The organism is Nocardiopsis alba DSM 43377 (assembly GCF_000341225.1).
GTDB classification, from domain to species: domain Bacteria; phylum Actinomycetota; class Actinomycetes; order Streptosporangiales; family Streptosporangiaceae; genus Nocardiopsis; species Nocardiopsis alba.
Genome location: NZ_ANAC01000007.1, coordinates 172,330 through 287,672 on the forward strand (window position 1 = coordinate 172,330; position 115,343 = coordinate 287,672).

At 70.5% G+C, this 115,343-nt stretch carries 98 protein-coding genes and 3 tRNA genes (2 of these 101 only partly in view); 67 read left to right on the plus strand and 34 right to left on the minus strand.

Features of this window, described 5'->3' with window-relative positions:
* The 13 genes from D451_RS0106025 to D451_RS0106085 all read left to right on the plus strand — a co-directional run.
* Nucleotides 1-250: the end of a rod shape-determining protein gene (locus tag D451_RS0106025; RefSeq protein WP_014913012.1), read on the plus strand. It extends 785 nt beyond the left edge of the window; 250 of the gene's 1,035 nt are visible here — the last part of the coding sequence; its start codon lies off the left edge, out of view; it ends in the stop codon at nt 248-250.
* A gap of 1 nt (nt 251) precedes the next feature.
* Nucleotides 252-1,151: a rod shape-determining protein MreC gene (gene mreC / locus D451_RS0106030; RefSeq protein ID WP_017533776.1), complete on the plus strand. Its 900-nt coding sequence runs from the start codon at nt 252-254 to the stop codon at nt 1,149-1,151.
* Complete coding sequence (mreD, locus tag D451_RS0106035; protein ID WP_017533777.1) at nt 1,148-1,708, plus strand: rod shape-determining protein MreD; 561 nt, start codon at nt 1,148-1,150, stop codon at nt 1,706-1,708. Before mreC ends, mreD begins: the two co-directional genes overlap by 4 nt.
* Nucleotides 1,709-1,712: 4 nt before the next feature.
* A complete protein-coding gene (mrdA, locus tag D451_RS0106040; RefSeq protein ID WP_014912752.1) occupies nt 1,713-3,818 on the plus strand; it encodes a penicillin-binding protein 2 in 2,106 nt (701 codons plus the stop codon).
* The gene (gene rodA / locus D451_RS0106045; protein ID WP_017533778.1) at nt 3,818-4,999 is read left to right on the plus strand and encodes a rod shape-determining protein RodA; all 1,182 of its coding nucleotides are present in this window, start codon (nt 3,818-3,820) and stop codon (nt 4,997-4,999) included. Before mrdA ends, rodA begins: the two co-directional genes overlap by 1 nt.
* Nucleotides 5,000-5,166: 167 nt before the next feature.
* On the plus strand, nt 5,167-7,104 hold the full coding sequence (locus D451_RS0106050; RefSeq protein WP_014911927.1) for a TIGR03960 family B12-binding radical SAM protein: 1,938 nt from the start codon (nt 5,167-5,169) through the stop codon (nt 7,102-7,104).
* Between the two features lie 659 nt (nt 7,105-7,763).
* The gene (locus tag D451_RS0106055) at nt 7,764-8,546 is read left to right on the plus strand and encodes a TIGR03936 family radical SAM-associated protein (protein ID WP_014910759.1); all 783 of its coding nucleotides are present in this window, start codon (nt 7,764-7,766) and stop codon (nt 8,544-8,546) included.
* 158 nt (nt 8,547-8,704) lie between these two features.
* Nucleotides 8,705-11,806 (plus strand): Rne/Rng family ribonuclease, encoded by a 3,102-nt coding sequence (locus D451_RS0106060; RefSeq protein ID WP_017533779.1) that lies wholly within the window; start codon nt 8,705-8,707, stop codon nt 11,804-11,806.
* 270 nt (nt 11,807-12,076) lie between these two features.
* On the plus strand, nt 12,077-12,388 hold the full coding sequence (rplU, locus tag D451_RS0106065) for a 50S ribosomal protein L21 (protein ID WP_014909257.1): 312 nt from the start codon (nt 12,077-12,079) through the stop codon (nt 12,386-12,388).
* Between the two features lie 13 nt (nt 12,389-12,401).
* Nucleotides 12,402-12,659 carry a 50S ribosomal protein L27 gene (rpmA, locus tag D451_RS0106070; RefSeq protein WP_014909492.1) on the plus strand — a complete coding sequence of 86 codons (258 nt, stop codon included), beginning with the start codon at nt 12,402-12,404 and terminating at the stop codon, nt 12,657-12,659.
* 131 nt (nt 12,660-12,790) lie between these two features.
* Entirely contained in the window at nt 12,791-14,155 is a 1,365-nt protein-coding gene (gene obgE / locus D451_RS0106075) for a GTPase ObgE (protein WP_014909836.1), read from the plus strand.
* Between the two features lie 96 nt (nt 14,156-14,251).
* Entirely contained in the window at nt 14,252-15,415 is a 1,164-nt protein-coding gene (proB, locus tag D451_RS0106080; RefSeq protein ID WP_017533780.1) for a glutamate 5-kinase, read from the plus strand.
* A 109-nt stretch (nt 15,416-15,524) separates the two neighbouring features.
* Entirely contained in the window at nt 15,525-16,412 is an 888-nt protein-coding gene (locus tag D451_RS0106085; RefSeq protein WP_017533781.1) for an alpha/beta hydrolase fold domain-containing protein, read from the plus strand.
* A gap of 7 nt (nt 16,413-16,419) precedes the next feature.
* Here D451_RS0106085 and D451_RS0106090 read toward each other — a convergent pair whose 3' ends face one another.
* Nucleotides 16,420-17,169: an SDR family oxidoreductase gene (locus D451_RS0106090; protein ID WP_017533782.1), complete on the minus strand. Its 750-nt coding sequence runs from the start codon at nt 17,167-17,169 to the stop codon at nt 16,420-16,422.
* A 153-nt stretch (nt 17,170-17,322) separates the two neighbouring features.
* On the opposite strand from D451_RS0106090, the gene D451_RS0106095 reads away from it, so the two are divergent.
* The 6 genes from D451_RS0106095 to D451_RS0106120 all read left to right on the plus strand — a co-directional run bounded on the left by D451_RS0106095 (nt 17,323) and on the right by D451_RS0106120 (nt 22,712).
* On the plus strand, nt 17,323-17,769 hold the full coding sequence (locus D451_RS0106095; protein WP_014910596.1) for a type II toxin-antitoxin system PemK/MazF family toxin: 447 nt from the start codon (nt 17,323-17,325) through the stop codon (nt 17,767-17,769).
* 165 nt (nt 17,770-17,934) lie between these two features.
* Nucleotides 17,935-19,218: a glutamate-5-semialdehyde dehydrogenase gene (locus tag D451_RS0106100; protein WP_017533783.1), complete on the plus strand. Its 1,284-nt coding sequence runs from the start codon at nt 17,935-17,937 to the stop codon at nt 19,216-19,218.
* Between the two features lie 307 nt (nt 19,219-19,525).
* The gene (locus D451_RS0106105) at nt 19,526-20,500 is read left to right on the plus strand and encodes a hypothetical protein (RefSeq protein ID WP_017533784.1); all 975 of its coding nucleotides are present in this window, start codon (nt 19,526-19,528) and stop codon (nt 20,498-20,500) included.
* A 198-nt stretch (nt 20,501-20,698) separates the two neighbouring features.
* Nucleotides 20,699-21,463: an SDR family NAD(P)-dependent oxidoreductase gene (locus D451_RS0106110; protein ID WP_017533785.1), complete on the plus strand. Its 765-nt coding sequence runs from the start codon at nt 20,699-20,701 to the stop codon at nt 21,461-21,463.
* Nucleotides 21,460-22,287 (plus strand): enoyl-CoA hydratase family protein, encoded by an 828-nt coding sequence (locus tag D451_RS0106115; RefSeq protein ID WP_017533786.1) that lies wholly within the window; start codon nt 21,460-21,462, stop codon nt 22,285-22,287. Before D451_RS0106110 ends, D451_RS0106115 begins: the two co-directional genes overlap by 4 nt.
* The gene (locus tag D451_RS0106120; protein WP_017533787.1) at nt 22,287-22,712 is read left to right on the plus strand and encodes a RidA family protein; all 426 of its coding nucleotides are present in this window, start codon (nt 22,287-22,289) and stop codon (nt 22,710-22,712) included. The genes D451_RS0106115 and D451_RS0106120 overlap by 1 nt, the downstream gene beginning before the upstream one ends.
* Here the strand turns inward: D451_RS0106120 and D451_RS0106125 are convergent.
* Nucleotides 22,702-23,586, minus strand: coding sequence for a PaaX family transcriptional regulator (locus tag D451_RS0106125; RefSeq protein ID WP_017533788.1), 885 nt, complete (start codon nt 23,584-23,586; stop codon nt 22,702-22,704). The two genes, D451_RS0106120 and D451_RS0106125, sit on opposite strands and share 11 nt — an antisense overlap.
* Before the next feature lie 166 nt (nt 23,587-23,752).
* On the opposite strand from D451_RS0106125, the gene D451_RS0106130 reads away from it, so the two are divergent.
* From D451_RS0106130 to D451_RS0106145, 4 genes are read left to right on the plus strand one after another with little or no spacing between them, the layout of a single operon-like run.
* Complete coding sequence (locus D451_RS0106130; protein ID WP_017533789.1) at nt 23,753-24,877, plus strand: acyl-CoA dehydrogenase family protein; 1,125 nt, start codon at nt 23,753-23,755, stop codon at nt 24,875-24,877.
* 39 nt (nt 24,878-24,916) lie between these two features.
* A complete protein-coding gene (locus D451_RS0106135) occupies nt 24,917-26,533 on the plus strand; it encodes an AMP-binding protein (RefSeq protein WP_017533790.1) in 1,617 nt (538 codons plus the stop codon).
* A gap of 44 nt (nt 26,534-26,577) precedes the next feature.
* Nucleotides 26,578-28,992 carry a bifunctional salicylyl-CoA 5-hydroxylase/oxidoreductase gene (locus D451_RS0106140; RefSeq protein WP_026124860.1) on the plus strand — a complete coding sequence of 805 codons (2,415 nt, stop codon included), beginning with the start codon at nt 26,578-26,580 and terminating at the stop codon, nt 28,990-28,992.
* Nucleotides 28,973-29,698 (plus strand): alpha/beta hydrolase family protein, encoded by a 726-nt coding sequence (locus tag D451_RS0106145; protein WP_017533792.1) that lies wholly within the window; start codon nt 28,973-28,975, stop codon nt 29,696-29,698. Before D451_RS0106140 ends, D451_RS0106145 begins: the two co-directional genes overlap by 20 nt.
* A 70-nt stretch (nt 29,699-29,768) precedes the next feature.
* Here the strand turns inward: D451_RS0106145 and D451_RS0106150 are convergent, their stop codons facing one another.
* A complete protein-coding gene (locus D451_RS0106150; protein WP_014908890.1) occupies nt 29,769-30,830 on the minus strand; it encodes a M48 family metallopeptidase in 1,062 nt (353 codons plus the stop codon).
* Nucleotides 30,831-31,062: 232 nt separating this feature from the next.
* Between D451_RS0106150 and nadD the strand changes: the two genes are divergently transcribed.
* The 4 genes from nadD (at nt 31,063) to D451_RS0106170 (ending at nt 33,008) form a co-directional block, all read left to right on the plus strand.
* Nucleotides 31,063-31,716, plus strand: coding sequence for a nicotinate-nucleotide adenylyltransferase (gene nadD / locus D451_RS0106155; protein WP_017533793.1), 654 nt, complete (start codon nt 31,063-31,065; stop codon nt 31,714-31,716).
* Between the two features lie 76 nt (nt 31,717-31,792).
* Nucleotides 31,793-32,191 carry a ribosome silencing factor gene (gene rsfS, locus D451_RS0106160; RefSeq protein WP_026124861.1) on the plus strand — a complete coding sequence of 133 codons (399 nt, stop codon included), beginning with the start codon at nt 31,793-31,795 and terminating at the stop codon, nt 32,189-32,191.
* A gap of 42 nt (nt 32,192-32,233) precedes the next feature.
* Nucleotides 32,234-32,857 (plus strand): histidine phosphatase family protein, encoded by a 624-nt coding sequence (locus D451_RS0106165; protein WP_017533794.1) that lies wholly within the window; start codon nt 32,234-32,236, stop codon nt 32,855-32,857.
* A 78-nt stretch (nt 32,858-32,935) separates the two neighbouring features.
* A tRNA-Ala gene (locus tag D451_RS0106170) sits at nt 32,936-33,008 on the plus strand.
* 66 nt (nt 33,009-33,074) lie between these two features.
* Here the strand turns inward: D451_RS0106170 and D451_RS28055 are convergent.
* Nucleotides 33,075-33,425: a GNAT family N-acetyltransferase gene (locus D451_RS28055; RefSeq protein ID WP_161628220.1), complete on the minus strand. Its 351-nt coding sequence runs from the start codon at nt 33,423-33,425 to the stop codon at nt 33,075-33,077.
* Between the two features lie 183 nt (nt 33,426-33,608).
* Between D451_RS28055 and D451_RS0106180 the strand changes: the two genes are divergently transcribed.
* Both D451_RS0106180 and D451_RS26280 read left to right on the plus strand, forming a co-directional pair.
* Entirely contained in the window at nt 33,609-34,079 is a 471-nt protein-coding gene (locus D451_RS0106180) for an anthrone oxygenase family protein (RefSeq protein ID WP_017533796.1), read from the plus strand.
* A 29-nt stretch (nt 34,080-34,108) separates the two neighbouring features.
* Nucleotides 34,109-34,495: a LysR substrate-binding domain-containing protein gene (locus tag D451_RS26280; protein ID WP_017533797.1), complete on the plus strand. Its 387-nt coding sequence runs from the start codon at nt 34,109-34,111 to the stop codon at nt 34,493-34,495.
* A gap of 24 nt (nt 34,496-34,519) precedes the next feature.
* Here D451_RS26280 and D451_RS0106190 read toward each other — a convergent pair whose 3' ends face one another.
* Nucleotides 34,520-35,698 carry an epoxide hydrolase family protein gene (locus D451_RS0106190; protein ID WP_017533798.1) on the minus strand — a complete coding sequence of 393 codons (1,179 nt, stop codon included), beginning with the start codon at nt 35,696-35,698 and terminating at the stop codon, nt 34,520-34,522.
* A 144-nt stretch (nt 35,699-35,842) separates the two neighbouring features.
* Between D451_RS0106190 and D451_RS0106195 the strand changes: the two genes are divergently transcribed.
* Nucleotides 35,843-36,811 carry a dimethylarginine dimethylaminohydrolase family protein gene (locus tag D451_RS0106195; RefSeq protein ID WP_199806167.1) on the plus strand — a complete coding sequence of 323 codons (969 nt, stop codon included), beginning with the start codon at nt 35,843-35,845 and terminating at the stop codon, nt 36,809-36,811.
* Here D451_RS0106195 and D451_RS0106200 read toward each other — a convergent pair.
* Complete coding sequence (locus D451_RS0106200) at nt 36,797-38,440, minus strand: glycoside hydrolase family 13 protein (protein WP_017533800.1); 1,644 nt, start codon at nt 38,438-38,440, stop codon at nt 36,797-36,799. The two genes, D451_RS0106195 and D451_RS0106200, sit on opposite strands and share 15 nt — an antisense overlap.
* Nucleotides 38,441-38,480: 40 nt before the next feature.
* On the minus strand, nt 38,481-39,500 hold the full coding sequence (locus D451_RS0106205; RefSeq protein ID WP_026124862.1) for a LacI family DNA-binding transcriptional regulator: 1,020 nt from the start codon (nt 39,498-39,500) through the stop codon (nt 38,481-38,483).
* A gap of 223 nt (nt 39,501-39,723) precedes the next feature.
* On the opposite strand from D451_RS0106205, the gene D451_RS0106210 reads away from it, so the two are divergent.
* From D451_RS0106210 to D451_RS0106220, 3 genes are all read left to right on the plus strand, one after another.
* Entirely contained in the window at nt 39,724-41,028 is a 1,305-nt protein-coding gene (locus D451_RS0106210; protein ID WP_026124863.1) for an ABC transporter substrate-binding protein, read from the plus strand.
* Between the two features lie 84 nt (nt 41,029-41,112).
* A complete protein-coding gene (locus D451_RS0106215) occupies nt 41,113-41,961 on the plus strand; it encodes a carbohydrate ABC transporter permease (RefSeq protein ID WP_014911081.1) in 849 nt (282 codons plus the stop codon).
* Entirely contained in the window at nt 41,958-42,860 is a 903-nt protein-coding gene (locus D451_RS0106220) for a carbohydrate ABC transporter permease (protein WP_017533802.1), read from the plus strand. Before D451_RS0106215 ends, D451_RS0106220 begins: the two co-directional genes overlap by 4 nt.
* Before the next feature lie 51 nt (nt 42,861-42,911).
* On the opposite strand, the gene D451_RS0106225 is transcribed toward D451_RS0106220, so the two are convergent.
* Both D451_RS0106225 and D451_RS0106230 read right to left on the minus strand, forming a co-directional pair.
* Nucleotides 42,912-44,078, minus strand: coding sequence for an alpha-hydroxy-acid oxidizing protein (locus D451_RS0106225; protein WP_017533803.1), 1,167 nt, complete (start codon nt 44,076-44,078; stop codon nt 42,912-42,914).
* A 158-nt stretch (nt 44,079-44,236) separates the two neighbouring features.
* Nucleotides 44,237-46,009, minus strand: a complete 1,773-nt coding sequence (locus tag D451_RS0106230) for an ABC transporter ATP-binding protein (RefSeq protein ID WP_017533804.1) — start codon at nt 46,007-46,009, stop codon at nt 44,237-44,239.
* Between the two features lie 144 nt (nt 46,010-46,153).
* Here D451_RS0106230 and D451_RS0106235 point away from each other — a divergent pair, with 144 nt between their 5' ends.
* Nucleotides 46,154-46,741, plus strand: coding sequence for a TetR/AcrR family transcriptional regulator (locus tag D451_RS0106235; RefSeq protein WP_017533805.1), 588 nt, complete (start codon nt 46,154-46,156; stop codon nt 46,739-46,741).
* 66 nt (nt 46,742-46,807) lie between these two features.
* Here the strand turns inward: D451_RS0106235 and D451_RS0106240 are convergent, their stop codons facing one another.
* On the minus strand, nt 46,808-47,101 hold the full coding sequence (locus D451_RS0106240) for a GroES family chaperonin (protein WP_017583449.1): 294 nt from the start codon (nt 47,099-47,101) through the stop codon (nt 46,808-46,810).
* Between the two features lie 181 nt (nt 47,102-47,282).
* Here D451_RS0106240 and D451_RS0106245 point away from each other — a divergent pair.
* Both D451_RS0106245 and D451_RS0106250 read left to right on the plus strand, forming a co-directional pair.
* Nucleotides 47,283-47,355: transfer RNA gene (locus D451_RS0106245), tRNA-Ala, on the plus strand.
* Between the two features lie 103 nt (nt 47,356-47,458).
* A complete protein-coding gene (locus D451_RS0106250; protein ID WP_017533806.1) occupies nt 47,459-47,902 on the plus strand; it encodes an NUDIX domain-containing protein in 444 nt (147 codons plus the stop codon).
* A 39-nt stretch (nt 47,903-47,941) separates the two neighbouring features.
* On the opposite strand, the gene D451_RS0106255 is transcribed toward D451_RS0106250, so the two are convergent.
* Nucleotides 47,942-48,157, minus strand: coding sequence for a hypothetical protein (locus D451_RS0106255; RefSeq protein ID WP_017533807.1), 216 nt, complete (start codon nt 48,155-48,157; stop codon nt 47,942-47,944).
* Nucleotides 48,158-48,326: 169 nt separating this feature from the next.
* Here D451_RS0106255 and D451_RS0106260 point away from each other — a divergent pair.
* The 4 genes from D451_RS0106260 to D451_RS0106275 all read left to right on the plus strand — a co-directional run bounded on the left by D451_RS0106260 (nt 48,327) and on the right by D451_RS0106275 (nt 51,621).
* Nucleotides 48,327-48,399, plus strand: a tRNA-Ala gene (locus D451_RS0106260).
* A gap of 196 nt (nt 48,400-48,595) precedes the next feature.
* Entirely contained in the window at nt 48,596-48,946 is a 351-nt protein-coding gene (locus D451_RS0106265; RefSeq protein WP_017533808.1) for an ArsR/SmtB family transcription factor, read from the plus strand.
* On the plus strand, nt 48,939-49,421 hold the full coding sequence (locus tag D451_RS0106270) for an SRPBCC family protein (RefSeq protein WP_017533809.1): 483 nt from the start codon (nt 48,939-48,941) through the stop codon (nt 49,419-49,421). The genes D451_RS0106265 and D451_RS0106270 overlap by 8 nt, the downstream gene beginning before the upstream one ends.
* Nucleotides 49,422-49,518: 97 nt before the next feature.
* Nucleotides 49,519-51,621, plus strand: coding sequence for an ATP-dependent DNA helicase (locus D451_RS0106275; protein WP_026124864.1), 2,103 nt, complete (start codon nt 49,519-49,521; stop codon nt 51,619-51,621).
* An 82-nt stretch (nt 51,622-51,703) separates the two neighbouring features.
* Here D451_RS0106275 and D451_RS0106280 read toward each other — a convergent pair whose 3' ends face one another.
* Both D451_RS0106280 and D451_RS0106285 read right to left on the minus strand, forming a co-directional pair.
* Complete coding sequence (locus tag D451_RS0106280) at nt 51,704-52,228, minus strand: DUF6315 family protein (protein WP_014909350.1); 525 nt, start codon at nt 52,226-52,228, stop codon at nt 51,704-51,706.
* 192 nt (nt 52,229-52,420) lie between these two features.
* The gene (locus D451_RS0106285) at nt 52,421-52,768 is read right to left on the minus strand and encodes a hypothetical protein (protein ID WP_014910687.1); all 348 of its coding nucleotides are present in this window, start codon (nt 52,766-52,768) and stop codon (nt 52,421-52,423) included.
* 190 nt (nt 52,769-52,958) lie between these two features.
* On the opposite strand from D451_RS0106285, the gene D451_RS0106290 reads away from it, so the two are divergent.
* Nucleotides 52,959-54,530: a hypothetical protein gene (locus D451_RS0106290; RefSeq protein ID WP_017533811.1), complete on the plus strand. Its 1,572-nt coding sequence runs from the start codon at nt 52,959-52,961 to the stop codon at nt 54,528-54,530.
* 37 nt (nt 54,531-54,567) lie between these two features.
* On the opposite strand, the gene D451_RS0106295 is transcribed toward D451_RS0106290, so the two are convergent.
* The gene (locus tag D451_RS0106295; RefSeq protein ID WP_014912786.1) at nt 54,568-55,359 is read right to left on the minus strand and encodes a glutamate racemase; all 792 of its coding nucleotides are present in this window, start codon (nt 55,357-55,359) and stop codon (nt 54,568-54,570) included.
* A 247-nt stretch (nt 55,360-55,606) separates the two neighbouring features.
* On the opposite strand from D451_RS0106295, the gene D451_RS0106300 reads away from it, so the two are divergent.
* The 5 genes from D451_RS0106300 to D451_RS0106320 all read left to right on the plus strand — a co-directional run bounded on the left by D451_RS0106300 (nt 55,607) and on the right by D451_RS0106320 (nt 61,388).
* A complete protein-coding gene (locus D451_RS0106300) occupies nt 55,607-57,070 on the plus strand; it encodes an FAD-binding protein (RefSeq protein WP_026124865.1) in 1,464 nt (487 codons plus the stop codon).
* Nucleotides 57,071-57,141: 71 nt separating this feature from the next.
* Entirely contained in the window at nt 57,142-58,428 is a 1,287-nt protein-coding gene (locus D451_RS0106305) for an SAM-dependent methyltransferase (RefSeq protein WP_017533813.1), read from the plus strand.
* Between the two features lie 118 nt (nt 58,429-58,546).
* A complete protein-coding gene (locus D451_RS0106310) occupies nt 58,547-59,032 on the plus strand; it encodes a hypothetical protein (protein ID WP_014912467.1) in 486 nt (161 codons plus the stop codon).
* A gap of 134 nt (nt 59,033-59,166) precedes the next feature.
* Nucleotides 59,167-60,441 (plus strand): sugar ABC transporter substrate-binding protein, encoded by a 1,275-nt coding sequence (locus D451_RS0106315; RefSeq protein WP_017533814.1) that lies wholly within the window; start codon nt 59,167-59,169, stop codon nt 60,439-60,441.
* Nucleotides 60,441-61,388 carry a carbohydrate ABC transporter permease gene (locus tag D451_RS0106320; RefSeq protein ID WP_017533815.1) on the plus strand — a complete coding sequence of 316 codons (948 nt, stop codon included), beginning with the start codon at nt 60,441-60,443 and terminating at the stop codon, nt 61,386-61,388. The genes D451_RS0106315 and D451_RS0106320 overlap by 1 nt, the downstream gene beginning before the upstream one ends.
* Here D451_RS0106320 and D451_RS0106325 read toward each other — a convergent pair.
* Entirely contained in the window at nt 61,349-61,699 is a 351-nt protein-coding gene (locus D451_RS0106325) for a hypothetical protein (protein ID WP_234305907.1), read from the minus strand. The genes D451_RS0106320 and D451_RS0106325 overlap by 40 nt on opposite strands.
* Before the next feature lie 109 nt (nt 61,700-61,808).
* Here D451_RS0106325 and D451_RS0106330 point away from each other — a divergent pair, with 109 nt between their 5' ends.
* Nucleotides 61,809-62,711: a carbohydrate ABC transporter permease gene (locus D451_RS0106330; RefSeq protein ID WP_017533816.1), complete on the plus strand. Its 903-nt coding sequence runs from the start codon at nt 61,809-61,811 to the stop codon at nt 62,709-62,711.
* Nucleotides 62,712-62,781: 70 nt separating this feature from the next.
* On the opposite strand, the gene D451_RS0106335 is transcribed toward D451_RS0106330, so the two are convergent.
* Entirely contained in the window at nt 62,782-64,368 is a 1,587-nt protein-coding gene (locus D451_RS0106335; RefSeq protein WP_017533817.1) for a long-chain-fatty-acid--CoA ligase, read from the minus strand.
* Nucleotides 64,369-64,726: 358 nt separating this feature from the next.
* Here D451_RS0106335 and leuS point away from each other — a divergent pair, with 358 nt between their 5' ends.
* The 3 genes from leuS (at nt 64,727) to D451_RS0106350 (ending at nt 68,582) form a co-directional block, all read left to right on the plus strand.
* The gene (gene leuS, locus D451_RS0106340) at nt 64,727-67,222 is read left to right on the plus strand and encodes a leucine--tRNA ligase (RefSeq protein ID WP_014912095.1); all 2,496 of its coding nucleotides are present in this window, start codon (nt 64,727-64,729) and stop codon (nt 67,220-67,222) included.
* Between the two features lie 83 nt (nt 67,223-67,305).
* Nucleotides 67,306-67,932: a hypothetical protein gene (locus tag D451_RS0106345; RefSeq protein WP_152472802.1), complete on the plus strand. Its 627-nt coding sequence runs from the start codon at nt 67,306-67,308 to the stop codon at nt 67,930-67,932.
* On the plus strand, nt 67,929-68,582 hold the full coding sequence (locus tag D451_RS0106350; protein ID WP_017533819.1) for a hypothetical protein: 654 nt from the start codon (nt 67,929-67,931) through the stop codon (nt 68,580-68,582). Before D451_RS0106345 ends, D451_RS0106350 begins: the two co-directional genes overlap by 4 nt.
* 4 nt (nt 68,583-68,586) lie before the next feature.
* On the opposite strand, the gene D451_RS0106355 is transcribed toward D451_RS0106350, so the two are convergent.
* Together D451_RS0106355 and lexA are read right to left on the minus strand one after the other, a co-directional pair.
* On the minus strand, nt 68,587-69,678 hold the full coding sequence (locus tag D451_RS0106355) for an alpha/beta hydrolase family protein (RefSeq protein WP_378757744.1): 1,092 nt from the start codon (nt 69,676-69,678) through the stop codon (nt 68,587-68,589).
* A 57-nt stretch (nt 69,679-69,735) separates the two neighbouring features.
* A complete protein-coding gene (lexA, locus tag D451_RS0106360; RefSeq protein ID WP_014913245.1) occupies nt 69,736-70,410 on the minus strand; it encodes a transcriptional repressor LexA in 675 nt (224 codons plus the stop codon).
* Nucleotides 70,411-71,111: 701 nt separating this feature from the next.
* Here lexA and nrdR point away from each other — a divergent pair.
* Nucleotides 71,112-71,639, plus strand: a complete 528-nt coding sequence (gene nrdR / locus D451_RS0106365) for a transcriptional regulator NrdR (RefSeq protein ID WP_017533822.1) — start codon at nt 71,112-71,114, stop codon at nt 71,637-71,639.
* A gap of 159 nt (nt 71,640-71,798) precedes the next feature.
* On the plus strand, nt 71,799-74,612 hold the full coding sequence (locus tag D451_RS0106375; RefSeq protein ID WP_017533823.1) for a vitamin B12-dependent ribonucleotide reductase: 2,814 nt from the start codon (nt 71,799-71,801) through the stop codon (nt 74,610-74,612).
* Nucleotides 74,613-74,728: 116 nt separating this feature from the next.
* Here the strand turns inward: D451_RS0106375 and D451_RS0106380 are convergent, their stop codons facing one another.
* Nucleotides 74,729-75,034: a hypothetical protein gene (locus D451_RS0106380; protein ID WP_014913239.1), complete on the minus strand. Its 306-nt coding sequence runs from the start codon at nt 75,032-75,034 to the stop codon at nt 74,729-74,731.
* Between the two features lie 266 nt (nt 75,035-75,300).
* On the opposite strand from D451_RS0106380, the gene D451_RS0106385 reads away from it, so the two are divergent.
* Nucleotides 75,301-77,082 carry an SPFH domain-containing protein gene (locus D451_RS0106385; protein ID WP_014912156.1) on the plus strand — a complete coding sequence of 594 codons (1,782 nt, stop codon included), beginning with the start codon at nt 75,301-75,303 and terminating at the stop codon, nt 77,080-77,082.
* Nucleotides 77,083-78,540, plus strand: coding sequence for an SPFH domain-containing protein (locus tag D451_RS0106390; protein WP_017533824.1), 1,458 nt, complete (start codon nt 77,083-77,085; stop codon nt 78,538-78,540).
* Between the two features lie 100 nt (nt 78,541-78,640).
* On the opposite strand, the gene D451_RS0106395 is transcribed toward D451_RS0106390, so the two are convergent.
* The 3 genes from D451_RS0106395 to D451_RS0106405 form a co-directional block, all read right to left on the minus strand.
* Nucleotides 78,641-78,829 carry a hypothetical protein gene (locus D451_RS0106395; protein ID WP_014911775.1) on the minus strand — a complete coding sequence of 63 codons (189 nt, stop codon included), beginning with the start codon at nt 78,827-78,829 and terminating at the stop codon, nt 78,641-78,643.
* 152 nt (nt 78,830-78,981) lie between these two features.
* Nucleotides 78,982-79,638 carry a hypothetical protein gene (locus tag D451_RS0106400; protein ID WP_026124868.1) on the minus strand — a complete coding sequence of 219 codons (657 nt, stop codon included), beginning with the start codon at nt 79,636-79,638 and terminating at the stop codon, nt 78,982-78,984.
* 73 nt (nt 79,639-79,711) lie between these two features.
* Entirely contained in the window at nt 79,712-80,320 is a 609-nt protein-coding gene (locus tag D451_RS0106405; RefSeq protein ID WP_014911398.1) for a DoxX family protein, read from the minus strand.
* Between the two features lie 183 nt (nt 80,321-80,503).
* Between D451_RS0106405 and D451_RS0106410 the strand changes: the two genes are divergently transcribed.
* From D451_RS0106410 to D451_RS0106425, 4 genes are all read left to right on the plus strand, one after another.
* Nucleotides 80,504-81,202, plus strand: coding sequence for a ribonuclease HII (locus D451_RS0106410; RefSeq protein ID WP_017533826.1), 699 nt, complete (start codon nt 80,504-80,506; stop codon nt 81,200-81,202).
* Nucleotides 81,203-81,336: 134 nt separating this feature from the next.
* On the plus strand, nt 81,337-83,802 hold the full coding sequence (locus tag D451_RS0106415; protein WP_026124869.1) for an AAA family ATPase: 2,466 nt from the start codon (nt 81,337-81,339) through the stop codon (nt 83,800-83,802).
* 40 nt (nt 83,803-83,842) lie between these two features.
* Complete coding sequence (locus tag D451_RS0106420; RefSeq protein WP_014911841.1) at nt 83,843-84,577, plus strand: nucleotidyltransferase family protein; 735 nt, start codon at nt 83,843-83,845, stop codon at nt 84,575-84,577.
* A gap of 44 nt (nt 84,578-84,621) precedes the next feature.
* On the plus strand, nt 84,622-85,419 hold the full coding sequence (locus tag D451_RS0106425) for a tyrosine-protein phosphatase (protein ID WP_017533827.1): 798 nt from the start codon (nt 84,622-84,624) through the stop codon (nt 85,417-85,419).
* Between the two features lie 10 nt (nt 85,420-85,429).
* Here the strand turns inward: D451_RS0106425 and D451_RS0106430 are convergent, their stop codons facing one another.
* Entirely contained in the window at nt 85,430-87,040 is a 1,611-nt protein-coding gene (locus D451_RS0106430) for a hypothetical protein (RefSeq protein WP_014909002.1), read from the minus strand.
* Between the two features lie 130 nt (nt 87,041-87,170).
* A complete protein-coding gene (locus D451_RS0106435) occupies nt 87,171-87,458 on the minus strand; it encodes a hypothetical protein (RefSeq protein ID WP_017533828.1) in 288 nt (95 codons plus the stop codon).
* Between the two features lie 581 nt (nt 87,459-88,039).
* On the opposite strand from D451_RS0106435, the gene D451_RS0106440 reads away from it, so the two are divergent.
* Together D451_RS0106440 and D451_RS0106445 are read left to right on the plus strand one after the other, a co-directional pair.
* On the plus strand, nt 88,040-90,097 hold the full coding sequence (locus tag D451_RS0106440; protein ID WP_026124870.1) for a SpoIIE family protein phosphatase: 2,058 nt from the start codon (nt 88,040-88,042) through the stop codon (nt 90,095-90,097).
* A 195-nt stretch (nt 90,098-90,292) separates the two neighbouring features.
* Complete coding sequence (locus D451_RS0106445; protein ID WP_199806169.1) at nt 90,293-91,963, plus strand: RNA polymerase sigma factor; 1,671 nt, start codon at nt 90,293-90,295, stop codon at nt 91,961-91,963.
* Nucleotides 91,964-92,246: 283 nt separating this feature from the next.
* Here the strand turns inward: D451_RS0106445 and yaaA are convergent, their stop codons facing one another.
* The gene (gene yaaA, locus D451_RS0106450; RefSeq protein ID WP_017533831.1) at nt 92,247-93,041 is read right to left on the minus strand and encodes a peroxide stress protein YaaA; all 795 of its coding nucleotides are present in this window, start codon (nt 93,039-93,041) and stop codon (nt 92,247-92,249) included.
* A 172-nt stretch (nt 93,042-93,213) separates the two neighbouring features.
* Here yaaA and D451_RS0106455 point away from each other — a divergent pair, with 172 nt between their 5' ends.
* On the plus strand, nt 93,214-93,906 hold the full coding sequence (locus tag D451_RS0106455; protein WP_026124872.1) for a GNAT family N-acetyltransferase: 693 nt from the start codon (nt 93,214-93,216) through the stop codon (nt 93,904-93,906).
* Nucleotides 93,907-93,970: 64 nt separating this feature from the next.
* On the opposite strand, the gene D451_RS0106460 is transcribed toward D451_RS0106455, so the two are convergent.
* Nucleotides 93,971-94,198, minus strand: a complete 228-nt coding sequence (locus tag D451_RS0106460) for a DUF7455 domain-containing protein (RefSeq protein ID WP_026124873.1) — start codon at nt 94,196-94,198, stop codon at nt 93,971-93,973.
* Between the two features lie 494 nt (nt 94,199-94,692).
* Between D451_RS0106460 and D451_RS0106465 the strand changes: the two genes are divergently transcribed.
* The gene (locus tag D451_RS0106465; protein ID WP_017533833.1) at nt 94,693-96,798 is read left to right on the plus strand and encodes a DNA gyrase/topoisomerase IV subunit B; all 2,106 of its coding nucleotides are present in this window, start codon (nt 94,693-94,695) and stop codon (nt 96,796-96,798) included.
* A gap of 32 nt (nt 96,799-96,830) precedes the next feature.
* On the opposite strand, the gene cds1 is transcribed toward D451_RS0106465, so the two are convergent.
* From cds1 to D451_RS0106490, 5 genes are all read right to left on the minus strand, one after another.
* On the minus strand, nt 96,831-97,967 hold the full coding sequence (gene cds1 / locus D451_RS0106470) for an L-cysteine desulfhydrase Cds1 (RefSeq protein WP_017533834.1): 1,137 nt from the start codon (nt 97,965-97,967) through the stop codon (nt 96,831-96,833).
* Nucleotides 97,968-98,037: 70 nt separating this feature from the next.
* Nucleotides 98,038-98,364, minus strand: coding sequence for a tetratricopeptide repeat protein (locus D451_RS0106475; RefSeq protein ID WP_014910171.1), 327 nt, complete (start codon nt 98,362-98,364; stop codon nt 98,038-98,040).
* Nucleotides 98,365-98,539: 175 nt separating this feature from the next.
* A complete protein-coding gene (locus D451_RS0106480) occupies nt 98,540-99,070 on the minus strand; it encodes a beta-class carbonic anhydrase (protein ID WP_014912508.1) in 531 nt (176 codons plus the stop codon).
* Nucleotides 99,071-99,090: 20 nt separating this feature from the next.
* Nucleotides 99,091-101,589: a DNA gyrase/topoisomerase IV subunit A gene (locus tag D451_RS0106485; protein WP_017533835.1), complete on the minus strand. Its 2,499-nt coding sequence runs from the start codon at nt 101,587-101,589 to the stop codon at nt 99,091-99,093.
* 232 nt (nt 101,590-101,821) lie between these two features.
* Entirely contained in the window at nt 101,822-104,152 is a 2,331-nt protein-coding gene (locus tag D451_RS0106490; protein ID WP_017533836.1) for a glycosyl hydrolase, read from the minus strand.
* Nucleotides 104,153-104,423: 271 nt separating this feature from the next.
* Between D451_RS0106490 and D451_RS0106495 the strand changes: the two genes are divergently transcribed.
* Nucleotides 104,424-106,580 (plus strand): RecQ family ATP-dependent DNA helicase, encoded by a 2,157-nt coding sequence (locus D451_RS0106495; protein WP_017533837.1) that lies wholly within the window; start codon nt 104,424-104,426, stop codon nt 106,578-106,580.
* 101 nt (nt 106,581-106,681) lie between these two features.
* Here D451_RS0106495 and D451_RS0106500 read toward each other — a convergent pair whose 3' ends face one another.
* Complete coding sequence (locus D451_RS0106500) at nt 106,682-107,617, minus strand: carbohydrate kinase family protein (protein ID WP_014910637.1); 936 nt, start codon at nt 107,615-107,617, stop codon at nt 106,682-106,684.
* A 264-nt stretch (nt 107,618-107,881) separates the two neighbouring features.
* On the opposite strand from D451_RS0106500, the gene D451_RS0106505 reads away from it, so the two are divergent.
* The 4 genes from D451_RS0106505 (at nt 107,882) to D451_RS0106520 (ending at nt 112,988) form a co-directional block, all read left to right on the plus strand.
* Nucleotides 107,882-110,602 (plus strand): bifunctional acetate--CoA ligase family protein/GNAT family N-acetyltransferase, encoded by a 2,721-nt coding sequence (locus D451_RS0106505; protein ID WP_014910451.1) that lies wholly within the window; start codon nt 107,882-107,884, stop codon nt 110,600-110,602.
* Between the two features lie 68 nt (nt 110,603-110,670).
* Nucleotides 110,671-111,267 (plus strand): DUF5998 family protein, encoded by a 597-nt coding sequence (locus tag D451_RS0106510; RefSeq protein WP_202421429.1) that lies wholly within the window; start codon nt 110,671-110,673, stop codon nt 111,265-111,267.
* Between the two features lie 189 nt (nt 111,268-111,456).
* Nucleotides 111,457-112,281 carry an enoyl-CoA hydratase-related protein gene (locus tag D451_RS0106515; protein WP_017533838.1) on the plus strand — a complete coding sequence of 275 codons (825 nt, stop codon included), beginning with the start codon at nt 111,457-111,459 and terminating at the stop codon, nt 112,279-112,281.
* Nucleotides 112,282-112,334: 53 nt separating this feature from the next.
* Complete coding sequence (locus tag D451_RS0106520) at nt 112,335-112,988, plus strand: MBL fold metallo-hydrolase (RefSeq protein ID WP_014909536.1); 654 nt, start codon at nt 112,335-112,337, stop codon at nt 112,986-112,988.
* 9 nt (nt 112,989-112,997) lie between these two features.
* On the opposite strand, the gene D451_RS0106525 is transcribed toward D451_RS0106520, so the two are convergent.
* Both D451_RS0106525 and D451_RS0106530 read right to left on the minus strand, forming a co-directional pair.
* Nucleotides 112,998-114,851 (minus strand): CHAT domain-containing protein, encoded by a 1,854-nt coding sequence (locus D451_RS0106525; protein ID WP_017533839.1) that lies wholly within the window; start codon nt 114,849-114,851, stop codon nt 112,998-113,000.
* 184 nt (nt 114,852-115,035) lie between these two features.
* A protein-coding gene (locus D451_RS0106530) for a hypothetical protein (protein WP_014909757.1) crosses the window boundary here: on the minus strand, nt 115,036-115,343 show its 3' portion. It continues 94 nt past the right edge of the window; only the last 308 of its 402 coding nucleotides appear in the window; the start codon falls outside the window, past its right edge; the stop codon is at nt 115,036-115,038.

The following is a 115,343-nucleotide window of genomic DNA, read 5'->3' on the forward strand; positions in this document are numbered from 1 at the left end:
CATCGACGCGGTCCGCACCAGCCTCGACAAGTGCCCGCCCGAACTGTCCGGGGACATCATGGACCGGGGGGTCGCCGTCACCGGCGGCGGGGCCCTGCTGCGCGGACTCGACGAGCGTCTCCTGCACGAGACCGGGATGCCCATCCACGTCGCCGAGAACGCGCTCGACTCGGTCGCCGTCGGCTCCGGGACGTGCGTGGAGAACTACGAGCGTCTCCACCAGGTCCTCGTTCCGGAACGGCGGCGTTGACATGCTCCGCGACTCCTCACGGTCCCGCGTGCTGTTCGCCGTGCTGGTCGCGGCGGCCCTGGTCCTCATGGTCCTGGACTCCCGACCGGGGAACGACGCGGTGACCTCGCTGGCCAGGGCCGGCGGAGAAATCGCCTTCGTGCCGGCCTCGGCCGGGGTGGGCGTGTTCGCCGAGCCCGCCGGCCGTTTCTACGACGGGCTGCGCAAGAGCCACGAGAGCGCCGCGCGCATCGCCGAGCTGGAGACGGCCAACGCCGAACTGCGGGCCGAGCTCGACTCCACCCGGATCGACGAACACCGCTCCGAGCAGCTCGACGAGCTGCTGCACCTGTCGGGCCTCGGGGGCTACGAGATCGTTCCGGCCCAGTCCGTCACCCGCACCACCGCCCACGGCTACGCCCACACCGCCACCCTGGACGCCGGAACCGAATCCGGTATCCGCAAGGACATGACCGTGCTCAACGGCTCCGGTCTGGTCGGTCGGATCGTCGAGGCGGGGCCGCGCACCTCCACCGTCAAGCTCGCCACCGACGTGAACTCCTCGGTCGGAGCCCGGCTGGAGGGGACCCGCAAGATCGGTTCGATCACCGGCGGCAGCGTCCTCGGCGGTCCGGAGGCCGACATGACCCTGGAGCTCTTCGACATGGAGGCCCCGATCGAGAAGGGGGACCGGGTGGTCACCCTCGGCTCGCACGAGGGGGCGCCCTTCGTTCCCGGGGTCCCGATCGGGACCGTGGACGACGTCCAGGTGGCGCCCGGAGCGCTCAGCCGGATCGCCCGGATCACCCCCGCGGTGGACTTCGCCGCGCTGGACATGGTGGGCGTGGTCGTCAAGGGCCCGGCGGAGGACCCGCGCGACTCCGTTCTGCCGCCCAAGCCCGACCCGAAGGGGGACCAGTGAGGGCTCTGGTAACGCTGTTCCTGGTGACCGTCACGGTGCTCGTCCAGGCCACGGTCGTCAATCGGCTCCCTTTCGAGTGGGGGCCCGGCCCCGACCTGGTCCTGGCGGCCGTGGTCGCGGTCGCCCTGACCACCGGGCCCGCCGCGGCCGCCGCGTGCGGTTTCGCGGCGGGTCTGGCCATGGACGTCCTGCCGCCGGCCGAGCACCCCATGGGGCGTTACACCCTGGTGCTCTGCGTGGCGGCCTACCTGATCTCGCTGCTGCACTCCAACGCCGGTCTGGGCGGGGGGAGCGGGGCCCGGGTCTCGCGCTGGGCGGCCGTCGGCGTCACCGCCGTCGCCTCCGTGGGCGTGGGCCTGGGGTACGCCCTCGTCGGGATGATCATGGGGGACGCGCACATCACGGTGTCCGCGGTGGCCTCCAACGTCGGTATCGGCACGCTGCTGACCACCCTGTTCGGGCCGCTGGCCCTGTTGCCGATCCTGTGGGCGCGCACGCTCCTGGCGGAGGACGAGTACGCCACGATCCAGGGTCCGACCTCCGTGGGCGGGTGGTGACCTCATGCGAAGACTGCCGGTCGACCCCGCCGTACCGCGCCGCAGGCTCGGTCGGCTCGGTCTGATCCTCGCCCAGTTCCTGGTCCTGTCCCTGTTCGCGGTCCTGATCGGTCGGCTGTGGTACCTCCAGGTGCCCATGGCCGACCACTACCGTGAGCTGGCCGTGGCCAACCATCACCAGGAGTTGGTCGTCCCCGCCACCCGCGGCCAGATCCTGGACGCGGCCGGACGCCCCCTGGTCAACAACCGCACCGAGCTCATCGTCTCGGCCGACTACCACGAGTTGCAGAGGATGGACGACGGCGGGGAGAAGGTCCTGAGCGACCTCTCCGAGGTGCTCGACATCCCCCTGGAGAAACTCCAGCAGCGTATGCGGCTGTGCGGCCCCGAGGTGGAGCGTCCCTGCTGGCCCGGATCGCCCTATCAGCCCGTCACCCTCGCCGAGGACGTCGAGGGGCCCCTCGCGCTCCAGATCATGGAGAAGTCCGACGACTTCCCGGGGATCACCGCGCAGGCGCACGCCGTGCGCGAGTACCCCCAGGGCGAGCACGCGGGCCAGATGCTCGGCTACCTCCAACCGGTGACCCAGGAGGAGCTGGACGCCAGGGAGGAGCTGCGCACCGGCTTCACCGGGGTCGACCAGGTGGGTCGTGACGGTCTGGAGGCCGTCTACGACAAGGAGCTGCGCGGTACCCCGGGTCTGCGCACGCTGGGGGTGAACAACCACGGCGAGGTCATGGACGTGATCTCCGAGGAACTCCCCGTGGCCGGTCGCCACCTCATCACCCACATGGACATCGAGGTGCAGAAGGCCGCGGAGAAGGCGCTCGCCGAGGGTATGGCCGGAGCCCGCCCCAAGTACAAGGCGGACTCGGGCGCGGCCGTCGTCCTGGACGTCACCAACGGCGGCGTGGTCGCCATGGCGAGCATGCCCACCTACGACCCGAGCATCTGGCAGGGCGGCATCGACCAGAAGACCTTCGACGAGATGCTCAGCGAGGAGGCAGGCGAGCCCCTGCTCTCTCGAGCGGTCCAGGGCACCTACCCGCCCGGCTCCACCTTCAAGGTGTCGTCGCTGTCGGCCGCGGTCGAGAACGGGTACTCCCTGCGCAGCACCTACGCCTGTCCCGGGTCGGTCACCCTGGCCGGCCAGAGCTACGAGAACTACGCGGGCGCGGGGCAGGGCAGCATCACCCTCAAGCAGGCCATCGTCGCCTCCTGTAACACCGTCTTCTACAACTTCGGTTACCAGATGTGGCTCAAGGACGGCGGCCTGCACCCCGACGGAGACCCGGACGAGGCCATGGCCGAGATGGCCCGCGGCTACGGCTTCGGTTCGCCGACCGGCGTGGACCTGCCCTACGAGACCGGGGGGCGCATCCCCGACCGTGAGTGGAAGCGCACCTTCTGGGAGGAGACCCGGGAGGCCAACTGCGCCCGCGCCGAGGACGGCTATCCGGACATCGCCGAGAGCAACCCGTCCCACGCGGCCTACCTCAAACAGCTCGCGCACGAGCACTGTGTGGAGGGCTTCGAGTGGCGGGCGAACGAGGCCGTCAACTTCGCGATCGGCCAGGGCGACGTGCTGGTCAGTCCGTTGCAGTTGGCCTCCGCCTACGCGGCCATCGCCAACGGCGGCACCCTGTACGAGCCCCGCGTGGCCAAGGCCCTGGTCTCCGCGGACGGTTCGCGGGTCGAGCCCATCGAGCCTACCGTCAAGCAGGAGGTCCCGGTCAGCGACGAGACCATCCGTTACCTCCAGGAGGCCCTGACCGAGGTGACCCGCTCCGGTACCGGTGGCGGCGCCTTCGGCGACTTCCCGCAGGACCAGGTGGCCGTCGCCGGCAAGACCGGTAGCGCCGACGCCGAGCAGCGACAGGTCTCGTCCTGGTTCGCCTCCTACGCGCCCGCCGACGATCCGCGGTACGCGGTCGTCGTGCTGGTCTCGCAGGGTGGTACCGGTGGTGAGACGGCCGCGCCCATCGCCAGCAACATCTACAAGGCCATCTATGGGCTCGGGGGCGGTAAGGAGCTGCTGCCCGGCGGTAAGCCGTACTCCGACCTGCCCACCGTCCGCACGGACGGTTCCATCGATCCCCTGGAGCGATGATGAACATCCACATGGGCATGCCCCGGAACCAGGGCTCCGGGTTCGGGCGCACCGCGGCCACCGCGGCGGGCAGCGTCCGGCGCCTGGACTGGATCCTGATCGTCTCGGTGCTCGTCCTGGGCTGTATCGGGGCGCTCCTGGTCTGGTCGGCGACCCTGCCGGGGGACGGCGGCGACCCCAGGGACACGATCGACGCGCTCATCCGCCACCTGGCGCACTTGGGCGTGGCCTCGGTGGTGTGCCTGGTGGTGGCGAGCCTCGACTATCGGACGGTCCGCGCCTACGCCCCGATCGTCTACGGGGTGACGGTCGTCTGCCTGATCCTGGTGCTCACGCCCTTGGGCGCGGTCATCAACGGGTCGCGCGGATGGATCGTCATCGCCGGCTTCCAGTTCCAGCCCAGTGAGCTGGCCAAGGTGGGCTTGATCCTGCTCCTGGCCACACTGCTGGGGGAACCCCGAGACGGCGAGACGCGGCCGATGACCCGCGACGTGCTCCTGTGCCTGCTGGCCGTGGCGGTCCCGCTCGGGCTCGTCATGCTCCAGCCCGACCTGGGCACCACCCTGGTGCTGTGCGCGATCTTCCTGGGCATGCTCACCCTGTCCGGCGCCCCGGTGGTGTGGGTGGCCGGCATGCTGGCCACCGGGGCCTTCGGGGCGTTCATGGTGTGGTGGCTCGACCTGTTGGAGCCTTACCAGGTGGACCGCATCGCCACCCTGATGGACCCCGCGGCCGACCCGCAGGGCGCGGGGTACAACTCGGCCCAGGCGCTCATCGCGGTGGGGTCGGGCGGCTTCGACGGCACCGGGCTGTTCCAGGGGGAGCAGACCCACGGCCGGTTCGTGCCCGAGCAGCACACCGACTTCATCTTCACGGTGGCCGGAGAGGAACTCGGCTTCGTCGGGGCCGGGGCGATCATCGTCCTCTTCGCCGTGGTGATCTGGCGGATCCTGCGGGTGGCCCGGGAGTGCGACACGCCCTATCCGCGCCTGCTGTGCGTGGGGGTGGCCACCTGGTTCGGCTTCCAGGCCTTCATCAACATCGGGATGGGCCTGGGGATCCTCCCGGTGACCGGTCTGCCGCTGCCGTTCGTCTCCTACGGCGGTACCGCCATCCTCGCCAACATGCTCGCCCTGGGGCTGGTGCTGGGGGTCGACTCCCGGGACCGCGGCTTCGAGTGAGGTCGGCTCCGGGGCCCGAACGCGCCCCGGAGCACGCGGTCCAGGGGAGTGGTCCTTCGAGAGCGGTTAGCCTGGTGACATCGTGCGCCCGTGCACCCGGCCCGGAACGCACCGCTCGGGCGTCAGCCCCGGCCAGACACGTTGTCCGCCGATCGAAGGCCCACACCATGTCCGTCGAAAGTCTCTTCCCGCGCCTCGAACCCCTGTTGACCCAGGTGGGAAAGCCGATCCAGTACGTGGGCGGTGAGCTCAACTCCGTGGTCAAGGACTGGGACGAGGCGACGGTGCGCTGGGCGCTCATGTACCCCGACGCCTACGAGGTGGGCGTGCCCAACCAGGGGGTGCAGATCCTCTACGAGGTCCTCAACGAACGCGAGGGCGTTCTGGCCGAGCGGACCTACGCCGTCTGGCCGGACCTGGAGCGGTTGATGCGCGAGCACGGCGTCCCGCACTTCACGGTGGACGCCCACCGGCCGATCCGCGCCTTCGACGTGCTGGGTCTGAGCTTCGCCAGCGAGATGGGCTACACCAACATGCTCACCGCGCTGGACCTGGCGGGCATCCCTCGTCGCTCGGCCGACCGGACCGAGGAGGATCCGATCGTGCTCGCGGGCGGCCACTCGGCCTTCAACCCCGAGCCCATCGCCGACTTCCTGGACGCCGTCGTCCTGGGGGACGGCGAGGAGATCTCCATCGCCATCACCGAGATCATCCGCGAGTTCAAGGAGGAGGGCGAGCCCGGGGGCCGTGACGGGCTGCTCCTGCGCCTGGCCGCCACCGGCGGGGTGTACATCCCCCGTTTCTACGACGTCTCCTACCACGAGGACGGGCGGATCGCCGCCTACGTCCCCAACCGCGACGGGGTGCCGAACACGGTCCAGAAGCACACCGTCATGGACCTGGATCAGTGGCCCTACCCCAAGAGCCCGATCGTTCCGACGGCCGAGTCCGTGCACGAACGCTACAGCGTGGAGATCTTCCGCGGCTGCACCCGCGGCTGCCGCTTCTGCCAGGCCGGGATGATCACCCGCCCGGTCCGCGAGCGCAACCAGGAGACCGTGCAGAAGATGGTGGAGGAGGGCGTGCGCAACTCCGGCTTCCAGGAGGTCGGGCTGCTCTCGCTCTCCAGCGCGGACCACAGCGAGATCGGCGATATCGCCAAGAACCTCGCCGACACCTACGAGGGGACCAACACCGGTCTGTCGCTGCCCTCGACCCGGGTCGACGCCTTCAACATCGACCTCGCCAACGAGTTGACCCGTAACGGTCGCCGCTCCGGTCTGACCTTCGCGCCCGAGGGCGGCAGCGAGCGGATGCGTCGGGTGATCAACAAGATGGTCACCGAGGAGGACCTCATCCGTACCGTCACCGCCGCCTACGCGGCGGGGTGGCGGCAGGTGAAGCTGTACTTCATGTGCGGCCTGCCCACGGAGGAGGACGAGGACGTCCTGGCCATCGCCGACCTGGCCACCGAGGTCATCCGCACCGGCCGTGAGGTGACCGGTCGCAAGGACATCCGCTGCACCGTCTCGATCGGCGGGTTCGTCCCCAAGCCGCAGACCCCGTTCCAGTGGGCCGGACAGACCTCGCACGAGGACGTCGACGCCCGGCTGCGCAAGCTCCGGGACCGTCTGCGCGGGGACCGCAAGTACGGGAAGTCCATCGGTCTGCGCTACCACGAGGGGCGCCCCTCCATCATCGAGGGACTGCTGTCCCGAGGGGACCGTCGGGTCTCCCGGGTCGTGGAGGAGGCCTGGAACGCGGGCGGTCGCTTCGACGGCTGGAGCGAGCACTTCTCCTACGACCGCTGGATGAAGGCGGCCGAGGAGGGGCTGGCGGGGACCGGCGTGGACGTGGACTGGTACACCACCCGCGAGCGTTCCGAGGAGGAGGTCCTGCCCTGGGACCACCTGGACGCCGGTCTCGACCGCTCCTGGCTGTGGCAGGACTGGCAGGACTCTCTGCACGGCGAGGAGTCGTTGGAGATCGACGACTGCCGCTGGAACCCCTGCTATGACTGCGGTGTCTGCCCCACCATGGGGACAGAGATCCAGATCAACGACGACGCCGGGGGACGGCCGATGCTCCCCCTGTCCGTGATCTGACCCGTTCGATCGCCCACGGGCGCGTGGAGAGCCTCTCCGCGCGCCCGTGGTGTGTCCGAGGGGCGTGGGGAGAGGCGGAGGGGTACGGGGCGACGCTCGGGCGTTCCTCGATGGGGAGGGTCCGAGTGGGGGTGTGGGACGAGGGGCCGGACATGACGAGATCCGGGCCTCGGGTGCCCTGGGAGAAAAAGGAGTAAAATGCGCGCGCCGGGTGCTCTTCGCTCTCATGGGGGAGCCGCCCGGGGAGAAGGTGTACGGCCCGGCGCCCCGCTCGCGCCGGGCCGTACGTGAAGTAAGACTCGCGGGTGCGGTGGGCGGTTGCCATGGGTTGCGGATTTTCTTTGGATTTTTTTCCGCGACCCCCGTGTTCTGGTGGTGAACACCGCCCCGAGCCCCTCTTGGACCCGGTCGGGACTTTTCGATCGGGGGTCGGCGGGGGAGATATCGGTAAGCGCGGTCCTGCCGGCGCGGGTGCACCACGGCGCACCGTACGCTGAACAGGACGAGGAACAGCCCCTTCGGGTCGCCGACCACCGGCCCATACGCAGGGGGACACGAGGAAAGGAGTTGAGCTGCCCCCCGTAAACGAGGGCACCACCTCACCCTCCAACACCAAACCCGGCCAACGGCTTCGCGTCCGCTACACCAAACGCGGACGCATGCGTTTCGCGAGCCATCGTGACATCGCCCGGGCACTGGAGAGAGCCCTGCGCAGGGCCTCCGTACCCGTGGCGTTCTCCGCCGGCTTCTCACCGCACCCCAAGATCTCCTACACCGGTGCGGCCCCCACAGGGGTCGCCAGCGAGGCGGAGTATCTTGAGCTCACCCTCGCCGAGGACCGCCGACCCGAACAGGTCAGGGACGCGATCGACGCGGCCATGCCCGAGGGCATCGACGTCGTCGAGGTCGTCGAGGCCCGTATCCCGGGTCTGGCCGATCGCCTCCAGGCCTCCCTGTGGCAGGTGAGGATGGACGGTGTCGACCCCGACGAGGCCACCCGAGCGGTGGACGCCTACCTGGCCACCGACAGTGTCGAAGTGGAACGGGTGACGAAGAAGGGTCGACGCCGGTTCGACACCCGCCCGGCCGTTCTCGACATCGACGTGAGCGGTGGGACCTCTGGGCGCGTCCCAGGGGAGCGACACGCGACATATGCCATACTTCGAATGGTCGTACGGCACACGACACCTGCTGTGCGACCGGACGACGTGCTGACCGGCCTTCGTCGACTGGCCGACCTCGCGCCGCCGTCATCTCCCATGATGACCCGGCTGGCGCAGGGGCCACTGGACGAGGTGACAGGTGCGATCGCCGACCCGTTCGACGCGGACCGGACCGAGGCTCCCACCAACGAGAGCACCGGGTCCGCGAACGATGAGACGAACGATCGACGCACCCGCGCACCACGGCCGTCACCGCCCATGACGGGCCCACGCCGATGAGTGGTCTTACGGCGGGGGACATGGGCGGAACCACAGGACTCTGCCCCGGCGGCACCCAGGTGCCGTCGGCGCTGACACAGCGACGACAGCTCTCGTGAGCCGCGCCGCGGGCCGTAAGGTCGCGGTGTGCCCGAGGGCTCTGACGGGAGACCGCCCGGATGCTCGACAACGAGCCCAACAACGGTGCCGAAGGCGCCGTGGGTACAACTGAAACAACCGAGAAGAAGGCGGCGACGCCCTCCAAGGGGGACGGCGGGGTCCGGGTCACCACACCCGCGCCCGCCAAGGGCGCTCGCCGCGCGGCGGGACCGCCCCCGGAACCGGACGAGGTCTTCACCCCGCCGGCCGCCCCGGTGACCACCCTCGCCGGCTCCGGTGAGGTGGGTACGGTCAAGACCTCGGTCCGGACCTCCACCTCGCGTAAGCGCACCGTGCGCGCCGCGGGTCGCCCCGAGGAGATCTCCGAGGCGGCGGCGGGAGGCCGCGCGTCCCGGGAGAAGGGACGCGTCGACTCGCGCGCCGCCGAGCCCGACGAAGGGTCGCGCAAGACCCGGGTCGAGGCGACCGAGGAGAAGGAGAACAGCGGCCGGAGCCGCTCTCGTTCCAGGACGCGCACCCGTGCGACCAAGAGCGTGGAGACCCCCGCGCCCGAGCCGGTCGAGGCCGAGGAGGACGAGACCACCCCCACCGCCGAGGCGGCGGGCGCGCTCTTCACTCCTCCCGGAGGCATGCTCTTCCAGCCCCCCGTGGCGCAGGAGAGCGCTCCGACCCGACCCCGCAAGGAGGTCGAGCCCGAACCCGAGCAGGTGGAGGAGCCCGAGGAGACCGAGCGGGCCTCCGCCGCCGAGGAGACCGGCGCCGAGGAGCGTCCCGGGCGTCGTCGGCGCCGTCGGGGCGGTCGTGGACGCGGCCGTTCGCGCGGCGCCGAGGAGAGCACCGAGGACGAGGAGCGCGGCGACGCCTCCGGCGAGACCGACACGGCCAAAGGCCGTGACAAGGACGACCGGTCCGCCTCCGAGACCGACACGGCCGACGACGAGGGTTCCGAGGACTCCGAGGACACCTCCGAGGACGGTTCGGAGCGCGGTAGCAGCCGTCGCCGCCGTCGTCGGCGGCGCCGTTCCGGCTCCGGTGGCGAGACCGCCGTGGACGACCCGCCCAACACCGTGGTCAAGGTGCGCGAGCCGCGCCAGGAGCGTCCCATCGAGGACGAGGTCCAGGCGGTCCGCGGCTCCACCCGTCTGGAGGCCAAGAAGCAGCGCCGCCGCGAGGGGCGTGAGCAGGGACGCCGTCGCGCCCCGATCGTGACCGAGTCGGAGTTCCTGGCCCGCCGCGAGGCGGTCAAGCGCGACCTGGTGGTCCGTCGGACCGGCGACCGTACCCAGATCGCGGTCCTGGAGGACGACGTCCTCGTCGAGCACTACGTCGACCGGGCCACCCACCGTTCCTACGTGGGCAACGTGTACCTGGGCCGCGTGCAGAACGTGCTGCCGTCGATGGAGGCCGCCTTCGTCGACATCGGCAAGGGCCGTAACGCCGTGCTGTACGCCGGCGAGGTCAACTGGGACTCCTTCGGTCTGGAGGGCCAGCCCAAGCGCATCGAGTCGGTGCTCAAGTCCGGTCAGTCCGTCCTGGTGCAGGTCACCAAGGACCCGATCGGCCACAAGGGCGCCCGTCTGACCAGCCAGATCAGCCTGCCCGGCCGCTACCTGGTGTACGTGCCCGGCGGTTCGATGACCGGGATCAGCCGTAAGCTCCCCGACAAGGAGCGCGCCCGCCTCAAGCAGATCCTCAAGAAGGTGATGCCCTCCGGCGCCGGCGTGATCGTTCGGACCGCGGCCGAGGGCGCCAGCGAGGAGGAGCTGGAGCGCGACATCACGCGTCTGGCCAAGCAGTGGGACTCCATCAAGCGCAAGTCCAAGTCGGCCGGCGCCCCGTCCCTGCTCAACAGCGAGCCCGACCTGACCGTCCGTGTCGTCCGCGACGTCTTCAACGAGGACTTCTCCAGCCTGGTCGTCTCCGGTGACGAGGCCTGGACCACCGTCCACGAGTACGTCGACTACGTGGCGCCCAACCTCTCCGAGCGGCTGTCGCACTGGACCGAGGACCGTGACGTCTTCGCGGCCTACCGGATCGACGAGCAGATCAACAAGGCGCTCGAGCGCAAGGTGTGGCTGCCCAGCGGTGGTTCGCTGATCATCGACCGCACCGAGGCCATGACCGTGGTCGACGTCAACACCGGTAAGTTCACCGGCCAGGGCGGCAACCTGGAGGAGACGGTCACCAAGAACAACCTGGAGGCGGCCGAGGAGATCGTCCGTCAGCTCCGGTTGCGCGACATCGGCGGCATCATCGTCATCGACTTCATCGACATGGTGCTGGAGTCCAACCGCGACCTGGTGCTGCGCCGGATGTTGGAGTGCCTGTCCCGGGACCGGACCAAGCACCAGGTGGCCGAGGTCACCTCGTTGGGCCTGGTCCAGATGACCCGTAAGCGGGTCGGCCAGGGGCTGCTGGAGGCCTTCTCGCACACCTGTGACCACTGCAACGGTCGCGGCCTGCTGCTCTCCACCGAACCGGTGGAGAACAAGGGCGGCGGCAACGGCGGTCGCAAGAAGAAGAAGGGCAAGGGCGAGGCCGACCAGGCCTCCGACAAGGCCGAGAAGACGGACAGGACCGAGAAGGTCGAGGAGCCCGTCGAGGACACGGCCGTCGCCGTGGAGACCGACGAGGCGCCCGCCGCGGACGAGGGACGCTCGGAGAAGGCCGACAAGCCCGCCAAGCGCACCCGGAGCCGTAAGGCCGCCGACAAGTCCGACAAGGACGCCGAGCGGGTCGAGGAGACCGCGGAGACGGCCGCTCCCGAGGGAACGGACGACACCGAGGTCGCGGCGGAGGCCCCCGCCAAGAAGACCCGTAAGCGCGCCTCCAGGGCGAAGAAGACCGAGGCGACCTCCCACGAGCCCACCGAGGCCGTGACGGAGCCCACCGAGGAGAAGGAGGCCGCCGGGGCCCCCTCCGAGGAGGAGGCCCCGGTCAAGAGGACCCGCCGGCGCACCACCACCCGCAAGACCGCCAAGGTCGACGCCGGTGAGGGTGAGCGGGCGACGGTGGAGGACGACTCGGACGCCTCCACCACACGGACGACCGCCGACGGTGACGCCGAGAGCGCCACCGAACGGCCCAAGCGCCGCCGTACGCGGCGGACCAGGACCGCGGTGTCCTCGCCCTCGGGCGAGACCACGGTCGACGCGGGCTGATACGGGCGGGACGACATCTGGTCCGGATCGGTGACGAACCGGTCCGGACCAGAGCATCTGTGCGGGCCTGTGTCGGGGCGATGGTAATCTGATGGACGGTGCGTCGGCGCGCCTCGAATGTTCGCGCGCCCCGAGACCGCAGTGCTCTCCATCAAGGTGGGTTTGTTTCCCTCAGATCCCCGCGCCCCGCTACAGGCGATTTGTGGATCGTGGCATCACGGTCCTGAGTGAGCGCATTATTCGTTGAGCGAGCAGGAAGAGAGTTCACCGGTGTACGCGATCGTGCGAGCGGGCGGCCGACAGGAAAAGGTGTCTGTCGATGACGTCCTGAACATCGACAAGGTCTCCGACGAGACCGGTGCCACCATCACGTGGCAGCCGATCCTGGTGGTCGATGGTGACAACGTCATCAGCGAGGCGGACAAGCTGAGCGGTTACACGGTCACCGCCGAGGTCCTCGGCGAGACCAAGGGCCCCAAGATCAACATCATGAAGTACAAGAACAAGACCGGTTACAAGAAGCGCCAGGGGCACCGCCAGAAGCACACCCAGGTGCGCGTCACCGGCATCGCGGCGAAGTAGGAGGCCTGGACACATGGCAAGCAAGAAGGGCGCTTCTTCCACCAAGAACGGTCGTGACTCGAACGCCAAGCGCCTCGGCGTGAAGCGCTTCGGCGGTCAGACCGTCTCGGCCGGCGAGATCCTCATCCGTCAGCGTGGAACCAAGTTCCACCCCGGTGCGAACGTGGGCCGCGGTGGCGACGACACGCTGTTCGCCCTGGTCGACGGCGAGGTCAAGTTCGGTAACTTCCGCGGCCGCAAGGCCGTCAACATCGTCCCGGCCGCGGTCTAGGTCGCGCCGGACGGCGATTTCTTCGGGGGCGGGCCAGGGAACACTGGCCCGCCCTCGTTGTTGTCACCAGGTGACACGTGTGCTGTACCGGCCCCGTCAGGAGACGGTGGCCACGATCAACGGGGAGAACAATGCCTGACTTCGTCGACGAGGCGGTCTTGCACGTCAAGGCCGGGAACGGCGGGCATGGCTGCGCCTCCGTGCATCGTGAGAAGTTCAAGCCGCTGGGCGGTCCGGACGGCGGCAACGGCGGCCGCGGCGGCGACATCGTCCTGGAGGTGGACGCGCAGGCCGCGACCCTCCTCGATTACCAGCGCAGGCCCCACCGCACGGCCCAGAACGGCACCCCCGGTCAGGGCGGCAACCGCGCCGGGGCCAACGGCGAGGACCTGATCCTGACCGTGCCCGACGGCACCGTGGTCACCACGCAGGCCGGTGAGTTCGTCGCCGACCTGGTGGGTCACGGCACCCGTCTGGTCCTGGCCCAGGGCGGCCACGGCGGCCTGGGCAACGCGGCGCTGTCCTCCAAGAAGCGCAAGGCCCCCGGCTTCGCCCTCAAGGGCGAGGAGGGCGAGGCCGTCGACGTGCGCCTGGAGATGAAGACCATCGCCGACGTGGGCCTGGTGGGCTTCCCCAGCGCCGGCAAGTCCTCCCTGATCGCCTCGATGTCGGCCGCGCGCCCCAAGATCGCCGACTACCCGTTCACCACCCTCGTCCCGAACCTGGGCGTGGTGGAGGCCGGGACCACCCAGTACGTGATCGCCGACGTGCCCGGTCTGATCCCCGGCGCCAGCGACGGCAAGGGCCTGGGCCTGGAGTTCCTGCGGCACATCGAACGCTGCTCGACCCTGCTGCACGTCCTGGACTGCGCCACCTATGAGGGAGGCCGTGACCCGGTCAGCGACCTGGAGGCCCTGGAGGCCGAACTGGTCGCCTACGGTGAGCGGACCGGTGTGGACCTGTCCGACCGCCCGCGCGTCGTCGCGCTGAACAAGGTGGACGTCCCCGAGGCCCGCGACCTCGCCGAGCTGGTCCGTCCCATGCTGGAGGAGCGCGGCTACAAGGTCATGGAGGTCTCCGCGGCCTCCCGTGAGGGTCTGCGCGAACTCTCCTTCGCCCTGGGCGAGCAGGTGGCCGCCGCGCGCGGCGCCGCCCCCGTGGCCGAGCCCACCCGGATCGTGCTGCGACCCAAGATGATCGGCGACACCCCCTTCGAGGTGGTCGCCCTGGGCGACAACGCCTTCCAGGTGCGCGGCGACAAGCCCACCCGTTGGGTGCGTCAGACCGACTTCTCCAACGACGAGGCCGTGGGCTACCTCGCCGAGCGTCTCAACCGTCTCGGTATCGAGGAGGCCCTGGCCAAGGCCGGCGCCACCCAGGGCGCCGAGGTGCACATCGGCACCGAGGAGGACTCGGTGGTCTTCGACTGGGACAACTCGCTCGACGCCGAGGCCGTCCCGTCCGGCCCGCGCGGAACCGACGCCCGGCTGGGCTGACCCGCGCGGGGACCGACCGCTCCACACCAGCCGGATCCACACAGGTAGCGCACGCGCCCGGGCCGGGCGCGTGCCACGGATGGAAAGCTCCTCGCGGTGCACAGCGCAGACACCCGACAGCAGTACGTCGATCCTCTGGAGGCGGACGGTCGCCGGGCCGTGGCCGAGGCCCGAAGGGTCGTGGTCAAGGTGGGATCGTCCTCACTGACCACCCCGGACGGTCTGATCGACGCCGGACGGATCCGCGACCTGGTCGCGGACCTGGCGGCCCGGCGCGCACTGGGACAGGAGGTGATCCTGGTCTCCTCCGGCGCGGTCGCGGCCGGTATGAGCCCGTTGGGGATGGCCCGCCGCCCCCGGGACCTGGCCGCGCAGCAGGCCGCGGCCAGCGTCGGTCAGGGGCTGTTGGTGGCGGCCTACACCGCAGAGTTGGCGGCGCACGGTCTCACCGCGGCCCAGGTCCTGCTCACCGTCGAGGACATGATGCGACGGGTCCAGCACCGTAACGCCCAGCGGACGCTGCGGCGGCTGCTCGACATCGGTGCCCTGCCGATCGTCAACGAGAACGACACCGTGGCCACCCACGAGATCCGCTTCGGCGACAACGACCGTCTGGCGGCCTTGGTCGCGCACCTGATGCGGGCCGACGCCCTGGTGCTGCTCTCGGACGTGGACGCCCTCTACGACGGGAACCCCTCCGAAGAGGGCACCTCGGTGGTGCGTCTGGTGCGCGACCGCTCCGACCTCGACGGCATCGACATCGGCGGCAGCGGCAAGCGCGGGGTGGGGACCGGTGGGATGGTCACCAAGGTCGACTCCGCGCGCATCGCCACCGAGGCGGGGGTGCCCACCGTGCTGACCTCCGCGGCCAACGCCCGCGCCGCGCTGGCCGGAGAGCGGGTGGGCACCTTCTTCGCCCCGGCCGACGGCCGTCGCCCCTCCGCCCGGCAGTTGTGGCTGGCCCACGCCACGGCGGGTCGGGGCAGTCTCGTCCTGGACCCGGGCGCGGTCGAGGCCGTGGTCCGGGAGAAGGCGTCGCTGCTGCCCGCCGGAGTGGTGAAGGTGTGGGGCGAGTTCAGCGCCGGAGACCCCGTCGACCTGCGCGACGAGTCGGGCGCGGTGGTCGCCCGAGGGCTGGTCAACTATGACGCGGCCGAGGTCCCCGACCTGATGGGACGCTCCACGCGTTGGCTGGCCCGGGAGATGGGTCCGTCCTACGAGCGTGAGCTCGTCCACCGCGACGACCTCGTCGTCCTCTGAACCGAACATCGCCGCCGCCCCTCCCCGGGACGGGGGAGGGGCCGCGGGGCGGGTCGTCCCGGGCCGTGTGAGGCTGTCGTCAGCACCGCCCGAAGGAGAACGATCCCCCGTGCCGAGCCCGTCCGTCCGAGCCCTGAACCTGCTCCTGCGCGCCACCCGCAAGCCGAGGATGGCCACCGAACGCGCCGCCCGCGCGCGCCTGGCCGGGTCCGAGGGGGTCGCGATCCCGCCGGGACTCCTCCTTCCGGGACACGTCGTGCGACGGCGCGAGGTGGCCGGGCGGTCGGTCTACACGGTCCTGCCGAAGAGGGGCGGGGTTCCGGAACGGGCCGTGCTCTACCTGCACGGAGGCGCCTACGTCGGCCCGATCACCCCGTGGCACTGGTGGCTGGCGGGACGGATGGCCGACCAGGGGACGCGGGTCGAGGTCGCCCTGTACGGCCTGGCCCCCGAGCACACCCACCGGGAGGCTCTCCCGTTCCTGGAGAGGGTGTACCGGGAACTGATCGACGCGGTGCCCGCGCGGAGGGTCGCCCTCGCCGGGGACTCGGCCGGTGGCGGTCTGGCCCTCGCCCTGGCCCAGCGGGTGATCGGTGCGGGGCTCCCCACTCCGGGACGGTCGATCCTCGTCTCCCCGTGGGTGGACGCCACCATGACCAACCCGGAGATCGCTGAGATCGAGCCGCGGGACCCCTGGCTGGCCTCGATCGGGCTACGGATCAGCGCCGAGGCCTGGGCGGGAGGGGACGACCCGTCCGTGCCCGAGCTCAGCCCCCTCCACGGTTCGATGGAGGGGCTGCCGCCCACCGACGTCTACGTGGGCACGCACGACCTGTTCCTCCCGGACGTGCGACTGGCCTGCGAACGGATGCGTCGGGCCGGGGTCCGGGTGGATCTGGAGGAGGCCGAGGGGCTCTTCCACGTCTATCCGCTGGTCCCGTGTCCGGAGGGCCGGCGGGCGCGCGACCGGATCCTGAGGCGGTTGCGGGGGCTGTGACCGGCGCTCAGGTGAGTCTGCGGACCACCGACAGGGGCAGGACCCGCATGGCGAACCCGATCGGCACCCACGGCCAGGCCGGAACGTAGGCCTTGGCCCGGCGCCTCTCGATGGCGGCGATCATCGAACGCACGCCCACCTCGGTGTCCACCATGAAACGGGTCCGCTGCCGTACGTGCTCGTTCATCTCCGAGCGGATGTAGCCGGGGTGGATCACGGACACGTCGACCCCGGGGATCCGCTCCGAGCGGACCCCCTCGGCCAGGGACGACACCCCGGCCTTGGTCGCCGAGTAGACCGTCATGGCCTTGCGCATGCCGCGCAACGCCGACATCGAGGAGATCATCACCAGGTGGCCCCGCCCTTGAGCGCGGAAGATCTCCAGGGCCGCCTCGGTCTGGGCGAGCGCGCCCACGAAGTTGGTCGTGGCGGTCCGCAGGTTGGCGTCGAAACGCCCCGTCCCGAGCGCCGCCCCCTTGCCGAGCCCGGCGTTGACGATCACCCGGTCCACGCCCCCGAGCTCCTCGGCGAGCGTTCCGAAGACCCGGAAGACCGCCTCGTGGTCGTCGACGTCCAGCGCCTCGATCACCACCCGCCGCTCGGGGTGGGCCGAGGAGATCTCCGACCGCAGCCCTTCCAGACGTTCCACGCGGCGCGCGCACAACCCCAGGTCGTATCCGAGCGCGGCGAAGCCACGGGCCATCTCCGCGCCCAGGCCCGAGGAGGCTCCGGTGATGATGATCGTTCCCCTGCCCATGAGCGTCCTCCGAGCGGTCGGTCCGGTAGAGCGTCGTTCGGCGCATCGTACGGGGCGGTCCCCGAGGCGCGCGCCCCGACCCCTCCCGGCCTCGGACGACGGAGGAGAGGGGAACGCCCCCGACCGCCCCCGGAAACGACCTAGGATGCGACCGTGAGCCAACAGACGACACAGCAAAGCGACCCCCATCCGAACGAGGGCGACGTCCGTGAGGTGCCCACCGGACGCAACGCCACCAAGCTCGTCTACGCGCCGGAGAAGGACGGACTCGCCGACGCGGGCGAGATCGTGTGGACCTGGGTGCCCTACGAGGAGGACGCCGGTCAGGGCAAGGACCGTCCTCTGCTCGTGATCGGCCGCAAGGGCCGGCGCCTGCACGGCCTCATGTTCTCCACCCAGCGCCCGGACGACCACGAGCGCCAGGACTGGCTGCCGATCGGCTCCGGCCCCTGGGACCGGGAGGGACGCGACTCCTACGTCCGTATGGACCGCCTCTTCGAGTTCGACGAGGCCGCCATCCGTCGGGAGGCCGCCGTGATGGACGAGGAGCTGTTCTGGCGGATCGCCGCCGTCCTGCGCGACCGCTACGGCTGGCGCTGACCGTGGGGGCGGCCCTTCCCGACGGGGGAGAGCCGTCCCACTCCGTGGACGATCCCGTGTGTTCTCCGGGAGTCCGCTATACGCTGGGATGATCCTCGATCCGGTGTCCCTTCGACGTGGCGGGCGACGCCGTTCACAGCGGACCTGAACTAGGAAAACGGGTAGATGACAGTCAACAGCGACATCGAGCGCGAGGTCCACGCGGTGGCCGAGCGCGCCGGGAACGCGGCGGTCGACCTCGCCACGCTCAGCCGTTCGGTGAAGGACACCGCCCTGGCGGCGATCGCCGACGCCCTGGTCAAGCGGGCCGACGAGATCACGGCGGCCAACGCCGAGGACGTCGAGCGCGCACGGCGGGACGGCACGAGCCCGGCCATGATCGACCGTCTCACCCTCACCCCGGCGCGGATCGAGGCCATCGCCGACGCGGTCCGGGAGATCGTCGAGCTGCCCGACCCGGTGGGCGAGTCGGTCCGCGGCGGTGTGCTCCCCAACGGTCTGGACCTGCGGCAGATCCGCGTCCCGCTGGGGGTCATCGGGATCATCTACGAGGGACGCCCCAACGTCACCGTGGACGCGGCCGCCCTGTGTCTCAAGAGCGGGAACGCGGCCCTGTTGCGCGGTTCCTCCTCCGCCTATGCCTCCAACACCGCCATCGTGGGGGTGCTGCGGGACGCGCTGGAGGGGACCGGGGTCCCGGTCGACGCGATCCAGATGGTCCCGGGACGTACCCGGGAGTCCTCGACCGCGCTGATGCGGGCGCGGGGGCTGGTGGACGTCCTCATCCCGCGCGGGGGTCGCTCCCTCATCCAGGCGGTGGTCCGCGACTCCACGGTCCCGGTCATCGAGACCGGCGAGGGGTTGTGCCACGTGTACGTGGACGTCGACGCCGACCTGGACAAGGCGGTGGCCATCGCGGTCAACGCCAAGGCGCAGCGCTGCTCGGTGTGCAACTCCGCCGAGACGCTCCTGGTGCACGACGCGATCGCCGAGGCCTTCCTGCCGAAGGTCCTGGCCGCGCTGGCCGAGGCCGAGGTCACCGTCCACGGTGACCGGCGGGTCCTGGAGATCGCCGAGACGCACCCGACGGGGGCGACGGTGGTCGAGGCCGACGAGGAGGACTGGGCCACCGAGTACCTGTCCATGGATCTGGCCGTGCGGGTGGTGTCCGACGTCGACGAGGCACTGGCCCACATCCGGACCTACTCCACCCGGCACACCGAGGCGATCGTCACCGATTCACTGAGCACGTCGCGCTACTTCGTGGCCCGCGTGGATTCGGCGGCGGTGATGGTGAACGCCTCCACCCGCTTCACCGACGGAGGCGAGTTCGGATTCGGGGCGGAAATCGGTATCTCCACCCAGAAACTGCACGCCAGGGGCCCGATGGGTCTCACCGAAATGACGTCGACCAAGTACGTGGTCACCGGGAACGGTCACGTGAGGTGAACAAGGGAATCGGGGCCGTGACGGTTCCGATAACGAGGGGTCGTCCGATGAATCGGGCGGCCCCTCCGCCTTTCCCCGTCGAGACGGGCCTCCTTCGAGGATCTCTTACACAACAGAGGTAACGCAGGTCACGCGTGTCACGACAATCGTTCTCCTGGTGGAAACCTGGACAGCAGCGAATCTTCTCTGACCAAGTATTCCCAAAGCGGGCATAGCTCGGTACTTTCACTGTGGTGTCAAACGGTGCTCTTCCCGCACTCGATTCAGGAGCGCCCTCCCCCGGTCACGACGAAAGGAAATCCCCCGAATGAAGCTCGGGAATAAGATCGCGGCGTCCACCGCCACGGCGGCCCTGGCCCTCGGAGGCCTCACCCTGATGGCGACCCCGGCCCAGGCCGGCCTGGTCACCCTGTGCTCCGGACACGGCGGCGCGGTCACCCTGCCCACGGACCTGAAGGTCCCGGCCGGAGCGAGCTGCTTCCTGGACGGCACCTCGATCAAGGGCGACGTCACCGTGGAGGGAGGAGCCAACCTCCACATCATCGGCGGCTCCATCGAAGGTGAGGTGTCCGTCGCCGACGACGCCTACTTCGACGCCTCCGACAGCGTCGTCGACGGCGACGTGGTCAGCGACGGAGCCTACGGAACCTACCTGGAGGACGGCACCTCGGTCGCGGCGCTGCGCGCTCAGGCCGCCGAGGGGGCCGCGAACGACGGCTTCACCTTCGTGGTCGACTCCTCCGCCGCCTCCGTGGACGCCACCGCCGGTGAGCTCTACATCAACGGCTCCCGCGTCGCCGGTCCGGTCAACGCCGACGGCGCCGTCTACGCCGACATCTACGACAGCGTCGTCCGCGGCGCCCTGACCGTCGCCGGCACCGAGCAGGGCGGCATCCTGTGCGACAGCGAGGTCCTGGGCGACGCCACCTACCGCGACGCCTCCGGTCCGGTCGCGGTCGGCGCCGGTGACAACGACACCTACTGCGCCTCCCTCAACTACATCGACGGCGATCTGTCCGTCACCGGTATCTCCGGCGGCGCCTACATCGACGACAACATCGTCGGCGGCGACCTGGTGGCCGAGAACAACACCCCGACCGCCCAGATCGGCGACAACAACCGCGTTCGCGGTTCCGTCATCACCCAGGAGGTCGCCATGCGCGCCCTCGCCGCCGAGGTGACCGCCGACTTCGAGGCCCACGAGGCCGAGCTGGAGGACCAGGTCGAGGAGGCCCGCGCCAAGACCATCGAGGAGGCCATGGAGGCCGGCCCCGCCTTCTAGTCACGACGGAGGCTCCGGGGCCGACCGTCGACCCCGCCTCTCACCGAAGCGCCGACGCCCCCTGGGACGTCGGCGCTTTCGTCGTCTCCGGGCCGGGCCTGGGCGTCCCGGACGCCTCATCCGTCCCCCCTCCCTCAGGGGCTCCGGACGTATATCGAACCCGTGACGACGGTCATGTTCGAGTGATAGGTTCGCCGCATGGCTGACACGCGACGTCTCGCCGTGGTCTCGGGCGGCTCCGGAGGTATCGGGAGGGCCGTCGTGCTCTCCCTCGCCGAGGCGGGGGACGAGGTGGTCGCCCTGGGGCGATCCCCCGAACGGCTCGCGGATCTGGCCGATACCGCCCGCGAGCGGGGCTTCCACGTCGCCACCCGCGTCGGGGACCTCACCGATCCGGCGACCGTCGAATCCCTGGCCGAGACCCTCGGCCCCGTCTCCGTCCTGGTCAACAACGCCGGAGACGCCCACAGCGCCTCTCTGGCCGACACCGACCTCGACCTGTGGCGGCATCACCTCGACGCCAACGCCACCTCCGCCTTCCTGCTCACCCGGGCGCTGTTGCCCGGCATGCTCCGCCGCGACCGGGGGCGGATCGTCTTCGTGGCCTCCACCGCCGCGCACACCGGCTCCCGCTACACCGCCGCCTACACCGCCGCCAAACACGCCGTCCTGGGGCTGGCCCGATCCGTCGCGGCCGAGGTCGCCGGCGGCGGGGTCACCGCCAACACCGTGTGCCCCTCCTTCGTCCGTACGCCCCTGACCGAACACTCGATCTCCCGTATCGCCGAACGCACCGGCCGCGACCTCGAACGGGCCGAACGCGCCCTGGCCGCCTCCACACCCCTGGGGCGTCTCATCGAACCGGAGGAGGTCGCGGCCGCCGTCGCCTACCTGGCGAGCCCTCTGGCCGGGGCCGTCAACGGCCAGACCCTCACCATCGACGGAGGAGACACACAACGATGAGCGGACACCGGGCCTCCGCGCCCTTCACCGAACAGTGGGACCACTTCGACCTGGAACGGGAGGGCGGCGTCGCCACCGTCACCCTGAACCGCCCCGAACGGCTCAACGCCCTCACCTTCGAGGCCTACGCGGACCTGCGGGACCTGCTCCTCGAACTGCCCCACCGCGACGACACCCGCGCGCTGGTCCTGCGCGGTAGAGGCCGGGGGTTCTGCTCGGGCGGGGACGTCGACGAGATCATCGGCCGCACCCTGGAGATGGCCCCCGACGAGCTCCTCGCCTTCACCCGCATGACCGGCGAGGTCATCCGGGCGATGCGAGAGTGCCCCGTCCCGATCATCGCCGGGATCCAAGGGACCGCCGCGGGCGCCGGGGCCGTCCTCGCCCTGGCCGCCGACTTCCGGGTGGCCTCGCGCTCGGCCCGGTTCGCCTTCCTGTTCACCAAGGTGGGCCTGGCCGGAGCGGACATGGGCGCCGCCTACCTGCTGCCCCGCGTGGTGGGTCTGGGCCACGCCACCCGGATCCTCATGCTCGGCGACACCGTCGACTCCGCCGAGGCCGAACGGGTCGGACTGATCGACCCTCCGGTCGAGGACGACGAACTCGACGCGGCCGTGGACCGTCTGGCCCGACGTCTGGCGGAGGGCCCCGCCTTCGCCTACGCCCAGACCAAGGCGCTGCTCTCCAGGGAGCTGGACATGAGCCTGTCCGGGGCGATCGAACTGGAGGCCATGACCCAGGCGCTCCTCATGCGAAGCGAGGACTACGCCGAGTTCCACGCCGCCTTCACCGGTCGGCGCGAACCCCGATGGAAGGGACGCTGATGGGATCCGTTCGACCGTCGTCCACACCGCACACCCTCGTCTCACCACCCGAACTCGGCCCCAACCCGGGGTTCGCCCAGGCCGTGGTGGCCGCGCCGGGGAGCACCGTCCACCTGGCCGGTCAGATCGCCTCCGGACCCGACGGGCGTCTGGCCGCCGAATCCCTCGCCGACCAGTTCGACCTGGCCCTGGCCAACCTCCTCACCGCCCTCCGAGCCTGCGGGGGAGCGCCCGAACACCTGGTCTCCCTCACCATCTACACCACCGACGTCCCCGAATACCGGCGGGTCAAGACCGAGATCGGTCGCGCCTACCGCGCCCACATGGGACGGCACTATCCCGCCATGGCGCTCGTGGGCGCCGCCGACCTGTTCGAACCGGGCGCCCTCGTCGAACTGGTGGGGGTGGGGGTGCTCAAGGGGTGAGGGTGGATCTCACGTGGTCCAGGGCGGGGGCGCGGAGCAGGGTGTGCAGGTCGGAGAAGACCCGGGCGGCGCGGCCCCCGGCCCAATCGTCGGGGAGCAGTTCGGGGGGCAGACCCGGATCGAGGAAGGGCGAGCGGCGCCAGGAGTCCACCGCGCGCAGATGGTCGGCGAAGGCCGCCCTCCGCCTGCGCGGACCCTCCTCGCCCCGGAGGCTCCGACGACGCCAGGCGGTCAACACCGGCTCGTGCTCGGTCAGGAAACCCTCGTGCATGGCCTGGAGCGCGGGCAGGTCCCACCAACGGGCCACGGCCTCCGACAGATCGCGAAAGCCCAGGTGGTCGGCGTGGAAGAGCTCGGCGTACCCCTCCATGTCCAGCTCGCGCAGGGTGGCCCGGGCCTGGTCGGTGGCGTGCGCCGGGGCCACCCACACCCCGGCGGCCGTGGTCCCGAACCCCGACCGGGTCAACCGTGAGCGCAACGCGTGCCGGCGGCTCCGCTCGGACTCGGGCACCGAGAACACCACGAGGACCCAACCGTCCTCGACCCGGGCGACCCGATGCCCGAAGATGCGGCGATCGCCCTCGGCGAGGATGCGCCGGCCCTCCTCCGACAACCGGTAGCCGGCGGCCCCGCCCAGGCGTTCGGACACCAGCAGGCCACGCCGTTTGAGACGGGAGACCGCGGAGCGTACCGAGGGTCCGTCGACGTCCAGATCGGCCATCAACGCGATGAGGTCGGCCACCCCCACCCATCCGCCCACGTCGCGGGCGTAAGTGCCGAAGAACGACACGATCAGGGAGCGCGGCCCTCGTAGGACCCGGTCGGTGTCGGAGGATCCGGACACCGCCTCTTCCCGTTCGCTGTTGGTGATCATGAGGACACGATATCCACTCGTGCGGAGAAGCCCCCTTTCCACCTGGCTTCGACCGTTTCCAGGGAGAAGCCGGACGGGAACTTCATATAGCTCTCTTGACGATCGTCACGTCGAGGATGCATCGTCGAGGAGGGGGAACAGGAACCCGAGAGAGTCGAGGTCGCCCATGGGGCTCCCACCGAACGACGACGACCACGAGTTCGCACGGTGGGTCGCGGAGCGCGCCGCCGGACTCGACACCGTCCCCCCACGAGAACCCGGCCGCGTCGACCGGGACCTGCTCCGGCGTCTCGGCGCGTCCGGTCTGCTCCCCGCGCTCTTTCCCGGTACGGCCGACGGCGGACCGCTTCGTGAGGCCCCGGCCACCCGGCTGTGCCTGCTGCGGGAACACCTGGCCCGGGTCGACACCCACGCCGAGACCGCCCTGGCCCTCCAGGGGCTGGGCACCTATCCGCTCCTCCAATCCGGCACCGAACGGCAGCGTCGACGTTGGGTGCCCGAGGCGGCGGCCGGTCGCGCGGTGGCCGCCTTCGCCCTGACCGAACCCGACGCGGGCTCCGACGCGGCCGCCCTGGCGCTGCGGGCCGAACCGTTCGGCGACGGTCGGCGCCTGTACGGCGAGAAGACGTGGATCTCCAACGCCCCCGACGCCGACTTCTACACCGTCTTCGCCCGCACCACCCCCGGTACCCGGTCGCGGGGCGTCACCGCCTACTGCGTCCCCGCCGACCGTCCCGGCCTCCACGGCACCCCGTTGGAGATGCTCTCCCCGCACGCCCTGGGCCATCTGGTCTTCGATGGGGTCGAGGTCGGCCCCGAGGACGTGATCGGTGTCCCGGGGCAGGGGTTCGCCGTGGCCATGCGCACCCTGGACCTGTTCCGGCCCAGTGTCGGCGCCTTCGCCGTCGGCATGGCCCGGGCCGCCTTGGAAGCGGCCCGGGAGCACACGGGGGACCGTCGGGCCTTCGGCGGCCCGCTCTCCGGCCTCCAGACGGTCGCCCACACCCTGGCGGAGATGGCCACCCGCACCGAGGCCGCCCGCCTACTGGTCTACGCGGCGGCCGCGGAGTACGACGCCGACGGTCCGGAGGTCACGCTCAAGGCGGCCATGGCCAAGCTCTTCGCCACGGAGGCCGCCCAGTACGTGGTCGACTCCGCCGTCCAACTCCACGGGGCCCGTGCCCTGCGCCGGGGCCACCTGCTCGAGCACCTCTACCGGGAGGTCCGCGCCCCTCGGATCTACGAGGGCGCCTCGGAGGTCCAGCGCCAGATCATCGCCCGTCACATGTAGCCCGCCCCGCTGTCGCACCCCGAGCCCGGAGGTCCAGCCATGTCGAACCCGCCCGTGACCGCGCACGAGGACACCTTCACCCGCGACCACCTGCCGCCTCCGGAGCGGTGGCCGGTCATCGAACCCCTGGAGTACCCGGAGCGGATCAACTGCGCGGAGGAGCTGCTGGACGGCACCATCGGGCGGTACGGCGCGGATCGGCGCTGTGTGGTCGGTGCGGACGAGGAGCTCACCTACGGCGGGCTGCGGGACCGGGTGGACCGTATCGCCCACGTACTGGTCGCCGAACAGGGGGTGAGGCCGGGGGAGAGGGTGCTGCTCCGCGGCCCCAACTCGCCCTGGCTCGCCGCCTGTTGGCTGGCGGTGCTCAAGGCCGGGGGAGTGGTCGTCACCGTCCTGCCGGTCCTGAGGGCCGGGGAGCTCACCACCATCCTGCGCGCGGCCCGGGTCGCCCACGCCCTGTGCGACGTGGGCTGCCGGGACGACCTCGACGAGGCCGCGCGCTCGCTGGGCGCGGACGCCCCCGCCACCCTCGTCTACGGCGGTGAGGGCGACGAGGACCTGACCGTGAGGGTCGCGGGACGTCCGGGACGGTTCGCAGCCGTTCCCACCGCGGCCGACGACGCCTGCATGATCGCCTACACCTCCGGCACCACCGGGACGCCCAAGGGCTGCGTGCACTTCCACCGCGACGTGCTCACCATCGCCGACACCTACTCGGCCCGGGTGCTCCGACCCACCCCCGACGACCTGTTCGCCGGGAGCCCGCCCTTCGCCTTCACCTTCGGTCTGGGCGGGCTCCTGATCTTCCCGTTACGCGCCGGGGCCGCCACCGTCCTGTTGGAGCGCCCCCGCCCCGAGGCGTTGATGGACGCGGTCGTCGACCACGGCGTCACGGTGCTGTTCACCGCCCCCACCGCCTATCGGACCATGCTGGCCGGGCGCGCCGGACGCGACCTCTCCTCCCTGCGCCGCTGCGTGTCGGCGGGCGAACACCTGCCGGCCGCCACCTGGCACGCCTGGTACGAGGCGACGGGGGTGCGGCTGCTCGACGGCATCGGCGCCACCGAGATGCTGCACATCTTCCTCTCCTCCGACGACGCGCACATGCGTCCGGGCTCCACCGGCCGCCCGGTCCCCGGCTACACCGCCGCGGTCCTGGACGACGAGGGGACGCCGGTCCCCGACGGCGAACCCGGACACCTGGCGGTCCGGGGCCCCGTCGGCTGCCGCTACCTGGACGACGACCGGCAGACCGAGTACGTCCGCCACGGATGGAACCACACGGGGGACACCTACGTCCGCGACGAGGACGGCTACTTCTGGTACCGGGCGCGCAGTGACGACATGATCGTCTCGGCCGGCTACAACATCGCCCCCGCCGAGGTCGAGGAGGCGCTGCTCTCCTCGCCCGAGGTGGTGGAGGCCGCGGTGGTCGGGGTGGAGGACCCCGAACGCGGGCCGATCGTGCGCGCCTACGTGGTCCTGGAACCGGGGATCGAGGCCGACGACGGGACGGCCGAACGTCTGCGCGAGCACGTACGGTCCCGGATCTCCCCCTACAAGGCGCCGCGCTCGGTGGTCTTCGTGCCCGCTCTGCCGAGGACCCCCACCGGCAAGCTCCAGCGCTTCCGGCTGCGGGAGGAGACCCCGTGACCGAGGACCTCCGAGGGAACATCGACGATCGGGAGGGCGGAGCGATGCGCGTCGCGTGTATCGGCGGAGGTCCCGCCGGACTGTACTTCGCGGCCCTGGCCCGGCGGCTCGGCGTGGGCCACGAGATCACCGTCTACGAACGCAACGCCCCCGACGACACCTTCGGGTTCGGCGTGGTGCTCTCCGACGAGACCCTCGGCGGGATCGAGCACGCCGACCCTCGGATCTACCGGGAGATGGCCGGGGAGTTCGCGCGCTGGGACGACATCGACGTCCACATCGACGGCACCGTCACCACGTCGGGGGGACACGGTTTCGCCGCGATCGGCCGGCAACGGCTCCTCCGGATCCTGCGCGCCCGTTGCGCCGAACTCGGCGTACGGATCCTCACCCGCACCGAGGCCCCGCCCGCGGCGGAACTGGCGGCCGAGTACGACCTCGTGGTGGCCGCCGACGGGGTCAACAGCCTCACCCGGAGCACCTACGCGGACCATTTCGGGACCACCCTCGAACAGCGCCACAACCGGTTCATGTGGCTCGGCACGGACCTGGTCCTGGACGCCTTCAACTTCCACGTCCTGCGCACCCCGTACGGGATCGTGCAGGCGCACGGCTACCCCTACTCGCGGGAGCGCAGCACGTTCATCGTGGAGATGGCGGAGTCGGTCTGGGAGGCCGCCGGGTTCACCGATCCGCGCACGGCCCCGGGGCGGAGCGACCTCGACTCGATCGCGCGCTGCGAGGAGCTCTTCGCCGACGTCCTGGGCGGGCACCGACTGCTGCCCAACAACTCCCACTGGCAGCGTTTCACCACCGTGCGCAACCGCACCTGGCGCCACGGCAACATCGTGCTCCTGGGCGACGCCGCCCACACCGCGCACTTCTCCATCGGCTCGGGGACCAAACTGGCCATGGAGGACGCCCTCGCCCTCACCGCCTGCCTGCGCGAGAACCCCACCGTCGAGACCGCGCTCGCCGCCTACGAGGACGAACGCCGCCCCGTCGTGGCCGGTGTCCAGCGCGCGGCCCAGGCCAGCCTGGAATGGTTCGAGGGCATCCACCGGCACGTCGACGCCGACCCGCACGCGTTCGCCTTCGACCTGCTCACCCGTAGCCGCCGGGTCACCTACGACAACCTGCGGATGCGCGATCCGGGGTTCGTCGCCCGCGTCGACGAGCTCTTCGCCCGCGAGGCGAACCCCGCCGACCCCACGCCGCGTCCGCCGATGTTCCACCCCTTCCGCCTGGGCGGGCTGGAGCTGGACAACCGGGTCGTGGTCTCGGCCATGGACATGTACTCGTCCATCGACGGAACCCCGGGCGACTTCCACCTCGTCCACCTGGGCGGGAAGGCGCTCGGCGGGGCCGGGCTGGTGATGACCGAGATGGTGTGCGTCTCCCCGGAGGCCCGCATCACACCCGGATGCGCGGGCATGTACCGGCCCGAACACGAGGCGGCCTGGCGTCGCGTCACCGACTTCGCGCACACCCACAGCCGGGCCCGGATCGGTGTCCAGCTCGGCCACGCCGGACGCAAGGGAGCGACGCGTCTGATGTGGGAGGGCATCGACCGGCCCCTGCCCGAGGGCGGCTGGCCCCTGGTGGCCCCCTCGCCCCTGCCCTACCGGGAGGGCGTCAACCAGGTGCCGCGCGCGTTGGACCGGGCCGCTATGGACGGGATCCGCGACGACTTCGTCGCCGCCGCCCGGGCCGCCGACCGGGCCGGTTTCGATCTGCTCGAACTCCACTGCGCCCACGGCTATCTGCTCTCCTCCTTCCTGTCCCCGATCACCAACCATCGGGACGACGCCTACGGGGGCGATCTCACCGGGCGGCTCCGCTACCCGGTGGAGGTCCTGTCCGCGATCAGGGAGGCCTGGCCCGAGCACAAGCCCCTCTCCGTGCGCATCTCGGCGACCGACTGGGTCGAGGACGGCACCACCGCCGAGGACGCCGTGGAGATCTCCCGCGCCCTGGTCGCGGCGGGGGCCGACGTCATCGACGTCTCCACAGGACAGGTCACCCCCGACGAAAGTCCGGCGTTCGGGCGCAGCTATCAGGTGCCTTTCGCCGAGAGGATCCGCCGGGAACTCGGGGTCCCCGTCATCGCGGTCGGCGCCATCTCCTCCCACGACGACGTCAACTCCACGATCCTGGCCGGCCGCGCCGACCTGTGCGCCCTGGGCCGGCCCCATCTGTACGACCCGCACTGGACCCTGCACGCCGCCGCCGAACGGGACTACTCGGGTCCCGGGGCGACCTGGCCGACCCCGTTCCGGGCGGGGAGCCGCAGACCCCCCACCGGCCGCACCGACTCCCCCCGCCCCCGGCTGGAACTGCTACGTTCCTCCGACAGGGACGACGCCGCCCGGCACCGGCGATGGCGACCGGACACCGTGCGAAGCGCCCCGGAACCCCGAGGGAGCGAGGAAGAACGCGATGGCGACCGCCTACGGTGAGCACTCCAGCCAGATCGTCCACCGCCGGGACCCCGAGGCCTCCTCCGGGCCGGTCCCGGTCGCGGTCCTGCTCCACGGGGGCTGGTGGCGCGACCTCCACGACGCCCGTCTCATGGACCCCCTGGCCCGGGACCTGGCCGCCGCCGGGTGGGCGGTGTGGAACGTCGAGTACCGCCGGACCGGAGCGGACGGAGGGGGCTGGCCGCAGAGCGTCGACGACGTCGCCCGGGCCCTGGACCTCCTGGCGGAGACGGCCGAACGGGAGGAGGGGCTGGACCTCTCCCGGGTGGTGGCCGTCGGACATTCCGCGGGCGGCCATCTGGCCCTGCTGACCGCGGCGGACTCGCCGGTCGCCTCCGTGGTGGCGCTGGCCCCCATCACCGACCTGCGCCGCTGCGCCGAGGCGGGCCTGGGGGAGGGGGCCGTCGAGCCCTTCCTCGGGGCCGACCCCTCACCCGAGGAGTACGCCGAGTCCTCGCCCCTGCACCGGCTGCCCCTCGGAATCCCTCAACTGATCGTGCACGGGGACGCCGACCAGCGCGTCCCGGTCGAGCACAGCCGCGACTACGTCGACGCGGCCCGCCTGGCGGGCGACCCGGTCGACTATCGGGAGATCCCCGGCGAGGACCACTTCGCCGTCGTCGATCCCACGAGCGTCGCCTGGCGCACCGTACGCGAGGTCCTGGGGCCCGTCGGGGGCCGCTGACGCGAAGGGGCGGGCGGTCCCCCCGGACCGTCCCGCCCCGATCGGTGCCCGGTGGCCCCCGGGGTCGCCGTCAGTTGCTCTCCCCGCCGCCCTGGGTCGAGCCGTTCTGGCCGCCGCCGTTGCGCCAGCGGTCGGCCACCGAGTCGAAGAGTCGGCCGCCCGCGCGCCCGGCGCCGTCGGCCACCCCGCGCAGGGTGGTGACCAGCGGGTCGCTGGTGCGGTTCCACTCCTCCCGGTAGGAACGGGCCGCGTGACCGGCCTCCTCGGTGACCTTGGTGTCGCGGTCGGAGGAACGGCGCGGGTAGTCGCCGTCGATGATCCTCTGGTAGTCGCCCTTCTCGACCCAGCGGTGCAGCTCCGCCACGCGGACCACCGCGAACGGGTGGCTGGCGGGCAGGGTGGTCATCAGCTTGAGGACGCTGTCGACGGCGTCGCCGCCGCCCTCGTACTCGCGCGCCTGCTCCATGAACGCGTCGGGGTTCATCTGGGACAGGTTGGAGCCGCCGGCGAGCTTCATCAGGGCCCGCTTGGCCGCGTCCGGGTTCTGGCAGGTGAGCAGACCGGCCCGGTCGCTGGAGAGCTCGGACTTGCGCTGCCATTCCCGCAGCCCGGACAGGATCGCCTGGATGGCGATGGCGCCGAGCGGGATCCACATGATCTTGGTGGACAGCCACACCAGCAGGAGCAGGAGGGTGCGGTAGAGGGAGTGACCGCTGAGGACGTGGCCGACCTCGTGGCCGATGACGAACCGCTTCTCCTCGGCGTCGAAGAGGTCGAACAGCCCGGTCGTCATGACGATGAACGGCTTCTTGCGCCCGATCGCCATGGCGTTGGGCTGGGGGTCCATCTTGACGTAGAGCTCGGGCACCTCGTCGAGGTCCAGGACGTAGGCGGCGTCCCTGAGGTAGTCGTGCAGCTCCGGGAACTGGGTGGGGCTCACCCGCACGGCGCTGGAGAGGAACATGAGGCGTAGGGTGCGCTCGTTGATCCGACCGAAAAGGGACTTGACGAGGGTGTCGAAGCCCGTGAGGGACCGCAGAGCGACCAGCGCGCCACGGTCGGCGGGGTGCTCGTAGGCACGCGGCGAGATCTCTGAGAGCCGGACACGGACGCGATCTGGTGAGTTGGCCATATCGGCATGCTATGCGTCACGATGCGGCTTGGCCACGGTTTACGCCCAACGAGATATGACGCGTTCGTGTGTGCTCGCTCGGAGAGCGGGGAAGGAAGCCGGCGGACTCCTTGTTCGAGCGGTTGCGGGAGGCTTCGCGAAAAGTCCACCTCCTCGGGTGTTCCGCGTCGGCTAATCTCGGTTGGCCGAAACCGGAAACCACGGCAGCGACCACGGCGAAACGGAGCGCACAGTGACGGACCAGGCCACGGGTGCCCACCCCGAGGGGGGTTCCCTCGCGCGTCGGGGCGGCTCCGCTCCGACCAAGGTCGGCATCATGGGCGGCACCTTCGACCCCATCCACCACGGGCACCTCGTGGCGGCGAGTGAGGTCGCCCACCTCTTCGGGCTCGACGAGGTGGTCTTCGTGCCCACGGGCCAGCCCTGGCAGAAGGACCTGGACAAGGTCACGCCCTCCGAGGACCGTTACCTCATGACGGTCATCGCGACGGCGGAGAACCCCCAGTTCAGGGTCGACCGGGCCGAGATCGACCGTTCGGGGCCCACCTACACCCTGGACACCCTCCGACAGATGAGGGCCTCCTACGGTCCCGACGTGGAGCTGTACTTCATCACCGGGGCGGACGCGCTCGGCGCCATCCTCAGTTGGCACAACGTCGACGAACTCTTCGAGCTCGCGCATTTCGTAGGCTGTAACCGGCCCGGACACCATCTCAGCGACCCTGGCCTGCCCAAGGGCAAGGTCTCCCTGGTGGAGGTCCCCGCGCTCGCCATCTCCTCCACAGAGTGTCGCGAACGCGTTCGCAAGGGCGAACCCATCTGGTACCTGGTACCCGACGGCATCGTCCGATACATCAACAAGACCGGGCTCTACCTGGAGTCCTGAGCCGCGGACCGCGGACCCGACGGGTTCACGGATCGCCGCCGGTCGACACCCGATCAAGTAAGGCAGCAAGCACAACGTGACAGCCACCGACAGGGCAGTGGAACTCGTCCAGGTCGCCGCAGAGGCCGCCGCCGACAAACTCGCGCAGGAGGTCATCGCCTACGACGTCAGCGAACAGCTCGTCATCACCGATGCCTTCGTCCTGTGCTCGGCGCCCAACGACCGCCAGGTCCGCGCCATCGTCGACGAGGTCGAGGATCAGCTGCGCATCAAGGCGGGCGCCAAGCCGCTCCGCCGCGAGGGAGAGCGCGACGGGCGCTGGGTCCTGCTGGACTACAGCGAGATCGTCGTGCACGTCCAGCACGAGGAGGAGCGCGGGGTCTACGGCCTCGAGCGCCTCTGGAAGGACTGCCCCGAGATCGACCTTCCCGAGAAGTCCCGGGGCGCCGAGCGCACCCCTCTGGACGAGCAGTAGGAGATCGCGGCCCTGGGCCGCCGGAGGAGAAGGACACACCACGTGAGCGACGCCCCTCGTGTGCTGTTCTGGCGGCACGGACGCACCACCTGGAACGTCGAGAAACGCTTCCAGGGACAGACCGACATCGAACTCGACCCGGTCGGCCACGCGCAGGCCGAACGGGCCGGTCGGCTGTTGGCCACCCTAGGCCCCGACGTCATCGTCGCGTCCGATCTCAAGCGCGCCGCCGACACCGCCGGGTACCTCTCGCGTGCCTCGGGGCTCGCGGTGGAGTACGACAAGGGTCTGCGCGAGCGGTTCGGCGGCTCCTGGGAGGGGCTCACCGCCGACGAGCTCTCCCGGCGCTGGCCGGTCGAGCACGCCCGTATGGACATCCCGGACGGAGAGAACATCTCCGAGGTCGGCGACCGGATGACGGCCGCCGTCGAACGCGGTATCGCCAAGACCCCGGCCGGCGGTCTGCTGGTCATCGTGAGCCACGGCGCCGCGGTCAGGGTCGGGATCTCCCGCATGCTGGGCATCCCCGACGAGCGCCGTGAGCTCCTCGGCCCGCTCAGCAACTGCTGTTGGTCGGTCCTACAGCGTCGCGGTCCGGAATGGCGACTCATGGAGCACAACGCGGCCAGCCTGCCGGAGCCGGTCGTCCTCAGCGACGACGCCTGATCGTCGTTTCGACGAACGGGCCGATATCCGCTAAGGTTCAGGGAGTCGGAAGGGCACGCGCCCGGAAGACTCCCACAAGGGGCTATGGCGCAGTTGGTAGCGCGCCTCCATGGCATGGAGGAGGTCTGGGGTTCGAATCCCCATAGCTCCACTTATATAAGGCATCGAGAACCCCGTCTCACGCTCACGCGAGGCGGGGTTCTTCGTTTTCTCGGGATCACCCGTCCGACGGGACCGAGGCGGTGTCGATCCACAGACGCAGTTGACCGTCGGGGTTCCTCCCGTCGTGGACGCCGCCGTTCTTCTCGATGACCCGCAGGGAAGGCCCGTTGTCCTCTTCGACGGTGAGAAGGAGTCGGCCGATGCCGAGGCCGCGGGCGATCACCGTCGCCTGACGGAGCATCTCCGTCGCGTGGCCCCGCCGGTGCCACGGTCGGACGACGTGGTAGCCGATGTGACCGCCCAGGTCGTCCTCGGGCGGTTCATGGCGCACGACCAGGGAACCGATGTAGTGCTCGTCCGAGGTGAACCAGAAGACCTCGGACGGGACGCCCCAGCGTTCTCGCACACCGACACGGTCCGCGACGAAACCGTCGAAGTCCCGTGCGGCGTCGGCGAGCCGGTCCGCGTCTTCGGCTCGGGCGTCGTCGTGGAGGAGTATGTTCGAGCGCCCGAGGAAGCGGCGTGACGAACACCGACCCATCCCGGCCGGGGCACGGCGGGGGGACCCCATGAGAGCGAAGGGCTTCGCATGAACCCGGTATCCATCACGGCACTGATCGCGGCGGTCCTGTGCAACGGCCTACTGGCGGGCACCTTCTTCGCCTTCGCCTGCTCGGTCGTCCCCGGGCTGCGACGGGTCGACGACGCCACGTACGTGACCACGTTCCGCGCGATCAATCGGGCCGTCCTCAACGGCCTGTTCATGAGCGTGTTCCTGGGGGCGCCCGTACTCGCCATCATCGTGGCCGTACTCCGGCCCGAGGGCACGTCGCCCCCGTGGCTCGTCGCCGGAGCGGTCTGCTCCGTCGCGACGTTCGTGATCACCGCGGCGGTCAACGTCCCCCTGAACCGGGATCTCGAAGCCGCGCGGAGTGACACCGCGGCGGACCTCGCCGAGGCACGGCTAGGGTTCGAGAGGCGTTGGAACACCGCCCATCTCGTTCGCACCCTGACCTCGGTGGGCGCCGCCGTCTCCCTGGCGATCGCGATCGTCCTCTGACCCCGCCTCCTGCCCGAAGGGGCCCGCCGATGGAGACGCTCGCCATGTCCGCCTCCCACCCCCTCGCGGCGGCCCGGACGGTGTCCTTGGAGGATCTCGCCGAGGTACCGGTGATGGGAGGCGCGCGACCGGAGTACTGGCGGGAGGGACTGGTCCCGAGCCGTACTCCGAGCGGCAGACCCGTTCCCCTCGGGCCGACGGTCACGACCTCGGAGGAGATGATCCCGATCCTGGCCACGGGCGAGGCGGTCTCGCCCATGCACGCGCACGCCGCCGAATACCTCCCGCTGCCCGCGCTGGTGTACCGACCGATCGTCGACGCGCCGCCGGCGCGATGGGCCCTGGTGTGGCGCACGGCGACCGAGAACGAGCGGATCCGCGCGTTCGCCGAGGCGGTCCGGGCCACCGCTCCCTGAGCCCCGTCCGACCGCGCACGGGGATCAGCGCAGGGCGCGGAAGAAGGCGCGGACGTCGTCGACGAGTACCTCCGGCTCCTCCAACGACAGGAAGTGGCCGCCCCGGCCCGCCTCGGTCCAGCGCACGATGTCGTGATCGCGTTCGGCCCAGGGGCGCACCGTCACGTCGTGGGCCGAGAGCAGTACCCCGGTCGGCACCCCGGCCGGGGTCTCCCACGAGTCGTCCGAGCCCTCGTCGGCGCTCCAGTCGTTCGCGCTCATCTCCTCGTAGTAGATCTGCGCCGACGAACCGGCGGTGGCGGTCAGCCAGTACAGGGAGACGGTGGTGAGGATCCGGTCGCGGTCGATGCTCTCCTCCGGAAGGGCCTCCTCGGGCATGGAGAGCTCCTTGAACTTCTCCACCATCCAGGCGAGCTGTCCCACGGGCGAATCGGTCAGCCCGTACGCCACCGTCCAGGGACGCAGGGAGTTGCACCTCAGGTAGGCGTCGTTGAAGTCGCGCATCGCCTCCCAACGGCGCAGGTCGGCCCCTTCCAGACCCTCGGTGTCCTCGTCCCCGTAAGGGAAGGCGAGCAGGGCGTTGAGGTGCGCCCCGATCACCCGATCGGGCGCCCGACGCCCCACCTCCGGCGCCACGAGGGAACCGGTGTCGTAGCCCTGGACCCCGTAGCGGTCGTACCCCAGCCGGTCCATCAGCTCCACGAACACCCCGGCCATGCGGGCGACGTCCATGCCGGGGCCGGCCAGGGGGACGGAGAGGCCGAACCCCGGCAGGGAGGGGATCACCAGGTGGAACGCGTCGCCGGGGTCACCACCGTGCGAGCGCGGGTCGGACAGCGGCCCGATCACGTCCAGGAAGTCGGCGAACGTCCCCGGCCAGCCGTGCAGTAGGAGCAGCGGCACGGCGTCGGGCTCGGGCGAATGGACGTGGAGGAAGTGCACGGTCTGACCGTCCACCTCGGTGACGAACTGGGGGTGGGCGTTGATCTCCGCCTCGTGGACGCGCCAGTCGTAGCCGGTGCGCCAGTGCTCGACGAGCTCCTTCAGATAGGAGACCGGCACCCCGCGCTCCCAGCCCGCCCCGGGCGCCCCGGCCGGCCAACGGGTGGCGGCCAGACGTGCGTTCAGATCGGTCAGTTCCCCCTGGGGGATGTCGATGCGGAAAGGGTGGATCCCACGCGGATCCCGCTGTGCGTCGTTCATGGGAGCACGCTAGGAGGCGTGGAGGTCGGAGACGGTCCTCCACTCGCCCGCGGTCTGGAACAGGTGGGGTCCTCCCCGGACGGGGCCGTGTCATGAGAGACCTCGCCCATGGCAGGGGGGTAGTTTCCGGTGAAGGAGGCCGACGTGGACGAGATTCGGGTGGAGAACGAGTTCGCCCCACTGAGAACCGTGGTCCTCGCCCGGAGCGAGGTGATGATCCCCGAGTCCGCGGCCGACTCGCCCGACGCCCGTTTCCTCGCCGACGACTGGGCGGACGACCCGGTCGGCCGGGACATGCGGGACGGGGCACCGGAACGCCAGGCCGCCTGGGAACGGGAGCGGGAACGGTTCCGCGAGGTTCTGGAGCGTCGTGGCGTCCGGGTGCTGAGACCGCGGGCGCTCACCCGCCCGGAGAAGACGGCGGCGGGTTCCGACGGCTACGCGAACTTCTTCGCCCGTGATCCGTTCTTCGTCGTGGGCGACCGGGTGATCGAGGCCTCGATGCGGTTCCGGCACCGCCGGACGGAGGCGCTCCCCATGCGCGATCTCCTCATGGAGCACGTCTATCCGGCGGACTGCGGATACGTCGCCGTGCCCGCGCCGGAGATCCCGGAGCCCGACGACCCCTCCCTCGGGCGTGGGCCCTTCCTCGAAGGAGGGGACGTGCTCGTGCTCGGCGACCACGTCTTCGTGGGGTACTCCGGGCTCGCCTCGAACCTCCTGGGAGCGCGGTGGCTCGCCAAGTACCTCGAACCGCCGGGGTACACGGTGGAGCCGGTCCGTCTGCACGAACGGATCCTCCACCTGGACTGCGCCCTCGGCCTGGTCCGCGAGGGGCTGATGGTGGTGTGCGAGGAGGCCCTGCTCGACGGGGTGCCGCGGGTCCTGCGGGAATGGGAGCGGATCCCGGTCGACCTGGACCGCGCCACAGCCCTGGCGGTCAACGGTCTGCCGATCGACCCGCGGACCTACGTCACCGACCCCCGGTTCGAGGACGTCGGGGAGCGGATCCGGGCCCGCGGGGTCGAGGTCGAGTACGTGGACTTCTCCATCACCCGGTCGTTGGGCGGGTCCTTCCGGTGCAGTACCCAGCCGCTCCTACGGCGTTCCTGAACCGGAGGCGGGGCGGTCGGTGGGGCGCATCCACACCGTGCTGTTCCCGGGGAGCTCACCGTCCGGCTCGGCGCTGGACAGCAGCACCTCGCCCCGGGGCAGCCGTACCGGGGCCTCCCCGGTGTTGACCACGATCAGCACGTCGGAGCGGTGGAACGCCAGTACCTGGCCCCGGTTCAGCCCCTCGTCCCAGACCAGCGTCTCGTCCGAGGAGAAACCGCGACGCAGCCGCAGCGCGTTCCGGTACAGCCACAGGGTCGAACCCGGATCCTCGTCCTGGGCCAGGACCGAGTACTCGCCCCACCAGGAGGGCTGGGGCAGCCAGGAGCCGGCCGGGCCGAAACCGAAGGAGTCGCCCCCTCGCGTCCAGGGGAGGGGGACCCGACAGCCGTCCCGCCCCTTGTCGGTGTGTTCGCCGCCCCGCCACCGGGGGTCCTCCAACGCCTCGACGGGCAGGTCGGCCACCTCCGGGAGCCCCAGCTCCTGGCCCTGGTAGACGTAGGCCGATCCGGGCAGGGCCAGGGTGAGCAGGGCCAGGGCGCGCGCCCTGGCCCGCCCCAGGTCCCGGTCGGGTTCGGGGTCGCGCCCGTCGGAGAGCAGCCACCGGCGCAGGTCGGTCCCCGAGGGCAGCCCCAGCCGGGAGGGCACGCGCACCACGTCGTGGTTCTCGGTCACCCAGGTCGGGACGGTGCCCACCCGTTCGGCGTCGGTCAGTGAGGAGGCGATGACCTCCCGGTAGGCGGAGGCGTCCCAGGGGGTCAGGAGGAACTCGAAGTTGAACGCCTGGTCGAGTTCGTCCGGGCGGGTGTAGAGCACCCGGCGCTCGCCCGGAAGCCACACCTCGGCGACGGTGGCGCGCGGCGGATCGTAGGCGGACAGCACCCGGTTCCAGTCCCGGTAGACCTCGTGCACCTCGGGGCGGTCCAGGAAGGGGTGGTCGGGGTTGGCGGCGATGTCCTCGAAACGGCCGCCCTCCACGAGCACCAGGTCGCGCAGCGGGTCGAGGTCCTTGACCAGGGCGTAGGCCACATCGATCCGGAAACCGTCCACCCCCCGGTCGCTCCAGAAGCGCAGGATGTCGCGGAACTCCTCGCGCACCCGCTCGTGACCCCAGTTCAGGTCGGGTTGTTCCGGGGCGAACATGTGCAGGTACCACTGCCCGTCGGGGACCCGTGTCCAGGCCGGACCGCCGAAGGTGGAGCGCCAGTTGGTGGGCGGTTCCGATCCGTCGGGGCCCCGGCCGTCCCGGAAGACGTACAGGTCCCGCTCGGGGGCGTCGGGGGAGGCCAGGGCGGCCCGGAACCAGGCGTGCTCCTCGGAGGTGTGGTTGGGCACGATGTCGATCATCACGCGCAGGTCCCTCATGTGCGCGGAGGCGACCAGCGCGTCGAAGTCGGCGAGGGTGCCCAGGGACGGGTCGACCCCGCGGAAGTCGGAGACGTCGTAGCCGCCGTCGGCCCAGGGCGAGGGGTAGAAGGGCGAGAGCCAGATCCCGTCCGCGCCCAGGGCGGCGATGTGGTCCAACCGTTCGGTGATCCCCCTCAGGTCGCCGACGCCGTCCCCGTCGGAGTCGGCGAGGCTGCGGGGGTAGACCTGGTAGAGCACGGCGTCGCGCCACCACTGTCGCATGGGGGGCTCCTCGGTTCGTCTCGTGTGTTTCTGCGTGCGGTCAGGACAGACCGCGGGTGCTCCTGGGCGCGGCGGTCGACCGGCGCAGGAGTAGCTGGGTGGGCGTGCACACGTGAGTGCCGGTCGACGCGGGCTCGCGCAGCGCCTCCAAGGCCAGCCGTCCGGCCTCCGCGCCGATGCGCCGGGGCTCCTGGTCGACGGTGGTCAGGTCGAGGACGGCGGCGGCCTCGTGGTTGTCGAACCCGACGAGCGAGATCGCCTCCGGTACCGGCACCCCGGCCCGGCGCAGGGAGCGCAGGGCTCCGAGCGCGATCTCGTCGGTCTCGGCCAGGACCGCGGTGGGCGGGTCGGCCGCCGAGAGGAGTTCCCCCATCCCGTGCTCGCCTCCCCGGTGGCCGGCCGACTTGGCCACGTGCCAGGGGGTGTGTCCGGACTCGATCATCGCCTCGGTGTATCCGGACAGCCGTTCCACCACACTCTCCTTGCCCCCGTGCTCACCGTGCGTACCGATGTAGGCGATGCGGCTGTGCCCGAGGTTGAGCAGGTGGCGGGTGGCGCCCAGGGTCCCGGCGCGGTTGTCGACGTGGACGCAGGAGCGTCCGGGGACCCGTTGCCCGGTGAAGACCAAGGGGACCCCGATCCGGTCCATCCTGCGGTATTCGTCCTCGGTGAGGTCCATGGACAGGGTGATGACGGCGTCCGCGTTGCGTCGGGGAGGCAGGTCGCGCAGCCAGGTGTCGCGGGCCTCCTGGGAGCCGAGTCGGTAGACGAGCAGGTCCAGGCCGGCCTCGGAGAGGACGTCGCCCAGACCGGACAGGACCGTGCCGAAGTACCAGGGGCCCAACCGGGGCAGGACCGCGGCCACGCGTCCGGTGCGGCCGGTGACCAGCCCCGAGGCGTTGCGGGAGACCACGTAGGACAGTTCCTCGGCGGCGGCCCTGACGCGTTCGCGCACGTGAGGGGCGACCCCCGGGGCGTCACGAAGGACCCGGGAGACCGTGGACAGGGACACTCCGGTGCGCCGGGCGACGTCGCGCATGCTCGGCGGGCGCTGAGACATGGGTTCACGTTAGAAGCGAGTGCCAGAGGTTGGCAACGTTTTCGGGGTTTCGGACCGGGCCTATCACCCCCGCTCAAGTGCCCCAGTGACTGGTGTTGTCCCTTTATGTTGACTACATCACAGTCATAATGGCATCGTTTTCGGTCAATTGGAGGGGATCGGGTCCCGACACCTCGAAACCTCACGCGCGCCCTCTCCCCCGTACGGGCGCGAAAGGAGAGCCATGTCAGTTTTTCCACACCGGAGGCGTCTGCTGCGCGCGAGCGGCGCGGCCCTGGCCGCCTTGGCCCTGACCCTGACCGCCGCCTGCGGTGAGCCCCCGGGCCAGGAGCCCGAGGGTGAGGGCGAGAGCGCCGGACTCGCGGACGACCCCCAGTTCGTCTGGGCGGTCACCGGAGCCGACCGACAGATCCACGAGGACGTCGCCCGCCTGTGGAACGAGAACAACCCGGACCGGCAGGTCGAGGTCTTCTTCCTGGCGCCCACGGCCGACGAGCAGCGCCAGGCCATGTTCCAGGACCTCCAGAGCCAGGCCGGCGAGTTCGACGTCCTGGGCCTCGACGTCATCTGGACCGGCGAGTTCGCCGAGTTCGGCTACATCGAGAGCCTGGAGGACATGCGCGGCGAGATCGAGGGCGTCAGCCTCCCCGGCGCCATCGACAGCTCCCAGTGGCAGCAGGAGCTCTACGCCCTCCCGTACTCCTCCAACGGCGCCTTCCTCTACTACCGCACCGACCTGATCGACGAGCCCCCCACGACCTGGGAGGAGCTCTACGAGACCGGCATGGAGGCCGCCGAGGAGGAGGGCATCGCCCCCTTCGTCGGCCAGGGCGACCAGTACGAGGGCTTCGTCGTCAGCTACCTGGAGATGTTCTGGTCCGCGGGCGGCGAACTCTTCGACGAGGGCCAGGAGACCTCCACCTTCCTGGAGGGCGACGCCGCGACCACGGCCCTGGACTTCATGATCGAGAGCCGTGAGAACGGTTTCTACGCCGAGGGCTACGACTCGATGGTCGAGGACGACGCCCGCGCCCTCTTCCAGGCGGGCGAGGCCGTCTACATGCGCAACTGGCCCTACGCCATCCCGCTCCTGGAGGGGGAGGACGGCGAGGAGAGCGCGGTCGCCGGCGAATTCGCCGTCGCCCCGCTGCCCACCTTCACCGGTGAGGGGACCACGAGCGCCCTGGGCGGTCTCAACAACGCGGTCAGCAGCCTCAGCGACAACAAGGAGCTCGCGAGCGAGTTCGTCCTGTGGGCCGCCACCGCCCCCGAGGCCCAGGCGATCTTGGCCGACCACAGTCTGCCCCCGACCATGCTCAGCACCTACGAGGACGCCGACGACCCCGACTTCGAGATGCTCGGCGACATCCTCGCCGAGGCCCAGGCCCGCCCGCCGGTGCCCGGCTACAACTCGCTGTCCCTGGCCGTCCAGGACAGCCTGCACCCGGCCTTCCTCGGGCAGCAGGACGCCGCGACCGCCCTCCAGGCCGTCGACGACGCCGCGAACGACGCGCTCGCGCAGGACTAGGCCTCGATGAGCAGTAACCCCGCTCCTGCGCCCGGCGCCGTCGGGTCCGTACGCAGGCGAGCCCAGGGTCTGGGAGAACGGGCGATGGGGCGGATCTTCCTCGCCCCGTCGCTCGGCTTCATGGCCCTGCTCGCGCTCTTCCCGGTGTTCTACGCCGTCGGGTTGAGCCTCTACAACATCCGCGGCTTCAGCCGGGACCTCGTCGGCGTCGCCAACTACGTCGACGTCCTGACCGACCCCGGTTTCTGGAACGCCGCCAAGAACACGCTGATCTTCACCGTGGCGTCGGTGTCCCTGGAGTTCGTCGTCGGGATGGCGTTCGCGCTCATCATGCACCAGGCCTTCGTCGGCCGCGGGTTGACCCGGGCGGTCATCCTCGTGCCATGGGTGATCCCGACCGCCGTCGCCGCCCAGGTGTGGCGGTACATGTTCGACCACAACCCCGGGTTCGTGAACTGGGTCCTGGGCGCGGACATCAACTGGCTCCGCGACCCGGCCTGGTCCATGGTCGGCATCATCAGCGCCGACGTCTGGAAGACCGCGCCGTTCGTGGCGCTCCTGCTCCTGGCCGGACTCCAGACCATCCCCCGGGACTACTACGAGGCGGCCAAGGTGGACGGCGCCGGGGCGCTCCAGCGCTTCTGGTCGATCACCCTGCCGCTGCTGCGCCCGGCGATCGTGGTGGCGTTGTTGTTCCGCACCGTGGACGCGCTGCGGATGTTCGACTTCGCCTACGTGTTCTCCGGCTACTCGAACTCGTTGGCCACCCTGTCGGTGTACGCGCAGCGGTTCCTGGTCGCGGAACCGCGACTGGGCTACGCCAACGCGCTGTCCACGGTCACGTTCGTCATCGTCATGCTCGTCGGCCTGGCCTTCATCAGCCGGATGGGCCGGCACATGGTCGGCGACGTGGGTCGGAAGGAGAGGCGATGAGCGCCGAACAGACCCGGAAACCCGTTCGGACGGCCTCCAGGCCACGACGTGACGTGCCTCCGGCCGTGACCAACGCCCTCAAGCTGCTGGGCCTGCTCGTCGTCCTGCTCTGGTGCCTCTTCCCGTTCCTGTGGATGGCGATGACCAGCCTGCGCACCGGCTCGGCGGCGCTGACGGACCCGAACATCTTCCAGGGGCCGTTCTCCTTCGGGAACTACGAGGAGGTCCTCGGGCAGGGCTTCCACTTCGCGTTGCGCAACTCGCTGATCGTGGCGGCCGCGACCACGCTGATCTGCATCCCCGTGGCCTCGCTGGCCGGGTACGCGCTGGCGCGGCTCCCCTTGGCGGGCAAGTTCGCGTTGCTCGCGGCGACCCTGGTGGCGACGCTGTTCCCGCCGGTGGCCCTGGTCAACCCGCTGTACCAGATGTACATGCGGCTCAACGAGTGGACCGGGATCAACCTGCTCAACTCCTACACGGGCATGGTCGTGCCGTACGTGGCGCTGACCCTGCCGCTGTCCATCTTCATCCTCGCGACCTTCTTCTCCGGTATCCCCAAGGAGATCGAGGAATCGGCGAAGGTCGACGGTGCCACGCCCTTCCAGGCCTTCCTGAAGGTGGTGGCGCCGTTGGCGGCGCCGGGTGTGGGCGCGGCGTCGATCCTGACCTTCGTGTACGCGACCAACGAGTTCCTGCTGGCCTTCTCGTTCGCTCCGCGCGATCTGAACGTGCAGACCGTTCCGGTCTTCGTGGGCACCTTCGAACGGGTCGGCTACGAGAACCCGATCGGCCAGATCATGGCCGCCTCGGTACTGGTCTCCCTCCCGCTGATCGTCTTCGCCTTGATCCTTCAACGCAGGATCGTGGCGGGGCTGACCTCGGGAGCGGTCAAGGGCTGACCCGACGACCGGTGTCCCGGGCCCCGCACGAGGCCCGGGACACCGTCGTCCTCAGGGGCGCCGACGGACGTCGTCGGCGCTCAGGTCGGCGACGTCACGCCCCATCAACTCGGCGGTGATCTGTACCTCGGCCAGGATCGACCGCAGTACGTGCTCGACCCCGGCCGCGCCGTCCACGGCCAGCCCGTACACCCAGGGGCGGCCCACCAGGACGGCCTTGGCGCCCAGGGCCATCGCCACCACCACGTCCGCACCCGACCGGACACCGGAGTCGAACAGGACCTCGGCCCGGTCGCCCACGGCCTCGACGACCTCGGGCAGCGCGTCCAGCGCGGCCACCGCCGCGTCCACCTGCCGACCGCCGTGGTTGCTCACCACGATCCCGTCGATCCCCGCGTCGACCAGCTCCTCGGCCTCGTCCGCGCGTACGACCCCCTTGACCAGGACGGGCAGATCCGTCCACTCGCGGATCCGGGCGATGTTGTCGGTGCTCAACGCCCGGTTGGAGAAGGACCCGAGGAAGTGCAGGACCGCCTCGGTCAGCACCCCTCCCGGTTCCGGCTCCTCCTTCAGACGGGACCCGAAGACCGGATCGCCGTAGTAGTTCGCCGTGCCCTGACCGCGCAGGAACGGCAGATGCCCCTGGGAGAGGTCGCGGGGACGCCAACCCAGCCGCGAGGTGTCGGTGGTGACCACGATCGCCCGCGCACCCGCGGCGGTGGCCCGACGCACGAACGACTCGGCCAGCTCGTCGTCCCCCGGCCAATAGAGCTGGTACCACCAGGAGTCGGCGACCTCGGCGACCTCCTCCATCGAGGTGGAGGCGGCCGTGGACAGCACCACCGGGACACCCAGGGCGTTCGCGCCCCTGGTCAGGGCCCGTTCGCTTTCGGGGTGCACCTGCTCCAGCACCCCGACCGGGGCGGTCAGCAGGGGAGAGGGGTACCGTTCGCCGAACAGGGTGACGCCCGTGTCCCCGGCGTTCTCGGCGCCGGGCCGCAGCCCTCGGGGCCTCAACGCGTAACGGGAGAAGGCCTCGACGTTGGCGTCCGCCGTACGTTCGCGCCCGGCGCTCCCCTCCACGTAGCCGAACGGTCCGGGGTCCAGGATCTCGCGGGCCCGGTCCCGCAGCTCGTCGTGATCGTAGGGCAGGTGCGGCAGCACACCGTTGGTCGCGTCGGCGTAGACACCGTCCTGGTATCGGGCGTAGTCGCTCATGAATCCCTTCCGTGCGCCGAGGCGCCGGGGTCCCGTGCGCCGGGGGAGCGCACGGTCGGACAGGTCGCCGCGGGGCCGGGGCGAGCGCCCCGGCCCCGCGGCGAGCGGGCCGTTCGCGCCCTACGACCCGCTCTGCGGTGGATGGTACTGCCGAGAGCTCAGAGGGGGGAGACCCCCGTGACGACCTCTTCCCGTCCCCGCTCGTCGTTCCCTCCGATGTGCAGGGCCGCGACGAGCTCCCGGTACAGGGAGTCCCGTTCCAGGAGTTCCTCGTGCGTGCCCTGGGCACGGATCCGGCCCTCCTCCATCAGCAGGATGCGGTCGGCGTGGATGACCGTCGACAGGCGGTGCGCGATGGTGATCACCGATCCGCGGTCGGCCTGACGGCGCACGCTCTCGGTGATGGCGGCCTCGGTGATCGCGTCCACCTGGGAGGTGGCCTCGTCCAACAGCAGCACGTCCGGGGAACCGAGCAGGGCGCGGGCCAGGGCGATGCGCTGACGCTGCCCGCCGGAGAGCGAGGTGGAGTCCAAGGGCGAGTCCAGCCCCTCGTCCAAGGCCTCGATCTTCTCGGTCAACCGGACCTCGTCGAGGACGCGGCGCACCTCGTCCTCGCCCGCTTCGGGACGGGTGAACAGCAGGTTGTCGCGGATGGTGCCGGGCACCACCGGTGTGTCCTGCTCGACGTAGGAGAAACGTCCCCGGACCCGACCGGGGGACAGCTCCCGGTAGGGGGTGCCGTCCAGCAGTAGTTCGCCTTGCTCGGGCTCCAGGAAACGCAGGAGAAGGGAGAGCACCGTGGTCTTGCCGGCTCCGGAGGGGCCCACGATGGCGGTGTGCCCTCGCATGGGGACGGTCAGGTCGACCCGGTCCAGCGCGGCGGCGGCCCCGGGGGCGTAGCGGGCGGTGACCCCGCGCAGCTCCAACAGCGGGCCGGTGCGATCGCCGGTGGAGTGAGGGTCCGGCCCGGTGGCGGGCCCGTCGAGGGGCTCCGCGTCCGGTTCGAGCGGGATGGCCTCCACCTCGCGGATGCGCTTGGCGGCGGCGATGCCGGACTGGAGCGTGGTCACGCTCTGGGAGAGCTCCATGACCGGGTTCATCAGGGAGAACGCGTACAGCAGGAAGGCCACCAGGGTGGAGACACCGATCTCGCCCGAGGAGACGCGCAGGGCGCCGACGGCGAGGATGGCGATGATGGAGAGCTGGACACCGCCGAAGGCGAGCGTCCAGGCCACGGCCTGCCGGCGCACCGCGCGGACGCCGTGCTCGGCGGCCTCCTCGGCGTGTTCGAGGATGTGGGAGCCCAGACGTTCCTCGGCGCGGCTCACCTTGACGGTGCGGATCGCCCGCAGAGAGCCTTCGAGGATTCCGCCCATCAGACCGAGGGAGGCCTGGGCCTTCTCCTGACTCTTGGCGATGGCCGGCATCAGGGTGAGGAACAGGATCGTCACGATGACCACGGCGGTCACGGTGACCCCGAGCAGGATCAGGTCCAGCACGCCCATCATGATCAGGGTCCCGATGAGCAGGACCCCGCCGTTGATCAGGCTGATGACGCTGCTGGAGGCGGCCTCGCGCAGCAGGACGGTATCGGAGGTGGCCCGGGTGACGAGTTCCCCGGAGGAACGGCGGCTCAGGGGGAGCAGCGCGGCCCGGAAGTAGCGGCGCACGAGGGAGGCGCGCGCGTCCAGGACGACCTTCTCCGCGACGGTGCCCAGCACGATCCAGTGCCACATGCCGAAGACGAGGCCGCTGACGAACAGGCAGAGCAGGATCGCGATCGGCATGGCCAGGGAGCCCGCGTCGGACACGGTGTCCAGGACCAGCTTGATCACCATCGGGTTGGCCAGTTCCAGGGCCGACCCGAGCAGGGCCAGGACCAGTCCGAGCAGGAGCTTGGAGCGGTGCGGGCGCACGAAGGACCAGAGCACGCGCAGTTGCGCGAATCGGGGCTCGGGGGACGCGGGCGCGATGGGAGGTCTTTCGTCGGTCGGGGAATGATCAGTCATGATCTGAATTAGGTCATGTGTGACCCATTATTGTCAAGAAGATACCCATCACTCTAGGATGAGGGCATGGTGAAGAGCTCTCCCTCAGAAGACGAGACGAGGACCCGAGCACGCACCCGACGCGCGATCCTGGACGCGGCGGTCGAGGTGCTGGCGAAGAATCGGTCGGCGCCCCTCTCCCAGGTGGCGGCCGAGGCGGGGGTGGCGCGCAGTACCCTCCAGCGCTACTTCGCCGAACGCGCCGATCTCGTCGCCGCGCTGGGCGACTACGCCGAGGAGCTCATCAACGAGGCCACCGAACGCGCCCGGGTCGACGAGGGCACCGCCCTGGAGGCCTTCTCTCGCTTGGCCTCCGAGTACTTCGCCCTGCGCAAGGTCGCCCTGCTCGCCTTCGAAGGGGAGAGCGAGAGCAGCGCTCAGGAGGAACAGGACTGCGGCCCAGGCGACCTCGCCCTCTACGAACTCGTCGAACGCGGCCACGAGGACGGCAGCATCGACCCCCGGATCACCCCGCTGTGGGCCCAGCAGCTCCTGTGGTCCATGCTCTACTCGGGCTGGACGTACTCGTCCATCGCCAGGGTGCCGGTCTTCGAGTCGCACAACATGTGCGTGATGTCGCTGGTCAAGGCGCTCGCCCGGGAACGGCGCGACTGACCGCGGACACGACGGAGCCGGAGGTCGCCATCGCGGCCCCCGGCTCTCGAACGTCGACGCCCGGCCCTACAGGTACAGGCCGGTGCCCCGCTCCGGGGCCTCGTTCGCGATCGCGTGCACGTCCCGCTCCCGCAGGATGACGTACCGTTCGCCGTTCAACTCGACCTCACCCTGCTCCTCGGGGTCGAAGAGCACACGGTCTCCGGTCTTCACGTGCCGGGCGCCGGTCCCCGCGCCGCGGACCTCGCCCCACGCGAGCCGGGTCGCCAACTTCACCGTGTCCGGGATGACCAGACCGGCGCTGCTGCGCCGCTCACTCTTGTCCGGGACCGCCTTCACCAACAGGCGATCGTGGAGCATCTGGATTTCAAGCTTGGATTCGGGCACACCCCCAGGATATTCACCTTCGCGCCGGGTCGCCTCCGCTCCCGGGAGCCCTCGCGCAACCCCCGGGACCCCCGGCGTTCGACTCTGGTTCGACCGGCTCTTGAAATCCGGTAGAGTACTGCCATGCCGAACGGGGAAACCGTCCGGCAGACCAGGGGCTATGGCGCAGTTGGTAGCGCGCCTCCATGGCATGGAGGAGGTCTGGGGTTCGAATCCCCATAGCTCCACTGGACGACGATCTTCGGACCCCGTCCCGCGAAATCGCGGGACGGGGTCCTTTCGTCGTTCCGGCCCTCTGGGGAGCGGAGAGGGCGTGAGTAGAATCCGCTCATGGTCGACGCCCACGACGTACCCGATCCCGAACCCGGCCGGACCACCGAACGCGTTCCCGCGGCCGGCACCGTCGTCACCGACGACCTGGGGCGGCTGCTGCTCGTCCTGCGGGGGACGGAACCGGAGAAGGGCCGCTGGTCCGTGCCCGGGGGCTCGGTCGAGCCGGGGGAGACCTTCGCGAGGGCGGCCGCCCGGGAGACGCTGGAGGAGACCGGGCTCGTCGTCGAGATCGGGCGTGAACTGTGGACCGTGGAGATCCCGGCCGGTGACGGCCGGGTGTACGAGGTGCGCGACTTCGCGGCCACCGTCATCGCCGGCGTTCCGCGGGCCGGGGACGACGCGGAGGACGTGCGCTGGTTCGCCCCGGACGAACTCGACGAGGTGCCGTTGGCCCGCGGTCTGCGCGACCACTTGGCGCGCGCCGGGGTCATCCCCGCCTGACGGGGCGCCCGGGCCCTCCGGCCCACGCGGCGCACACGTTCAGGCCCCGTTCTCCTCCTTCGCCTGCGAGAGACGGGCGACCAAGGCCAGGAATTCGGGATCGGACGAGGTGAGACGGTCCACCTCGGTGCCGTCGTCGCAGGTCTCCAGGGAGACGGTCACCCGGGTCGCGGTCCGTTCCAGGACCCGCCACGGCGCTCCGTGCTCGTCCCAACGTCGTAGTGCTCGTATCTGAGGGTTCTCGGACGTCGTCACACCGACCTCCTCGTGTCGGACCTTCAGAATACGTTCCGTTCCGGCCGGGCCTCCAGCCCCGTCGTTCCACCGAGGAGCGGGGGAACGGCGGCCGGGGCGGGAGGGGCGTGGGCGGGAACACGTCGAACCCACCCCGCGATATCCGCTAGAATCATGATCACGGCTTCAAGGGGCTATGGCGCAGTTGGTAGCGCGCCTCCATGGCATGGAGGAGGTCTGGGGTTCGAATCCCCATAGCTCCACGTAACAGACGGTACGAGAACCCCGCTCCCGGGTAACGGGAGCGGGGTTCTCGCGTTTCCGGGTCCGGGCGAGGGAACGCCAGGGCGGAGGGGCGCCCCCGGTTCGCCCGATCGGAGAACGCGGGTTCGTCCCTTGACCGGGGAGGCTTCGAAGCGCATAATCAACTTAGTGGTTGATCAACTGAAAGGTTGAATAGTGGCGGACGACCCGCTCAGTCTCACCTTCGCCGCGCTGGCGGACCCGACCCGTCGGGAGATCCTCGCCCGGTTGGCCCGAGGCGAGGCGACCGTCAACGAACTGGCGGAACCGTTCCCCATGAGCCTCCAGGCGATCTCCAAACACCTGAAGGTCCTCGAAAGGGCGGGGCTCATCGTGCGCGGCAGGAACGCCCAATGGCGCCCCTGCCGCCTGGAACCGGCCCCCCTGGAGGAGGTCGATCGTTGGATCGACCGCTACCGGGAACGATGGGAGGACAGGTTCGCCCGCCTGGACGAGGAACTGAACAGGATCCAGAGCAGCGACAAGGGAGAGAAGAGCCATGAGTGACCTCGAGGTCATCGCGGAACCGGGACGCCAGGACATCGTCATGACCCGCACCTTCGACGCCCCGCGCGACGTCGTCTACCGGGCCATGAGCGACCCCGAACTGCTGACCCGTTGGTGGGGGCTGGACTCCACCACCACGGTCATCGACCGGCTGGACCTTCGGCCCGGCGGCTCCTGGAGGTTCGTGGAGAAGGACCGCGACGGACAGGAGTACGCCTTCCACGGCGTCGTCCACGACGCGCGGGAACCGGAGGGCTTCACCCAGACCTTCGAGTTCGAGGGGATGCCCGGCCACGTGCTCCTGGAACGGCACACCCTGGAGGAGGCGGAGGGCCGCACCCTCTACACCTCGCTCGCGGTGTTCCAGAGCGTGGAGGACCGGGACGGGATGGTCGCCTCCGGCATGGAGGACGGGGCGCGACAGTCCATGGACCGTCTGGAGGAGCTCCTGCGCACCCTGCGCACCCAGGGCTGAACCCCGACCACCGACCTCCCCGCCCTCGACCCGACGGCGGGGAGGTCGGCCTGTGGACGACGCCGAACCTGTCCCCGGATCCGGGTACTGTCGACGGGTGGCAGATCTCCCCGACGTCCCCACCCTCCTCGACGCGGCCGTCGAGGCCCTGGGCGGCAGCAGCCGAGAGGGACAGCAGACCATGGCCGACGCCGTCGCCGCGGCGGTCGAACGGCGCGAACACCTGGTGGTCCAGGCCGGCACCGGAACCGGTAAGTCCCTGGCCTATCTGGTGCCCGCGATCAGACGCGCGATGGCCTCCAAGACCACCGTCGTGATCTCCACGGCCACCATCGCGCTCCAGAACCAGCTCATCGACCGGGACCTTCCACGCCTGGCCGCCGCGCTGGCCCCGCTCCTGCCCCGCGAACCCACGTTCGCGGTGCTCAAGGGCCGACGCAACTACCTGTGCCGCAACCGGCTCCAGGCCGGAACGGACGAGGAGGCCGAGGGCGCCGAACTCTTCGACCCCCGCCAGCTCTCCTCCCTGGGACGCCAGGTCGCGCGGCTGCACGAATGGGCCGAGGACACCCTCACCGGCGACCGCGACGAACTCGTCCCCGGCGTCGGCGACCTCGCCTGGCGCCAGGTCTCGGTGGGCGGCAACGAGTGCATGGGCGCCCGGGTGTGCTCCTTCGGCCAGGAGTGCTTCGCCGAGTTCGCCCGCGAGGCCGCCGCCGGGGTCGACGTGGTGGTCACCAACCACGCCATGCTCTCCATCGACATGTCGCAGGGCCACCACCTGCTGCCCGAACACGACACGATCATGATCGACGAGGCCCACGAACTGGTCGACCGGGCCACCTCGGTGGCCACCGGCTCCCTGAGCGAGCGCGCCGTGACCACCGCCGCCAAACGGGCCGCGCGACTGGTCGAACCGGGTATCTCCGAACGTCTCACCGAGTGCGCCGACGGCCTGGCCCTGATGTTCACCGAGGTGCCCGAAGGACGCCTCGACCACATCGACGAGGGCCTGGCCGGAGCGGTCGCCGCCGTCCGCGACGCCGCCGCGGCGTGCGTCACGGCGATCGGCCCCAACCCGGGAGAACTCGACCCCGACACGGCCTCCGATCGCAAACTCGCCCTGGCCGCACTGGAAGAGGTCCGCGAGGCCGCCGTCCGAATCCTGGAGTCGTACGAGCCGCCACTGCGCGACCGCACCGAGGTCGTCTGGCTGACCAAGGCGCTCTCCCGCGCGCCCGCGCTCAACGTCGCCCCGCTCGGGGTCGGCGGACTGCTTCGGGAGAAACTCTTCGGCGACCGCACCGTCGTTCTGACCTCCGCGACCCTCACCCTGGGCGGCGACTTCACCGCCCTGGCCCGCCAATGGGGGCTGGGCCGCGAGGTCGCGCGCGAGGAGGCCGACCGGGCCGCCGGCCGCCCCCTGGAACCGGTCGGGGTCCCCGCCCCCACGAAGGACGGCGACGACGGGAACGACGGCCCGCACCGGGCGGAGGGAGAACCCCGCTGGCGCGGACTGGACGTCGGCTCGCCCTTCGACCACGCCCGCAGCGGCATCCTCTACGTCGCACGCCACCTGCCCAAACCCGGCCGGGACGGGCTGTCCGAGGACTACCTGGACGAGATCGCCGGGCTGATCGAGGCCTCCGACGGACGCGCCCTGGGACTGTTCTCCTCGATGCGCGCCGCCCAACAGGCCGCCGAGGAGCTGCGCGAGCGTCTGGACCAGCCGATCCTGTGCCAGGGAGAGGACTCCACCGGCCAACTGGTGCGGCGGTTCACCGAGGACGAGCGCTCCTGCCTGTTCGGCACCCTCTCGCTGTGGCAGGGCGTCGACGTGCCGGGCCCCTCGTTGCAGCTGGTCATCGTCGACCGGATCCCCTTCCCACGCCCGGACGACCCACTGGCCTCGGCCCGTCAGCGCGCGGTGTCCGCGCACGGGGGCAACGGCTTCCTGGCGGTCTCGGCCACCCACGCCGCCCTGCTGCTGGCCCAGGGCACCGGACGACTGCTGCGCTCCACCGACGACCGCGGGGTGATCGCCGTCCTGGACCCGCGGCTGGCCACGGCGGGGTACGGGGGTTTCCTCCGCTCCTCGCTCCCGCCCTATTGGGGGACGGCCGACCCGGAGGTGGCCCGTTCGGCCCTGCGACGTCTGGCCGAGAAGGCGAGAGCCGAAGAGGGCGAGAACGTGGCCTGAGGGGACGCGGAACCAGGCCGGGCGGCTCGGCCCGGCCTCGACCACCGGCGTCCCGTCCCGGACGGCGTCCGGAACGGGACCCTCAGCCTCGTGTGCGGTAGCCGAAGAGACGGACCGCGTAACCGGGGGAGTCGTCCTCGGGTTCCTGGATGTGCCAGCGGTCGTCGTGCTCGCCGACCAGGAGCTCGCTCCACATCATGTCGATGAGTTTGAGTCTGGAGACCACCGAGGCCTCCGGGTCCAGGACGATCGAATACGAGTGGTCGGTGAGCCGTTGGGTCACCATGCCCACGGACTGACCGTCCCAGATGGCCGGGACGGTGGCGTGGCCGACCTCGACGCCGCACAGCCGCAGTTGCTCGACCTCTTCGTCGAGTGCCTCGGCGGCCAGGGCCCCGTCCAGACGCAGGGCGTCCTCCAGCTCGTCGCGATCCTCGTCGGACCGCAGGTAGGCGTGGTAGGTGCGGTAGTCGCACGAACGGCACTTGCGCCAGACCACGCAGCGGGCCAGCCCGTAGGCGGACTGCGCCTCGCCGACACTCTGGTAGTCGCTCACCTTGCGGATCATGCCGCATTCGCAACACAGGGCAGTGAGATCCTGCTTCATCGGAGTCCCCCCTCCCAGGTGAGTATGCGACGGATCGAGCCTGTTAGGGAACCCGTTCGGCGAGGAAGTCGCGGCAAGGAGTCGTCATCAATGCCCAAAATGACCGGCTGACGGGTTTCGCGGGCGCGGAAACAGGCGCCGGGGTGGCCGTTCTCACGTTCGCCACACCCGGCGGAGTGCCGTCCGACGCGGTCAGTCGTCCATGGACAGGCCGCGTTTGTTACGTTCGGTCCAGTCGCGCATTCTCTGCGGGTAGCCGACGATCTGGACGTCATAGGCGGGGGCGGCCAGATCGGCCGCGACCTTGCGCAGGACCTCGGGGGAGCCACAGCGGCGGCGGATCCACTCGCCGTCGGTGGCGACCGCGACCGCGGTGGCCCGGGTCGCGAAGGTCTCGGGTTCGACGAAGAACTCCACCCCGACCCTGGTCTTCGCGAACTCGATCAGCGCCTTGATGTCCGAATCCTCGGCGGCCCGGTCGAACCGGGCCTTGCCCTTGCGGTTGGCCTTGCGGAGTCCGAAGCGGTCTCGCCATCCCATCGGTGGCCGTCTCCTCAATGCGGGTCCGGTTCTCGTGCAAACTCGGCTGCGCGCGAGTCTATCCACTCGGACAACGAACGAGGTGGGCCGAGAGTGCCCCGGCTGCACCGGTTTCACGTGTTTTCCGGACGGCTCGGTCACCACGCTGCTACGTTCTGTTCACACGCGGCTCGGTCAGGGGGAGAAAGACATGCCGATGTGGACATGGGCTGGGGAAACGGCGCGTCGACTGCGCGCCGCGGGGCAGGAGGAGTTGGCCGAGGCGGTGACCCGGCTGCCCCGACTGTGCGAGGCCGGCGACTCGGTCAAGGTCGAGGCCGTGGCGCGTTCGGCGATGCGCACGGCGCGACGTCTGGTCGCCGAGGCCGGTAACCGGGAGGCCGCGGTCCCCGGGGTGTTCGGTCCGCCGACCCTGTTCTATCTGGCCTATTGGCCGTTGGCGGTCCGGGTGGGGGCCCTGGGGGAGGGGCGTCGCGCCCTGGCCCAGGCCGAGGCCGCGGCCCGGGACGAGCCCGCTCCGCACACCCACGGTCCGCTGCCGGTCTCGGCCCGGGTGTCGCTGGTGCGCTGCCAGTCCAACATCGACGCCCGGGGCACCACCGAGATCCGACGCGAGTTGTTGTCGGCGCGGAGCCTGTCGGGTTGGGAGGACACCCCGGCCTGGCCGGCGTTCACCCTGGCCAGGGTGCATCTGCTCATCGACGAGGAACAGGCCGACCGCGCCGAGGCGGAGCTGCGCCGTTACGAGCACACCGCCACCGGGCCGGCCCTGCTGGGGGCGGAGGGGGTGTTCGCGCTGGTGCGCGCCCTGCGACACCAGGACAAGCACACCGACGCGCTGGAGACCCTGGACCGGCTGGAGGCCGAACTCGGGTTGGAGGAGGAGCGCGGCGCCAATCCGCGTCGGACCGCTCTGCTCCGCTCGATCCGTTTCGAACGGGCCCGTCTGCTGTCCTGGCTGGCCCGACTGGGGTTGTGCGACGCCCGTAAGGCCATCGCCCTGCTGCCCACCGTGGAGGAGGCCGAGGCCTGCCCGAATCTGCGCCCGGCCTGGACCGAGGCGGTGGAGAACCTCGTCTGCCAGGGGAGCGTGCGCAACGACTGGCGGCTGGGCGTGCGGGTGACCACCTGGTCGCGTTACTTCGAGCGGGTGGGGGCTCCGCGTCGCGGCGCCGAACTGGCGTTGGCCGCGACCCGGCTGGCCTGCGGTCGGGGTGCCCGTTGGGTCGCGGAGTGCTCCGCGCGGCGGGCCGAACAGCTCATCGGAGAGCTCGGCGGGGTCGAGGAGATCACCGGAGACCTGGCCGAGGCCCGGTCGATGGTGGGTTCGATGGCGCCGATCCGCCCGCTGGCCCCGTCGGAGGGCATCCTGGAGTTCCTTCGGGCCCGTCCCGCCGAGGAGGTCGACCCCGAGGAGCAGGCCGAACAGGTGAACGTGGCGCTCTCCGCTAGGCCGCACGACACCGCCCTGTTGAGCGCGCTCGGCCAGGTGGGGCGCACCCTGATGTTGTCCGACGCGGCGACAGAGCCCCAGTGGCGGCATGTCCGTGAGCAGCCGGGCGACCAGCGTGCGGCCCTGTCGCTGTTGGAGACGTTGATGCACGACAACGACACCGCGGGGGTGCGCGACCTGGTCCGGACCCTCGCCGCGGGCGCCCTGTCGACCGGGGAGACGGCAGCCGGTGGGCACCCGGGCGTCGCCGCCGCGCCGGAGGCCGTCACCCGGATGGTCCAGCCCGCGGGGGTCCGCGAAGCGCGTTGATCCCGAGTGGGCCCGGTCGGTGGGGCCGGGCCCGGGATCAGCGGTCGGCGCGGGCCCCGTCGAGGAGCGACCGGCCGGCCGGATAGTTCAACGCCGCGGCGGGCAGTTCGGCGGGGCGGCCGCTGGCCAGGACCCGCACCCGGCCGGCGCGCGCGGACGGGGGTTCGGCGGTGCCGATCCGGCGCAGTGTCTGGGCGGCGACCGCGTCGGCGGCGGTGAACAGCGCGGCCCTTCCGCCGAGGGCCTCCGAGATCCGCTGTCCGACCAGGTCGTAGTGGGTGCAGCCGAGCACCACCCCGCGTACCTCGGGCGGGGTCAGTTCCGCCGCGTAGTCCACCGCGTCGGCGATCCTGCGCGGGTCGGCCGACTCCACCGCCTCGGCGAGTCCGATACAGGCCACCGGGGTGACCTCCAGGTTCGAGGCGAAGGTCTCCACCAGGCCGCGCTGGTAGGCGCTGCGGGTGGTGGCCTCGGTCGACCAGACCGCGATGGGGGTGCCCGCGGCGGCGGCCGGTTTGATGGCGGGGACGGTGCCGATCACCGGAACGCCGGGCTCGTATTCGGCGCGCAGCGCGTCCAGTCCGTGGACCGAGGCCGTGTTGCACGGCACCACCACGGCGTCCAGGCGACCGCCGTCCTCGGCCACGGCCCGGGTGGCGGCGCGGGCCCCGGCCAGGGCGCGTCCGATCACCTCCTCGGGCGTTCGGGGGCCCCAGGGCATGTGGTCGGGATCCATGGACAGGTACAGGTCGGCGTCGGGTCGTGCCGCGCGCAGAGCGGCGGCGGTGGACAGCATGCCGATGCCGGAGTCGATGAGAGCGATGCGCACGTAACGGGATCCTATGCGGGCCGGCCGGTGACGCCGCCGGCACACGGGGTGACCGGGGGGTCGCCGCCCTCGGAAAGGGTGCGCGCCGGTCGCTCGTGGACGACGACGGGTGAGACACGTAGCGAAATGGGGTGGCACAGAACCGTTACCGATAGGTAGAACTGAGGGGATCGGCCTGCCCCGGCACGCCATGCGACCGGTTCTGGCCGACCTGATCCGAGCCGCGCGAACCGTCAGGGGATCCGGTATGACCCGAGAGCAGTCCGGTACCACTCCGCACCAGGGATCGATCGAGGGGACCGCTCCCCCGACGGGGATGGCCGAGCATCGGGTGGCGGTCCAGCGGCTGAGCCGGGAGTATCGGGCGCTGCCGGCCGACGCCCCGGTCCGCCTGGCCAAGCCCACCTCCAACCTCTTCCGGTTCCGTGAGCCCTCGTCGGCTCCGGCGTTGGACGTGTCCGCCTTCTCCGGGGTGATCTCCATCGACCCGGTCGAACGGTTGGCCGACGTCGGTGGGATGACCACCTATGAGGAGCTGGTGGCGCGGACCCTTCCGCACGGTCTGATGCCCATGGTCGTGCCTCAGCTGCGCACCATCACCCTGGGCGGCGCGGTGACCGGTCTGGGGATCGAGTCCTCCTCGTTCCGTAACGGTCTGCCCCATGAGTCGGTGCAGGAGATGGAGGTCCTCACCGGTTCGGGTGAGGTCGTCACGGCCACCCGTGACAACGTCCACTCCGATCTCTTCCACGGCTTCCCCAACTCCTACGGAACGCTCGGCTACGGCCTGCGGTTGCGTATCGAGTTGGAGCCGGTCTCTCCCTACGTGCACCTGCGCCACCTGCGTTTCTCCGACGCGGGCGAGGCCATGGCCGCCCTGGAGGTCATCTGTGACGAGGCCTCCCACGATGGGGAGCGGGTCGACTTCGTCGACGGTGTGTCCTTCGCGCCGGACGAGCTGTATCTGACGCTGGCCCGGTTCACCGATCGGGCGCCCTGGACCAGTGACTACACCGGTACCGACATCTACTACCGGTCCATTCCGCGCTACGCGGGCGAGGGCCCGGGCGACTACCTCACGATCCACGACTATCTGTGGCGTTGGGACACCGACTGGTTCTGGTGCTCCCGGGCCTTCGGTACCCAGAACCCGCTGGTGCGTCCGCTGTGGCCCCGTTCTCTCAAGCGTTCCGACGTGTACCGCCGTCTGGTGGCCTGGGATCGGCGCACCGACTTCTCCCGGTTGCTGAACCACTACCGCGGGCGTACCCCGCAGGAGCCGCTCATCCAGGACGTCGAGGTGGGGGTGGAGCGCGGCGCGGAGTTCCTCGACTTCTTCCACTCCGAGATCGGCATGACCCCGTTGTGGATGTGTCCGCTCCGCCTGCGCGAGCCCCGCCGCCCGGGTATGTCCTCCGACGAGCACGTGTGGCCGCTGTACCCGTTGGAGAACGACCGGCTCTACGTGAACTTCGGGTTCTGGGGGCTGGTCGACATGAAGCCGGGGCAGCGTCGCGCCCACCACAACCGTCGGGTCGAGGAGGAGGTCTCCCGGCTCGGCGGTCACAAGTCCCTCTACTCGGACGCCTTCTACTCCGAGGACGAGTTCTGGGAGCTGTACAACGGCACGGCCTATCGCGGTCTCAAGGAGGAATACGACCCGGACGGGCGTCTCCTGGACCTGTACGCCAAGTGCGTACGCAATCGCTGAAGCATCAGGACACCACCGGCGGGGGCGACCCGTGGGCATGGGTCGCGTCCGCGAGGAGGAAGGACGAGAGCATGCGGCTTGCAGAGATCTTCGAGCGTGTCGTGGGAAACGACGCGCCCATCCGTTTCACCGCCTATGACGGAAGTTCCGCGGGGGATCCCCACAGCGACGTCACCCTGCGCGTGCGTACGCCGGTCGCCGTCAACTATCTGGCCCAATCGCCCAACGCGGTGGGTCTGACGCGCGCCTACGTCTCCGGTCACCTGGAACTGGAGGGCGACATGTACACGGCGCTCAGACGGATGGCGGACTTCGTCTTCGCCGAGGGCGTCAACGTGTCCGCCCGCGACATGGTCGAGATCGTCCGTTCCGTCGGCTGGGTCAAGTTCGTCAATCGGGTGGCCCCGCCGCCCCAGGAGATGCGCCGGGGCACTCTGCTCGGGCGTGGGGCGCGCCATTCGAAGAGGCGCGACGCCGAGGTCATCCACCACCACTACGACGTCTCCAACGAGTTCTACGAGCTGGTCCTGGGGCCGTCCATGACCTACACCTGCGCGGTCTTCGACGACGAGGACGGGGGGCTGGACCGGGTCGGGGACTTCGACGGCGCGTTGGAGAGCGCCCAGTTCCGTAAATACGACCTGGTCTCTCGGAAGCTCGGTCTTCGAGAGGGCATGCGTCTGTTGGACGTGGGGTGCGGTTGGGGCGGCATGGTCCGGCACGCGGCCCGTGAGTACGGGGTCAAGGCCATCGGCGTGACCCTGTCCAAGGAGCAGGCCGAATGGGGTTCCAAGAAGATCGCCCAGGAGGGGCTGGGCGGTCTCGCCGAGGTCCGGCACATGGACTACCGGGACGTGCCCGACGGCAGTTTCGACCGGATCAGCTCCATCGGTCTGACCGAGCACATCGGGGCGAGGAACCTGGACGCCTACTTCGCCTCGCTCAACGACAAGCTGGTGCCGGGAGGGCGTCTGCTCAACCACTGCATCACCCGGCCCGGTAACAACCTCAAGCCCATGGACACCAAGGGCGTGATCAACCGTTACGTGTTCCCCGACGGTGAGTTGGAGGGGCCCGGGACGATCCAGACCGCGATGAACGACGCGGGCTTCGAGATCCGGCACCAGGAGAACCTGCGCGAGCACTACGCGCTGACCCTGCGCCATTGGGGCGCCAACCTGGAACGGCACTGGGACGAGGCGGTCGCCGAGGTGGGCGAGGGGACCGCGCGCGTGTGGCGTCTGTACATGGCCGGTTGCGTGCTGGGCTTCGAGCGCGACGTCGTGCAGCTCCACCAGATCCTCGGGGTGAAGTTGGACGGCACCTCCGCGCATATGCCGTTGCGTCCCGTCTTCTGATCCGGGGCGGGGGTGTTCGCCGCACGCGGACACCCCCGCCGCCTGCCCCGCGAAGGGGCGGTGAGGGGGCATGATGGGGGCGTTGCGCAAGCGTCCATCTGCTGTGAAGGGACCCACCGTGTCCTCCGACGACCACGCCTCCCAGGGCGAACCGACGCCCGCCCCCGATCTTCCGGACCACGTCAAGGAGACCGCGATCGCCCTGGTCGGTGCCTACGTGGATCACGACCGGGAGGAGCTGGACCGGCTCATCCCCCCGGCCACCGACGACGCCGACGACGTGCTGTCCGAGCTCAAGGTGATCGCCGCCTTCCTCAGCCGCCGGGTCCAGAGCACCGGGGTGGTGTGGAAGCCGGCCGATTCCCGTGAGGCCGTGGCCACGACCGTCGCCGAGATGCTCCCGCCGGAGCTGGAGTTCGCCGTCTCCACCGCGTGGGAGGCGCACTCGGTGGGTGAGGAGGAGGTGGCCGAACGCTTCACCCGGGGCGACCCCATGGTCTACGTCCACATGCTCGCGGCCTTTTGCGCCGCGATCGGAACGGCCGTCTACAAGAGGGCCGAACTGATCTCCACCCTGCGCCAGGTCGCCGGTCTGAGCGAGTGACCGGAAGGGGCGTCGCGAACCTCCCCTAACAGCTCAGCCACAAGTCGCAGTGGTTTACTTCACAAGTCGTCGTTCTTTACGTAGGTTTCCTACCAACCCTCAGGGGACCCTCGAACGGAACGGGAGGCGAGCCCATGGCCCGCAGACGAGCACACCAGTACGTTTCCCTCCCCGCGGCCTCTCTGGCCCTGGTGCTTGCGGCGACGGCCTGTGGCGACGACAACACGAGCGACGCCCTTCAGGTATGGATCATGGAGGGCACCAACCCCGACGCCTCCGCCTTCTTCGACGCGGCCAATGAGGCCTTCACGGAGGAGACCGGGATGGACGTCGAGGTCGAGTTCGTGCCCTGGGCCGACGCCCAGGACAAGATCTCCACGGCGATCGCGGGCGGGACCGTGCCCGACGTCATCGAACTCGGCACCACCTTCACCCCGGAGTACGCCGCCGCGGGAGCCCTGCACGACCTGTCGGGCTATATCGACGACCCCTCCCGGTTCCATCAGGAGATGTACGAGATGGGCGTCGTCGACGACGCGGCCTACGGTGTGCCCTGGTACGCCTCGATCAGGTCGATCATCTACCGCAAGGACATCTTCGAGGAGCACGGCCACGAGGAGCCGACGAGCTGGGAGGAGCTGCGCGAGACCGCGCTCGACCTGGCCGAGGCCGAGGAGGACATGATCGTCTTCCCGGTGCCCGGACAGGCCCAGTACTCGGTGATGCCGTGGATCTGGGGCGGTGGCGGAGAGCTGGCCGTCCAGGAGCCCGACGGCACCTGGACCTCCACCGTCGACTCGCCCGAGGGACGCGCCGGGGTGGAGTTCTTCACCGGCCTGGCGCTGGAGGACGGTCTGTCCACGACGGGCGCCGTCAACTGGAACGAGATCGACGTCATGGAGTCGCTCTCGGACGAGAAGTCCATCATGGCGATCTCCAACAGCTCCAACCCCAAGGCCATCCTGGAGGCCAACCCGGACCTGGAGGGGAAGCTGGGGGCCTTCGTCCTGCCCGGGCGGGAGAGCGGCTACACGGACTCCTTCGCGGGCGGATCCCTGCTGTCGGTGTTCGAGGGCACCGGCAACGAGGAGGCCGGTTGGCGGTACGTCGACATGCTCACCGGTACGGACCTCTTCGACCGTTGGGGCGAGGAGAGCGGCTTCTTCCCGGCCGGGGTGGAGCAGATCGAGACCTACGCCGAATCCGACGATCCGCTGGTCCGGCCGTTCGCGACGCAGCTTCTCGACGCGGGCCGTAGCACCCCGGCGCTTCCGGCCTGGTCCCAGGTGGAGGCCGAAGGGGTCCTGGTCGGTATGCAGCAGGACATCCTGAACGGGAACGCGACCGTGGACGAGGCGACCGAGAACGCGGCCGCGACCATCGAAAGACTTCTCAACGAGGGCGCTTGATGAACACACCGACCCGTGAGCGGTCGGGACGGGCGCCGCTCCTGAGCATGCGGGGGCGGCGCACCCTCCTGCCCTGGGTCCTGCTGGCCCCTCCGCTGGGGGTCATCGGGATCCTGTTGCTCTTCCCCATCGGCCGCATCGTGTGGCTGTCCTTCCGGGACTTCAGGTTGGCCAACCTGGTCTCGGGAGAGTCCGAGTTCATCGGACTGCGGCACTACGTCGACCTGCTGTCCGATCCGTACCTGTGGCGGGTCGTGCTCGTCAACACGGTGCTGTTCGCACTGGTGGCGGTGGTGCTGACGATCGTGTTCGGCACGCTCGTCGCCCTGCTGCTGTCCACCCTGGGCTCCGTCGCCCGGGTGGTGGTCGTCTCCTGCATCATGGTGGCCTGGGCGATGCCCGCGGTCAGCGGCACCTACGTGTGGATCTGGATCTTCGACGTCGATCAGGGGGTCGTCGCCCAGGCGTTGATGTCCCTGGGGGTGGTCGAACCCTCCGGACACAACTGGTTCGCGGACCGCTTCTGGTTCTACGCGATCGTCACGCTCAACATCGTGCACAGCGGTTTCCCGTTCGTGGCCGTGACCGTGCTGGCGGGTCTGCTCACGGTGCCCAAGGAGCTGTACGAGGCCGCCCGGATCGACGGGGCGAGTGCGTGGAAGCGCTTCTGGCACGTCACGTTCCCCACGCTGCGGCCGGTGTTCGCCGTGGTGACCGTGCTGTCCACCATCTGGGACTTCAAGGTGTTCGCGCAGATCTACCTGATGCCCGGAGGCGACGTCGGAGGATCACAGATGCTCAACCTGGGCGTGTGGTCCTACATCCAGTCCTTCGGCCAGAACGACTTCGGCAAGGGGTCGGCCATCGCGGTCATGCTCACGCTGCTGCTCCTGGTGGTCACCCTCGTCTACCTGCGCGCGCTGTTCCGAGAGGACGAGCTCAGATGAGACACGTGAGAGGACGGGGGACGCGCCCGATCGGGGTCGGAGACCAGACGTTCGCGGACGAAACGCCAGTCCACCGAGGCCAGGGGGCGCCCGGCCAGATCCTCGCGGATCGCGGCCATGGTGCGCAGCCCGTCCTCGGTCAGCGGTCCGTCGTCGTCGTTCCCGCGCGCCAGGCGGTCGACGTACCGGTGCAGCCCGCGCCCACTCGGGTCGGCGAGGGCGTGCCGGACGGCGTTCTCCCGGAAGCGGGCGTCGTAGGGGAGCCAGGAGGCGATGACCTCGGTAGGGGAGGGGCCGGAGGGTTCGTTCACGCGCACGCTCACCTCTTTCCCCGCTCTTCGCGGGATGAACGGGATTTCAGGACATATCCCCTCGGCGCCGTCGGGCGCGGCGGGCGTCGTCGAAGGAGGGCCGTAGGACATGACTGACTCCCGGAGCGACGCGGAGCGGGACGGGGCCTCCTGGGAGGCCCGGGTGCGAGAGGCACGTCGGCATGGGGACCGGCTCCGCGTGGGGCGGATCGTGGCCAAGGCCGCCGGAATCTCGCTGCTGCTGCTCTTCACCCTGTTCCCGGTCTACTTCATGCTGGTCAGCGCCTTCTCCGACCGGGCGACCTCCGGAACGGGCGCGCTGTTGCCCACCTCCTTCACCTTCGACAACTTCGTGTACGTCATGGTGGAGGGCAACTTCTCCCTCTACCTGCGCAACTCGTTGACGGTCGCGGCGATCACCGTGGCCATCTCCTGTGTGCTCGCGATGTTGGCGGCGGTGGCGGTGGGGCGGTTCCGCTTCCGGTTCCGCACGGCCGTGCTGGTCCTCGTGCTCATCGTGCAGATGGTGCCGCTGGAGGCCCTGGTCATCCCGCTGTTCCTCCAGGTGAGGGACCTCCAGATGCTCAACACCGTGCTGGGCCTGGCCATCGCCTACGTGGCCCTCTCCCTGCCTCTGGCCATCTGGATGATGCGCGGCTTCGTCGCGGCGGTGCCCAAGGAGGTGGAGGAGGCCGCCTACATCGACGGGGCCTCGTGGCCGCAGATGTTCTGGAAGGTGCTGTTCCCGTTGGTGGCCCCGGGTCTGGTGGCGACCGCGATCTTCTCCTTCATCGTGGCCTGGAACGAGTTCGTGCTGGCGATGACGTTCATGACCCAGAGTCAGAACTACACGGTCGCGGTCGGGCTGCGGCAGTTCTTCGGCCAGTACTCCAACGACTGGGGCCACGTCATGGCCGCCTCCACGATCATCACCATCCCGGTGATGATCTTCTTCATCCTCGTCCAGCGTTGGCTGGTGGCGGGGCTGGTGCAGGGTGCGGTCAAGGGCTGAGGCCGCTGTCATCGACACGAGAACGAGGGGCCGCCCGCCCGGGCGGCCCCTCGTCCATGCCCGCTCCGGATCAGCCCTCGCGCAGCTCGCGCTTGAGGATCTTGCCGGTGGAGGTCATCGGCAGCTCGGTGCGGAACTCGAACTCGCGCGGGTACTTGTAGGCGGCCAGACGCTCCCTGGCGAAGACGTCCAGTTCCTCGGCGGTGACCTCGGCGCCCTCCTTGGGGATCACGAACGCCTTGATCTCCTCGCCGTGGGTGTCGTGCGGCACGCCCACGACGGCGACCAGGCCGACCGCGTCGTGGGTCATCAGGACCTCCTCGACCTCACGCGGGTAGACGTTGTAGCCGCCGCGGATGATCATGTCCTTGGAGCGGTCGATGATGAAGTAGAAGCCGTCGTCGTCACGGCGGGCGATGTCGCCGGTGCGGAACCAGCCGTCCCTGATCACCTCGGCGTTGATCTCGGGGCGGTCGTGGTAGCCCTTCATGATCAGGTGGCCGCGGATCGCGATCTCGCCGACCGGGTCCTCGTCGCCCTCCTTCTCCTTGACGACCTCGTTCCAGTCGGGGTCGATCAGCCTCATCTCCACGCCCCAGACCGGGCGGCCGATCGAGCCGGGCTTGGCCCCGGTCGCGGGGTTGTTGAAGGAGGCGACCGGCGAGGTCTCGGAAAGGCCGTAGCCCTCCTTGATCCCGACCCCGAAGAGCTCGGTGAAGTCCTCGGCGAGCCGGGCCGGCAGGGCCGAACCACCGGAGACGGCGTCCACCATGTTCGCGGCGATCCCCTCGAGGTCGTAGCGGCCGGGCTCGGCGGCCCGGGCGGCGTTGAGCAGACCCCAGTACATGGTGGGCACCCCGGCGAAACCGGTGACGCCCTCCTTCTGCATCAGGCTCAGGGCCTGATCGCCGTCGAAGCGCGGCAACAGCACCATGGTGCCGTGCCGGTACAGGGCGGCGTTGAGCATCACCGTCTGCCCGAAGATGTGGAACAGCGGCAGGACGACGAGGGAGACGTCCCGCCCGTCCGGGTGCGGGTTGACCAGGCCGGCGGCGACCACCGCGTTCATCATCAGGTTGGTGTGGCTCAGCTCCGCCCCCTTGGGGCGGCCGGTGGTGCCGCTGGTGTAGATGATCACGGCGGTGTCGTCGCCGTTGGACTGGACGGTCTCGAACGTGCCGGGCATGCCGTCCAGGGCGGCCCAGATGGTCTCGGCGCCCTCGATGGTGGACTCGGTCGCCCCCGCGGTGGCGGGCATGTCCACGAAGAGCTCACAGCTCTCCACCTGTTCGAAGGCGTCGAAGGACCGCTGACCCAGCGGGAGGTCGGGCGTGCCGGTGAAGGCGAAGAGCGCCTTGGCCCCGGAGTCCTCCAGGTGGTAGGCGATCTCCCGGGGGGTCAGCAGCACGTTGAGCGGCACGACCACGGCGCCGGCCTTGAGGGCGCCGAAGTACACGAAGGGGAAGTAGGGCAGGTTCGGGCTGGCCAGCGCCACCCGATCGCCCGGCCGGACGCCCCGGGCCACGAGCAGGTTCGCGACCTGCGAGGCGATCATGTCGGTGATCGCGTAGTTCAGGCGCGTGTCGCCGAAGACCAGGCACTCCTTCTCGGGTACGGAGCGCGCTCCGTCCTCCAGAAGTGTGGACAGGTTGAACATGGGGGCCTCCCGCGGCAGATGATCCGGACAGGTGCGAGCAGGGTCGATGTGACCTGCGTCGCGTGTTCTGCGCCACTTTGACGGAAGAGTAACAAACCGCGCGGTCGGTGGGGAGGGCGTGAAGGGGTGGGGACCGACCCGTGTGTCAGAGGGGGGCGGGTACGCCGGGGGCGGCGGGGAAGAGGGCTTCGACGGGGGACGGCAACCGCTAACCTGAAGAGGACAGACAGACCGAGGAACGGCCGAGGAGCCGCACGTCCCGCACGGGTCATGGAACGGCGGCACCCCTCCTCCCGCTTCGAGGGAGATCCGTTTCCCCCACCCGCGTCGACGCGGGAGCACCCACGAAAGAGATCTGATGACAGCGGTAGACGGCGACCAGACGACGGGCGACACCTACGACGCCCGCGCCCTCCAGGACAAGTGGCAGGCGCGCTGGGCGGCCGAGCTTCCGTTCCAGGCGAGCGAGGACCCCGGAGACGACCGGCCCCGCTCCTTCGTGGTGGACATGTTCGCCTACCCCTCCGGTGACCTGCACATGGGACACGCCGAGGCCTACGCCATCGGCGACGTGATCGGCCGCTACCGCCTTCAGCGCGGCGACAACGTCCTGCACCCCGTCGGCTGGGACTCCTTCGGCCTGCCCGCCGAGAACGCGGCGATCAAGAACAACTCCCACCCGGAGAAGTGGACCTACGCCAACATCGAGACGCAGGCCGCCTCGATGGGCCGCTACGGCGTGGCGGTGGACTGGTCCCGTCGCATCCACACCAGCGACCCCGAGTACTTCAAGTGGAACCAGTGGCTGTTCACCCGCTTCTTCGATCGGGGTCTGGCCTACCGCAAGGACGGCCTGGTCAACTGGTGTCCCCAGGACCAGACCGTGCTGGCCAACGAGCAGGTCGTCCAGGGCCGCTGCGAGCGCTGCGGCGCCGAGGTCGAGCGCCGCGCCCTGAACCAGTGGTACTTCAAGATCACCGATTACGCCCAGCGCCTGCTGGACGACATGGACCAGCTCGACGGCGGACGTTGGCCGGACGAGGTCCTGGCCATGCAGCGCAACTGGATCGGCCGCTCCACCGGCGCCGACGTCCACTTCGAGATCGAGGGCCGGGACGAACCGGTCACCGTCTTCACGACCCGCCCCGACACCCTGTACGGAGCGACCTTCTTCGTCGTGGCCGCCGATGCCGAGCTGGCCGAGGAACTGTGCGCCCCCGAGCAGCGTGAGGCCTTCGAGACCTACCGCTCCGACGTCGCCAAGCTCTCCGACATCGAGCGTCAGACCACCGAGCGCCCCAAGACCGGTGTGTTCCTGGGCCGGTACGCCGTCAACCCGGTCACCGGCGAGCGCATGCCGGTCTGGGCCGCGGACTACGTCCTGGCCGGATACGGTCACGGCGCGATCATGGCCGTCCCCGCCCACGACCAGCGCGACCTGGACTTCGCCCTGGCCTTCGACCTGCCCGTGCGGGTCGTGGTCGAGACCGGTGAGCCCGACCCGGCCGAGACCGGCGTCGCCACCGCCGGCGAGGGCGTCCTGCGCGACTCCGGTCCGCTGGACGGCCTGTCCAAGGACGAGGCCATCGAGCGCATCATCGAGGTGCTGGCCGAGCGCGGCACCGGCGAGGCCACGGTCAACTACCGTCTGCGTGATTGGCTGCTCTCCCGCCAGCGCTACTGGGGCACCCCGATCCCGATCGTCCACTGCCCCTCCTGCGGCGAGGTCGCCGTCCCCGACGAGCAGCTCCCCGTCACCCTGCCCGAGCTCAAGGGCGCCGAGCTGGCTCCCAAGGGGATCTCCCCGCTGGCCGCGGCCAAGGACTGGGTGGAGGTGGACTGCCCCTCCTGCGGCGGCCCGGCCGAGCGCGACACCGACACCATGGACACCTTCGTGGACTCGTCCTGGTACTTCCTGCGCTACTGCTCCCCGCACCTGGACACCGCCCCCTTCGACACCGAGGCGGTCAACAAGTGGGGCCCCGTCGACCACTACATCGGCGGTAAGGAGCACGCGACCCTGCACCTGATGTACGCGCGCTTCTTCACCAAGGTGCTGCACGACATGGGCATGCTCGACTTCACCGAGCCCTTCGCCCGTCTGACCAACCAGGGTCAGGTCATCAACGAGGGCCGGGCGATGTCCAAGTCGCTGGGCAACGGTGTCGACCTGGGCAAGGAGATCGACGCCTACGGTGTGGACGCGGTCCGCCTGACCATGCTCTTCGCCTCCCCGCCCGAGGAGGACGTGGACTGGGCCGACGTGTCCCCGACCGCGGCCCTGAAGTTCCTCAACCGGGCCTACCGCGTCATGCACGAGGCGGGCGCCGCCGGTACGCCGGGCGCGGACCCCGCCACCGGCGACGTCGAACTGCGCCGGATCACCCACCGCTCCATCGACCAGATCACCGCCCTGATCGAGGACAAGCGCTTCAACGTGGCGATCGCCCGTTGCATGGAGCTGGTCTCGGCCACGCGCAAGGCGATCGACTCCGGTCCCGGAGCCGGGGACCCGGCCGTGCGCGAGGCCGCCGAGTTCGTGGCCGTGGCCCTGTCGCTCTTCGCGCCCTACGTGGCCGAGGAGGGCTGGGAGAAGCTGGGGCACGTGGGCACCGTGGCCGCCGGGAACTGGCCCGAGGCCGACCCGGAGCTGCTGGTCCAGGAGACGGTCACCTGTGTCGTCCAGGTGCAGAACAAGGTCCGCGACAAGCTGGCGGTGGCCCCCGACATCTCCGACGAGGAGCTGGAGCGTCTCGCCTTGGCCTCGGAGAAGGCCCAGGGGTTCATCGGTGACAAGACGGTCCGCAAGGTGATCGTCCGCGCGCCCAAGCTGGTCAACATCGTCGTCGGCTGACGCGCCCGACGGGGGCGGTGGTCGCGACGGTGATCACCGCCCCCTACGGTTGTCCTGAACACGTACTGGGAGGCGGTGGCCGAGTGGGCTCTTCGGCGGCGGGTGGTGGGCTTGGACCCCGACCCTGGACGCGGGCGCTGATCATCGGGGCGGGGGCCGTGCTGCTCGCGGGGGCGGCCGTCGGCGGTGGTCTCGTACTCGCCGGGGACGATCCCGACCGGCCCGACGGGGACGACGCCCTCGCCTCGGCGCCCACGTGCGCGTCGATCCCCGAGGACGCGGTGCTCTCGGCCCTTCCCGGAGCGACCCCCGAGACCGAGGGCCACGGCCCCCTCGCCGGCGGGGAGAGCAGCACGTGCGTGTGGACCTCCCTGGCCCCCGACGGAGAGGGGCGGGGTTCTCTGCGCGTGGACCTGTCCGCGCGCTTCACCGACGCCTCCGCCGAACCCGTGGTCACCGGCGAGCGGGCGGCGGTCCTGGCCCGTGACGCCGCCGTCCCGGTCCGCGGGGAGCAGGTCGACCTGGCCGGAGGAACCGAGGTCGGGGTCTGGCGCGGACGACTGCCGGGCACCGCCGAACTCGCCTTCCAACGCGACAACATGCTGGTCCGGGTCTCCTACGTGGGGGAGGCCGACGGGGAGCCGGTGTCCTTCGGCAGGGCACGCGACACGGTGGTGGACTTCGCGGCCCGGCTGGAGGAGACCCTGTGAGCGTTCCCCCGTACGGGGCCGCCGACCCGGGGACACCGCCACCGCAGAGCCGTGTGTTCGCCACCACCGCCCTGGTGGTCCTGGCCCTGGTCGTCCTGGCCGCCTCCGGTCTCCTGGCCTGGTACCTGTTGACCTCGGGGGGTGAGCGCGGAGAATTCGAGGCCGCCCCCGAATGCGGGATCGGGCGGACCGAGGTCCTCGACGAGATCGTCCCCGACCACCGGCTCGAGGTCGAGGAGACCGTCGGTACCGCTCAGGACACCTTCGGTACCGGCTGGCAGTGCCGCTGGGCCACCCCGGAGGGGGAGGGCGCCTCCGTGCCCGCCGCCGCCACCCTCGTCCTGGTGGCCGCCCCGGTCGAGGGAGGGCCGGACGTCGCCTCCGGCACCCTCTCCTCCACCGCGCAGGGGCACGAGCCCGAACCGGTCGACGACCTGGGGGACGAGGCGCTCCGGTGGGTCGAGACCGGGGCCTTCGAGGTGGGCTGTACCGGGGTGCGGGTCTCCAACCTGTACGTCGAGACCTGCTACACCGCCGCCACCGACTACGAGGCCACCGGATCGGTCGACGGGGAGAGCGCGGCCGAGGACGCCGAGCGTCTGGCCCGTTCGATCGTGGCCGAGCTGCCCGAGGGCACCGCGGCCGACTGAGGGCTCACCAGAGCCCGTCGACGAACCTCTCCAGGGCCGGGGCCACGTCGGGGGAGAAGGGCCGGTCGCCGTCGAGGGCGGCCGCGCCGGGGGAGTCGTCGTACTCGCGCAGGACGTGGTCGGTGCCGGGCAGGTCCACCCGCTCGGCGTCCTCGAACCCGGTCATGAGCCGATCGATCTCGTCCCGGGGGATCTGGGCGTCCTCCTCGCCCCACAACACCAGGACCGGGGTGTCGTCCGGCAGGTCGCGGGCGAGGTCGACCGGGTCGAAGGCGTCGATCCAGGCGAGGAAGTCCTGGTTCTGAGGCGCGAAGATCCCGGTCGGGTCGTACATGTCCAGTTCGTCTCCGGCGCGGACGAGGGCGCGGGCCGTCCGGATGTCGGAGAGGATCATCGCGGCGTCGGACTCGTTCACGGCGCCCTGGGCCTCGGCGGTGCGGACCTGCTCGGTGATCTGTCGGTCGATGACGTCGAGCATGCGGGCCCCGGGCGGGGCGGCCAGCACCAGGGCGGGGTCGGCGTCCTCCAGCACCTCTCGGGCGCGCAGGGCGAACAGGGCGCCTTCGCTGTGGCCGACGATCAGGGTGCGTTCGGGGTCCACCTCGGGCTGGGCGATCAGCTCCTCGTAGGCGGCGGCCATCTGGGCGTCGAAGAGCAGGGGATCGATGTCCTCGCCCATGGCCTCGACGGTCTTCTCGTCCCAGGTGTCGGGGTCGCCGCTGCCGAACTTGTCGTAGCGCAGGGAGGCCACCCCGGCGCCGGCCAGGACCCGGGAGAGGTTGAGGTTGGTGTCGGCCTCGGGGCGGCCGTCGCTGTTGCCGTTCCGGTTCGTCGGCCCGCTGCCGGAGATGATGAGGGCGCCCGGCACCGGCTCCCCGTCCGGGGATTCGGGGTGGGTGAAGGAGCCTTCGACGGTGAACCCGCCGCCCTCGAAGGTCACGTCGCGGCCGTCGGCGGAGAGCCCGGGAGGTTCGGGCCCCTCGTCGCCGGGGGAGCAGGCGGAGGCGGACAGCGCGACGGCGATCACGGCCGACGTGAGGAGGGTACGTCGGGAGGAACGGTCGGGGAGGGCGGGAACACGGACACGAATGGACACGTTCTTCAGAGTATCGGCCGGTCCGTGGGCCGCGCCCTCCACCGTTCGCGGAGGGGGTCAGACGCGGCGCATGACCGTGACGACCTTGCCCAGGATGGTGGCCTCGTCGCCGTCGATCGGCTCGTAGGCGTCGTTGCGCGGCATCAGACGCACGTGACCGTCGGCCCCGCGGTGGAACACCTTCACGGTGGCCTCGTCGTCCAGCATGGCCGCGACGATGTCGCCGTTCTCGGCGTTGGGCTGCTGGCGGACCACCACCAGGTCGCCGTCGGTGATGGCGGCGTCGGTCATGGAGTCGCCGACCACGGTGAGCATGAACAGACGCCCCTCGCCGACCAGCTGACGGGGCAGCGCCAGGACGTCCTCGACCGACTCCTCGGCCAGGATCGGGCCGCCCGCGGCGATCCGTCCCACCAAGGGCACCGAGGCGGCGCGGGTGGCGTCGGCGGTGAGCTGGTCGTGGGTCAGGCTCTGGCCCTCGTCGCGGCCGGGAACGCACAGTTCCACGGCGCGTGGCCGATTCTGGTCACGGCGCAGGTAGCCCTTGCGCTGGAGCACCTTGAGCTGGTGGGCCACGCTGGAGGGGCTGGAAAGGCCGACCGTCTCGCCGATCTCCCGGATCGAGGGCGGATAACCGCGTTCGCGAACATAACGCTGGATGCAGTTGAGAACGCTCTGCTGGCGCGCGGTGAGTTTGGGGGCGACGGGCGTGACACCGCCCGTGTCACCCACGGGCGAAAGAACGGTGGTGTTTCCGGAGTGATCGGCTCCGGGGTTGTCCTCCGGCACGGCCGGGCCTCCTCGGTGTTCGGTTCGGTCAGGGCCTGTTCGGGTGTCCGGTGCCGGCCCTGCCGACCGGCTGGTCCGCGGGGTGGTGAAGCCGGCGTGAAAACAAGGTCAAGATTAGTCGTTGCACACGGTGATATCAAACAAGCGTTCGAGGGTCGTGGAGATATGACCGGGCCTTTTCGATGGACGTTTTCGGGTCCCCTCGATCGGGCGTTCGCGCGTCTTCGTCCGAGGGTGTTCGGCCAATGTCGAAAACGGCTTTCCGGGGGTCGGTCCGAGGGCGGTATGGGGTTCGTCTCGTGGAAGTCGGTCGAGGGTCCGAACGGGCCGGAAAGGCCCGCCTCGTAAGGGGCGGACGCCGCTCCGGCGGATCGCCGGACGGAGGGCGCGCGCCCTCCGTTCCCGTAGTCTTGACGCCGGTGTCCGGCACCGCCCCGCCCCCGTCTCCACCCCCCTCTCCGAGCGCCCCGCGAGGGTCCTCGACGCGAGCCCGGGAACACGCCGTCGTCAAGGTTGCGACCCGCGCTGCGGAGGGCTAGGTTCGACCACAACATCTGGTGTTGCCGATGGGGCTTGCGCCTAGAAGTTGTGGTTAAGTAGATCTACGGGTCGTTGTTCGGGTCGAGGGAAGCAGGTGAACCGGGATGCACTGTCCGTTCTGCCGCCATCCGGACACCCGGGTGATCGACAGCAGGTCCACCGACGACGGCGCGGCCATCAGACGCCGCCGCACCTGCCCGGTCTGCGAACGCCGCTTCACCACGCAGGAGACCGTCCTGCTCATGGTCGCCAAGCGCTCCGGGGTCACCGAGCCCTTCAGCCGCACCAAGGTCATCGCCGGCGTCCGCCGCGCCTGTCAGGGGCGCCCGGTCTCCGAGGACGCCCTCGCCAAACTGGGGCAAAAGGTCGAGGAGGAGATCCGGTCCAGAGGCGTGGCCGAGGTCCCCGCCCACGAGATCGGGCTGGCCATCCTCGGCCCGATGCGCGACCTGGACGAGGTCGCCTACCTGCACTTCGCCAGCGTCTATCGGGGCTTCGAGAGCCTGGCCGACTTCGAGGCCGAGATCGCCGGTCTGCGCCGTGACCGAGGGGAGGACCCCTCGAAGCGGGAGGAACCGTCCGAGGGGAACGGATCGCCCCGACCCGCGATCGACACCACAACTTCGGGCTAGCAGTCCGGACGTCCATCGCGACGTCCGGAGCCATCATCCCGGGTGGTCGACCTCACGGCGAGGGAGCACGCCGCCGTGGTCGACCCACCCCGCCACCAGGGACATCCGCGCGGGCATCAGCGTTTCCGCGCACGATCAGTATTTCGGGGAGACTCCGTCATGACGGAAACCACCAGCGGCCCTACGGGACGCAAGGGCAAGGGGTCGCGCAAGGGCCTGAAGATCAAGCGGGTCTTCACGACCGCCGGTACCCACCCCTACGACACGCTGGAGTGGGAGCGTCGGGACGTCGTCATGACGAACTGGCGCGACGGCAGCGTCAACTTCGAGCAGCGCGGCGTGGAGTTCCCCACGACCTGGTCGGTGAACGCGACCCAGATCGTGGCCAGCAAGTACTTCCGTGGCGCGCTCGGCACCCCCGAGCGCGAGTGGAGCCTCAAGCAGCTCATCGACCGCGTCGTCGGGGTCTACACCGACACCGGTCGTAAGAACGGCTACTTCGCCTCCGACGAGGACGCCGAGGTCTTCGACCACGAGCTCAAGTACGCGCTCGCCCACCAGCTCTTCAGCTTCAACTCGCCGGTCTGGTTCAACGTCGGCACCACCTCCGCCCAGCAGGTCAGCGCCTGCTTCATCCTGTCCGTCGACGACACCATGGAGTCGATCCTGGACTGGTACAAGGAGGAGGGGATCATCTTCAAGGGCGGTTCCGGCGCGGGTGTGAACCTGTCCCGCATCCGCTCCAGCAAGGAACTGCTCACCTCGGGCGGCACCGCTTCCGGTCCGGTCTCCTTCATGCGCGGCGCCGACGCCTCCGCCGGGACCATCAAGTCCGGTGGCGCCACCCGCCGCGCGGCCAAGATGGTCGTGCTGGACGTCGACCACCCCGACATCGAGGAGTTCGTCGAGACCAAGTCCCGCGAGGAGCACAAGATCCGTGCCCTGCGCGACGCCGGCTTCGACGTGGACCTGGGCGGCGCCGACATGTTCAGCGTCCAGTACCAGAACGCCAACAACTCGGTCCGGGTCTCCGACGCCTTCATGCGCGCGGTCGAGACCGAGTCCGACTTCGGTCTCACCTCCCGTACCACCGGCGAGGTCATCGCGACCGTCGACGCCAAGGGCCTCTTCCACCGCATGGCCAAGGCCGCCTGGGAGTGCGCCGACCCGGGCATCCAGTACGACGGCACCATCCAGGACTGGCACACCAACCCCGAGACCGGTCGCATCTCCGCGTCCAACCCCTGCTCGGAGTACCTGTCCCTGGACGACTCCTCCTGCAACCTCGCCTCGATCAACCTGCTCAAGTTCCTGCGCGAGGACGACACCTTCGACGTCGAGCGGTTCACCCGGCTCACCGAGCTGATCATCACGGCGATGGACATCTCCATCACCTTCGCCGACTTCCCGACCGAGAAGATCGGCGAGACCACCCGCGCCTACCGTCAGCTGGGCATCGGCTACGCCAACCTGGGCGCCCTGCTCATGGCCACCGGTCACGCCTACGACTCCGAGGGCGGCCGCGCGGTCGCCGCCGCCATCACCTCGCTGATGACCGGCGCCGCCTACCGCCGTAGCGCCGAGATGGCCGGGGTCGTGGGCCCCTACGACGGCTACAAGCGCAACGAGCAGGCGCACAAGCGGGTCATGCGCAAGCACGCCGCCGCCAACGACGACCTGCGCACCATCGGCACCCTGGAGGAGCCCATCCACGCCGCCGCCACCGGCGAGTGGGCGGAGTGCCTCAAGGTCGGCGAGCGCAACGGTTGGCGCAACGCCCAGGCCAGCCTGCTGGCGCCCACCGGCACCATCGGCTTCATGATGGACTGCGACACCACCGGTATCGAGCCGGACTTCTCGCTGGTCAAGTACAAGAAGCTGGTCGGCGGCGGCTCCATGCAGATCGTCAACCAGGCGATCCCGCGGGCGCTCAAGAACCTGGGCTACCAGGACGAGCAGATCGAGGCGATCGTCGAGTACGTCGCCGAGAACGGCCACGTGGTGGACGCCCCGTCCCTGCGCCCCGAGCACTACGAGGTGTTCGACTGCGCGATGGGCCGCCGCTACATCCAGCCCATGGGTCACGTGCGCATGATGTCCGCCGTGCAGCCGTTCCTGTCCGGCGCGATCTCCAAGACGGTGAACGTGCCGGAGGAGGCGACGGTCGCCGACTTCGAGCACATCTACTTCGAGGGCTGGCGTCTGGGGCTCAAGGCCCTGGCCGTCTACCGCGACAACTGCAAGGTCGGACAGCCCCTGTCCACGGCCAAGACCGAGGACAAGGCCGAGGAGAGGACCGAGGCGGCCCCCGAGGTCGTCGAGGTGCCCCGTCCGGTCCGCCGTCGTCTGCCCAAGAAGCGGCCGAGCGAGACCACCTCGTTCTCCGTGGGCGGTGCCGAGGGTTACATCACCGCCGGCTCCTACCCGGACGACGGTCTGGGGGAGGTCTTCATGAAGCTCGGCAAGCAGGGCTCGACCCTGGCCGGTGTCATGGACGCCTTCTCCATCGCGATCTCCATCGCCCTCCAGTACGGGGTCCCGCTGGAGACCTACGTGGAGAAGTTCACCAACATGCGCTTCGACCCGGCCGGTATGACCGACGACCCGGACATCCGCATGGCGCAGTCGGTGGTGGACTACATCTTCCGTCGTCTGGCGCTGGACCACCTGCCCTACGAGGAGCGCGCGGCCCTGGGCGTGCTGTCGGCCTCCGAGCGCGAGGCGCAGCTCAACGGCGAGGACCCGGCCCAGATCGCCGCCCAGGTGGAGTCCTACTCCCAGTCGGCCTCCACCGGCGCGGCCACGACCGAGTCGGCCCCGACCGCCCCGGCCGAGGCGGAGGAGAAGCGGGCCCCGGCCTCCGAGGGTTTCGTGGCGGACGCCCCGCTGTGCATCACCTGCGGGACCAAGATGCGTCCCTCCGGTAGCTGCTACGCCTGCGAGGGCTGCGGCGCCACCAGCGGTTGCAGCTGATCCGAGGCCTCTAGAGGCGATACGAGACCTCTAGGGACCGAGTGATCGAGGGGGAGACGCGCGGCGTCTCCCCCTCTTCGTCGTCTCCGTGTCCCGTGGACGTTCCGAGGGGACGGTCAGTCGCCCTTCCGGTCTCCGACGACGGTGGCGACGGCGGCGGTCGCCGCGGTCACCCCGAGCACCGAGGGCCAGGCGCCGACCTTCTTGGCCAGGGGGTGGGAGAGGCCGAAGGCCCCCACGTAGAGACCGGTCAACGCGACGGCGGTGCCCAGACCCGAGCGGCGACGCCAGGTCTCGAAGGCGGCGGCGCCGCACGCGGCCAGGACGGCGCCGCCCAGCGGCCTGTTGCCGGTGGCGCGGGCCACCGAGTAGCCGCCGATCAGACCGGCGCTGGTCAGGGCGGCACTGGGTAGAGCGGTCATCGGGATCCTCCCCATGGATGTGTTCCGTCCCTTTCGACGGTAGCCCCCTCCTCGACGGGTCCTCGGGCGGCTCGCATGTAGAGGTCGGGGAGAGGTCGCATCACGCTCCAGCCACGGATCTGTGTTTCGGTTTGTCCGCATGGCACTCTTATGTTCTGGCCACTATCGCCTGTTCGCGTACGAAATCCGCTCTCACCTGGAACCCGAGCGGTGTACGCCGCGTCGAAGTCGTCAGTTCCCGCTGTTCCAGAATGGAGTGCTTGCCTATGTCGTTCGCGCAGACAGTGCGCGGTGCGGCCGGTGCGATGGCCCAAGGGGCCGATCCGCGTCAGGCCGTCACCGACGCGGTCCAACAGGCCGCGGGCCAGATGTCCGGATCGGGCTCCCAAGGGTCCGGACAGGGCTCGGAGGGCGGACTCGACCCGCGCGACTTCATCGCCGCGCGGGAGCAGGGCACCTCCGTCGACACCCGCATCGAACAGAAGACCACCTCGCTGAACAACGCGGGCGAGGCGCTCAACCGCAGCTACTACGAGCGCGGCTCCGGCGGCCCCGTGCACGTCATCTGCCCGATGGTGATCCCCCGGGGACGCACCTTCGTCACGATGCTCCCCGCCATCGTCCTCATCGCCCTGGGCCTGGTGGGCACGGTCGCCGTCGTGGTTCCGGAGACGGTCACCCTGGGGAGCAACCCGCTGCTCCACCCCTTCTTCGGCCTCCACTACTGGCTCGTCACCCTCGCCGTCACCGCCTTCATGTGGTGGCGCCAGGGCATGGTGATGGTCCCCGAGGGCTGCCAGGCGATCGTCACCCGCTTCGGCAAGATGGAGAACCTCTTCCAGCCGGGTCGGGTCACTCTGCTCAACCCGTGGAAGCGCGTCTCCTACATCGTCAACACCACGCGCGAGTACCCCTTCAACGCCCCCATCCGCTCCGCCCCCACCAAGAGCGGCGTGCAGGCCTCCGTCGACCTGTTCGTGCAGTTCAAGATCGAGAACGCCACGGACTTCGTCTACACCCTGGGCGGCGTGCCCGGTTTCCAGGAGAAGCTCAACAACGCGATCTCCGAGACGACCCGGAGCCTCATCTACGAGCAGGAGGCCTCGGCGATCTACGACATGGTCGGCGAGTCCACCCACGGTCTCCTGGAGGCCCTCAACCGGCAGTTCAGCGGGATCGTCGTCCTCACCAGCGCGAACATCACCCACGCCGAGCCCTCCAGCCAGGAGTACCGGATGGACCTGGCCGCCCCGGAGATGGTGCGGGTGGCCAAGGACGCCTACACGTTCGAGTACGAGCTGCAACTGCGCAAGGAACAGAACGAGGGTGACCTGAACAAGGAGCTCGCCACCCTCAACGAGACCCTGTCGGCGATCCAGGCCGACATCGCCCAGTACCAGGCGCAGATGGACACCGCCCTGGAGCGCGAGACCAACCGGGCCCGTGCCCTGGCACGGCAGCGCTTCGTGGAGGCCGAGTCCGAGGCCAACGCCAACTCGGCGCTCCTCCAGGCCCAGGCCCTGGACATCCGCGCCGTCAGCGCGGCCGAGGCCCCGGAGATCCTCAACTACCGCTTCCGGGAGAACCTCCTGGACAAGCTGGAGGCGGTCGCCGACAGCCTGCCCCAGGTGCTGCGCATCGGCTCCGGAGACGCGGCCAGCGTCGACTACCTGCGCATCGCCCAGGAGATCATCGGCCAGGCCGACACCGCCCTGTTCTCCGACGAGGACATGGCCGCGATCCGCGGTCGCCTCGGCGAGATCCAGGACCGGATCGCCCGGCGTCAGCAGGAGATCGAGGAGATCGTCGAGGGCGACTCCGAGGACGTCCGCGGCCCGGCCGCGGAGGACCCGGGCCAGGACCTGGTCGAGGAGATCCGCCAGTCGGTGAGCGACGACGCCATCGACGAGCGTCTGTCCGAGGCCGCTCAGGAGGACGCCGAGGCCGACGCCTCCGCCCTCCCGTCCCCCGACACCACGCCGCAGAACCCGCAGGACCCGCCGTTGCCCCCGTGGGCGCAGGGCGGCCAGAACCCGGGAGGTCAGTAGATGAGCGAGTCCTTCAACCCCGGTAGCGGCTCCAACATCAAGGAGTCCCTCGCCTCGTGGGGCGACCTCGCCGGCCTTCTACGGGGTGGAGACCAGGGGGCCATCGTCCCCGTCGTCATCCCGCGCGACAACCGGGGCCTGCGCTGGATGATCCTGGTCTGGTTCGGCCTGTTCGCGCTGCTCTCCGCGCTGGTCATGTCCATCCGCGTCGTGATCGGCGAGGGGCTGGGGGCCTCGTCCCTGTTGGCCGTGCCCACCCTGATCGTCGGTGTCCTCAGCGTGCTGGCCGCCGTCCTGTGGTGGTGGCGCGGATCGATCGTCGAGATCGAGGAGGGCACCACCGGCATCCTCACCAAGTACGGCGCCTACGCCAGGAGCATCGGCCCGGGCCGCCACTACCTGTGGCACCCGTGGGCCCGCGTCGACTTCGTGGTCGACACCCGTACGGAGATCCCCTACACGGCGCCGGTCCTGGCCTGCCCCACGCGGGAGAACGTGCCGCTGAAGTCGATCGAGTTCTTCCTGAAGTTCCGCATCGACGAGCCGTACGCGTTCGTGACCACCATCGGCGCGAGCAACTTCGACCTGGTGCTGTCCAGCGCGGTGCAGGACGCCATCCGTCAGCGCAGCCGTCAGGTGAACACCGAGTCCGCCTACGACCTGCGCGGATCCAACGTCGAGGACATGCGCCGCCTGCTCAACGAGCAGCTGCGCAAGTACGGCGTGGTCATCACCGGCTGCAACATCCCCGACGTGCAGCTGCCCAACCAGTACCAGCAGCACCTGGCCACCCGGGAACGGGTCGCCAAGGAGCTGGTCGCCTACGAGCAGGAGTGGGAGCTCACCCGCAAGCGTCGTATCGACACCCTGCTCATGGACATCGAGCGCTCCAAGAAGACCCGTGACGCCAAGATCGTCGAGGTCAACGCCTCCCTCAACAAGGCGCGCAAGGACGTCGCCCAGATGCTGGAGGAGCAGGAGACCGAGGCCCAGCGGGTGCGGTACGAGATCGAGACGCGCGGCCGGGCCGACCTGGTGGCCGCCGAGAACGAGGCCAAGGCGCAGCAGCGTCTGGCCACCGCCTACCGGGACAACCGGGCGGTCCTGGAGTACGAGCTGGCCCGCCGTCGCCTGGACGTGGGCGCGGTGCTGGCCGAGCGGGCCCCGCGCCCGGTCGTGGTCCAGACCGAGGGGGGTACCGGAGACGGTTCGGCGCTGTCCACCCTGCTGACCGCCCAGTTGCTGCCGCAGGTCATGAACGGCGCGAGCGGCTCGCGCGCGTCGCTGTCCGCGCAGGGGGCCCAGGACGCCCTCGGTTCGGCGCAGGGCGCGGTGGCCGCGGCGGCCGCGCGCCAGCAGCAGATGTCCGAGGAGTACCAGCAGCAGCAGGACACCGCGATGCGTCAGCAGTTCGAGCGGGGAGAGGGCTACGGGGACCAGGGGCGTCGTCGCCGCTGACCGTACCCCCGCGAGGAGAAGGGCCCCGCGCCCGCCGTCCGGATCTCCGGTGTCGGCGGGCACGGGGCCCTCGTCGTCCCTCGTGCCCTCGCGCGGGTCCTCAGCCGGTGGGGGAGAGGGCGGCGTAGCCGGCGATATCGATGCCGTGGCGGGCCGCGATCTCCACCAGGTCCTCCACCTCGCCCGCCTGGGCGGTGGCCAGATCGTCGTCTCCTATGGCGTGGGCCCGACGCAGGGCCGTGATGGAGTCGTGGATACGAACGTGGAGGGTGAGGGCGAACTCGCGCATGGACAATCTCCTCGGGTGAGTGGACCTACCTGGGGGAGAACCTCGTCGGGGGTCTCCCTGGGGGCTCCACCATCCCTATCGGTCGAGGGTGAGAGTCCGGTTGGATCCGGGCAGTATTGAGCAAAGAACCGGGTAAGAGTCGGCGCGCGGGGTCAGTGGTCGACCCAGACGTACCAGTCTCCGGACACGTGCTCGTAGACCCGCGACCCCTGGCCGGGGACGAAGACCCCGGTGGGGATCTCCTCGGTGCTGTAGGCCAGCCCCGAGGGCTGGAACAGCCCGGCGCCCTCGACCGTGTAGTGGACGGTCTCCCCGTCATCGGAGACGCTGGTCAGGGGATAGAGGCCCGTCCACTCCCCGTTGAGGGGGATGGTGGTCGCGGCGCCGGTCTCCTCGCGCAGCTCGATGAGGCTCTCGGAGGACAGGTCGATCCGGGTCCGCAGCGGGACGTCGGCCACGGCCAGGCCCAGGGCCACCGTGGCGATCAGCGGGGCGCTGATCCAGCGCAGCCAGTAACGGCGGATCATCGGACGGGCGACGGCGAGGGCGATCCCGAGCCGGAGGGCGCCCATCCCGGCCAGCAGCAGACCGCCGCCGAGACCGATGACGAACGAGGGAAGGTGCCCGGCGGGCACGCTGTCCTCGAAGAGCAGGACCAGTCCGACCAGCGCGCAGGCGGGAATGTAGAGCCGCCCCGGAGGGCGCGAGGCCCAGTCGATCAGGCGCCGGCCCGGAGTGGGCTTCTCCGAGATCTCGATCAGCTTGGCCACGGACCCGTCAGGGTGTGTGCCGGGAGCTGAGGCGGACATGGCGTTCCCCCCACCGAATCCGAGTCGTGGTGACGCGGCCGGCGGAACGGCACGAGGCGCGAGGTGGGCCGCGTCACAGGCGAGACGGCCGTCGTAGCGCGGCCTGGTCCACAGGATAGAGCAGCGGTGGCGCGTGTTCGGGGCGACGGGGAGAAATGGCGGGGGAGCCCCTCCCGACGGTCGAGGTCGAGCGACGTCCGCGGCGTCGGACCCCGGTGGCCCCGGTGCCGAGGATCAGATGGTCCCAGGACCACCGTCCGCCGCCCACCGCCAAGAGGGCGCATACCGCTGTGACCAGCATGGTCGCCCCCCAGGAGCCGAACAGGGAGAGCGGTTCGGTCCCGGCGGTGAAGGTGCCGACGAGGGCGGCCAGGGCGAGCAGAGGGCCGGTCAGCCATGTGAGCAGCCCCACTGCGAAGGAGATCGAGAGCGCCACGAGGAGAGGAGGGACGAGAGGAGAGACGAAGGCGATCGGAGAGAGGCCGGCGTCGATCAGGCGCTCGGCGACCACGTCCTCCCGGCCGCGAAGGGCGAGGCCGTACTCGGCGAACACCCATCCCACGCCCACCCTGGCCCCGGCGGAGACGACGTCGTACAGGCGGCCGCGCGAGATCCGGGCGAAGGGGCGTCTGCGGGGGCGCGGCCTGGGCCCGGTCGTGGGCCGGGGCCTGCTCTGCTGCATGTCCATTCCTCCCGGGGGACCCGGCATGGCGATGATGACAAGCGCAAACTACCTAAAGTGATGAGTCATGACCGAGTGTCATGGTCGGTGGGTCGCGCAAAACCCCGGGGAAACGCCTCGTTCGCCCCCGCCGGGCCGGGAAAGCGACACGGAAGGTGTTCGGGCCGCCCTAGGGTGGGAGCCGTGTCGACGACTTCCCAGAAGAACAGCCCCCCGCCCGCCCCCACCTTCGAGGTGGAGAACGAACTGCGCGCCGCGGGCGCGCGGGTGGTGGCGGGGATGGACGAGGTGGGGCGCGGGGCCTGGGCCGGACCACTGCTGGTCTGCGCCGCGATCCCCGGAGAGGGCGAGCCTCCCGCCGGTCTCACCGACTCCAAGCGCCTCACCCCCAAGCGCCGCAGGGAACTGGCCGTCCAGATCGAACCCTGGGTCGCCGCCCACGCCTTCGGCTGGTCCTCACCCGCCGAGATCGACGAGGTCGGCATGACCGAGGCCCTGCACCGCGCCGCCCGCCGCGCCCTGGAGGCCCTCGACCCCCGCCCCGACGCCGTCGTCCTGGACGGCCGGCACGACTTCATCGGAGCCCCCTGGAGGGTGAGGACCCAGGTCAAGGGCGACCTGACCTGCGTCAGTGTGGCCGCCGCCGCGATCCTGGCCAAGGTCCACCGTGACGCCCATATGGCCGAGCTCGCCGAGGACCACCCCGGCTACGGTTTCGAGAAGGCCGCGGGCTACCCCTCGCCCGTCCATCGGGCGACCCTCGCCGAAGCCGGGCCCACCCCCCACCACAGGATGAGCTGGTCCTACCTGGACGCCCTGCCCCGCTGGCGTCACCTGCGCGTCACCCGTTCGGTCCCCGCCACCCCGGCCCCGCTCTTCTGACCCCGAGGGCGGCCGACGACACGCCGCCCCGCACTGGACATCCTGCCCCGGTTGGGGCAAGGCTGTTCCTTGCCCGATACCCTCCGGCCCGCCCCCGGGCCGGTCACGCGACCCCCACGCAGGAAGGGGCATGGATGACGCGCGAGACGAGCTCCACCGCCGCGGCGCGTTCGGCACCCACCTCGGGGCTGGACCGTCTACGGGCGGTCTACCACCGTGTCCCCCTGGGGCGTCGCCTCGTCGCCGCCCTGGTCCTGCTCACGGTGGTGGGCGTCGTCTCCCTCATCCTGGGCCTGCCGGTGATGTCGATCCTGTTCGGCGCGCTGCTGCTGCTCATCGCCTTCGGTGCCCTGATGCGCTCCCTCGACGCGTTCCTCACCGTCGTGGTCTCCGCCGTCTGGTTGATCCTCGCGGTCCCCCTGTTCCAGATCCCGCTGCCCGGACGGCCGGTGGTCCTTCTGGTCCTGCCGCTGCCTCTGCTGGTGACCCTCGCCGCCTCCCGGGTCCGGGAATTCCCGGTCTGGCACACCGGGCTGCTCTGTCTGACCGCGGGGCTGGTGGCCGGCTTCTCGGTGGCCCTGTTCGGCATGCTCGTCGAACCCTTCCCCGCCGAGGCCGGGATCGCCGCGCTCTACGTCGCGGCGGGGGCCTGCCTGCTGTGGCGTCTGCTCGCCTCGGGACAGGTGGTCAAGGAGAGCAGGGAGAACGACCGTAAACGACGTGAGAGCGGGGCCGTGAGCCGCGACGGGACGGCGGCTCCGGTGGGGGGCGTCCGCAAGGACACCGCCCAGGCGCCGCCTCTGCGCGGTCGGGGCTCCGACGCGCCCCGAAGAGGGGCCCCCGAACGGGACGAGGAAGAGGCCGAACCGATCCCCGTCGACCAGGCCCTGGCCGAGCTGGAGGACATGATCGGCCTCGACCCGGTCAAACAGCAGGTACGGGGGCTGGCCGCCTCCATCGAGGCCGCCCGACTGCGCGCCGACGCCGGCCTCTCCGTCGAACGCCCCCTGCGTCACCTGGTCTTCTCCGGGCCGCCGGGTACCGGCAAGACCAGTGTCGCCCGCACCCTCGCCACCATCTTCCACTCCTTCGGGCTGTTGCCCACCTCCCGGGTCGTCGAGGCCCAGCGCGCCGACCTGGTCGGCGAGTACCTGGGTGCCACCGCCATCAAGACCAACGAGCTCATCGACCGCGCGCTCGGCGGGGTCCTGTTCATCGACGAGGCCTACTCCCTGGTCAACGAGGGCGACGGGCAGGCCGACCGGTTCGGCAACGAGGCCGTCCAGACCCTGCTCAAGCGGGCCGAGGACGATCGCGACGGCCTCGTCATCGTCCTGGCCGGCTACGAGAAGGAGATGGACTCCTTCCTGGCCTCCAACCCCGGTCTCGCCTCCCGGTTCGCCACCCGCATCAACTTCCCCGGCTACTCGGCCGACGAACTGTTCCGGATCTTCGAGCGACTCGTCTCCCACAGAGGCGACCTGCTCGACGCCGACGCCGCCCGTACCCTGCGGCTCAGGTTCGACCAGGCCGTTCAACGCCAGGCCGTGGACGAGCTGGGCAACGGACGTTTCGCCCGCTCCATGGTGGAGAAGAGCTGCCAGGCCCGGGACGTACGCGTGGTCACCTCCGGGGCCGAGGGCGACGAACCGGTCCGCCGTCCGAGCGCGGACGACCTCGTCACCGTGCGCGCGGTCGACGTCGAGACCGCCTACACCGAGCTCACCTCGCGCCTGCCCGGCTTCGGCGAGTCGCCGGGGCTGGAGGAGGCGATGGCCGAACTCGACGGCATGATCGGGCTGGAGCCGGTCAAGGAACAGGTGCGTTCCCTGGTCGCGCAGTTGCGGGTGGCCCGTCTGCGCGAGGAACAGGGGCTGCCGCACCAGCCTCCCCTGCGCCACCTGGTCTTCACCGGCCCTCCCGGCACCGGCAAGACCACGGTGGCCCGTGTGCTCGGCCGGGTCTTCGCGGCCCTGGGCATGCTCGGGCGCGCCGAGGTGGTCGAGGCCCAGCGCGCCGACCTGGTGGGGGAGCACCTGGGGGCCACGGCGGTCAAGACCAACAGGCTCATCGACCGGGCCCTGGGCGGCGTACTGTTCGTCGACGAGGCCTACTCCCTGGTCAACCCCGGCTACAGTGGTGGCGACGCCTTCGGGGCCGAGGCCATCCAGACCCTGCTCAAGCGGGCCGAGGACGATCGGGACCGGCTCGTCGTGGTGTTGGCGGGCTACACCGCCGAGATGGACCGGTTCCTGGCCTCCAACGCGGGGCTGTCCTCACGGTTCAACGTACGCGTGCGTTTCCCCTCCTACACGCCCTGGGAGCTGTCCGAGATCGCCGACACGGTGGCCGCCCGCAACGGCGACACCTTCGACGACACCGCGCACGAGGACCTGTCCAGCATCTTCACGCACGTGTGCGAGGCGGGCTGGATCGACGAGCTGGGCAACGGACGTTTCGCCCGCTCCCTGTACGAGCGCTCCTGTTCCCACCGCGACCTCAGGGTCTCCCAGGAGGTGGGGGAGTCGGCCACCGCCGCCGAGCTGACGGTGATCACCAGCGAGGACGTGCGCAAGGCCTATTCCGACGCCACCCAGTAGAGGCCGGGAATCCCGACCCGACGATGCTACTGTCCGGTACATGACCGCCTCATCCTCATCCACCGGGTCCCCCGTCACGCAGGCACTGATCCTCGCCGGCGGACAGGCCACCCGGTTGCGGCCCTACACCGACACCCGCCCCAAGGCGATGGTGGAGGTGGCCGGACGGCCGATCATCGACTACCAACTGGAGTGGTTGGCCTCGCACGGGGTCGAGCACGTCGTCGTCTCCTGCGGTTACAAGGCCGAGGTCCTGCGCGAGCACCTCCAAGAGCGCACCGAGGGGCCCGAGATCACCCTGAGGGTGGAGGACGAACCGCTCGGCCGCGGCGGCGCCCTACGATACGCCGCCGAGGGACTGCGCGACACCGACGCCCCCTACTTCGCCCTCAACGGCGATGTCCTCACCTGGTTCCCGCTGGACGAGCTCACCGCCCGCCACCGGAACGGGGGTGGTCTGGCCACCCTCGCCCTCGCCCGCTTCCGCACGACCTGGGGCATCGTCGACGTCGACGACCAGGACCGGATCGAGGGGTTCACCCAGAGCCCCCTGCTCCCGGTCTGGATCAACGCGGGCGTCTACCTCTTCGAGGCGGGCATCACCCCGCTCCTGCCGGTCAAGGGCGACCACGAGTCCTCGACCTTCCCCGAACTGGCCGAGGCCGGGCGGCTGACCGCCTACCGCATCGACGGGTTCTGGCGCGGTGTGGACACCGCCAAGGACGTCAAGGAGGCCGGTTCGGAGATCGAGGCCATGCGGGAGAACGCGGCCTGAACCTTCGAGCGCGTCGGGGCGGGTGATGACGGGGCGCCGGGTCGGTGGGTAGTGTCGCCATCGTGACGAATGACGGTTTCCTCCTCTCCAGCGCCCCCAACTTCCGTGACCTCGGCGGCCACCGTACGCGAGAAGGCCGTACCGTGCGCGAGGGTCTCCTCTACCGTTCCGACGCGCTCCACACCCTTTCCGAACCGGACCTGACCACCTACAACGGGTTCGGCATCCGCCAGCTGATCGACCTGCGCACCTCCCACGAGCGGGACCGTCTCCCCGACGTGATCCCCGACGGCGCCGAGTACGCGGCGATCGGGGTCCAGAACGCCGAGGCGGCCGGCGCCAACTTCGTCGACCTCCTGTCCGACCCCGAACGGGCCCGCGCCGTGTTCGGCGACGGCGCCGCGGAACGGTTCATGTTCGCGGTCTACCGCGACCTGGTCACCGAGGGCGAGGCACTCCAGGGCTACCGGGAGCTGGTCGAACGCGCCGCCAAGGGGCCGACAGCGCTGGTCTTCCATTGCAGCGCCGGCAAGGACCGCACCGGATGGGGCGCCGCGCTGCTGCTCACCCTCCTGGGGGTCGAGCGCGAGACCATCGTCGCCGACTACCTCGTCAGCAACGACCGCCAGGCCGCCACCGACCACTGGATGCGCACGATCTCGGCGGACAGCGGCCTGCCCTGGGAGGACATCGCGCCGATGACCCGGGTGCGGGCCGACTACCTGGAGAAGGCCTTCACCACCGTCGACACGGTGTACGGCTCCTTCGACGCCTACGTGGCCGAGGGGCTGGGCCTCTCACAGGCCACCCTGGAGGAGTTCGCCGACCGCATGCTCGACTGAGCCGCGAGGGTCACAGGGCGTCGAGTCGGCGGCGCAGGTCGCTCTCGCCGGTGGACTCGAACAGCACCTCGCTCAGCGACGACAGCACCGTGGGGCGGTCCACCCCTCGGTCCAACAGGCGTCGTGCGGCGGCCCACAGGTTGGCGGGGCGGCCGTCCCAGAGCCGCTCGGCCAGCCGCTCGTGGCGGTCCAGCTCCCGCTCGCGTTCGGGATCGGTCCCGCTCACCGGCCGGTACCAGTGGTCCTGGCCGGTGGAGTGGTGTCGACCGCTGTGCGGGGTGGCCGCCTCGTACTCGCCGTAGTGGTCCAGCCTCAGCAGGGCCCGGCGGCCGCGGGAGGTGGCCGGGTCGAACTCCTCGGGGTCCCCGGTCATGAGCTCGCTGGCCAGCAGCGGGAAGGCGAACATCCGACGGGCGAGAGAGGCGAAGTCACCGTCGGGCAGAAGACGGCGTACCGCCTCGTGGCGCAGGCCCAAGGGGCGGGCCGGGTCCCGATAGACACGGGAGAAGGCCGAGGTCGCCTCCCACACGGCGTCCAACGTGGCGCCCACGGCCGGTTCGGGCAGCCGGCTCCGCTCCCCGGCCCAGCGCACCCAGGCCGCCAGCACGTGCGGCATCGCCTCCTGCTCCTCGGGCAGCAGGACCACCCGTCCGGGCAGCCAGTGGAGAAGGAACGACTCGACCTTGCGCGGGCTGACTCTGAGCGGACGTCCGGAGTCCACGTCGCATCCGTGCGCGATGATGTGGTCGACGCACCGGCTCGCCGCGTAGGAGTCCGACAACTCGGCCGCCTGCTCCGACGCGAGGAAGCGGGCGGCCAGCACGGCACGACGGTCGCGTCTCCACACCGGGACCGTGTCGGGCACCCCCTCGGGCGGGGACGGCAGACGCTTGACGCGAGCCGAGGCCAACGCGAAGTGCGCGGCCAGCGAGCCGCCGGTCAGATCGGCCGAGGAGATCCCCACCGGTTCCACGATCGGACCGGTCGAGGGGTCGGACTCGACCCCGGTGGCCACCCTCTCGGTCCGGTCCAAGGCGCGGACCAGCACGGAACGGGCCTCGCTCAGCTCCCACTGCTCGAAGCGGACGAAGTCGTCGGCTCGCGCCCGTTCACGGCACTGGTCCAGGAGGAGGTCGACCTTGGTGGTCACCCAGGCGTCGCGCAGCAGGCCGCCGCTGTTGTGGTCCAGCACCAGGATCAACGCGTGTTCGGGCGGCAGCGCCCCGCTGTGGTCGGGCGCGTCCCTGCTGAACACGCACACCACGTCGTCGGTGTCTCCGAAGAGATCGCCGTGGACGTAGGCGGCGACCGGGGTGACCGCGCCGAGCTGGTCCGCCCAGGCGGGGGCCTGAAGGCCTCGCTCACGCAGGGCGATCATGCCCTGTTCCGCCAGATCGCGTTGGGAGGACGAGGTGCCCAGGGCGGTGATCGCGGCGAGGATCCCCAGGCCGGCGGGTTTTCCGGAGGCGGTGGCGTGGGTGATCAGGCCCTCGCCGAGGAGTCGCTCCACGTCCACTCCGGGCAGCCGGGCGCCCCACCAGGAACCCAGGAGTTCGCTGAAGGACAGCTCGGCGTCGAGCGGGTGTCGCATGGCGAGCAGCGCTCGGGCCGCGCGCAGCATCTCCTCGAAGGCTGCGGCGGGAACGTCGGGTCCTGTGGGCGGGGGCGTCGCGGAGGGCACGTCCCGAGCGTATGCCAGTCGGCGCGGGGAGTGAGCCCGCGTACGGTCTCGGAGAGTCTCCGGTCGCGGGTCAGCGCGGCTCGGGGACGGTGCGGTGACCGGTGAACAGGGTGGTGCCGGAGCGGCGTGGGGCCTTCCTCGTGACCTGCGAGGGCGGTACGGAGTTCACCATCGCCTCCAGGTGCTCGCGGGCCACCCTTTCGACCAGGGGCGGTGTGACCTCGATGCCCAGGTGTTCGGCGCAGTTCCAGGCGTCGCTGACACAGCGCTCGACACAGCGGTGGGACAGCCCGCTGAACTCGTCGTGAAGCCTGGCCGAGATCCGCCTGAGATCCTGGACCGGGAAGGTCTGGAGCATTCTCGCTCACACTCCTGGCTGAAGATGGTCGGGAAGGTGACCTCCACCCATTTCACTTGTTCTGAACGCACTGTCAACCCCTCGACCGGCGTGCTGAGGATAAAACCTGAGGGGGACGATGTTTACTCAGGTCACGTCGTTATCGCGTGTCATCTCGACGAAAAGGGTGTTTCGGGCACACAACGGCCCTGTTCTGCGGTGTTCGCCGCCGATCGTCGATATCCGTCCGTCGGTGGGAATGGCCGGAGAACACGCCGGTGAAACCCCGGATCCGAGGAGGCACGGTCGGCTCGTGGCCTATTATTTACCTTCCGCGGGCAACCCGGACCCCCGCCACCATGGCCGTTGCGCCCGGCCGGGTGTGTCTTATGCTTGAGCCGTGACAGCGGCCGAGAGGAGTCATGGGGACATGACCCTCGGGAGCCGCGGAGCCCCCCGATCGGAATCGGCGCCGCGCACCCCGAGCGGCGGCGCCACCGGGAACGGGTGGCGCGCACGATGCGCAGGGACCACGTGGTCCGAGAACGACCCCCAACGAAACCCGGCTGGGGATTTCCGACGGCTCCGGAGGTGTCGAGCAGTTGAGCGCCGAGACGTCCATTCCCCCACCTCGGATCAGCGTGGCGGAATTGCCAGACGCGGTGAGAACCCTTCTCACCGACGCTCCGATCGGGTTCGCCCTGCTCGGTCCCGACGACGCCTTCGGCTCGATCAACCCGCGCATGGCCGCGGTCTTCGGCAGCACCCCCGAACGCTGCCTGGGGCGCACCCCCGGCCAGGTCCTGGAGGAGGCCGGCGACACCGCCGGAGCCTCGGCCCAGGTCGCCTGTCTGACCGGTGCGCGTGAGGGCGGGCGCGCCGTCCGCGGACGGCACCGCACCTCCGACGGTCGGGTCTGGGATCTGACCTGGTTCCCCGTCGAGGACCCGACCGACGGGGGAGAGCACATCGCCCTGATCGCGGCCCGCGACGTCGACGACGACGGCGCCCGCCGCGGCGAACAGCGCCTGCGCGCCCTCCTCCAGGCGGGCAACCAGATCGTCTGGTCGGCGGGTCCCGGTGGAGAGATCCGCGAGGACTGCCCCCAGTGGCGCACGCTCACCGGCCAGGACCTGGACTCCTACCTCGGCCACGGTTGGCTGGACGCCCTCCACCCCGAGGACCGGCCCCGGGTGGAGCGCGCCTGGGAGGACGCCGTCCTGGACGTCACCCCCTTCGACGCACTCTTCCGCGTGCGCACGCGCGTGGGCGGACACCACCACTACCGGGCGCGGGCGCATCCGATCATGGACGGGACCGAGACCGTCGAATGGGTCGGCACGCTGATCGACGTCACCACCGAGCGTGAGGCCGACGAACTGCGGCAGCGCCTCAACCAGCAGCTCAGCGAGGCGGCCATGCGCACCGCCCGGCTCCAGAAGGCCACCTCCGACCTGGCCGAGGCGCTCACCGCCGACGAGGTCGTCCAGGCCATGGCGGAGATCGGCCGCTCGGGCGTGGGCGCCGACCACACCTCGCTGGTCCTCTTCGATCGCGATCGGCTGCGGCTGCGCATGCTCTCCGCGGACGGTCGGCAGGGGCCGCCCGAGCGCGGGTTCGATCTGGACTATCCCGACATCGCGGCCAAGGCGGTCGCCGATCGCACGCCCTGCCTGGTCGCGGGACCGGCCGAGCTGCGCGCGCTCTTCGACGGGGCTCCCGAGGTCGAGGCGCTCATCGAACGCACCCGGGAACGCGCCTGGGTGGCGTTGCCGATGATGACGGCGGGCCGGCCCATCGGCGCCCTGCGCTTCTCCTTCGACGCCCAGCGCGAGGTCGCCGACGAGGAACGCGTCTTCCTCGAAGCGCTCGCCGGGCAGTGCGCCCTGGCCATCGGCCGGGCCATCGTCTACGAGCGCGAGCACGGCACCGCCGAGGAGCTCCAGCGCAGCCTGTTGCCGGAGGCGCTGCCCGAGGTGCGCGGGGTGCGACTGGCCGCCTACTACCGGTCGGGTTCCCAGCACGTTCAGGTGGGCGGCGACTGGTACGACGCCTTCCCTCTACCGGACGGCCGCGTGGCCGGCGTCCTCGGCGACGTCATGGGCAAGGGCATCCCGGCCGCCGCGGGAATGAGTCGGATCCGCAACGCGTTGCGCGCCTTGGCGTTCTCCATGCCCGAACCCGCGGACGTCCTGACCGGACTGGACCGCATGTTCACGGCCACGGAGGGTATGGATCAGGTGACGACCCTGGTCTACTTCGTGTTGGACCCGGTGACCGGACAACTCGACCTCAGCAACGCGGGACACCTTCCGCCGCTGGTGGTCGCCGGCAACGCCGGGCCCTCGCTGCTCGACACCGAGCCCGATACACCGCTCGGGGTCAGCTCCGACCGGGGCCATCACAAATTCTTCGTACAACCCGGTAACACGGTCGCCCTCTACTCCGATGGACTGGTTGAGAACCGCAAACGATCGGTCGACGCCGGTCTCGACGAACTCGTGCGGAAGGCTGCCGAGGCCCGGCCCGACGTGGTGGGCGATCCACAGCAGATGCTGGAGTACCTTGTTGAGAGCATGCTGAAGGGGTATGAGCAGGACGATGATGTCACGCTGCTGGCCGTTCAGCTTCCGGTGATCGATTCCGTGTCGGAGCGGTAGATCGTACGAACAAGTCCATTGCCTTGCCTACAGTGAAGAAGCCGCCGCGCCCCGCGAAGCGGAGGTGACCCCGGCTTCCCCGCCCAGTGGGGACGATCCAGGCCACAGGTGGGAGAGGGTGCAGTGCCCGGTCCCGGCCAACGACGGACCACCGGGTCCGACAAATCTCGCCACACGTCCGTTCGAGAGGTGTTTGTGTCATCTGCCAGTTCGACTCGCTCGAAGCAGTCCGAGTCACTGCAAGAGCCCGTCATTCAGCAGCTGATCGAGCGTGGGCGGTCCCAGGGCTTTCTTGAGCCCGAGGACGTGCGCCGTGCCTTCGAAGAGGCCGAAATCCCGATGTCGCAGGCGCAGTCCGTGCTCCGCAGCCTGGCCAAGGAGGGCGTGACCGTACTCGTCCCCGAGTCGGCCTCCTCGCGGCGCAAGACCACGCGGCGCAAGACGACGACCTCTCGATCCGCCACCACCCGCTCGACCACGACCCGGTCGGCCAAGGTCACCCGGACCACCACCCGCGCGGCGGCGGCCCAGGAGCAGCCGGAGACGGTCACCGCCGTCGTCGACGACTCCGAGGGCGCGCCCGCCGAGAAGCCCGCGGCCAAGAAGACCACCGCCAAGCGCGCGGCGGCCCCGAAGAAGGCGGCCGCGGCCAAGAAGCCCGCCGCCAAGAAGGCGACCGCCACCAAGAAGACCGCGACCAAGAAGTCCGCCAAGAAGGACCTCGAACTGGCCTCGGACGCGGGCGACTTCGCGGAGGAGGGTCTGGAGGACGACCTCGAGCACACCGGCGCCGAGCTGGAGCTGGTCGAGGACACCCCCGACACCGAGACCAACGTCAAGCCGGTCAAGCCCGAGACGGTCGGCGCCCCCGTCAAGCCGAGCAAGGACGACGACTCCTTCGTCCTGTACGACGATGACGACGACGCCCCCGCCGCCCAGGTGGTCGCGGCCGGCGCCACCGCCGACCCGGTCAAGGACTACCTGAAGCAGATCGGTAAGGTCCCGCTGCTCAACGCGGAGCAGGAGGTCGAGCTCGCCAAGCGCATCGAGGCCGGCCTGTTCGCCGAGGAGAAGCTCTCCGAAGAGGCGGACGTCCTCACCTTCGAGCTGCGGGACGAGCTGGAGTGGATCGCCGAGGACGGCGGCCGCGCCAAGAAGCACCTCCTCGAGGCCAACCTGCGTCTGGTCGTCTCCCTGGCCAAGCGTTACACCGGCCGCGGCATGCTGTTCCTGGACCTGATCCAGGAGGGGAACCTGGGTCTGATCCGCGCGGTGGAGAAGTTCGACTACACCAAGGGCTTCAAGTTCTCGACCTACGCCACCTGGTGGATCCGTCAGGCGATCACCCGCGCCATGGCCGACCAGGCCCGCACCATCCGTATCCCGGTGCACATGGTCGAGGTCATCAACAAGCTGGCCCGCGTCCAGCGTCAGATGCTCCAGGACCTGGGCCGCGAGCCCACCCCGGAGGAGCTGGCCAAGGAACTCGACATGACCCCGGAGAAGGTCGTCGAGGTGCAGAAGTACGGCCGTGAGCCGATCTCCCTGCACACCCCGCTGGGTGAGGACGGCGACAGCGAGTTCGGTGACCTGATCGAGGACTCCGAGGCGATCCAGCCGGGCGAGGCGGTCAGCTTCACCCTGCTCCAGGAACAGCTCCACTCGGTCCTGGACACCCTGTCCGAGCGCGAGGCCGGCGTGGTCTCCATGCGCTTCGGGCTCACCGACGGTCAGCCCAAGACTTTAGACGAGATCGGCAAGGTCTACGGGGTCACCCGTGAGCGCATCCGGCAGATCGAGAGCAAGACGATGTCGAAGCTCCGTCACCCCTCGCGTTCGCAGGTGCTCCGCGACTACCTGGACTGATCGGTCGGCCCAGGATCGGCCCGCTGCCGTGGACCGACACAGGCGCGCCTCCCGCTCCCGCGGGAAGGCGCGCCTGCGCGTGTGTGTACCCGAAGCTGCTCACGGGCGTGTGGCGACCCCCGCGTGTCCCTTACAGAGCCGAGTACCTTCTCACCCCCGCACGGAGTCCGATCTCCATCCGATGCGAATCATGGTGCCGGACGCTCTGTAGGTGTGGCATAAAGTCGCCCTGATCCGCTTTACGGGCACGATCTCCCTGTTCGTGAGGGGCCTCGCCGCGGACTCAGTCGCGTACGACGACGTCCATCGTGCGGGCTTTGCCCGGCCCGCCCGTCTCCTGGAGTTCCACGGTGTGCCCCAGGTCCCGCAGCGCCGCGACCAGCTCCTCCGGGGTGCGCGCCTCGACGCCCTCCCGGACCAGGACCCGGGCGATGTCGCCGCGGGTGGCCTTGGCCATGTGGCTGACCACCGAGCGTCGGAGCTCTCCGTCGACCTCCTTCTCCCGAAGGACGCGCACGGCCACGCTCCGTTCCGCGACCTCCCCGGCCGGCCTGTAGGCCGCGACGTAGGAGGAGGAGCGGCAGTCCACGACCAGACGGTCTCCGACCAGCTCGTTCAGGGGGCCGGTCAGCGCCTTGCGCCAGTAGGCCCCCAACCCGCCCAGGGACGGCAGTCGTACCCCCATGGACAGACGGTAGGGCGGCAGGTGGTCGTCCGGCCCCACCACGCCCCACAGTCCGGAGAAGACCAGGATCCGTTCCCGGGTCGCTTCGCCACGCTCGGCCAGGAGGTCGGGCAGCCCCAACCGGTCGTAGAGGACGCCCGTGTACAGGTCGGCGGCGCGCAACGTGGGCGCGACCGCCAGGTCGAGGTTGCGCTTGATCGCGTCGGTCTGGGAGACCGAGAGACCCAGGATCTCGCGCGCGGTGTCCTCGGGGCCGGAGCACACCTCGGTGAGCGCCTCGACGACCCGCTCCCGGGCCGGGGCCAGCCCCGGGAGGGTGAGCGAGTCCACGTCCAGACGGGGTCCGTCGCCGGATGTGGCCTTGCCCTCGGAGGGCGGGAGCAGGATGAGCATGCGTGTTTCTCTTCCGAACGTCGTGTGTCCTGGGACGGAGCCCATGCTAGGTGTACCGACCACAGAGGTTGAGTACACCTGGGTCGTGTACGGAGGGCCCGGGGTGCCTCCCGGGCGTGGATGCCGGCAGGGTTCTGAGAGCCGGAGAACACCCCCTCGTGAGGAGACGAACATGCACCCATGGGCCGCGCGCGTGACCCGGGACTGGCCGCCCTTCCACGTCGAGACGCGCGCCGGTTGGCGCTTCGGCCTGGCCGACGGCGTCACCAAACGGGCCAACTGCGCCCTGCTGGAGTCCCCGGAGGCCGACGTCGCGGAGGTGACCCGGTTCTACCGGGACCGTGGGCTGCGTCCCTGCGTCCAGGTGTGGCCCGGCGAGGAGGAGACGGACGCCCGTCTGGCCGAGCACGGGTACGAGCGGGTGGAGCCCACCCTGGTGCTCGCCCACGAGCCGCTCGAACGGCCGAAGGCCCCCGGCCGGACCCGGATCCACGACCGGCCCACCGACCGCTGGATCGAGCTGTTCGCCGGGGCCGGTTCCGATCCCGCGTGGACCGACGGCGTGGTGCGGATCCTGGGGGCGGTGACGGCGGCCTACGGCGTCCACGAGAGCGGGGACGGGCGCGGCTGCGCGGTCCTGGACGGGGAATCGGTGGCGATCTGCTCGATGGGCACGGTCGAGGCGGCCCGAGGCCGGGGGATCGCCAGGGACGTGCTCGCCGACCTGCTGGCCTGGGCCCACGACAAGGGGGCCCGCCGGGCCTACCTGTGCGTGGTGGCCGCCAACGGGCCCGCGCTAGGGCTGTACCGGAGTTCGGGTTTCGTGGAGGTCTCGCGCTACCACAACCGGGTCCTGCCGGACTGAGATCCTTCGCACGACGACGGCGGCCCCCTCGGGGACCGCCGTCATCGTCTCTTGGTCGTCGTGGCTAACGCTCGTCCGCGTTGTCGTTCTTGCTCTCGGTGAGCTTGCTCGTCTCGTCCTGGATGTCCGAGGCGATCTTGCGGATTGAGTCGTCGTGCTTGCGCATGTGGTGCGCGCAGAACAGGAGTTCGCCGCCGGAGTTCAGCAGCACCCGGACGTAGGCCTGTGCACCACAACGGTCGCAACGGTCGGCAGCCGTCAGCGGCTGAGTGGGGGCAAGGGTTCCAGTCACTTCGCCATCCTCAATACTCGGCGTTAGTCACCTCTGACAACATCTAACCCGACCCAGACGTTCCCAACCGGGTTCCGTGTACGCCGACAGCGGAATCCGCCCGGTCCGTGCCTAGAGGGTGCCCCTTGGGGTCTTTCCGGCCGGAAGCCGTATGCACTCCTGGTTGTACCCCGGGGTAAGCCTCGACTATCCCCGGAAAACGGGCGTATCCAGGTAGCGGCCATCAGAGGTGGTAGTCTCGCGCGGAGCGGGCCTGACGGAGCCGATTCGTCGGTCTGTGCGACCGGTCACAGTAGCTTCCGGAGACGACGTCTCCCGGACGTCGAGGCGAGCGCCTCCCGGGAGGACACGACCCCGCCCGCCACGGCCCTCGCCACGGCACGGCCCCCCGGCCCGTCGTAGCCTGGCCCCCTCGAACCGTCGGTGCGGCGCGGTACAAAGGGCACACGCCGCATCAGCGCCCCGATGGCCCTCAAGACGCAGGAGATGTCCGAGTGACCGCCTTGACCGCAGCCGTCCACGATCCCGAGGATTACTCCGCCCGACACCTGTCGGTCCTCGAGGGACTCGAAGCGGTGCGCAAACGGCCGGGCATGTACATCGGGTCCACCGACAGCCGCGGCCTCACCCATTGCATGTGGGAGATCATCGACAACTCCGTCGACGAGGCCCTGGGCGGCTATTGCGGCCGGATCGACGTGACCCTGCACCCCGACGGCTCCGTCTCCGTGAGCGACGACGGCCGCGGTATCCCCGTGGACATCGAGCCCAAGTCCGGACTGTCCGGTGTCGAGCTGGTCATGACCAAGCTCCACGCGGGCGGCAAGTTCGGCTCCGGCTCCTACACCGCCACGGGCGGTCTGCACGGCGTGGGCGCCTCCGTGGTCAACGCGCTCTCGGCCCGGGTGGACGTCGAGGTCGACCGGCAGGGGCACACGCACGCGTTGAGCTTCCGCAGAGGGATCGCCGGACGCTTCGCCGGCCCCGGCCCCGACGCCGAGTTCACCCCCACCTCCGGGCTGGACCAGGTCCGCAAGATCGCCAAGAAGATCACCGGCACCCGCATCCGCTTCTGGCCGGACCGGCAGATCTTCCTCAAGGACGCCGAGATCGCCCGGGAGAACCTGCTCGACCGGGCCCGCCAGACCGCCTTCCTCATCCCCGGCCTGACCATCGCCGTCCGGGACGAGAGCGTCGAGGGCGAGGAGCCCTACACCGAGACCTTCCACTTCGACGGTGGGATCGGCGAGTTCTGCACCTTCCTGGCCCCCGACGACCCCATCAGCGACGTCCTGCGTATCCAGGGCAGCGGTACCTTCACCGAGACCGTCCCGGTCCTGGACGAGTCGGGCCACATGGTGCCCGCCGACGTCCAACGACGTCTGGACGTCGACGTCGCCCTGCGCTGGGGGACCGGCTACGACACCACCGTCCGCTCCTTCGTCAACGTGATCGCCACCCCCAAGGGCGGCACCCACATCAACGGCTTCGAGCGGGCCCTGGTCCGGGTGATCAACGACCAGCTGCGCGCCACCAAGCTGCTGAAGAACAGCGACGACCCGGTCACCAAGGACGACACCCAGGAGGGGCTCACCGCGGTCGTCACCGTCCGCCTCCCCGAGCCCCAGTTCGAGGGCCAGACCAAGGAGATCCTCGGCACGTCCGCGGCGTCCCGGATCGTCTCCCAGGTGGTCGGCCAGGAACTGCGCGAGTTCCTCACCTCCACCAAGAAGACGGAGAAGGCCAAGGCCCGCACCGTCATGGAGAAGGTGGTGGGCGCCGCCAAGGCCCGCCTGGCCGCCCGCCAGCAGCGCGAGACCCAGCGGCGTAAGAACGCCCTGGAGAGCTCGGCTCTGCCCGCCAAGCTGGTGGACTGCCGCAGCGAGGGGCTGGAGCACAGCGAGCTGTTCATCGTCGAGGGGGACTCGGCGCTGGGCACCGCCAAGCTGGCCCGGGACTCGGAGTTCCAGGCCCTCCTGCCCATCCGGGGTAAGATCCTCAACGTCCAGAAGTCCTCGGTCGCGGACATGCTCAAGAACGCCGAGTGCGCCGCGATCCTCCAGGTCGTCGGGGCCGGTTCGGGCCGCACCTTCGACCTGGACGCCGCCCGCTACGGCCGCGTCATCCTCATGGCCGACGCCGACGTGGACGGCGCCCACATCCGATGTCTGCTGCTCACCCTCATCTACCGGTACATGCGTCCGATGCTGGAGGCCGGCCGGGTCTACGCGGCGGTCCCGCCGCTGCACCGGGTGGAGCTGACCAACGTGCGGCGCAAGCGCGGGGCCAAGCCCGAGGACCGCTACATCTACACCTACTCCGACGCCGAGCTCCAGCGCACCCTGCTCGACCTGGAGAAGCGCAAGGTCGGCTGGAAGGAGCCGGTCCAGCGGTACAAGGGTCTGGGCGAGATGGACGCCGACCAGCTGGCCGAGACCACCATGGACCCGCGCTACCGGACCCTGCGCCGTATCCGGGTGGAGCAGGCCGAGGAGGCCGCCTCGGTGTTCAACCTGCTGATGGGCAACGAGGTGGCCCCGCGCCGCCGGTTCATCCAGGAGGGCGCCCAGGAGCTGGACCTGGAGCGCATCGACGCCTGAGTCGTCGCGCCCGGCCCCGGCCCCGTCAGGGGTCAGGGGCCGGCCGGCGGCTCCCAGACGCCCTCGGTGAGGAAACGGTCGATGGCCGCCCGGTAGGGGGCGGGGTCCAGGCCCCGTTCCGACACCCAGGCGTCGTCGTAGTAGCTGTGCTGGTAGCGTTCGCCGCCGTCGCAGATCAGGGTGACCACGCTGCCCCGGCGTCCCTCACGGAGCATCCGGGCGACCAGGTGCCACACGCCCCACAGGTTGGTCCCGGTGGAACCGCCCGCGCAACGTCCGGTCAGATCGTTGAGGTGGCGCATCGCGGCGATGCTCGCCGCGTCGGGGACCGGCATCATCAGGTCGATGACCGAGGGGACGAAGCTCGGCTCCATCCGGGGGCGCCCGATCCCCTCGATCCGGGACGGCATGCCGCTGGAGTGGTCCGAGGCCCCCGTGACCCAGCCGGGGAAGAAGGCCGAGTTCTCCGGGTCCACGACGGCCAGCCGGGTGTGCAGCCGTCGGTAGCGCAGATAACGGCCGATGGTCGCCGACGTGCCGCCGGTGCCCGCCCCCACCACGATCCAGTCCGGGCAGGGGTGCCGCTCCATCTCCAGCTGCTGGAAGATCGACTCGGCGATGTTGTTGTTCCCCCGCCAGTCGGTGGCCCGCTCGGCGTAGGTGAACTGGTCCATGTAGTGGCCGCCGGTCTCGGCCGCCAGCCGCTCGGCCTCGGAGTACATCTCGGGCGGGTGGTCCACGAAATGACAACGGCCCCCGTAGCGCTCGATCAGCGCGATCTTCTCCGGGCTGGTCCTGCGCGGGACCACCGTGATGAAGTCCAGGCCCAGGAGACGGGCGAAGTAGGCCTCGGAGACCGCCGTCGACCCCGAACTGGCCTCCACGATCGTGGTGTGCTCGGTGATCCATCCGTTGGCCAGCCCGTACAGGAACAGGGACCGGGCCAGACGGTGCTTCAGACTGCCGGTGGGATGGACCGACTCGTCCTTCAGGTACAGGTCGATCCCCCACTCCGGGGGAAGGGGGAACACGTGCAGGTGGGTGTCGGCCGAGCGGGTGTCGTCGGCGATCACCTTGCGCACCGCCTCGTCCGCCCACGCGCGCGCGGGGTTCGAGGAACGGTCGACCCACGCTGAGTCGGGTCCGGGACGGTCGGATGTGGGAGCCATGACCGCAGGGTAACGCCCCCGCCGGGGGAGAGGGGCCGGGCCCTCGGGTTCCGGCCCCGGACGGCCCCGGTCAGTCCAGGGAGCCCCCGGACATCACGGCGTACATCCTTCGGTAGGTCGCCGCCTCCTCGTGGCGGCTCTGGCGTTCCAGGGTGCGGGCGAGCGCGATGTGCGCCCAGTGGTCCACCGGATCCAGTTCGATCAGGGACCGGAAGGTCGCCTCGGCCCGGTGGAGCTGGGCGGAGAGGAAGTAGGCGCGTCCCAGGAGCTCCAACAGGGAGCGGCTGCCGGGCTCGTTCTCGACCACGGGGGCCAGGATGCGGGCGGCGTAGATCGGGTCGCCCAACTCCAGGTAGATGCGGGCCTGGTTGTAGGTGTCGTAGGTGCTCTCTTCCACGGTGCTCCTCTCGACGTGTCACACCGTTCGGGGACAACGGTCGCCGAGGTGACCGTGTTCCCCGGGCGGAGGACGAGACGGGCGGGGCCGTACCGGGAGGCGGCCGTGATCCCACGCCCACCGGAATGATCCCCGGCCCCGTCCGTCTCGACACCTCAGGGCGCCCGGAGCACGCTCACAGACCGGTCGGGGCGACCCGTCCGGTGTCCACGTCGTAGATGGCGCCGGTCACCGGCAGACCCGCGGGAAGCAGCGGGTGGTGACGGATCCGCTCCAGGTCGTGGGCGAGCGCGCCCAACTGGTCGTCGTTGGTGTGGAACTCCAGGCTGCGGGTGTCCACGCCGTACTCCTCCTGGATGAGGTCGTGCACGGTGTCGTCGCCCGGGACCGAGGCCATCTTGCAGTTGGTGTGCGGCAGGATCAGCACACGGTCCACGCCCAGCAGGTACACCGCCAGGACCAGGGTGCGCAGGGTGTCGTCCGTGACCCGGGCGCCCGCGTTCCGCAGGATCTTGGCGTCACCGGGCTTGAGGCCCAGCATCTGCAACGGCTCGATGCGCGAGTCCATGCACGTCACCAGGGCCAGACCGCGGGCGGCCACGGGCTTGAGGCCGGCCAGCGAGTAGGTCTCGGCGTAGGAGGCGTTGGCCTCGAACACGTCGTCGAAGGCCCCTGGGGGGACGGTGCCGTTCTCGTTCGAGCTCATGATGGTTCTTCTCCCTCGTCTCAGGCGCCCTTGTCGGGGGCCGTGATCCCGCTGTCGGTCTGTCCGGTGCCGACGGTGGTGATGGCACGCGGCAGTGCCTCGCCCGAACCGTCGCGGCGCTCGCTGGGGTCGGGCAGCCGGACCGGCTTGCCGTCGGCACGCGAGGCCCGGGCGGGGGAGCGTCCCACCCATGCGAACAACAGGGTGTCCTCGCCCTTGAGATAGCGGTGACAGCGCACACCGCCCGTGGCCCGTCCCTTGGTGGGGTAGGCCTCGAACGGGGTGACCTTGGCCGACCCGGCCTGCGTACCGGCCAGGGCGGTGCTGTCACCGGAGACGGTCACCACGACCGAATCTCCAGGGCTCGGAACCGCACCGAACCACAGTACGTGGGCGTCCTCGGCCAGACGTACACCGGCCACCCCCGTGGCGGGGCGGCCCTGGGGACGTACGGTGCCGGCGGAGAAGCGCAGCAACTGCGCCTCGGAGGTGACGAAGGCGAGGTCCTCCTCACCGGTGGACAACTGGGTCGCCCCGATGACGCGGTCGTCGTCCTTGAGCGTGATGATCTCGAAGTCGTCCTTGTTGGGCGGATAGTCCGGGGAGACCCGCTTGACCACACCGCCCCGGGTGCCCACGACGAAACCGGGGCCGTGGGTGTCCATCGACACCACGGTGACCACCGACTCGCCCTCGTCGAGCTGGACGAACTCGCCCACGTCCAGGCCCGAGGCCAGGGGCGGGCGCTCCTGTTCCTCCTCCGCCGACGGTTCGGGCAGCTCCGGCAGTTCCACGACCGGGACACGGATCATCCGGCCCAGATCGGTGACCAGGCCGACGTCGGAACGCGAGGTGGTCGGCACCGAGACGTGGATCGCGTCGTGCGGCACGCGCAGACCCTCGTGGGGACGCGGCAGGGAGGCGCCCTTGGTGCGGGCGATGTGCCCGTCCACACCGAACACCACGTGGCAGGGCTGGTCGGCCATCTCCAGCGGGATCACCGCGGCGCGGGCGGCGCCGTCGCTCTCGCGCAGACGCGTCCGGCGAGGCGTCGCGTACTTCTTGGAGACCTCGTTGAGCTCCTTGGACACGACCCGACGGAGCTTCTTGTCGGACTCCAGGATCGAGGTGAGGTCGTCGATCTCCTGGTTGAGCCGGTCCCGCTCGGTCTCCAACTCCAGCCGGTCGAACCGGGTGAGGCGGCGCAGCGGGGTGTCGAGGATGTAGCGCGCCTGGATCTCCGACATGTCGTAGGCGCCCATGAGGGCCTCGCGCGCGGCGGCGGTGTCGTCGGCCTCGCGGATGAGGGCGATCACGCGGTCGATGTCGAGCAGCGCCATGAGCAGGCCGTCGACCAGGTGGAGCCGTTCCCGACGCTTCTTGCGGCGGTACTCGCTGCGGCGACGCACCACGTTCAGACGGTGGTCGACGTAGACCTGGAGAAGCTCGCGCAGCCCCAGGGTCTGGGGCTGGCCGTCGACCAGCGCCACGTTGTTGATGCCGAAGGACTCCTCCATCGGCGTGAGGCGGTAGAGCTCCTCCAGCACGGCCTCGGGGTTGAAGCCGTTCTTGAGCTCGATGACCAGCCGCAGGCCCTGGTTGCGGTCGGTGAGGTCCTTCAGGTCGGAGATGCCCTGGAGCTTCTTGGACTGCACCAGCTCCTTGATGCGGCTGACGACCTTCTCGGGGCCGACGCTGTAGGGCAGCTCGGTGATGACCAGGCCGGTGCGCCGGGCGGAGACCTTCTCGATCGACACGGTCGCCCGGGTCTTGAAGGTGCCGCGACCCTTGCGGTAGGCGTCGCGGACGCCGTCCAGCCCCATGATGGTGCCGCCGGTGGGCAGGTCCGGGCCCGGGACGAACTCGGTGAGCTCCTCCAGAGTGGCGTCGGGGTTGGCGATCAGGTGCCGGGCGGCCGCGATCACCTCGCCCAGGTTGTGCGGGGCCATGTTGGTGGCCATGCCCACGGCGATGCCGGAGGCGCCGTTGACCAGGAGGTTGGGGAAGGCCGCGGGCAGGACCTCCGGCTCGGTCTCCTGACCGTCGTAGTTGGGCTTGAAGTCGACGACGTCCTCGTCGATGGAGGAGACCAGCAGCTCGGCGGCGCTGTCCAGGCGGGCCTCGGTGTAACGCATGGCGGCGGGGGCGTCGTCGCCGCCGAGCGAACCGAAGTTGCCGTGACCGTCCACCAGCGGCACGCGCATGGCGAAGGGCTGGCTGAGGCGCACCAGGGCGTCGTAGATGGCCGAGTCGCCATGGGGGTGGAGGCGGCCCATCACCTCCCCGACCACACGGGCGCATTTGACGTGTCCGCGGTCGGGCCGCAGACCCATCTCGTTCATCTGATAGAGGATCCGCCGTTGGACGGGTTTCATGCCGTCCCGGGCGTCGGGAAGAGCGCGTTGGTAGATCACCGAGTACGCGTATTCCAGGAAGCTGCCGCGCATCTCCTCGGAGACGTCGATGTCGATGATCTTCTCGGCGAGATCCTCAGGGGGACGGGAAGTAGTACGGGCCATGTCCGTAATTCTGGCGTGCCCCGGTGACTGAAACGTACACGGATGAGCGGTCGGGCGTGTGTGAGCCGCGCGGCACCCGGGTTCCGCCCCTGTTCCGGGCGGGATCCACCGCGTCCGGAACAGGGTGGGGTGGACGTCTCCGACCGGTGTGTCGGCCCCTCGGTCGGCCTCGGGAACGACGGGAGAGCGTCCCCGCCCGGGGCACGGGGCGGGGACGCTCGGATCGGTTCGGTCAGTTCGTCACGGCGACCTGACGCGCGGGGACCTCCAGGGAGGTGCCGTCGGAGAAGGTGACGGTGAGCGCCTCCGAGGCGGGGTTGAACGCCGTGTAGGTGCGCTCACCCTCCTTGTCGAAGACCGCGTAGTGCGCGGTGTCGGCGGTGACGGACACGTCCACGGTCCCGAACGCGGCGAGCGTGGAGACCCACTGGTAGGTGTGCGGCACGGAACCGCCGGCCTCCGGCTCGTAGGTGTCCCACTGCTCCTCGAACATCCTCAGGGCGTCATCGCCGTCGGAGAGGGCGCGGTGGGCCCAGTGGATGTCGCGCCACACGTCCGGCTCGCCACCGATCTTGTCGACCAGGGAGTCGTAGACCGCCCCGGCGTGCTCGGGGTCGTGGCCCAGGTACAGGGAGCCCGCGGTGATGGGCAGGTAGTTGATGCCGTAGTGCTCCTCGTGGCCGCCGTCCCACCAGATCCGGTAGTCGCCGCCGTCGCCCCAGACCATGCCGACCACGTCCTCGGGGTACTCCTCCGGGAAGGTGCCGCCGCCCTGGTTCTGCCAGTAGCGGGCGACGGTGGAGGCCTGGGTGGTGTGCAGGTAGACGCCGAGGTCGCGCAGTTCCTCGTCTCCCGTCAACGCGCCGAAGTGGGCGGTGGCGGCGGCGAAGTGCATGCCCTCGGAGGAGGACTCCTGGTTGTTGCCGGAGGCGAAGCCGGCGTGACCGGAGGCCCAGCCGTGTCCGGCGTAGGGCGAGAAGGAGCGCAGACGGGGGAACATCTCGCTGTCGGGGTCGGTCCCGGCCACGTCCTCGATGAGCAGGCGGATCATGCCGCCCCAGGCATCCTCGTCGGCCCACTCGGCGTCGTAGCGGGCGACCATGGCCGCCGCCGAGACGAAGTAGCCGTAGTGGAAGTCGTGGTCGTTGAGTTCCGTTGCGGCCCCGAAGCTGTCGGGGAAACCGAGCATGGCGCCCCATTCGGCGTCGTGGTGGAACTGGCGGGCGCCCCCGACGGTCAGCCAGTCCTCCAGACGGCCCTTGACCAGGCCCAGGAGTTCGTCACGGGCCTCGGTGCGCCCGATCGAGTCGGCGATGGGCACGAGCTGGGCCAGGCGGCCCATGGCCTTGCCGTCCCAGTAGGTGTCGCCGGGTTCGGGGAAGAGCTCCTCCTCGGCCAGGACCTCGTCGATCAGCGCGGCCATCCGGTCGTGGTCGGCCTCGTCGACGGTGGGCAGCGAGGGCATGATGCCCTGGGTGGTGAGCGCGGTGGTGAAGGACGCCCCCTCCGAGACCCGCATCTCGCCTCGGGGCGAGGCGTAGGTCAGGTCGGTGAGGTCTCCGGTGGCGTTCTCCCACTGGTGCGGGTAGAGCGCCATGAGGGTGCCGGTCTCCTCTCCCTCGCGCGCCTCGGTCTCCAGTCGGTAGGTGCTGGTCAGGGTGGCGGCGGACTCGTCGTAGTCGTACTCCACCACGGAGCCGGTGACGAAGGAGTGGGCGTAGGGGGCGAAACGGTCCAGGTCGTCGGGGGAGGGCAGGAGCGCCGCGGAGTAGTACCCCTCGTCCCCGGTGGCGGCGGTGAGGGCCTCGCCCTCCAGGGTCCAGGGGGCGTCCGAGGGCGAGAACAGGGCGTAGTGGCGGCCGTTGACGGTGACTCCGACGGTCGAGCCGTCCTCGTGCCAGACCTCGGGTGCGCCGTCGAAGGTCACCCGGGCGTCCGCTCCGGAGGTCTCGGCGTAGGCGAACGGCAGCCCTTGGCCGAGGGTGACGCGCAGGGTCGGGCCGCCGCCCTCCCAGTGGGCGGTGACGGTCCAGTCGCCGTGGTCGGCGGTGCGGGTGTCGGGGGAGTCCAGGCCGGTCACGCCCAGGGTGAGGTCGGAGGCGGCGGTGTACTCGTACTTGAGGTCGTCGCCGACGAGGGTGGGCGTATCGGAGTGCCCCATGTCCAGGCCGCCGGAGTGGGGCAGGAAGTTGAGCGGGTGGGCGAACAGGTTCTCGCCGTAGGGGTTGTCCGGGTAGCGCTGGAAGATCAGCGAGGACCACCACTCGTTGGTGGGGGCGGGGCCCTCGAAGTCGTCGGTGACCTTGGGGGAGACCGGGGCGCCGTCGAGGTCGGAGGGGCCGGAGCGCCCTTCGGGAAGGACGGTCGTGTAGCCGCCGGAACCCACGGGGACCTCGGTGGATCCCTCGGCGGAGACGGGGGCGGCGTCGTCCGCCCCCGAACCGGTGAGCGCGAGGGCGGAGCCGCCCATCACGAGCGCAGTGGCCGCGGCGAACAGACCGAGTCCGCCTCCGCGGGACCGCGGGCGTCGGTGGGCGTATCGAGCGGGGGAGAGGGGTTTCATATCGTGTGCCTTTCGTGCTTCTCAGCGGGAGGCGAAAGGGAGCGGGAGCGCTCCCATTCGCAGAAGACGGGGCCTTGCGCAAAGTGTTCGGGTCACACCGTGTGAACGCAATGGCACATAACGAGAACGTTTCCGTTCTGTGACCCCGGAGCTCGGATCCGGCCCCGCCGCCCCACCGGGCCGCCCGGGGCGGGGACGCTCCGGCGAAAGTGCGGAACCGTCCCTGTGGACAGGCGCCTGAGGCCCCTCCGTCTCTGGTACCAAAGAGGACATGGCCACTCCCACGGACCTCACCACCGATCTCGGCGCCCTGCGCGAACGCGCCGAGGAACACCTCCGAGCCCTGGCCGGGGACGGCGCCCGGCTGCGCGAGGACCAGTGGACCGCCATCCACGCCCTGGTCGCCGAACGACGCCGGGCCCTGGTCGTCCAACGCACCGGCTGGGGCAAGTCGGCGGTGTACTTCGTGGCCACCGCCCTGCGCCGTGCCGAGGGGGCCGGGCCCACCGTCATCGTCTCCCCGCTCCTGGCCCTGATGCGCAACCAGATCGCCGCCGCCGAACGGGCCGGCATCCACGCGCGCACCATCAACAGCTCCAACACCACGGCCTGGGAGGAGACCTACGCCGAGGTCGCCCAGGGCCGGGTCGACGTGCTCCTGGTCAGCCCCGAACGGCTCAACAACCCGGAGTTCCGCGACCGGGTGCTGCCCGAACTCGCCGCCGGGGCCGGGCTGGTCGTGATCGACGAGGCGCACTGCGTCTCCGACTGGGGACACGACTTCCGTCCGGACTACCGCCGGATCCGCTCCCTGCTGCACGACCTGCCCGACGGCGTCCCGGTGCTGGCCACCACCGCCACCGCCAACGAACGCGTCACCCACGACGTCGCCGAACAGCTCCAGGCCGGGGACGATCGGGCCGACACCCTGGTCCTGCGCGGCACCCTGGAGCGCGAGAGCCTGCGTCTGAGCGTGGTCGAGCTGCCCGACGCCACCGCCAGGCTCGGCTGGCTGGCCGAGCACCTGCCCGAGATCCCCGGTTCGGGCATCGTGTACACGCTCACCGTCTCCGCCGCCCAGGAGACCGCCCGCTTCCTGAACGAGCAGGGTGTGGAGGTCCTCGCCTACACCGGCCAGACCGACCCCGACGAACGCCGGGCGGCCGAGGACGCTCTCCTGGACAACCGGGTCAAGGCGCTCGTGGCCACCAGCGCCCTGGGCATGGGCTTCGACAAGCCCGACCTCGGCTTCGTCGCCCACCTGGGCGCGCCGCAGTCGCCGATCTCCTACTACCAGCAGGTCGGCCGTGCCGGACGTGGCGTCGAACGGGCCGAGGTGATCCTGCTCCCGGGCCGCGAGGACGTGCAGATCTGGGAGTACTTCGCCGGGCTGTCCTTCCCGCCGGAGGAGACCGTCCGCCGCACCCTCGACGTGCTCGCCGAGGCCGAGGGGCCGCTCTCCCCGGCCCACCTGGAGACCCGGGTGGACCTGCGCCGCACCCGGCTGGAACAGATGCTCAAGGTGCTGGACGTGGACGGGGCGGTGCGCCGGGTGCGCGGTGGCTGGATCGCCACCGGGCGGCCGTGGACCTACGACTCCGCACGCTACGCGCAGGTCGCCGCCGCGCGCGAGCGCGAACAGCGGGCCATGCTCGACTACATCGCCACCGACACCTGCCGGATGGAGTTCCTCCGCCGTCAGCTCGACGACCCCGAGGCCGTGGCCTGCGGACGCTGCGACGTGTGCACCGGCCGGTACTGGCCCACCGAGGTGGACGCGGGCCGGCGCGAGGCCGCCACCGACCACCTGGACCGGCCCGGAACGCCGATCGCCCCCCGACGCCAGTGGCCGACCGGCATGGACACCCTCGGCGTGCGTCTGTCCGGAAAGATCCCGCCCGAGCTGCGCGCCGACGAGGGGCGGGCCCTGGGCCGTCTCACCGACATCGGCTGGGGGACCGAGCTGCGCCGTGTGCTCGCCGAGGACGCGCCCGACGCCCCGGTGGACGAACGTGTGCTCCAGGGCGTGGTGCGGGTACTGGCCTCCTGGAACTGGGAGGAGCGCCCCGTGGGCGTGGTGGCGATGCCCTCGCTCACCAGGCCGACCCTGGTCGCCGACCTGGCGTCCCGGCTCTCCTCGTTGGGCAGGCTCACCCCGCTGGGCTCGCTCTCCTACCGCACCGGCCGCGGCCCGGGCACCCGGCGGCACAACAGCGCGATGCGCCTGGAACAGGTGTACTCGGAGCTGGTGGCCGACCCCGAACTCCAGGAGAGGGTGGCCGAGTCGCAGCGCACCCGTCCGGGCCCGCTGCTGCTGGTGGACGACATGGTCGACAGCGGATGGAGCCTGACCGTGGGCGCGGCACTGCTGCGCAAGGCCGGGGCGCCACGGGTCCTGCCGCTCACCCTGGCCACCACCGGCGGCTGATCCGCCGGCCTCGGGCTCCGGCTCCGGTGCCCGAGGCGCTCCCCGCCCGAGGACGAGAGCGGGGCCCGTGGTCGTCGACCACGGGCCCCGCGAAGAACGTGTCAGCGCAGGCGCTGGCCCCTGGGGGCGCCACGGCGCACCGGCTGCCCCTCGCCCAGGTCGGGACGGGCACCGGGCTGGTGCAGGGCGCGGGCGGCCAGCCTGCTGGCCCGGCCCAGGGCCTCTTTGGGGTGGCGGCCCGCCAGCCACGCGGGCAGGAACCCGGCGATGAAGGCGTCGCCGGCGCCCACCGAACCCGGGGACGGATCCACCGGTTCGGCCGGGGCGGTCACACAGTCCTCACGGGTCTTGGAGGCCCACAGTCCGCCCTCCCCGCCGAGCTTGATGACGACGTTGGGGAACCAGGCGGTCAACACCTTGGCGGCGGCCTCGGCGTCGTCGCGGCCGGTCAGCACCCGGGCCTGGTCGACGTTGACGAAGAGCAGACGGGCGCCCTCGGTCCAGTCCAGGAAGTTCTCCGCGCCGGCGCGTTCCAGCGGGGCGTGCGAACCACCGTCCACCGAGATGGACATGCCGCTCTCGCGGGCCATGCGCAGGGCCACCCGGGCCGCGCGGCGCGAGTCGGAGTTGATCAGGGTGTAGCCGGACACGTGGAGGTGGCCGTCGGAGGAGAAGACGTCTCGGGGCAGGTCCTCGGGCTGGAGCCTGGCGTTGGCCCCGGGGTCGCTGAGCATCGTCCGGTCGCCCCTGTGCGTGATCATGACGACGCAGGTGCCGGTCGGGCGCTCGGGGTCCATGACCATGCGCGAGTCCAGGCCGTAGCCCATGAGCTCCATCTCACGCGTACGGCCGGTGATGTCGGAGCCGCGGCGACCCACGAACGTCGTCTCGGTGCCCTCGACCGCCAGCCAAGAGGCGATGTTGGCCCCCGAACCGCCGCCGTACATGACCACCGAGGCGGGGGTGTCACTGCCCCGGGCCAACGGGTGGAATGCGCGCGCGACTGCGTCGGTCATCAGATCACCGATCACGACCACTCGTGTCATTTTCGCCAGCCACCACCGAGCGTTGAGAACCTGTGCCCGCCCGACGTTAACAGGTGAACGATCAGGGTCGGGTAACGAAGTGACAGCGCTCCGGTACGCGGGAACGTCGGCGCCGTCGGGTCCTGGGACCCACTGGAACAGAGTATGCGGAGTCGGGCGGAACCGGCGCCCACGAACCGGCCGTGGGGCGGTGATTTCAGACGGACCGCATGGACTTTCTCCGGATTCGGCCGTTTGTCGTCTAGTCTCACAGTCGTGCAGTCCTACCCGAACCACTGGGAAGCCGACGTCGTTCTGACCGACGGAGGCACCGCGCACCTGCGCCCCATCACCCCTGACGACGCCGACCTGCTGCGCGAGTTCCACTCCAGGCTCTCGCCGGAGACCATCTACTACCGGTTCTTCGCGCCCTACCCCAAACTCTCCGACCGTGACGTCCAACGTTTCACCACGGTCGACTACGAGGACCGTGTGGCCCTGGTCGCCACCATCTCCGACTCCCTGGTCGCCGTGGTGCGCTACGACAAGGTCGCCCCGGAGGAGGCGGAGGTCGCCTTCGTCGTGGAGGACGGACATCAGGGTCGGGGCCTGGCCTCGGTCCTGCTGGAGCACATCGGGGCGGCCGCGCGCGAACGCGGCATGCGCCGTTTCATCGCCGACGTGCTGCCCGAGAACCGTCGGATGATCAACGTCTTCCGTGAGGCCGGGTACACGGCCCAGCAGACCTTCGACGAGGGCGTCATCCGGCTGACCCTGGACCTTCAGCCCACGGACGGCTCCCAGGAGGTCATGCGGGCCCGTGAGCAGCGGGCCGAGTCCCGGTCCATAGCCCGCCTGCTCTTCCCCGAGTCGGTGGCGGTCATCGGGGCCAGCCGCACCGCCCACACCATCGGGCAGACGGCGCTGCGCAACCTTCTGAACGGCGAGTTCCAGGGGCCGGTCTACCCGGTCCACCCCGAGGCCAAGGCCGTCGTGGGCGTGCGGGCCTACCCCTCCATCCTGGACGTCCCCGACCAGGTCGATCTGGCGGTGGTGGCGGTCCGCGCCGACATGGTCGTCGACGTGGTCGAGCAGTGCGCGGAGAAGGGGGTGCACGGTCTGGTCGTGGTCAGTTCGGGCTTCGGTGAGATCGGCCCCGAGGGTCGGGCCCGCCAGGACGAGCTGGTGCGCACGGCCCGTGCCGCGGGGATGCGCGTGGTGGGCCCCAACTGTCTGGGCGTGGCCAACACCGATCCCGCGATCTCCCTCAACGCCACCCTCTCCCCGGACCTGCCCGCCCCCGGGCCGATCGGCTTCTTCTCCCAGTCCGGTGCCCTGGGCCGGGCGATCCTCCAGCGGGTCGCCGAACGCGGGATGGGGCTGTCGACCTTCGTCTCCGCGGGCAACCGCGCCGACGTCTCCGGCAACGACCTCATGCAGTACTGGCAGGAGGACCCCTCCACCAAGGTCGTGCTCCAGTACCTGGAGTCCCTGGGCAACCCGCGCAAGTTCACCCGGCTGGCCCGGCGTCTGGCCAAGCAGAAGCCGGTCGTGGCGGTGCGCAGCGGAGGTTCCGCGCAGGCCACCCCCACCGGTCACGCCGCGGGCGGGCTCGCCCTGCCCGACTACGCCGTCACCTCCCTGTTCCAGCAGGCCGGGGTGGTGCGCGTGGACGACATCACGCAGATGTTCGACGCCGCCCAGCTCTTCGCCTACCAGCCGCTGCCCGCGGGGCCGCGCGTGGGCGTCATCGGCAACTCCGACTCCCTGGAACTGTTGGTCAAGGACGCCGCCGTGCGTCAGGGGCTCAAGCCCCACGAACCGGTCAACCTGGGTCCGCAGGCCACCGCCGAGGACTTCGACAACGCGCTCCGGACCGCCCTGGCCGCCGACGACGTGCACTCGGTCGTGGTGGTGTTCGTCCCGGCCCTGCAACCGATCGGCGACGACGTCGCCCGGGTCCTGCGCGCCCGCTCCCTGGAGTCGGACAAGCCCATCGTCGCCACCTACCTGGCACGCCAGGGGCTGCCCGAGGAACTGCGCCACGTCGGCGACCTCGGCCAGACGCTGCCCGGCTCGGTGCCCTCCTACCCGGCGCCCGAGGACGCGGTGCGCGCCCTGGCCCACGCCACCCGCTACGCCCAGTGGCGCGACCGCAAGCCCGGTCGCCATCCCGAACTGCCCGACATCGACGGCGCCCGCGCCCGCTCCGTCGTCTCCCGGGCCCTGTCCAAGGCCGACGCGGCCAAGGACGAGGTCGCCTGGTTCGGCGGCGAACGCCGCTACGACGAGGAGACGGCGATCTCCAACGAGGACACGCACGAGCTGCTGTCCTGCTACGGCATCGCCGCCTACCCCGATATCCGGGTCCACTCGGCCGACGAGGCCGTGGTCGCCGCCGGAGAGCTGGGCTACCCGGCGGTGGTCAAGGCCGACGCCCCCGACCTGCGGGTCCGCGCCGGAGGCACGTTCGTCCGCGCCGACCTGCGCACCCCCGACGACGTGCGCAGCGCCTACCTGTCCCTGTACGACCGCTTCGGCGGCGAAGCCGAGCTGGTGGTGCAGCGGATGGCGGCCCCGGGCGTGCCCACGGTGGTGCGCGCCGGCGACAACCGCTCCTTCGGTTCGGTGGTCTCCTTCGGGCTGGCCGACGTCACCGCAGAGCTGTTGGACGACCGCTCCTTCCGGCTGGCCCCGCTGACCGACATGGACGCGGCCGACCTCATCCACGCGGTCCGGGCCGCCCCGCTGCTGTTCGGACTGCCGGCGGGCGCCACCTCGCTGGCCGAACAGCCCGACGTGGAGGCCTTGGAGGAGCTGCTGGTCCGGGTGTCCCGCCTGGTCGAGGCCTTCCCCGAGATCGGTTACGTGGATCTGGACCCGGTTCTGGTGAACGCCACCGGCGCCCACGTCCTCGGAGCCCGCATGTGGCTGCGCGAGGCGCCCGAGGTGCGTCCGGACTCCGGCCCCAGGAGGTTGCGCGGGGTGACGTTCTGATCCGGCAGTGGGTCTCCCGTTTCGGTGGCAGGTCGCGAAGTGTCGCCGGAAGGGGGCAGGATAGAGGTATGAGGAAAACACGTGCCGTGCCCACGGACTGGCGGCTGGAGATCGAACGGAGCGGGTACTACCCGGCTCTGGTCATCGACGCCGTCGCCACCACCCTGGGTGATGAGGACGCCGAGGCGTTCATCGTGCACCACGAGGCGACCTTCGACCCGGCGATGGAGATGCGGCGTCACATCACCGTGATGCTGTTGACCGCGACCCGGCTCGTGGTGTGCCACACCGACGAGCACCCACCGACGGAGCCCGGCGGCGCCTCGCACGCCTCCACCACCACCGACAGCATCCAACTGGGCAACGTCCAGTCCGTGGCGCTGACCCGGGTGGTGCCCAACCCGGCCCAGTACACGCCGGGGAGCACCCCCAGCGAACTGGTGCTCAGCGTCAACCTGTCGGTGAACTGGGGTGCCGTCGCCCACATCGACCTGGAACCGGCCTCCTGCGCCGACGAGAGCTGCGAGCTCGACCACGGTTACACCGGTGCCGTCACCGCCGAGCCCCTGACCCTGAGGGTCAGTGAGGCGGCCGACGGGGCCGAGGCCGTCGCCTCGATGCTCCACTTCTCGGACGCGTTGTCGCGGGCGGCCCGGGGAAGGTGACCCGAGGACACGAGGGCCGGGGACCGTCACGGTCCCCGGCCCTCGTGCGTGCGGGGTCGGTGTGGGGCCCGCGGGCCGTGGAGCGCTAGCGTGTGATCCACCCGACACCCACGGACCGTGGGTCGAACGAGTGTTCCGCGCCGTGATCTCGGCCGGCGTGGGCGCCCAACGGAGAAAGGCGAGTCCGCGATGACGCAGCACCCGACGTCCGCGACCCCCTCGGACGACACCCCGCTCGTGCGGTCGAGCGTCGACCGGGCCGTCGCCACGATCACCCTCGACTCCCCGCGCAACCGCAACGCCCTGTCCGCGCGGCTGCGCGCCGGTCTCTTCGAGGCCCTCGGCGCGGCGATGGACGACGACGAGGTGCGCGCGGTGGTGCTCACCGGCACCGGCCCCGTCTTCAGCGCGGGCGCGGACCTCAAGGAGGTCGGCGCCGCCCTCAGGGGGGAGCCGGTCGAGCCCGCGCCCGAGCTGCCGGAGATCTTCGAGCGGATCATGGCCGGCCCCAAACCGGTGGTGGCCCTCCTCAACGGTCCCGCGCGGGCGGGCGGGATCGGCCTGGTCGCCGCAGCCGACATCGCCCTGGCGCCCGCCGAGGCGACCTTCGCCTTCACCGAGGTGCGCATCGGCGTCGTTCCGGCGATCATCTCCCTCCCTCTGTCCGCGCGGATGCACCCCCGCCAGTTCAGCCGCTACCTCCTCACAGGCGAGGTGTTCGACGCCGAGGCCGCGGTCGAGGCCGGGCTCCTCACCCGCGCGGTTCCGGAAGGGGAGATGGAGGAGGAGCTGGAGAACGTGCTCCAGGGGATGCGGGCCGCCGCCCCGAAGGCGCTGGCCCGGACCAAGAAGCTCATCGGCGAGCTCGCCGGCGGGGAGCGGATCCTTCCCGAGCGGCGCGCGGACGAGTTCGCCCGCCTGGGGGAGCTCTCGGCGGAGTTCTTCGCCGGTGAGGACGCGGCCGAGGGGCGGACGGCCTTCTTCGAGAAACGCCCTCCCCGCTGGTCTCGATGAGCCCGTCGTCGACCTGGGTACACCCGCTCTCCACGACAGGTCACAATGGTCGGGTGAGCTACTCCGGAGATACCAGGGTCGGCGGCCCCGCCGACCTGCGCCAACTACCGCATCTGACGATCACCAAGCTGGCCGTGGGCCCGATGGACAACAACGCCTACCTCCTGCGCTGCCGCGCGACGGGGGAGGCGGTCCTCATCGACGCCGCGGCCGAACCCGACCGTGTCCTGGAGATGATCGGGGAGGACGGGCTGGCCCGCGTGGTCACGACCCACCGCCACCAGGACCACTGGCAGGCTCTGGCCGAGGTCGTGGGCCAGACCGGCGCCCGCACGGTCGCCCACCCCGACGACGCCGACGAGCTTCCGGTGTCGGTGGACGAGCCCGTCACCCACGGCAGCACCGTCCCCGTCGGGGACTGCGCGCTCACCGTGATCCACCTGCGCGGCCACACGCCCGGATCGATCGCCCTGCGCTACGACGACCCCGAGGGGCACACCCACCTGTTCACCGGGGACAGCCTCTTCCCGGGCGGGGTCGGCAAGACCTGGTCCGACGCGGACTTCCGCACCCTGTTCGGCGACGTGTCCGAGCGTGTGTTCGGCGCTCTGGCCGACGACACCTGGGTCTACCCCGGCCACGGCAAGGACACCACGCTGGGAGCGGAGCGCCCGCACCTGTCCGAGTGGAGCGAGCGCGGCTGGTAGCCGGGCCGTTCAACCGACGTAGCAGCAGAAACCGACCCGTCCGAGATGCGCGGAGACCGCTTCGGACGGGTCGGTCCCTTCGCGCAGGGCCCGATGGAAGTCGTGCGCGGCCTCGCCGGTGGGCCCGTCGGGGACCGGCAGCGGGCTCGCCACCACGGTGCGCGTGCCCAGGGAGGTCAGGGCTCCGGGGAACCCGCCCGGTCCGCCCTGCCCGGAGAGGAAGCCGTGTCCGCCCCAGCAGGTGGCCAGGACCACCGTCCTCGGCGCCGAGGGGAGCCGTGTCAGGTCGCGGGGCAGAAGCGGACCGTCGCTCAGTTCCATCCGGGGGCGGAGCGGGGCGTTCTCGTCGACGCGACCGTGTCCGGCCAGGTGGGCCAGGTCCGCGCCCGCCAGGGCCTCCAGGAGCCGGCCCCTGCGTACGCTCCGCATGATCCGCGCCTTCGGGTGGATCCCGGACAGGGCGCGCACCTCGGTTCCCGCGCCCTCGGGGCCCGCCGCGGCGGCCAGCAGGACGCGGCGCGGATCCCGGTCGGGGGAGCGTTCCACGCGTGCCCGGGCCGTGGCGACCACGGTGATCGGGCGGTCGCGCGCCCCGGGGAACAGCCCCCAGGGCGGATCGCCGAGGTAGGGCTCCCCGGTGACGACCAGGGCCCGGGCGCCCACGAGGGGCAGGATCGGATCGAGGAGGGCCCGGCCGACCTCGGCCGGGACACGCGGTGGAGCCTCCTCGGTCACCGTCGACGTGTACGTGTACCGCATATGGGCGAGCAGCCGACGTATCCGTAGGAGCGGGCCCAACGAGACCGAGTGGACCCGTCCGGCCACCGCGACCAGGGCCAGCGCCCGATGTTCGGCCGCGACGTAGTGCACGAAGGCCCGCCCGTCCAGGGAGGCGAACAGTCGCTCCCGCACCGGTTCGTCCACCGTCCCCGGAGGGGGCGGGGCCGATCGCCCCCGGCGGAGGCGGGCCATCGCCGCCGGCCGGAGCCCTTCGGCCCATTCCAGCGCGGACGAGGGGTCGCCGTGGGCCAGCGCCCGCTCCAACCCGGCACGCACCAGAGGGAGATCGTGTGCCGCCGGACCCGACCGGGGAAGGCCCGGGTCCGTGGACCGCCTTCGCCCGGAGGGCGAGGACGCGCGGACCCGCCCCGTCGGACGGCCGGGCGCTCGCAGGGCGACCCTCTCCAGACGGGAGGCGAGCCGGTGCCAGGCCGTGCCCCGCCCGGTGCGCAGGCGGACCCGACGGGCCAGGTGCAGGGCCGCCCGATGGTCGCCGCACGACAGATGGAACCCGGCCTCCACCAGGGTGCGGGCGGACCCCGGTTCCCCGTCCCGCCAGGGCGACTCCGCCAGGGTGCGCCCCGCCTCCTCGATCAGTCCGCCGGCGAGCAGGGCCTCGGCCAGGTCGGTGCGCAGCGCCTCGCGTCGCCTCTCGGGGACCACCGGTACGAGCTCTCGGAAGGTGCCGATGGCCTCGGCGGTCTCGCCCCGGTACAGGGCCAGGCATCCCTGGTTCTGACGGGCCACCGTGTCGAGCAGGACGAGGTTCCTGGAAGCGGCCAGGGAACGGGCCTCATCCAGGTGCTCGGCCGCGGCGCCGAAACGGCCGGCCAGCGCCTGGGCCAGCCCCAGATCGACGAGCACGCCCGGTAACACCGAAGGGATCTCGGAGACGGGGTGGCCGCGCAGTGACCGATGGAGGTTCTCCAGAAGGGTGACGCCCTCCTCGACGCGGCCCGCTCCGGCCAGCCCGACCCCGAGGGAGATCCGGGACAGCAGGGGGCGGGCGGTGATCAGGACCGCGTGTTCGTCGTGCGATGAGGTGGGGGTGTGCGGGGGATCGGGGAACGCGCAGGGGGACACGTTCGGCCGCCTTTCACCGAGGGGGTCGACCGTCTTCAGTGATAGCAGCGGGAAGGGGAGGGAGGAAGCGTTCGTGTGCTGCCTGTGGACGGCCCGACCAGGGTGGATCTCCGGTTGTCCGGATAAAGGGGGACGGTCTTCTGAAGCGGACCGTCCGGCACACCCGGTTTCGGACGCCCCTTCCTCAGAGGACGAACCAGTCGCCGGCCACGGGCGGGTGGCCCGGGCGCTCCACGGTCAGGGAGGCCGGCCCACGTCGAAGACCCTCCGACCGGAAGCCGCCGTCGACCGTGACGAACAGGCGCGGACACCCCCAGGGGCGGTACAGCCGCACCTCCAGATGATCGAACTCCCCTCTGACGAGACCGGTGAGGGAACGTAGATCCCCTCGTGCCAGGATCAGCGCGTCGATCACCAGACCGTCGAGATCCATGCGCAGGGTCGTCGAGGTCGTGTCCTCTCCGGCACGGAACAGGGAGTCCGGTTCCGCCC

Bases quoted from the DNA above. Each gene is read 5' to 3' on its own strand.
- mreC (WP_017533776.1), top strand. From the start codon at position 252: ATGCTCCGCGACTCCTCACGGTCCCGCGTGCTGTTCGCCGTGCTGGTC.
- mrdA (WP_014912752.1), top strand. From the start codon at position 1,713: ATGCGAAGACTGCCGGTCGACCCCGCCGTACCGCGCCGCAGGCTCGGT.
- rodA (WP_017533778.1), top strand. From the start codon at position 3,818: ATGAACATCCACATGGGCATGCCCCGGAACCAGGGCTCCGGGTTCGGG.
- D451_RS0106050 (WP_014911927.1), top strand. From the start codon at position 5,167: ATGTCCGTCGAAAGTCTCTTCCCGCGCCTCGAACCCCTGTTGACCCAG.
- D451_RS0106055 (WP_014910759.1), top strand. From the start codon at position 7,764: ATGCGTTTCGCGAGCCATCGTGACATCGCCCGGGCACTGGAGAGAGCC.
- D451_RS0106060 (WP_017533779.1), top strand. From the start codon at position 8,705: ATGCTCGACAACGAGCCCAACAACGGTGCCGAAGGCGCCGTGGGTACA.
- rpmA (WP_014909492.1), top strand. From the start codon at position 12,402: ATGGCAAGCAAGAAGGGCGCTTCTTCCACCAAGAACGGTCGTGACTCG.
- obgE (WP_014909836.1), top strand. From the start codon at position 12,791: ATGCCTGACTTCGTCGACGAGGCGGTCTTGCACGTCAAGGCCGGGAAC.
- D451_RS0106090 (WP_017533782.1), bottom strand. From the start codon at position 17,169: ATGGGCAGGGGAACGATCATCATCACCGGAGCCTCCTCGGGCCTGGGC.
- D451_RS0106100 (WP_017533783.1), top strand. From the start codon at position 17,935: ATGACAGTCAACAGCGACATCGAGCGCGAGGTCCACGCGGTGGCCGAG.
- D451_RS0106105 (WP_017533784.1), top strand. From the start codon at position 19,526: ATGAAGCTCGGGAATAAGATCGCGGCGTCCACCGCCACGGCGGCCCTG.
- D451_RS0106110 (WP_017533785.1), top strand. From the start codon at position 20,699: ATGGCTGACACGCGACGTCTCGCCGTGGTCTCGGGCGGCTCCGGAGGT.
- D451_RS0106115 (WP_017533786.1), top strand. From the start codon at position 21,460: ATGAGCGGACACCGGGCCTCCGCGCCCTTCACCGAACAGTGGGACCAC.
- D451_RS0106120 (WP_017533787.1), top strand. From the start codon at position 22,287: ATGGGATCCGTTCGACCGTCGTCCACACCGCACACCCTCGTCTCACCA.
- D451_RS0106125 (WP_017533788.1), bottom strand. From the start codon at position 23,586: ATGATCACCAACAGCGAACGGGAAGAGGCGGTGTCCGGATCCTCCGAC.
- D451_RS0106130 (WP_017533789.1), top strand. From the start codon at position 23,753: ATGGGGCTCCCACCGAACGACGACGACCACGAGTTCGCACGGTGGGTC.
- D451_RS0106135 (WP_017533790.1), top strand. From the start codon at position 24,917: ATGTCGAACCCGCCCGTGACCGCGCACGAGGACACCTTCACCCGCGAC.
- D451_RS0106140 (WP_026124860.1), top strand. From the start codon at position 26,578: ATGCGCGTCGCGTGTATCGGCGGAGGTCCCGCCGGACTGTACTTCGCG.
- D451_RS0106145 (WP_017533792.1), top strand. From the start codon at position 28,973: ATGGCGACCGCCTACGGTGAGCACTCCAGCCAGATCGTCCACCGCCGG.
- D451_RS0106150 (WP_014908890.1), bottom strand. From the start codon at position 30,830: ATGGCCAACTCACCAGATCGCGTCCGTGTCCGGCTCTCAGAGATCTCG.
- D451_RS0106180 (WP_017533796.1), top strand. From the start codon at position 33,609: ATGAACCCGGTATCCATCACGGCACTGATCGCGGCGGTCCTGTGCAAC.
- D451_RS26280 (WP_017533797.1), top strand. From the start codon at position 34,109: ATGGAGACGCTCGCCATGTCCGCCTCCCACCCCCTCGCGGCGGCCCGG.
- D451_RS0106190 (WP_017533798.1), bottom strand. From the start codon at position 35,698: ATGAACGACGCACAGCGGGATCCGCGTGGGATCCACCCTTTCCGCATC.
- D451_RS0106200 (WP_017533800.1), bottom strand. From the start codon at position 38,440: ATGCGACAGTGGTGGCGCGACGCCGTGCTCTACCAGGTCTACCCCCGC.
- D451_RS0106205 (WP_026124862.1), bottom strand. From the start codon at position 39,500: ATGTCTCAGCGCCCGCCGAGCATGCGCGACGTCGCCCGGCGCACCGGA.
- D451_RS0106210 (WP_026124863.1), top strand. From the start codon at position 39,724: ATGTCAGTTTTTCCACACCGGAGGCGTCTGCTGCGCGCGAGCGGCGCG.
- D451_RS0106215 (WP_014911081.1), top strand. From the start codon at position 41,113: ATGGGGCGGATCTTCCTCGCCCCGTCGCTCGGCTTCATGGCCCTGCTC.
- D451_RS0106220 (WP_017533802.1), top strand. From the start codon at position 41,958: ATGAGCGCCGAACAGACCCGGAAACCCGTTCGGACGGCCTCCAGGCCA.
- D451_RS0106225 (WP_017533803.1), bottom strand. From the start codon at position 44,078: ATGAGCGACTACGCCCGATACCAGGACGGTGTCTACGCCGACGCGACC.
- D451_RS0106235 (WP_017533805.1), top strand. From the start codon at position 46,154: ATGGTGAAGAGCTCTCCCTCAGAAGACGAGACGAGGACCCGAGCACGC.
- D451_RS0106240 (WP_017583449.1), bottom strand. From the start codon at position 47,101: ATGCTCCACGATCGCCTGTTGGTGAAGGCGGTCCCGGACAAGAGTGAG.
- D451_RS0106250 (WP_017533806.1), top strand. From the start codon at position 47,459: ATGGTCGACGCCCACGACGTACCCGATCCCGAACCCGGCCGGACCACC.
- D451_RS0106270 (WP_017533809.1), top strand. From the start codon at position 48,939: ATGAGTGACCTCGAGGTCATCGCGGAACCGGGACGCCAGGACATCGTC.
- D451_RS0106280 (WP_014909350.1), bottom strand. From the start codon at position 52,228: ATGAAGCAGGATCTCACTGCCCTGTGTTGCGAATGCGGCATGATCCGC.
- D451_RS0106285 (WP_014910687.1), bottom strand. From the start codon at position 52,768: ATGGGATGGCGAGACCGCTTCGGACTCCGCAAGGCCAACCGCAAGGGC.
- D451_RS0106290 (WP_017533811.1), top strand. From the start codon at position 52,959: ATGCCGATGTGGACATGGGCTGGGGAAACGGCGCGTCGACTGCGCGCC.
- D451_RS0106300 (WP_026124865.1), top strand. From the start codon at position 55,607: ATGACCCGAGAGCAGTCCGGTACCACTCCGCACCAGGGATCGATCGAG.
- D451_RS0106305 (WP_017533813.1), top strand. From the start codon at position 57,142: ATGCGGCTTGCAGAGATCTTCGAGCGTGTCGTGGGAAACGACGCGCCC.
- D451_RS0106315 (WP_017533814.1), top strand. From the start codon at position 59,167: ATGGCCCGCAGACGAGCACACCAGTACGTTTCCCTCCCCGCGGCCTCT.
- D451_RS0106320 (WP_017533815.1), top strand. From the start codon at position 60,441: ATGAACACACCGACCCGTGAGCGGTCGGGACGGGCGCCGCTCCTGAGC.
- D451_RS0106330 (WP_017533816.1), top strand. From the start codon at position 61,809: ATGACTGACTCCCGGAGCGACGCGGAGCGGGACGGGGCCTCCTGGGAG.
- D451_RS0106335 (WP_017533817.1), bottom strand. From the start codon at position 64,368: ATGTTCAACCTGTCCACACTTCTGGAGGACGGAGCGCGCTCCGTACCC.
- leuS (WP_014912095.1), top strand. From the start codon at position 64,727: ATGACAGCGGTAGACGGCGACCAGACGACGGGCGACACCTACGACGCC.
- nrdR (WP_017533822.1), top strand. From the start codon at position 71,112: ATGCACTGTCCGTTCTGCCGCCATCCGGACACCCGGGTGATCGACAGC.
- D451_RS0106375 (WP_017533823.1), top strand. From the start codon at position 71,799: ATGACGGAAACCACCAGCGGCCCTACGGGACGCAAGGGCAAGGGGTCG.
- D451_RS0106380 (WP_014913239.1), bottom strand. From the start codon at position 75,034: ATGACCGCTCTACCCAGTGCCGCCCTGACCAGCGCCGGTCTGATCGGC.
- D451_RS0106385 (WP_014912156.1), top strand. From the start codon at position 75,301: ATGTCGTTCGCGCAGACAGTGCGCGGTGCGGCCGGTGCGATGGCCCAA.
- D451_RS0106390 (WP_017533824.1), top strand. From the start codon at position 77,083: ATGAGCGAGTCCTTCAACCCCGGTAGCGGCTCCAACATCAAGGAGTCC.
- D451_RS0106395 (WP_014911775.1), bottom strand. From the start codon at position 78,829: ATGCGCGAGTTCGCCCTCACCCTCCACGTTCGTATCCACGACTCCATC.
- D451_RS0106400 (WP_026124868.1), bottom strand. From the start codon at position 79,638: ATGTCCGCCTCAGCTCCCGGCACACACCCTGACGGGTCCGTGGCCAAG.
- D451_RS0106405 (WP_014911398.1), bottom strand. From the start codon at position 80,320: ATGCAGCAGAGCAGGCCCCGGCCCACGACCGGGCCCAGGCCGCGCCCC.
- D451_RS0106415 (WP_026124869.1), top strand. From the start codon at position 81,337: ATGACGCGCGAGACGAGCTCCACCGCCGCGGCGCGTTCGGCACCCACC.
- D451_RS0106420 (WP_014911841.1), top strand. From the start codon at position 83,843: ATGACCGCCTCATCCTCATCCACCGGGTCCCCCGTCACGCAGGCACTG.
- D451_RS0106430 (WP_014909002.1), bottom strand. From the start codon at position 87,040: ATGCTGCGCGCGGCCCGAGCGCTGCTCGCCATGCGACACCCGCTCGAC.
- D451_RS0106435 (WP_017533828.1), bottom strand. From the start codon at position 87,458: ATGCTCCAGACCTTCCCGGTCCAGGATCTCAGGCGGATCTCGGCCAGG.
- yaaA (WP_017533831.1), bottom strand. From the start codon at position 93,041: ATGCTCATCCTGCTCCCGCCCTCCGAGGGCAAGGCCACATCCGGCGAC.
- D451_RS0106455 (WP_026124872.1), top strand. From the start codon at position 93,214: ATGCACCCATGGGCCGCGCGCGTGACCCGGGACTGGCCGCCCTTCCAC.
- cds1 (WP_017533834.1), bottom strand. From the start codon at position 97,967: ATGGCTCCCACATCCGACCGTCCCGGACCCGACTCAGCGTGGGTCGAC.
- D451_RS0106480 (WP_014912508.1), bottom strand. From the start codon at position 99,070: ATGAGCTCGAACGAGAACGGCACCGTCCCCCCAGGGGCCTTCGACGAC.
- D451_RS0106485 (WP_017533835.1), bottom strand. From the start codon at position 101,589: ATGGCCCGTACTACTTCCCGTCCCCCTGAGGATCTCGCCGAGAAGATC.
- D451_RS0106490 (WP_017533836.1), bottom strand. From the start codon at position 104,152: ATGAAACCCCTCTCCCCCGCTCGATACGCCCACCGACGCCCGCGGTCC.
- D451_RS0106495 (WP_017533837.1), top strand. From the start codon at position 104,424: ATGGCCACTCCCACGGACCTCACCACCGATCTCGGCGCCCTGCGCGAA.
- D451_RS0106510 (WP_202421429.1), top strand. From the start codon at position 110,671: ATGAGGAAAACACGTGCCGTGCCCACGGACTGGCGGCTGGAGATCGAA.
- D451_RS0106515 (WP_017533838.1), top strand. From the start codon at position 111,457: ATGACGCAGCACCCGACGTCCGCGACCCCCTCGGACGACACCCCGCTC.